At 38.7% G+C, this 115,343-nt stretch carries 106 protein-coding genes, 4 tRNA genes and 1 riboswitch (1 of these 111 running past the window's edge); of the genes, 42 read left to right on the top strand and 68 right to left on the bottom strand.

The genetic code is table 11. The features are described 5' to 3' along the window. Nucleotides 1-251 precede the first annotated feature (251 nt). From ABD769_RS14200 to ABD769_RS14250, 11 genes are all read right to left on the bottom strand, one after another. Nucleotides 252-551, bottom strand: coding sequence for a GIY-YIG nuclease family protein (locus ABD769_RS14200; protein WP_344852078.1), 300 nt, complete (start codon nucleotides 549-551; stop codon nucleotides 252-254). 254 nt (nucleotides 552-805) lie between these two features. Continuing rightward, complete coding sequence (locus ABD769_RS14205) at nucleotides 806-1,465, bottom strand: SGNH/GDSL hydrolase family protein (RefSeq protein WP_344852079.1); 660 nt, start codon at nucleotides 1,463-1,465, stop codon at nucleotides 806-808. A 17-nt stretch (nucleotides 1,466-1,482) separates the two neighbouring features. Beyond that, complete coding sequence (locus tag ABD769_RS14210) at nucleotides 1,483-3,051, bottom strand: serine hydrolase (protein ID WP_344852080.1); 1,569 nt, start codon at nucleotides 3,049-3,051, stop codon at nucleotides 1,483-1,485. Nucleotides 3,052-3,182: 131 nt separating this feature from the next. Continuing rightward, nucleotides 3,183-4,124, bottom strand: a complete 942-nt coding sequence (locus ABD769_RS14215) for a hypothetical protein (protein ID WP_344852081.1) — start codon at nucleotides 4,122-4,124, stop codon at nucleotides 3,183-3,185. 107 nt (nucleotides 4,125-4,231) lie between these two features. After that, complete coding sequence (locus tag ABD769_RS14220) at nucleotides 4,232-5,416, bottom strand: M20 metallopeptidase family protein (RefSeq protein WP_344852082.1); 1,185 nt, start codon at nucleotides 5,414-5,416, stop codon at nucleotides 4,232-4,234. Further along, nucleotides 5,403-5,846: an SPOR domain-containing protein gene (locus ABD769_RS14225; RefSeq protein WP_344852083.1), complete on the bottom strand. Its 444-nt coding sequence runs from the start codon at nucleotides 5,844-5,846 to the stop codon at nucleotides 5,403-5,405. The genes ABD769_RS14220 and ABD769_RS14225 overlap by 14 nt, the downstream gene beginning before the upstream one ends. Nucleotides 5,847-5,977: 131 nt before the next feature. Then, on the bottom strand, nucleotides 5,978-6,370 hold the full coding sequence (locus ABD769_RS14230; protein WP_344852084.1) for a type II toxin-antitoxin system VapC family toxin: 393 nt from the start codon (nucleotides 6,368-6,370) through the stop codon (nucleotides 5,978-5,980). Next, nucleotides 6,361-6,573 (bottom strand): hypothetical protein, encoded by a 213-nt coding sequence (locus ABD769_RS14235; protein WP_344852085.1) that lies wholly within the window; start codon nucleotides 6,571-6,573, stop codon nucleotides 6,361-6,363. The genes ABD769_RS14230 and ABD769_RS14235 overlap by 10 nt, the downstream gene beginning before the upstream one ends. A gap of 208 nt (nucleotides 6,574-6,781) precedes the next feature. Then, complete coding sequence (locus ABD769_RS14240) at nucleotides 6,782-7,159, bottom strand: PEGA domain-containing protein (protein WP_344852086.1); 378 nt, start codon at nucleotides 7,157-7,159, stop codon at nucleotides 6,782-6,784. 273 nt (nucleotides 7,160-7,432) lie between these two features. Further along, the gene (locus tag ABD769_RS14245; protein ID WP_344852087.1) at nucleotides 7,433-10,909 is read right to left on the bottom strand and encodes a preprotein translocase subunit SecA; all 3,477 of its coding nucleotides are present in this window, start codon (nucleotides 10,907-10,909) and stop codon (nucleotides 7,433-7,435) included. A 139-nt stretch (nucleotides 10,910-11,048) separates the two neighbouring features. Then, nucleotides 11,049-11,348, bottom strand: a complete 300-nt coding sequence (locus ABD769_RS14250; protein WP_344852088.1) for a hypothetical protein — start codon at nucleotides 11,346-11,348, stop codon at nucleotides 11,049-11,051. Nucleotides 11,349-11,908: 560 nt separating this feature from the next. Here ABD769_RS14250 and ABD769_RS14255 point away from each other — a divergent pair. The 3 genes from ABD769_RS14255 (at nucleotide 11,909) to ABD769_RS14265 (ending at nucleotide 13,913) form a co-directional block, all read left to right on the top strand. Next, nucleotides 11,909-12,640 carry a dioxygenase family protein gene (locus ABD769_RS14255; RefSeq protein WP_344852089.1) on the top strand — a complete coding sequence of 244 codons (732 nt, stop codon included), beginning with the start codon at nucleotides 11,909-11,911 and terminating at the stop codon, nucleotides 12,638-12,640. 70 nt (nucleotides 12,641-12,710) lie between these two features. Then, nucleotides 12,711-13,217, top strand: coding sequence for a hypothetical protein (locus ABD769_RS14260; protein ID WP_344852090.1), 507 nt, complete (start codon nucleotides 12,711-12,713; stop codon nucleotides 13,215-13,217). A gap of 3 nt (nucleotides 13,218-13,220) precedes the next feature. After that, nucleotides 13,221-13,913: a pirin family protein gene (locus ABD769_RS14265; protein WP_344852091.1), complete on the top strand. Its 693-nt coding sequence runs from the start codon at nucleotides 13,221-13,223 to the stop codon at nucleotides 13,911-13,913. Nucleotides 13,914-14,302: 389 nt separating this feature from the next. Here ABD769_RS14265 and ABD769_RS14270 read toward each other — a convergent pair whose 3' ends face one another. Continuing rightward, complete coding sequence (locus ABD769_RS14270) at nucleotides 14,303-15,256, bottom strand: Smr/MutS family protein (protein WP_344852092.1); 954 nt, start codon at nucleotides 15,254-15,256, stop codon at nucleotides 14,303-14,305. An 86-nt stretch (nucleotides 15,257-15,342) separates the two neighbouring features. Next, nucleotides 15,343-16,263, bottom strand: coding sequence for a ribosome small subunit-dependent GTPase A (rsgA, locus tag ABD769_RS14275; protein ID WP_344852093.1), 921 nt, complete (start codon nucleotides 16,261-16,263; stop codon nucleotides 15,343-15,345). A gap of 263 nt (nucleotides 16,264-16,526) precedes the next feature. Here rsgA and fumC point away from each other — a divergent pair, with 263 nt between their 5' ends. The 7 genes from fumC (at nucleotide 16,527) to ABD769_RS14310 (ending at nucleotide 22,632) form a co-directional block, all read left to right on the top strand. After that, nucleotides 16,527-17,924 carry a class II fumarate hydratase gene (gene fumC / locus ABD769_RS14280; RefSeq protein WP_344852094.1) on the top strand — a complete coding sequence of 466 codons (1,398 nt, stop codon included), beginning with the start codon at nucleotides 16,527-16,529 and terminating at the stop codon, nucleotides 17,922-17,924. A 151-nt stretch (nucleotides 17,925-18,075) separates the two neighbouring features. Next, complete coding sequence (locus ABD769_RS14285) at nucleotides 18,076-18,426, top strand: hypothetical protein (RefSeq protein ID WP_344852095.1); 351 nt, start codon at nucleotides 18,076-18,078, stop codon at nucleotides 18,424-18,426. Between the two features lie 7 nt (nucleotides 18,427-18,433). Further along, on the top strand, nucleotides 18,434-18,949 hold the full coding sequence (locus ABD769_RS14290) for a fumarate hydratase (RefSeq protein ID WP_344852096.1): 516 nt from the start codon (nucleotides 18,434-18,436) through the stop codon (nucleotides 18,947-18,949). 1 nt (nucleotide 18,950) lies between these two features. Next, nucleotides 18,951-19,757, top strand: coding sequence for a S1/P1 nuclease (locus tag ABD769_RS14295; protein WP_344852097.1), 807 nt, complete (start codon nucleotides 18,951-18,953; stop codon nucleotides 19,755-19,757). Between the two features lie 332 nt (nucleotides 19,758-20,089). Then, nucleotides 20,090-20,872 carry a hypothetical protein gene (locus ABD769_RS14300; RefSeq protein ID WP_344852098.1) on the top strand — a complete coding sequence of 261 codons (783 nt, stop codon included), beginning with the start codon at nucleotides 20,090-20,092 and terminating at the stop codon, nucleotides 20,870-20,872. 521 nt (nucleotides 20,873-21,393) lie between these two features. Further along, on the top strand, nucleotides 21,394-21,828 hold the full coding sequence (locus ABD769_RS14305; RefSeq protein WP_344852099.1) for a low molecular weight protein-tyrosine-phosphatase: 435 nt from the start codon (nucleotides 21,394-21,396) through the stop codon (nucleotides 21,826-21,828). A gap of 36 nt (nucleotides 21,829-21,864) precedes the next feature. Beyond that, complete coding sequence (locus ABD769_RS14310) at nucleotides 21,865-22,632, top strand: ThuA domain-containing protein (RefSeq protein ID WP_344852100.1); 768 nt, start codon at nucleotides 21,865-21,867, stop codon at nucleotides 22,630-22,632. Nucleotides 22,633-22,680: 48 nt separating this feature from the next. Here the strand turns inward: ABD769_RS14310 and ABD769_RS14315 are convergent, their stop codons facing one another. Then, the gene (locus ABD769_RS14315) at nucleotides 22,681-23,355 is read right to left on the bottom strand and encodes a hypothetical protein (RefSeq protein WP_344852101.1); all 675 of its coding nucleotides are present in this window, start codon (nucleotides 23,353-23,355) and stop codon (nucleotides 22,681-22,683) included. A 163-nt stretch (nucleotides 23,356-23,518) separates the two neighbouring features. Between ABD769_RS14315 and ABD769_RS14320 the strand changes: the two genes are divergently transcribed. Then, complete coding sequence (locus ABD769_RS14320; protein ID WP_344852102.1) at nucleotides 23,519-24,970, top strand: alpha-L-fucosidase; 1,452 nt, start codon at nucleotides 23,519-23,521, stop codon at nucleotides 24,968-24,970. 5 nt (nucleotides 24,971-24,975) lie between these two features. On the opposite strand, the gene ABD769_RS14325 is transcribed toward ABD769_RS14320, so the two are convergent. The 3 genes from ABD769_RS14325 to ABD769_RS14335 all read right to left on the bottom strand — a co-directional run bounded on the left by ABD769_RS14325 (nucleotide 24,976) and on the right by ABD769_RS14335 (nucleotide 30,767). Next, a complete protein-coding gene (locus tag ABD769_RS14325; RefSeq protein ID WP_344852103.1) occupies nucleotides 24,976-26,496 on the bottom strand; it encodes a rhomboid family intramembrane serine protease in 1,521 nt (506 codons plus the stop codon). Between the two features lie 6 nt (nucleotides 26,497-26,502). Continuing rightward, nucleotides 26,503-27,252 carry a class I SAM-dependent methyltransferase gene (locus ABD769_RS14330; RefSeq protein WP_344852104.1) on the bottom strand — a complete coding sequence of 250 codons (750 nt, stop codon included), beginning with the start codon at nucleotides 27,250-27,252 and terminating at the stop codon, nucleotides 26,503-26,505. Nucleotides 27,253-27,569: 317 nt separating this feature from the next. Further along, nucleotides 27,570-30,767, bottom strand: a complete 3,198-nt coding sequence (locus ABD769_RS14335; protein ID WP_344852105.1) for a S41 family peptidase — start codon at nucleotides 30,765-30,767, stop codon at nucleotides 27,570-27,572. A 74-nt stretch (nucleotides 30,768-30,841) separates the two neighbouring features. Between ABD769_RS14335 and ABD769_RS14340 the strand changes: the two genes are divergently transcribed. The 4 genes from ABD769_RS14340 (at nucleotide 30,842) to ABD769_RS14355 (ending at nucleotide 34,351) form a co-directional block, all read left to right on the top strand. Beyond that, nucleotides 30,842-32,122, top strand: a complete 1,281-nt coding sequence (locus ABD769_RS14340; RefSeq protein WP_344852106.1) for a glycosyltransferase family 4 protein — start codon at nucleotides 30,842-30,844, stop codon at nucleotides 32,120-32,122. Between the two features lie 111 nt (nucleotides 32,123-32,233). Next, the gene (locus ABD769_RS14345; RefSeq protein WP_344852107.1) at nucleotides 32,234-32,800 is read left to right on the top strand and encodes a DUF1016 N-terminal domain-containing protein; all 567 of its coding nucleotides are present in this window, start codon (nucleotides 32,234-32,236) and stop codon (nucleotides 32,798-32,800) included. Nucleotides 32,801-32,802: 2 nt separating this feature from the next. Next, complete coding sequence (locus ABD769_RS14350; protein WP_344852108.1) at nucleotides 32,803-33,549, top strand: glycosyltransferase family 2 protein; 747 nt, start codon at nucleotides 32,803-32,805, stop codon at nucleotides 33,547-33,549. A gap of 241 nt (nucleotides 33,550-33,790) precedes the next feature. Continuing rightward, nucleotides 33,791-34,351: a type 1 glutamine amidotransferase domain-containing protein gene (locus ABD769_RS14355; RefSeq protein WP_344852109.1), complete on the top strand. Its 561-nt coding sequence runs from the start codon at nucleotides 33,791-33,793 to the stop codon at nucleotides 34,349-34,351. A gap of 131 nt (nucleotides 34,352-34,482) precedes the next feature. Here the strand turns inward: ABD769_RS14355 and ABD769_RS14360 are convergent, their stop codons facing one another. The 5 genes from ABD769_RS14360 to typA form a co-directional block, all read right to left on the bottom strand. Then, nucleotides 34,483-35,526, bottom strand: a complete 1,044-nt coding sequence (locus tag ABD769_RS14360; protein WP_344852110.1) for a hypothetical protein — start codon at nucleotides 35,524-35,526, stop codon at nucleotides 34,483-34,485. 193 nt (nucleotides 35,527-35,719) lie between these two features. Next, the gene (locus ABD769_RS14365; RefSeq protein ID WP_344852111.1) at nucleotides 35,720-36,910 is read right to left on the bottom strand and encodes a serine hydrolase domain-containing protein; all 1,191 of its coding nucleotides are present in this window, start codon (nucleotides 36,908-36,910) and stop codon (nucleotides 35,720-35,722) included. A gap of 39 nt (nucleotides 36,911-36,949) precedes the next feature. Then, nucleotides 36,950-37,864, bottom strand: a complete 915-nt coding sequence (locus ABD769_RS14370; RefSeq protein WP_344852112.1) for a lysophospholipid acyltransferase family protein — start codon at nucleotides 37,862-37,864, stop codon at nucleotides 36,950-36,952. 93 nt (nucleotides 37,865-37,957) lie between these two features. Further along, nucleotides 37,958-38,884, bottom strand: a complete 927-nt coding sequence (locus ABD769_RS14375; protein WP_344852113.1) for a lysophospholipid acyltransferase family protein — start codon at nucleotides 38,882-38,884, stop codon at nucleotides 37,958-37,960. Between the two features lie 327 nt (nucleotides 38,885-39,211). Beyond that, nucleotides 39,212-41,017 (bottom strand): translational GTPase TypA, encoded by a 1,806-nt coding sequence (gene typA / locus ABD769_RS14380; protein ID WP_344852114.1) that lies wholly within the window; start codon nucleotides 41,015-41,017, stop codon nucleotides 39,212-39,214. Between the two features lie 246 nt (nucleotides 41,018-41,263). Here typA and ABD769_RS14385 point away from each other — a divergent pair, with 246 nt between their 5' ends. Together ABD769_RS14385 and ABD769_RS14390 are read left to right on the top strand one after the other, a co-directional pair. Then, complete coding sequence (locus ABD769_RS14385; RefSeq protein ID WP_344852115.1) at nucleotides 41,264-41,677, top strand: hypothetical protein; 414 nt, start codon at nucleotides 41,264-41,266, stop codon at nucleotides 41,675-41,677. 63 nt (nucleotides 41,678-41,740) lie between these two features. Then, on the top strand, nucleotides 41,741-42,418 hold the full coding sequence (locus ABD769_RS14390) for a TIGR02117 family protein (protein ID WP_344852116.1): 678 nt from the start codon (nucleotides 41,741-41,743) through the stop codon (nucleotides 42,416-42,418). A 231-nt stretch (nucleotides 42,419-42,649) separates the two neighbouring features. Here ABD769_RS14390 and ABD769_RS14395 read toward each other — a convergent pair whose 3' ends face one another. Next, nucleotides 42,650-43,462: an alpha/beta hydrolase gene (locus ABD769_RS14395; RefSeq protein ID WP_344852117.1), complete on the bottom strand. Its 813-nt coding sequence runs from the start codon at nucleotides 43,460-43,462 to the stop codon at nucleotides 42,650-42,652. Between the two features lie 180 nt (nucleotides 43,463-43,642). Between ABD769_RS14395 and ABD769_RS14400 the strand changes: the two genes are divergently transcribed. The 10 genes from ABD769_RS14400 (at nucleotide 43,643) to ABD769_RS14445 (ending at nucleotide 55,486) form a co-directional block, all read left to right on the top strand. Next, the gene (locus ABD769_RS14400; protein ID WP_344852118.1) at nucleotides 43,643-44,350 is read left to right on the top strand and encodes an esterase family protein; all 708 of its coding nucleotides are present in this window, start codon (nucleotides 43,643-43,645) and stop codon (nucleotides 44,348-44,350) included. Between the two features lie 103 nt (nucleotides 44,351-44,453). Further along, nucleotides 44,454-45,500, top strand: a complete 1,047-nt coding sequence (locus ABD769_RS14405; RefSeq protein WP_344852119.1) for an ATP-grasp domain-containing protein — start codon at nucleotides 44,454-44,456, stop codon at nucleotides 45,498-45,500. A gap of 29 nt (nucleotides 45,501-45,529) precedes the next feature. Further along, complete coding sequence (locus tag ABD769_RS14410; RefSeq protein ID WP_029274724.1) at nucleotides 45,530-46,630, top strand: carboxylate-amine ligase; 1,101 nt, start codon at nucleotides 45,530-45,532, stop codon at nucleotides 46,628-46,630. A gap of 6 nt (nucleotides 46,631-46,636) precedes the next feature. Next, nucleotides 46,637-47,464 carry a type 1 glutamine amidotransferase gene (locus tag ABD769_RS14415; protein WP_344852120.1) on the top strand — a complete coding sequence of 276 codons (828 nt, stop codon included), beginning with the start codon at nucleotides 46,637-46,639 and terminating at the stop codon, nucleotides 47,462-47,464. A gap of 182 nt (nucleotides 47,465-47,646) precedes the next feature. Then, nucleotides 47,647-48,834 carry a hypothetical protein gene (locus ABD769_RS14420; RefSeq protein ID WP_344852121.1) on the top strand — a complete coding sequence of 396 codons (1,188 nt, stop codon included), beginning with the start codon at nucleotides 47,647-47,649 and terminating at the stop codon, nucleotides 48,832-48,834. A gap of 324 nt (nucleotides 48,835-49,158) precedes the next feature. Next, on the top strand, nucleotides 49,159-49,317 hold the full coding sequence (locus ABD769_RS14425) for a FeoB-associated Cys-rich membrane protein (protein WP_082458743.1): 159 nt from the start codon (nucleotides 49,159-49,161) through the stop codon (nucleotides 49,315-49,317). A gap of 12 nt (nucleotides 49,318-49,329) precedes the next feature. Beyond that, nucleotides 49,330-49,917 carry a Crp/Fnr family transcriptional regulator gene (locus tag ABD769_RS14430; protein WP_344852122.1) on the top strand — a complete coding sequence of 196 codons (588 nt, stop codon included), beginning with the start codon at nucleotides 49,330-49,332 and terminating at the stop codon, nucleotides 49,915-49,917. Nucleotides 49,918-50,384: 467 nt separating this feature from the next. Beyond that, complete coding sequence (locus ABD769_RS14435) at nucleotides 50,385-50,915, top strand: YceI family protein (protein WP_344852123.1); 531 nt, start codon at nucleotides 50,385-50,387, stop codon at nucleotides 50,913-50,915. Nucleotides 50,916-50,986: 71 nt separating this feature from the next. Then, nucleotides 50,987-51,856, top strand: a complete 870-nt coding sequence (locus ABD769_RS14440; protein ID WP_344852124.1) for a pirin family protein — start codon at nucleotides 50,987-50,989, stop codon at nucleotides 51,854-51,856. A 225-nt stretch (nucleotides 51,857-52,081) separates the two neighbouring features. Further along, a complete protein-coding gene (locus ABD769_RS14445) occupies nucleotides 52,082-55,486 on the top strand; it encodes a trifunctional glycoside hydrolase family 18/polysaccharide deacetylase/glycosyltransferase family 2 protein (protein WP_344852125.1) in 3,405 nt (1,134 codons plus the stop codon). A 71-nt stretch (nucleotides 55,487-55,557) separates the two neighbouring features. Here ABD769_RS14445 and ispF read toward each other — a convergent pair whose 3' ends face one another. Together ispF and porV are read right to left on the bottom strand one after the other, a co-directional pair. Beyond that, nucleotides 55,558-56,037, bottom strand: a complete 480-nt coding sequence (gene ispF, locus ABD769_RS14450; protein ID WP_344852126.1) for a 2-C-methyl-D-erythritol 2,4-cyclodiphosphate synthase — start codon at nucleotides 56,035-56,037, stop codon at nucleotides 55,558-55,560. A gap of 59 nt (nucleotides 56,038-56,096) precedes the next feature. Beyond that, nucleotides 56,097-57,290, bottom strand: coding sequence for a type IX secretion system outer membrane channel protein PorV (porV, locus tag ABD769_RS14455; protein ID WP_344852127.1), 1,194 nt, complete (start codon nucleotides 57,288-57,290; stop codon nucleotides 56,097-56,099). 655 nt (nucleotides 57,291-57,945) lie between these two features. Between porV and ABD769_RS14460 the strand changes: the two genes are divergently transcribed. After that, entirely contained in the window at nucleotides 57,946-59,628 is a 1,683-nt protein-coding gene (locus ABD769_RS14460) for an SUMF1/EgtB/PvdO family nonheme iron enzyme (RefSeq protein WP_344852128.1), read from the top strand. Between the two features lie 192 nt (nucleotides 59,629-59,820). Here the strand turns inward: ABD769_RS14460 and ABD769_RS14465 are convergent, their stop codons facing one another. The 29 genes from ABD769_RS14465 to pckA form a co-directional block, all read right to left on the bottom strand. Then, complete coding sequence (locus ABD769_RS14465) at nucleotides 59,821-60,321, bottom strand: acyl-CoA carboxylase biotin carboxyl carrier protein subunit (RefSeq protein ID WP_344852129.1); 501 nt, start codon at nucleotides 60,319-60,321, stop codon at nucleotides 59,821-59,823. Nucleotides 60,322-60,324: 3 nt separating this feature from the next. Next, complete coding sequence (locus tag ABD769_RS14470; RefSeq protein ID WP_344852130.1) at nucleotides 60,325-60,909, bottom strand: DUF4159 domain-containing protein; 585 nt, start codon at nucleotides 60,907-60,909, stop codon at nucleotides 60,325-60,327. A 128-nt stretch (nucleotides 60,910-61,037) separates the two neighbouring features. Continuing rightward, nucleotides 61,038-61,742, bottom strand: coding sequence for a 16S rRNA (uracil(1498)-N(3))-methyltransferase (locus ABD769_RS14475; protein ID WP_344852131.1), 705 nt, complete (start codon nucleotides 61,740-61,742; stop codon nucleotides 61,038-61,040). 8 nt (nucleotides 61,743-61,750) lie between these two features. Continuing rightward, nucleotides 61,751-63,106 (bottom strand): hemolysin family protein, encoded by a 1,356-nt coding sequence (locus tag ABD769_RS14480; RefSeq protein WP_486357900.1) that lies wholly within the window; start codon nucleotides 63,104-63,106, stop codon nucleotides 61,751-61,753. Between the two features lie 71 nt (nucleotides 63,107-63,177). Further along, nucleotides 63,178-63,729 carry an inorganic diphosphatase gene (locus ABD769_RS14485; protein ID WP_025146339.1) on the bottom strand — a complete coding sequence of 184 codons (552 nt, stop codon included), beginning with the start codon at nucleotides 63,727-63,729 and terminating at the stop codon, nucleotides 63,178-63,180. A 2-nt stretch (nucleotides 63,730-63,731) separates the two neighbouring features. After that, nucleotides 63,732-64,391 (bottom strand): DedA family protein, encoded by a 660-nt coding sequence (locus ABD769_RS14490; protein WP_344852133.1) that lies wholly within the window; start codon nucleotides 64,389-64,391, stop codon nucleotides 63,732-63,734. A 47-nt stretch (nucleotides 64,392-64,438) separates the two neighbouring features. Continuing rightward, nucleotides 64,439-65,812, bottom strand: coding sequence for an NADH-quinone oxidoreductase subunit N (locus ABD769_RS14495; RefSeq protein ID WP_344852134.1), 1,374 nt, complete (start codon nucleotides 65,810-65,812; stop codon nucleotides 64,439-64,441). 3 nt (nucleotides 65,813-65,815) lie between these two features. Continuing rightward, nucleotides 65,816-67,279, bottom strand: a complete 1,464-nt coding sequence (locus ABD769_RS14500) for a complex I subunit 4 family protein (protein WP_344852135.1) — start codon at nucleotides 67,277-67,279, stop codon at nucleotides 65,816-65,818. 20 nt (nucleotides 67,280-67,299) lie between these two features. After that, on the bottom strand, nucleotides 67,300-69,195 hold the full coding sequence (gene nuoL, locus ABD769_RS14505) for an NADH-quinone oxidoreductase subunit L (RefSeq protein WP_425568864.1): 1,896 nt from the start codon (nucleotides 69,193-69,195) through the stop codon (nucleotides 67,300-67,302). Between the two features lie 13 nt (nucleotides 69,196-69,208). Next, entirely contained in the window at nucleotides 69,209-69,538 is a 330-nt protein-coding gene (nuoK, locus tag ABD769_RS14510; RefSeq protein WP_025146334.1) for an NADH-quinone oxidoreductase subunit NuoK, read from the bottom strand. Further along, on the bottom strand, nucleotides 69,538-70,041 hold the full coding sequence (locus ABD769_RS14515; RefSeq protein ID WP_344852136.1) for an NADH-quinone oxidoreductase subunit J family protein: 504 nt from the start codon (nucleotides 70,039-70,041) through the stop codon (nucleotides 69,538-69,540). Before ABD769_RS14515 ends, nuoK begins: the two co-directional genes overlap by 1 nt. Nucleotides 70,042-70,151: 110 nt before the next feature. After that, entirely contained in the window at nucleotides 70,152-70,655 is a 504-nt protein-coding gene (locus ABD769_RS14520; RefSeq protein WP_344852137.1) for a NuoI/complex I 23 kDa subunit family protein, read from the bottom strand. A gap of 2 nt (nucleotides 70,656-70,657) precedes the next feature. Next, complete coding sequence (nuoH, locus tag ABD769_RS14525) at nucleotides 70,658-71,695, bottom strand: NADH-quinone oxidoreductase subunit NuoH (RefSeq protein ID WP_344852138.1); 1,038 nt, start codon at nucleotides 71,693-71,695, stop codon at nucleotides 70,658-70,660. Continuing rightward, nucleotides 71,695-72,705, bottom strand: coding sequence for an NADH-quinone oxidoreductase subunit G (locus ABD769_RS14530; RefSeq protein WP_025146330.1), 1,011 nt, complete (start codon nucleotides 72,703-72,705; stop codon nucleotides 71,695-71,697). Before ABD769_RS14530 ends, nuoH begins: the two co-directional genes overlap by 1 nt. A 71-nt stretch (nucleotides 72,706-72,776) precedes the next feature. Continuing rightward, on the bottom strand, nucleotides 72,777-73,316 hold the full coding sequence (locus ABD769_RS14535; protein WP_344852139.1) for an ORF6N domain-containing protein: 540 nt from the start codon (nucleotides 73,314-73,316) through the stop codon (nucleotides 72,777-72,779). 196 nt (nucleotides 73,317-73,512) lie between these two features. Next, the gene (gene nuoF, locus ABD769_RS14540) at nucleotides 73,513-74,880 is read right to left on the bottom strand and encodes an NADH-quinone oxidoreductase subunit NuoF (protein WP_057931423.1); all 1,368 of its coding nucleotides are present in this window, start codon (nucleotides 74,878-74,880) and stop codon (nucleotides 73,513-73,515) included. Between the two features lie 75 nt (nucleotides 74,881-74,955). Beyond that, complete coding sequence (locus ABD769_RS14545) at nucleotides 74,956-75,471, bottom strand: NADH-quinone oxidoreductase subunit NuoE family protein (protein ID WP_086548873.1); 516 nt, start codon at nucleotides 75,469-75,471, stop codon at nucleotides 74,956-74,958. Next, a complete protein-coding gene (locus tag ABD769_RS14550; protein WP_344852140.1) occupies nucleotides 75,464-76,678 on the bottom strand; it encodes an NADH-quinone oxidoreductase subunit D in 1,215 nt (404 codons plus the stop codon). Before ABD769_RS14550 ends, ABD769_RS14545 begins: the two co-directional genes overlap by 8 nt. A gap of 3 nt (nucleotides 76,679-76,681) precedes the next feature. Beyond that, entirely contained in the window at nucleotides 76,682-77,182 is a 501-nt protein-coding gene (locus ABD769_RS14555; RefSeq protein WP_344852141.1) for an NADH-quinone oxidoreductase subunit C, read from the bottom strand. Then, entirely contained in the window at nucleotides 77,182-77,724 is a 543-nt protein-coding gene (locus ABD769_RS14560; RefSeq protein ID WP_039472971.1) for an NADH-quinone oxidoreductase subunit B, read from the bottom strand. The genes ABD769_RS14555 and ABD769_RS14560 overlap by 1 nt, the downstream gene beginning before the upstream one ends. 227 nt (nucleotides 77,725-77,951) lie before the next feature. Beyond that, nucleotides 77,952-78,323: an NADH-quinone oxidoreductase subunit A gene (locus ABD769_RS14565; RefSeq protein WP_344852142.1), complete on the bottom strand. Its 372-nt coding sequence runs from the start codon at nucleotides 78,321-78,323 to the stop codon at nucleotides 77,952-77,954. Between the two features lie 82 nt (nucleotides 78,324-78,405). Continuing rightward, nucleotides 78,406-80,127 (bottom strand): tetratricopeptide repeat protein, encoded by a 1,722-nt coding sequence (locus ABD769_RS14570; RefSeq protein ID WP_344852143.1) that lies wholly within the window; start codon nucleotides 80,125-80,127, stop codon nucleotides 78,406-78,408. An 87-nt stretch (nucleotides 80,128-80,214) separates the two neighbouring features. After that, nucleotides 80,215-81,114, bottom strand: a complete 900-nt coding sequence (locus tag ABD769_RS14575; RefSeq protein WP_344852144.1) for a PstS family phosphate ABC transporter substrate-binding protein — start codon at nucleotides 81,112-81,114, stop codon at nucleotides 80,215-80,217. 8 nt (nucleotides 81,115-81,122) lie between these two features. Next, a complete protein-coding gene (locus ABD769_RS14580; RefSeq protein ID WP_344852145.1) occupies nucleotides 81,123-81,350 on the bottom strand; it encodes a hypothetical protein in 228 nt (75 codons plus the stop codon). Between the two features lie 6 nt (nucleotides 81,351-81,356). Beyond that, on the bottom strand, nucleotides 81,357-82,175 hold the full coding sequence (locus ABD769_RS14585; RefSeq protein ID WP_344852146.1) for an energy transducer TonB: 819 nt from the start codon (nucleotides 82,173-82,175) through the stop codon (nucleotides 81,357-81,359). A gap of 18 nt (nucleotides 82,176-82,193) precedes the next feature. Next, the gene (locus ABD769_RS14590) at nucleotides 82,194-82,700 is read right to left on the bottom strand and encodes an ExbD/TolR family protein (RefSeq protein ID WP_025146312.1); all 507 of its coding nucleotides are present in this window, start codon (nucleotides 82,698-82,700) and stop codon (nucleotides 82,194-82,196) included. 3 nt (nucleotides 82,701-82,703) lie between these two features. Further along, on the bottom strand, nucleotides 82,704-83,318 hold the full coding sequence (locus ABD769_RS14595; RefSeq protein ID WP_344852147.1) for a biopolymer transporter ExbD: 615 nt from the start codon (nucleotides 83,316-83,318) through the stop codon (nucleotides 82,704-82,706). Between the two features lie 79 nt (nucleotides 83,319-83,397). Next, entirely contained in the window at nucleotides 83,398-84,228 is an 831-nt protein-coding gene (locus tag ABD769_RS14600) for a MotA/TolQ/ExbB proton channel family protein (protein WP_108197404.1), read from the bottom strand. 298 nt (nucleotides 84,229-84,526) lie between these two features. Beyond that, nucleotides 84,527-86,122 (bottom strand): phosphoenolpyruvate carboxykinase (ATP), encoded by a 1,596-nt coding sequence (pckA, locus tag ABD769_RS14605; protein WP_344852148.1) that lies wholly within the window; start codon nucleotides 86,120-86,122, stop codon nucleotides 84,527-84,529. A gap of 959 nt (nucleotides 86,123-87,081) precedes the next feature. Between pckA and thrA the strand changes: the two genes are divergently transcribed. The 4 genes from thrA to thrC all read left to right on the top strand — a co-directional run bounded on the left by thrA (nucleotide 87,082) and on the right by thrC (nucleotide 92,340). After that, nucleotides 87,082-89,535, top strand: coding sequence for a bifunctional aspartate kinase/homoserine dehydrogenase I (gene thrA, locus ABD769_RS14610; RefSeq protein ID WP_344852149.1), 2,454 nt, complete (start codon nucleotides 87,082-87,084; stop codon nucleotides 89,533-89,535). A 4-nt stretch (nucleotides 89,536-89,539) separates the two neighbouring features. Then, a complete protein-coding gene (locus ABD769_RS14615; RefSeq protein ID WP_344852150.1) occupies nucleotides 89,540-89,992 on the top strand; it encodes a DinB family protein in 453 nt (150 codons plus the stop codon). Nucleotides 89,993-90,014: 22 nt separating this feature from the next. Then, a complete protein-coding gene (locus ABD769_RS14620; RefSeq protein WP_344852151.1) occupies nucleotides 90,015-90,947 on the top strand; it encodes a homoserine kinase in 933 nt (310 codons plus the stop codon). Nucleotides 90,948-91,032: 85 nt separating this feature from the next. Continuing rightward, nucleotides 91,033-92,340 carry a threonine synthase gene (gene thrC / locus ABD769_RS14625; RefSeq protein ID WP_344852152.1) on the top strand — a complete coding sequence of 436 codons (1,308 nt, stop codon included), beginning with the start codon at nucleotides 91,033-91,035 and terminating at the stop codon, nucleotides 92,338-92,340. Nucleotides 92,341-92,527: 187 nt separating this feature from the next. Here thrC and ABD769_RS14630 read toward each other — a convergent pair whose 3' ends face one another. The 11 genes from ABD769_RS14630 to murQ all read right to left on the bottom strand — a co-directional run bounded on the left by ABD769_RS14630 (nucleotide 92,528) and on the right by murQ (nucleotide 104,607). Beyond that, nucleotides 92,528-93,952: a sugar MFS transporter gene (locus ABD769_RS14630; protein ID WP_344852153.1), complete on the bottom strand. Its 1,425-nt coding sequence runs from the start codon at nucleotides 93,950-93,952 to the stop codon at nucleotides 92,528-92,530. Nucleotides 93,953-94,092: 140 nt separating this feature from the next. Next, nucleotides 94,093-94,506, bottom strand: a complete 414-nt coding sequence (locus tag ABD769_RS14635; RefSeq protein ID WP_344852154.1) for a tail fiber domain-containing protein — start codon at nucleotides 94,504-94,506, stop codon at nucleotides 94,093-94,095. Between the two features lie 65 nt (nucleotides 94,507-94,571). Next, nucleotides 94,572-94,886, bottom strand: a complete 315-nt coding sequence (locus ABD769_RS14640; RefSeq protein ID WP_344852155.1) for a hypothetical protein — start codon at nucleotides 94,884-94,886, stop codon at nucleotides 94,572-94,574. 45 nt (nucleotides 94,887-94,931) lie between these two features. Further along, the gene (locus tag ABD769_RS14645) at nucleotides 94,932-96,323 is read right to left on the bottom strand and encodes a pyridoxal phosphate-dependent decarboxylase family protein (RefSeq protein WP_344852156.1); all 1,392 of its coding nucleotides are present in this window, start codon (nucleotides 96,321-96,323) and stop codon (nucleotides 94,932-94,934) included. 161 nt (nucleotides 96,324-96,484) lie between these two features. Beyond that, nucleotides 96,485-97,438, bottom strand: coding sequence for a methylenetetrahydrofolate reductase [NAD(P)H] (metF, locus tag ABD769_RS14650; RefSeq protein ID WP_121284300.1), 954 nt, complete (start codon nucleotides 97,436-97,438; stop codon nucleotides 96,485-96,487). A gap of 139 nt (nucleotides 97,439-97,577) precedes the next feature. After that, nucleotides 97,578-101,276 carry a methionine synthase gene (gene metH, locus ABD769_RS14655; protein WP_344852157.1) on the bottom strand — a complete coding sequence of 1,233 codons (3,699 nt, stop codon included), beginning with the start codon at nucleotides 101,274-101,276 and terminating at the stop codon, nucleotides 97,578-97,580. Between the two features lie 138 nt (nucleotides 101,277-101,414). Next, nucleotides 101,415-101,520, bottom strand: a riboswitch (SAM riboswitch). A gap of 291 nt (nucleotides 101,521-101,811) precedes the next feature. Then, a complete protein-coding gene (locus ABD769_RS14660) occupies nucleotides 101,812-102,567 on the bottom strand; it encodes a Bax inhibitor-1/YccA family protein (RefSeq protein ID WP_344852158.1) in 756 nt (251 codons plus the stop codon). A gap of 20 nt (nucleotides 102,568-102,587) precedes the next feature. Continuing rightward, on the bottom strand, nucleotides 102,588-102,803 hold the full coding sequence (locus ABD769_RS14665) for a DUF2442 domain-containing protein (protein ID WP_344852159.1): 216 nt from the start codon (nucleotides 102,801-102,803) through the stop codon (nucleotides 102,588-102,590). After that, the gene (locus ABD769_RS14670; RefSeq protein WP_344852160.1) at nucleotides 102,793-103,026 is read right to left on the bottom strand and encodes a DUF4160 domain-containing protein; all 234 of its coding nucleotides are present in this window, start codon (nucleotides 103,024-103,026) and stop codon (nucleotides 102,793-102,795) included. Before ABD769_RS14670 ends, ABD769_RS14665 begins: the two co-directional genes overlap by 11 nt. A gap of 22 nt (nucleotides 103,027-103,048) precedes the next feature. Further along, complete coding sequence (locus tag ABD769_RS14675) at nucleotides 103,049-103,615, bottom strand: hypothetical protein (RefSeq protein WP_344852161.1); 567 nt, start codon at nucleotides 103,613-103,615, stop codon at nucleotides 103,049-103,051. A 188-nt stretch (nucleotides 103,616-103,803) separates the two neighbouring features. Further along, nucleotides 103,804-104,607 (bottom strand): N-acetylmuramic acid 6-phosphate etherase, encoded by an 804-nt coding sequence (gene murQ, locus ABD769_RS14680; protein WP_344852162.1) that lies wholly within the window; start codon nucleotides 104,605-104,607, stop codon nucleotides 103,804-103,806. A gap of 189 nt (nucleotides 104,608-104,796) precedes the next feature. Between murQ and ABD769_RS14685 the strand changes: the two genes are divergently transcribed. The 4 genes from ABD769_RS14685 (at nucleotide 104,797) to ABD769_RS14700 (ending at nucleotide 108,997) form a co-directional block, all read left to right on the top strand. Beyond that, nucleotides 104,797-106,404, top strand: coding sequence for a S41 family peptidase (locus ABD769_RS14685; RefSeq protein WP_344852163.1), 1,608 nt, complete (start codon nucleotides 104,797-104,799; stop codon nucleotides 106,402-106,404). Nucleotides 106,405-106,557: 153 nt separating this feature from the next. After that, nucleotides 106,558-107,691: a histidine decarboxylase gene (locus ABD769_RS14690; protein WP_344852164.1), complete on the top strand. Its 1,134-nt coding sequence runs from the start codon at nucleotides 106,558-106,560 to the stop codon at nucleotides 107,689-107,691. A gap of 76 nt (nucleotides 107,692-107,767) precedes the next feature. Then, nucleotides 107,768-108,364: a short chain dehydrogenase gene (locus ABD769_RS14695; protein ID WP_344852165.1), complete on the top strand. Its 597-nt coding sequence runs from the start codon at nucleotides 107,768-107,770 to the stop codon at nucleotides 108,362-108,364. 126 nt (nucleotides 108,365-108,490) lie between these two features. Next, nucleotides 108,491-108,997: a GNAT family N-acetyltransferase gene (locus tag ABD769_RS14700; RefSeq protein WP_344852166.1), complete on the top strand. Its 507-nt coding sequence runs from the start codon at nucleotides 108,491-108,493 to the stop codon at nucleotides 108,995-108,997. Between the two features lie 110 nt (nucleotides 108,998-109,107). Here the strand turns inward: ABD769_RS14700 and ABD769_RS14705 are convergent, their stop codons facing one another. The 3 genes from ABD769_RS14705 to era all read right to left on the bottom strand — a co-directional run bounded on the left by ABD769_RS14705 (nucleotide 109,108) and on the right by era (nucleotide 112,427). Next, nucleotides 109,108-109,617, bottom strand: a complete 510-nt coding sequence (locus tag ABD769_RS14705) for a GNAT family N-acetyltransferase (RefSeq protein ID WP_344852167.1) — start codon at nucleotides 109,615-109,617, stop codon at nucleotides 109,108-109,110. Nucleotides 109,618-109,920: 303 nt separating this feature from the next. Further along, nucleotides 109,921-111,222, bottom strand: a complete 1,302-nt coding sequence (gene der / locus ABD769_RS14710; RefSeq protein ID WP_344852168.1) for a ribosome biogenesis GTPase Der — start codon at nucleotides 111,220-111,222, stop codon at nucleotides 109,921-109,923. 308 nt (nucleotides 111,223-111,530) lie between these two features. After that, entirely contained in the window at nucleotides 111,531-112,427 is an 897-nt protein-coding gene (gene era / locus ABD769_RS14715; RefSeq protein WP_344852169.1) for a GTPase Era, read from the bottom strand. 189 nt (nucleotides 112,428-112,616) lie between these two features. On the opposite strand from era, the gene ABD769_RS14720 reads away from it, so the two are divergent. From ABD769_RS14720 to ABD769_RS14745, 6 genes are all read left to right on the top strand, one after another. Continuing rightward, a tRNA-Met gene (locus tag ABD769_RS14720) sits at nucleotides 112,617-112,692 on the top strand. A gap of 75 nt (nucleotides 112,693-112,767) precedes the next feature. Then, nucleotides 112,768-112,839, top strand: a tRNA-Glu gene (locus ABD769_RS14725). A gap of 161 nt (nucleotides 112,840-113,000) precedes the next feature. After that, nucleotides 113,001-114,020 (top strand): hypothetical protein, encoded by a 1,020-nt coding sequence (locus ABD769_RS14730; protein ID WP_344852170.1) that lies wholly within the window; start codon nucleotides 113,001-113,003, stop codon nucleotides 114,018-114,020. 391 nt (nucleotides 114,021-114,411) lie between these two features. Continuing rightward, nucleotides 114,412-114,487, top strand: a tRNA-Met gene (locus ABD769_RS14735). Between the two features lie 75 nt (nucleotides 114,488-114,562). Beyond that, nucleotides 114,563-114,634, top strand: a tRNA-Glu gene (locus tag ABD769_RS14740). A gap of 539 nt (nucleotides 114,635-115,173) precedes the next feature. Beyond that, on the top strand, nucleotides 115,174-115,343 hold the start of the coding sequence (locus ABD769_RS14745; RefSeq protein WP_344852171.1) for an aspartyl protease family protein. 1,060 nt of this gene lie beyond the right edge of the window; only the first 170 of its 1,230 coding nucleotides appear in the window; its start codon is at nucleotides 115,174-115,176; its stop codon lies off the right edge, out of view.

Below are 115,343 nucleotides of genomic sequence, written 5' to 3' on the forward strand. Positions count from 1 at the left end.
TGAGCGTAATTAATGCCGTTAGAAACAAAATAGCGCTAAGAATTGCTGCTGTTATTAAAAACCAGGAGAGCTATAAAAATAACTTTAATATTGCCGCTTAAAATTTGTTTTTATCATAACAATCATTGCGAGGAGGCACGACGAAGCAATCTTTTTTGCTATTTTTATTTTAATCTGTTGTTACCTGCAGGAAGATTGCTTCACTCCATCGTACATTCCTCTTCTTCAGTTCGCAATGACGTAACTGATATTTACCATTCTTTTACTATCTCCCATAAATCCTTCCATTCAGGATTCATGGACTGTATTAATTTTATCTTCTTTTTCCGGCTTCCGCCTTTAATTCTTTTTTCTTCTGCAATTGCTTCTTCTATTGAATCGTAAGAACAAAAATAAACAAGTTTAACTGCATTGTATTTAGCGGAAAAAGACTTTGGATGTTCCTTGTCTTTATGCTCTTTTACCCTAAACATGATATCTGCAGTAACACCAGTATATAAAGTGGTATGGGTAAAATTGGTAATGATGTAAACTGTTCCGCCGCGTTCCATTATTGTATTTAAATTTACCGCTAAATAGGAAAGATTGCTTCACTCCATGGCACATTCCCTTTCTTCAGTTCGCAATGACGTTGCAAAATCGTCATTGCGAGGAGGTTTTTTCAGCCGACAGCTTGTCCCGAATTTTAGGGGAAGTAACCTTTTTGCTTTTATTTATTTTGATCTATTATCGCCTTGCATGAAAGATTGCTTCACTCCACCACACATCCCTAGCCTCAGTTCGCAATGACGACAGAGAAATACGATTACTTTACCAAAGGCAACAACTGGTCGGCGACCAATTTATTGCCGGTTTCGTTCAGGTGGACTCTATCAACGGTTAAAACACCTTTTTCTTTATCCTCGGGATTATTTTTTGCTTCATAATCGGCAAAAATCTTTCTTAAATCGCATACAGGAAGGTTGTTTTTTGCAGCCAATGTTCTGATACCTTCAGCATATTTATTCAGGTCGGCATCTAATTCATTCGTACCGTCTTTTTTCTCGCCCACCACAGATGGGGTTACCAATACCACTTTGCTGCCCACACCCTGAATTTTATTGATCAAAGCCTGATAGAACTTTAAATATTTATCATAATCGGTTCCGGTGTGTGATGATTGTTTGTGCCAAACATCGTTAATTCCAACATAAATCACCACTAAATCGGGTTTCTTGTTCAAAACATCATCTTCTAAACGCAGGTAAAGATCGTACACTTTGTTCCCACCAATACCAGCACCGATTACATCGTATTTGGTAGAATCGAGCGATTTTTTAATCAGGGTTACATAGCCGTTTTTAGAAACGCCCTGCTGGGTAATCGAATCGCCGAAAAAAATAATCCGTTTTGGTTTAAATGTCATTGAAGTTAATGCAATTAAGCAAAAGCTTAGTAAAATACTTGTTTTTAATAGGGTTTTCATCGTTTATAATGGTTAGGTTATTTTTTATCGGTCTTTTTAAAATCAAGGTCCTGAAAATCGAAGCTGAAATCGGTTAATGGCGAGATGGCTTCAATTTTAAAACCATCGGCCGAAGCATTGTTATCTAAACTAAAATTTACGAAAGCATCGGCATCCAAACTTCTGTCATACCATTTTACAATAAAGGTATTGCCTTTATAATAGGTCATATCACCTTTCAGTTTTGGTGCATTTTTAGCCTGAAAATGCATTTTGCCATTTACCTCGCTGATGGTTACTTCTCCAAACCACGAATCGCGGAAAGTGCCATAGTAATTTTTAGCATCAGGTTTTGTGGTCGATAATTTTTGCTGAGCAGCAATATCATTCCAAACTTTCGCAACCATTTCATCGGCCTGTTTTTCGTTCCGCAGCCTGTTATCGTTATAGGTTTTAATTCTATCCTGACCTTTGATTCCCAGATAACCATCTTTAATCGAGTTGGTAATGGCATTAAAAGCAGCACCCGATTGCTGATTGGTTAATACGATGATACCGAGTTTTAGCTCTGGTAAAATGGTAACCTGCGTAACAATACCAGATAAGCCACCGGTATGGGTCGCCTGAAAATTACCGTTCACGTTACTCAGAAACCAGCCTAAACCATAGCTGCTGAAAGCCGCTGGATTACCACCTGCAATAAGGGTCTGCGGGGTCCAAAGTTCTCTTGCCACGGCAGGACTGAACAGTTTTTTATCCAGGGTTTCTCCATATTTGCCACCATTGATCATAGCTGTTACCCATTTGCTCATATCGGTAACATTAGAATAAATTCCACCGGCTGCATTGGCAATTTCGCCAAAGCTTAAACCAACGGGAAGTAATTTACCTTCGTAAGGTGCATGACCATCAATTACATTCGATTTATCTTTTAAGCGATACCAGGAAGCAGTAGTTTTAGTCATGCCCAATGGTTTAATGATCCTGCTCTCAATAAAATCTTCATAGGTAATGCCTGAAACTCTTGCCACCACTTCGCCGGCAACAATATACATCAGGTTGTCGTAATCATATTTGGTACGGAAAGACGAAACAGGTTTTAAATAACTTAGGTTATGAATTAACTGTTTTTTATCAACGGTTGATGAATCCGGCCAGATCATTAAGTCGCCTGCGCCCAAACCTAAACCACTGCGGTGTGTAAGCAGATCGCGGATGGTAAACTCGCTGGTTACATAGGCATCGTACATTTTAAATTCCGGAATAACATCGGTTACTTTGGTATCCCAGGTAATTTTCTTTTCATCAACGAGCATACCTAAAGAAGCCGCAGTAAAAGCCTTTGTATTGGATGCCACGCCAAAAAGGGTATTTTCATCAACCTTTTTATTGGTTTTGATGGAACTTACGCCGTAACCTTTTAAATGAATAACCTTACCATCTTTAATTACAGAAACGGCGATTCCGGGAACATTAAAAGTGGTTAATGTTTTTTCGACTACACTATCAATCTGTTTTGAAGTGAGTACCTGTGCACGCACCTGGATACCTAAAAACAGCAATATAGCAATGGTTATTTTAAATTTTAACGAAGAAAAGAGTTGCATATTTATGGGTTTAAATAATCGTTTAAAGATAATACCTGAATTCGATTAATATTTATTCAGAAGGATAAAATTTCCTTTACCAAACCAACCCTGAAATAAATTCAAGGTGAGGATAAGCATTAGTTTAAATGTTACTTGCCTTTTTCGAGTTTGTAATCTTTATGCACAATTAAAAAACTTGCCCGTTCTTCTTTTTTGAAAGGATAATCCCAGTTGCCCTGATAAGTAATTTTGGTTGGTAATTTATCTTCACCAAAATAACCCATTTCGATATTCATCTGTACATCAAAATCGAAAAGCATATTGCTGTATTTCATGTCGACATATCGACCGAGGATATTAAAATTACGTTTATCAAAAATGGTTACCAGCTCTTTAATCATGATGCCATCTTTTGTCCAGCTGCTGAGATCAGGTTTTACTGAAACTTTAAAACGGTATACGGGAATAGAATCTAAATAAGTGCCACTGGTGAAACCATAATCGTAATACTGGCGCATATTGGCCGAAAATATCTCGGTTTTACTTCCAATAAAAGGAACTTTTACAGGTCGGCCGGGATTAAAAATCAATGTTTTCAGTTTATCTTTATAACTTTCGTTTGTTCCGCCTTTTCCATCTGGTTTGGGTGCATTGGGCACGAAATCGGTATTGTAGGCATTCATAAAAATGTAATCGAACATTTCTACAGTGTACAATTGGTATTTACCGTTCTTTTTATAAATTTTCCCGGTATCCTGTTTTACCAGGTATTCCATTTTGTAGGGGCCACTATTGTTATGCCTTATTTTACGGTATATTTTGCCATCAACCTTGTTCTTTTTATCGTAACTGTAAATCCTGTTCTCGGCAATAAAAGTATAACGTTTCATATCCCTGAACGACTGATAAAAGGAAGTATCGTACATGATCTTCCTGATAAAAGTTTCCACATTCAGTTTTTCAGCTTTAATATTCACGGTAGAATCGAGCGTAATGGTTTTAATCGTATCCGGGTTGAAACGCTTGATTTCCTGAGTAAAACCCTGTTGAAAGAATGGGATTAACAGTAAATACAGAAATAATTTTTTCATGGAAGAAATAGTAAAATGGAAGATGGAAAATGGAAGATGTGAGATGGAAAATGGACGATGTAACTTGAACCTTCCATCATCCATCTTACCTTTCAACATCTTCCATTCTAATTACCTAGTTGTTTTAAAGCGATGTAGGCCATCAATCCGGTCGAGATTTTCAAGGCATCTTCATCCACATCAAATCGTGGCGTATGTACGGAATATTGTGTGTCTTTAGCGGCACTTCCGGTGCCTAAACGATAAAAGCAGGCGTCTGTTATCTGCGAGTAGAAAGAAAAATCTTCAGCTGCCATCCAGATATCTAAATCGACTACATTTTCTTTACCTAAAAAATCTTCGGCAAAGGCCCTTGCGTTTGCGGTTAACTTTTCTTCGTTAATCAAAAACGGATATCCCCTGTGAATATCAAAATCGCAGCTTCCACCCATACTTTCGGCAATGCCTTCGGCCATTTTTTTCATGCGTTTGTGCGCTTCATCTCTCCATTCTTCATCTAAAGTTCTGAATGTTCCTTCAATTTTTACTTCGTTCGGGATGATGTTGGTTGCACCGTTTGCAATTACTTTACCAAAAGATAAAACCGAGGGGATTCGTGGATCGGCGTTGCGGCTTACAATTTGCTGCAAGGCAATAATGATGTGCGAAGCGATTACAACAGGATCGATATTTTGGTGAGGCTGTGCACCATGACCACCTTTTCCGGTTACGGTAACATATAATTCATCGGTAGAAGCCATATAAATGCCTGAACGGAAACCTACTTTACCGGCATCGATCATCGGCATCACATGCTGACCAACAATGTGGTGTGGTTTTGGATTTTCGAGCACACCTTCTTTGATCATGATGCTTGCTCCACCCGGTAACAATTCTTCAGCCGGCTGGAAAATCAGTTTAATGGTTCCGCCGAAATCATCTTTCATTTGATTTAGGATATAAGCAGTTCCTAAAAGGGAAGAAGTATGCACATCATGTCCGCAGGCATGCATTACCCCATGATTTTTAGAACGGTAAGGTTTATCATTTGCTTCGTGGATAGGTAAAGCATCCATATCGGCACGCAAGGCGATTACTTTATCAGATGGTAAATTTCCTTTAATTAAGCCCACTACGCCTGTATTGGCACAATCGGTATATTCGATGCCCCATTTTTTTAATTTATCCTTGATGAATAAAGAGGTTTCGAATTCTTTAAAAGATAATTCCGGGTTGGCGTGGATATGTTGACGATAGCCTACTACATCGTTAAAAATGTTGGCGGCCAGTTCCTGTATTTTATTTTTGATCATTGGTTGTTGTGGTATCTAAACTTGGTGCATTAATTTTTTCCCTGAAAATAAACAATGTTGGGAAAGATGGTCTGAGTTCGTTAATAAGGCGCTGCGCCTCTAAACGGCTTCTAAAATCGCCCACCCGAACGTAGTAATTTGGTTCTTTATAAGTGAGGTAGGTATTTAACTGCGGGTATAGTCCTTTAAAACGGGCCTGCTGGTTAAAAACTTCGCGCCGGTCTGATCCGTAAAAAATCTGCACCCGGTAACCATATGCAGAAATAATGGGTTTACCGGGTTTTACCTCACCTGAAGTTTTATAAACTTCGAGCCGTTTGGCAATTAAACTATCGATTAAAGGATCTTTTATAACGGTTACTTCACCTTTTTGTGCAAAAGCAGTTATGGCAAGAAACAAACAGAATATAAAAGTAATTGTGGTTTTCATCAGCAAAATAATTGGCATTTGGAGAGCAGATCAACCTGCTCACTTCTTCTTAACAACAAGAATGCCGAAATCGTTGCAAAAATCGGCATTCTTTATGGGTTAAGCAAATAGTTATTATTTGGGAGAAAATCTTAAAGGGAATAAGGATTAGAAACCTTTATTTGCGGTATCTTTTCAAAGTCTTTAGCATTTCTTGTAATGAGCGTAAGTTCATTCACAATAGCTGTTGCAGCAATTATTGCATCTGGTAATTTTAGGCTGTAAGATTTGCGAACCTCTACAGTTTGATTCTTAATTTCCTGGTTTAATTCATACACATAAGAATCTTTAATAAAGCTTCTTAATATGAGTAAATCGTTTTCAGCGGCAGTTTTCCAGCAAAGAAGTTCAATTTCAGTGATCGCAGAAATGGCAGGCTGATTGGTTGATACAATATTATCAATAAACTTTTCAGCTGTTGGTGTAAATTGCCTTTGAAGGAAATAGATTACAGTGTTCGTATCCCAAAGATAATTTATTCCCACTCGTTCCGTATATTATTTAATTGTTCGTCAACTTCAGAAATTGGCTGTTTTTGCATCGCCCCTTTGTATTTTGAGATTAGATCATTACCAAATACATCTTGCACATCAGAATCTCTTCTCAAACGAATAACTTTAAGTAATTCTAAATCTTTTAAAAGATCTAATGCTTTATCGTTTAAAATATCAAGTGTTACAGTTCTCATACTCAAAAATACTAAAAATATAACTTGATATCAACAATATACGTTTTGTTGCTTCACCTTACTTTTATCAAAACAAAATAATATACTTCATTAGATTTCTCCGCTACGGTCGAAATGACGACTTTGCTTTATTAGATCTTTTTGATCAAAAAAAAGCCAGATTCCTTTCGAAACCTGGCTTTTGAATCATTTCCACTAAGAAAATTAATTAATTCGCTTTCTTTGGTTCTAATGTAAATTCGTACACTTTCGGGTCGTATTTCATCATTGCGCCTGTAGCAGCATCAACTGCAAATCCAAGAACAAATAATACATTTACCACAGATACAGCATTAAAAGTGGTTTGGGGCTGGAATGTTTTGGTTTCGTAACCATCAAGTTTTAAGCTGATGGTTTGCCCGGTAAATCCTTTTCTCAAGGGCACAGCCATAGGTGTAACACCAGCCTTAACCCCATCTACTTCGATAGTAGCGGCCGGAGGATTGGAATTGATTTGAACGTTTTGTTTTGTACCGGTAAAAATAGTGGCGCAGCTCGAAAGCAGCAATGTCGCTGAAACAGCAGCAACATTAAAAATTCTTTTCATTTGTGTGTGTGTGTTTGTGTGTGTTCTTACTCTTATGGCTTTTCAGTTACGCCCCGTTTTTATGGTTTCCAGACTCCATTTTATTTATCACCAGGAAACTGCCTGCCAGTTTCAAATTGACCCAACCGGATATTAAACAGTGTATCTTTTAACCCTTACGGTATGTAAAATCTACGTCATTAAATATAGGGGTTAATTTGAGAATTAAAAATTTAGTTACAAAAAAAGCCCCGACAAAAAATGTCGGGGCTTGGTATGCTATGATGGGCTAATTTATAAATTAGCGCCGTGGCAGTTTTTGTATTTTTTGCCGCTACCACAAGGGCAAGGCTCATTTCTGCCAATGGTTGCTTCTTTACGGATTGGCTGTTGTGGAACGGCTTCGCGTGTATCACCAAACTCGATACCCGGCTCTTCCCTGCCAAATTCCTGTTTAGTGGTTTGCAACTTTGGCTGTTTAACCGGAGCTGGTGCTTCTCTAACCTGATCGGGTTCTTGCTGAACCGGAATACCGCCTTTATATAAGAAACTTACTACTTCTTTATTTACCGCATTAAGCATGTTTTTAAATAAGTTGAAAGCTTCCATTTTATAAATCACCAGGGGATCTTTTTGCTCGTAAACGGCGTTTTGTACCGATTGTTTCAAATCGTCCATTTCGCGTAAATGCTCTTTCCAGCTATCATCAATTAAGGCCAGAACAATGGTTTTCTCGAATGAACGAACCACCTCTTTTCCTTTATTATCAATGGCTTTCTTTAAATCAACAGCTACCTGGATGCCACGGATACCATCGGTAAACGGCACTACAATCTGCTCGATATGAGATCCACGCTCTTCGTACACCTGAGTTAAAACCGGCAGCGACTGCTGAATAATGGCTTCCGATTTACGGGTGTAAAATGCTTCAGCTTCTTCAAATAACTTTTCAGTTAACTGAGGGATGCTGGTTGAGGTAAATTCTTTTTCGGTGATGGCCGTATCTAAAGAGAAGTTTTTAATCACCTCCAATTTGAAACCATCATAATTACCTTCCTGTTTATATTCGCTAACAATATCTTCGGCAACATCGAAAACCATGTTGTTCATATCCACATCCAAGCGTTCGCCAAATAGCGCGTTTTTACGTTTAGCGTAAATTACAGTACGTTGTGAGTTCATCACATCATCGTACTCCAATAAACGTTTACGGATACCAAAGTTATTTTCTTCTACTTTTTTCTGTGCACGTTCGATTGATTTAGTAATCATAGAGTGCTGAATCACTTCACCATCTTCGATACCCATACGCACCATGATACCAGAAATACGCTCTGAACCAAATAAACGCATTAAGTTATCTTCTAATGAAACAAAGAACTGAGATGAACCCGGATCGCCCTGACGACCAGCACGACCACGCAACTGCCTGTCTACACGACGAGACTCGTGACGCTCGGTACCTACAATGGCTAAACCACCTGCTTCTTTAACACCTGCACCCAATTTAATATCGGTACCACGACCGGCCATGTTGGTTGCAATGGTTACAGTACCTGCCTGACCAGCTTCGGCAACAATATCTGCCTCTTTCTGGTGCATTTTAGCGTTCAATACGTTGTGTTTGATGCCACGCAGTTTAAGCATACGGCTTAATAACTCGGAAATCTCTACAGAAGTGGTACCCACCAATACCGGACGACCGGCTTTTGGCTCCAGTTGTCCTGTTTGAGGATTAACTGCAGGAATTAAACCACCTTTAGCATCCAATTTAGGTACGGCCCTGCCTATCTGATCGTATTTAATAACCGGCTTACCATCTTTTTGCTTCACGTTACCTTCTTTATCCAATTCATATTCTGTTTCGTAATGAGAATATGGGAAAACAAGGTATTGTATCTCTTCGGCAACGGCATTATATTTTTCTCTAACGGTACGATAAACATAATCCTGCTCGTCATTTCTGGAGATATTTCTGTTGGTTGGAATTTCGACCACATCTAATTTATAGATTGACCAAAACTCGCCGGCTTCTGTGGTTGCAGTACCCGTCATACCGCAAAGTTTGTGGTACATACGGAAGTAATTTTGCAGGGTTACGGTTGCATAAGTTTGTGTGGCATCCTCAACCTTTACATTTTCTTTTGCCTCAATGGCCTGGTGTAAACCGTCAGAGTAACGGCGGCCATCCATAATACGGCCGGTTTGCTCATCAACAATTTTGATTTTTCCTTCGTCGATGATGTATTCTACATCAATTTCGAACAAGGTGTAAGCTTTTAACAACTGGTTTACGGAGTGGATACGCTCTGCCTTAACAGAATAATCGCGCATTAAAGCATCTTTTTGGATTACTTTTTCTTCTAAAGGAAGATCAGATTTTTCTAATTCGGCAACTTCAGTACCAACATCAGGCAATACGAAGAAATGTGGATCTTCTCCTGACTGGGTAATCAGTTCGATACCTTTTTCGGTTAACTCAACCTGGTTGTTTTTCTCATCAATATAGAAATACAGTTCAGAATCTACCTTAGGCATATTCTTAGACTGATCTGCCATGTAGTGGTTTTCTGTTTTCAATAACAAACCTCGAACACCACTTTCGCTCAAAAACTTAATTAACGCTTTATTTTTTGGTAAACCACGGTAAGCACGTAATAAGGCTAAACCACCTTCACCCTCTTCGGTACCACTGTTACCTGCATTGATTAGTTTTTTAGCTTCGTTTAAAGCTTGTGTAACATAAGCTTTCTGTGCATTAACCAAACGTTCGATACGTGGTTTTAACTCATAAAATTCGTGTTCATCTCCACGTGGAATCGGACCAGAAATAATTAAAGGGGTACGGGCATCATCAATCAAAACTGAATCGACCTCATCCACCATGGCAAAGTGCAGTTTGCGCTGTACCAACTGATCTGGTGTTTGCGACATATTGTCACGCAGGTAATCGAACCCGAACTCATTATTGGTTCCGTAGGTAATATCTGCAGCATAAGCTTTTCTTCTTTCTTCAGAGTTTGGCTCATGTTTATCGATACAATCAACCGTTAAACCGTGGAATTCGAATAACGGACCATTCCACTCACTATCCCTGCGTGCAAGGTAATCATTCACCGTAACGATGTGTACACCTTGTCCGGCCAGTGCATTTAAATAAGCTGGCAAGGTACTCACCAGTGTTTTACCCTCACCGGTAGCCATTTCGGCAATTTTACCGCTGTGCAATACAATACCACCAATTAACTGTACATCGTAGTGTACCATGTTCCAGGCTACTTCCGTTCCGGCAGCATCCCATTTATTGGCCCACTGTGCTTTATCGCCAATTATTTTTACGTTATTTCTACGCGCTGCATATTCCCTGTCGAACTCGGTTGCAGTAACCTCTAAATAGTCGTTTTCGCTTAAACGGCGTGAAGTTTCTTTTACAACGGCAAAAGCTTCCGGAAGGATTTCCAAAAGTACTTTTTCCAATTCTGCATCGCGGTCTTTACCTAATGCATCAACCTGATCGTAAATAGCCGTTTTTTCGTGAAGATCTAAACTATCACTTTCTGCATCAGCTTTTAAAGCTGCAATTTTCCCATCAATCTCGCTTAGGAAAGCAGAAATTTTCTCTTTAAATTCTATTGTTTTACCACGTAACTCATCATTGCTTAACGCAGACAGTTTACTGTAGTGTTCGTTAATTTTAACAACCAATGGCTGAATAGCCTTTATATCTCTTTCTGATTTACTTCCGAAAACCTTCGCTAAAAATCCTAACATTATAATATTTTAAATCGTATTTATTATTAAAAAAATGGAGTGTTACAACAACTAAGCCATTGTCTTTATTAAGTCAGTTTGGCAGCTGTTAGTATAAATGGGGGCAATCTTATAAAGATTTATTTCTGAAAAAAGATAACTAGGGACTGTTATTCTTCGGTTTTTTCCTGATTGTTAAATCAGAAATTACCTGATTTATACTCACGTATTTTGCAACTTTTAATTGAGCCTGAGTCCCAATTAAAGCAAGCCTGGTGTATGATAACAGATAAGGATTACGGTCTTCATTAAGTTGAACCGAAGCTTTACCAGTAGCATTAATACTGATATTGTGCTCGTTACAATATTCGTTTAATATCCTTAGCCCTTCAACACGCTCGGCTTTTGCCAGATGTGTTAAGCTAAAAAATACAAGCGATATGGTAACAAAGTGTTTCATTAATAGCGGCAAAGCTAGTTTTAATCTTTTATAAAAAGAAATTACAGCTTAGCAAAAAGTGTACCCCGATTTTTTCAGTCACTTATTCATTCTAAATTATATTATTGCCATCGTGTTTTATATTGTTGCATCTGCATTTTATATTATCGCTTGTTCATTCTATATTATTGCATGTGCTTTTTATTTTATTGCATACGCATTTTATATTATCACTTGTTCATTCTATATTATTGCATGTGCTTTTTATTTTATTGCATACGCATTTTATATTATCACTTGTTCATTCTATTTTATTGCATGTGCTTTTTATTTTATTGCGTACGCATTTTATATTATCACTTGTTCATTCTATTTTATTGCATGTGCTTTTTATTTTATTGCATTCTTGTTTTATGTTTTTGCACCTGTAATATACATGCTGCTTAACGGATTCTCCGCTATAGTTGAAATGACGACTTTTCGAGGCCTTTAACGTTTCAACCCAAGCGTTTGTCGACACATTTGTTACAATCAATTCTATTTCATGCAATTTTAATCCAACGAAACAAAACGCATTGACTATGGAAAGAAAAAATTTCATCAGAAGCTTAATGATCGGGGCCATCTCAACCCCGGTAATTATTGAGGCCTGCAAAAAAAGCAGCATCACCGATGGATCAAACACATCGGGTTCGGGTACGGCCGGAACAACAGCCAGCACCAATGGTACCTGTACGGTAGCCCCAACTGAAACCGAAGGCCCTTTTCCTACAAAAGTACCTGCATCATATGTGCGAAGCGATATTACCGATGGACGAACAGGCTATAAATTGACTGTCAAAATCACCATCGGTAACCTGAACAACAGTTGTGCGGGTTTAGCCGGAGCAATAGTAGATATCTGGCATTGCGATGCAGATGGCAATTATTCTGAATACGGAGGCAGCGGGATGCAGAGCACCAATTATCAATCGGTACATTTTTTACGCGGACGCCAAACCACTGATGCGAACGGACTGGTTACTTTTACTTCCATTTTTCCGGGCTGGTACAGCGGCCGGGCAACACATATCCACGTGCATGTTTATAATGCTGCCGGCACATCGCTAATGGTAACACAGATTGCTTTCCCGGAAGGTGCCGGAACATCTCTGGCTCTGGTAAATGGCTACAGCAAGGGCATGACGGGTTATACTTACAATAATGCCGACAATGTTTTTAGTGATGATAAAACGGGGGTAGAAATTGCAACGGTTACGGGATCACTGGCAGCCGGGTTCGATCTTACCTTTAAAGTAAATGTTAAAGCATAGTATATCCTTATAATTGTTTTATTTTTATGAAGGCGCTAGGATTTCTTAGCGTCTTTTTTAATTTTATGCCATGTCGAAAAAAGTGATTACACTGTGTTACCGAAAAATAATTGATTTTACCAATACCAGTCCATGGGATAAGTTTGTACATGAAGATAGTTTTGCAGAGTTTAAAATGCAGGCCCAGTTTTATAATCAGGAAAAACAGTGTACTACTTTTGCCGAGATGCTGTTAAATGTTCCTGATGCTGAAAAACTACATTTCCTGGTTAGTGCATCCATTACGGGGTATTTACGGCAGTTAAACGGGATTATACCTGATGTACTGGATAACCTTGGCCGGCGCTTTTTAACTTTTGAAAATTTTAAGTTCGAAATCATTAACTCGGACATTAACGAACCCGAAAAACACAAAGTGGCGATCAATTTCTTCTCAAAACCATTGGTTTGGCACGATACAATTGACAATCTGCTATTGGTATCGCAGTTTAAAGCAACAAAAGAAGAGGAAGTTCTCACCAATCTTTTTCAAGTGCAGCCGTTTGTAAGTATCCACGCCATAAAAAACATTAATTAAAAGATGGAACTCAACCCGGGAAAAATATTTTTGGCCGATCAGCGCGGATTAACAGAAACGTCGGTACTAAGAAGATACAGCACCTTTAATTTCGAGAAGTATTACAATGAGCATAAAGAACCTTTTGGCCATTTATTTTTATGTAATGATGAATCGGTTGCAGGTGGAAAAATTACCTTTTTTCTATGTAAAGAAGATTCGCTTCAGATATTTATGCCCGTTACCGGCGGCATTGATATTGTTGCCAACGGAAAAGAATTTGCTCTCGAAACCGGACAAATACAGGTTTTGAATATGGGCAAAGGCGAGGTATTGGAAATCAGCAATCCTTATCAGCATGATGTGATCAACTACTTGCAGTTCGGGATTAAAACCGATATGTTTTTGATGCGTGCAAGTGAAATGCTTTTCGGTTTCGATTTCGAAAAGAACCAAAATCAGTTAATTGAAATTATTGCCAGCCCTAAATTACCATTTAAATTAAGCGCAGGTATTTTTGCCGGCAGAGAAGAAGTGATTTATAAAATGCATCACCCAAACCATCAGTTTTATACTTTTATTATTGATGGTGCTTTCGAAGTTGAAGGCCGCCTGATGCATGCAAGAGACGGTTTGGCGCTTTGGAACATTGAACAGGTAGAGCTTGAAGCACTGAGCAATAACGCCATTGTAGTGGTTTTGGAGTTTGGGTTTTAGGTTTGGCAAAAAAAGTGGTTCGTGGGGACATGAAGCATGGCGGGAGACTTATATGCGATTGCTTCATTTTTTTTGGAAAGCAGGTTCCGGTTCTTTTCGGTTAAGGTAGCCCTGCCATCCGCTTTACCTCACTGCGTTCGCTGCCCGCTCCTGTCAGGTTTAGAAAACAATATACTGTGCAAGAACGGGTTTGAGCTTATATTCACTCCTATACCTTAAATGGTTCAAAACTGAAAAAATTTTACATTAGATTTCTCGACTGCGTTGCACTCCGCTCGAAATGACTACAACCGGAGGGATTTTTAAGCCAAAAAGAGAAATCGATCGAAATGAAAACTCCTCCATCATCCATCTCACCTATTCCCTTTTACATCCTCCAACCTCTTACATCATTTAAAAACCACTTCAGTAGCGCCATAGCCAAATTTTTCTTTCCGCGCATCCATGTAAGTTTTTACATGCGGGTTTTTACTGATCAGCTTATGGATTTTGTCCCTTAAAGTGCCATTGCCTGAACCATGGATAAAAACAATTTTATCGAAATGATGCACCACAGCAGCATCCATCGCAGTTTGAAAATGATTAATCTGGATCTGCAACATTTCATCCGCTTCTAAAAAGTGATGATCATCTCTCAGTTTTTCGATGTGTAGGTCTATTTCTTTTTGGGGCGCTGCAACTGTTCTTTTTTCTTCGGTTGATTTGAAGAAACTTTCTTTTAATTTCTGTGGATCGATGGTTACCGGAACCAGGTCATCTAAACGGATCAGCCAGCCTTTATTTTTTAATTGTGGTAATTCTTTCTGTTCGGTACTAAAATCTTTTGCCCTGAATTTCTTACGGATAACTAAAGGATCAATCGGTTTAACATCGGCTTTGCTAAACACCAAAACCTGAAAGTTAAATTCTGGCCAAAGGTCTAAATCGGCTAATGAAGCAGAATAAACTAAAGTAGATGCATAAGCTTCGATTATGCCATGATAGGCACCGGCATATTTTTCTTTACGTCCGGTTGTAAGGCTTACCAATAAAATATTGGGCGAGTGGTTTTGCAAATGAAAATGCACCACATTACCAGCCTTATCATCGGTAGCAACGGCAACGTAAATACCGTTTTCTATTTTACTAATGCTTGGAATATTCACCTGAATGGGTTTTGGCGCATCCAGTTCTTCGGCAACCACACCATGGCCGTGTACCGATGTTAAATTACTCACCGCAACAGGAATTTCAAAACCGTCCTCATCGGTAACGCCTAAAGTTTGCGTATCGATAATTTTAGTTACATAACCCTCACGTTTTTCATCAACAAAACGCACAAAATCTCCCAGTTTAAACTTCATAGCCCCTAATCCCCTAAAGGGGAATCTCCATATTATTTAATTATTAATTTATTCAATTTTTCAGCTCCCCTTCAGGGGCTGGGGGCTTAATGACGCGTATCGTTTCCATGATAAATGCTCAGATAGCTTTCATACCTCGAAACGGCAATTTCACCTTCATTTACAGCTTCAATAACCGCGCAGCCCGGTTCGTTAACGTGCCTGCAATTGTTAAAACGGCAATTGTGCGAGGTTTTAAAAATTTCCCTAAAAAAATGCCCCAGTTCTTCCTTTTCGATGTCGATCACACCTAATTCCCTGATCCCCGGAGAATCTACAATGAATCCGCCCTGTGGCAGTTCGAACATTTCGGCAAAAGTGGTGGTATGTTGTCCTTTATCGCTCCAGTCTGACACTTCTCCTGTTCTTAAATCGCGATCGGGCATTAAAGCATTAATCAAACTCGATTTCCCTACACCCGAATGTCCGGAGATTAAGGTAATTTTATCCGTAATCAATTCCTGGATAATTGGAATGTTAATTGCCTTTAAAGCCGAAACTTCGTAACAGGCATAGCCGATATTTTCGTAGATATCTTTAAATTCCTGTAAAATTTCCAAACCCTCTTTACTAAACAGATCGAGTTTGTTAAATACCAATACAGCAGGAACATCGTAAGCTTCGGCGGTAACCAAAAAACGGTCGATGAAACCCAAAGAAGTACGCGGCGAGGCCAGGGTAACCACCAGCATGGCCATATCTAAATTGGCGGCCAGTATCTGTGCCTGTTTGCTCAGGTTGATGGATTTGCGGATGATGTAGTTTTTACGCGGCAGCATTTCGTTAATTAAACCCTGGTTGCTATCCTTTTCCAGATCAAATTTCACCCTGTCGCCAACCGCAATCGGGTTGGTGGTCTTAAGTCCTTTAATCCTGAATTTTCCTACAATCCGGCAATCGTAGCGTTCGCCGTTATCGGCCAAAACACTGTACCAGCTTCCTGTAGATTTAATAACTAATCCCTGCATATTTGCGGTAAAGGTATGAATATGATTTCATTGGTAGAAACGGCTCTGGTGGCAATATCATTAATTTAGGCCATTAAACAGATAAATATAATTAACCACAGATAAAAAGGATGCACAAGATATAAATCCGTGTTTATCTGTGTGCATCTGTGGTTAAAAACGCTGAACTTAAAGATATTTTATTATCTACCAAATATCTTACATAAATACAACGCTTTAAAAGGCAAAAAACCTAAATTTGCGACAACAAAAATCAAAATATAATGAGTTTCAGAATAGAACACGATACCATGGGCGAGGTGCAGGTACCAGCCGACAAATACTGGGGTGCACAAACCGAACGCTCACGCAATAACTTTAAAATCGGTCCGGAAGGCTCGATGCCAAAAGAAATTATCCATGCTTTTGGATACCTGAAAAAAGCAGCTGCTCTTGCGAATACTGAACTTGGCGTATTATCTGCAGAAAAAGCCGAATTAATCGCTAAAGCATGTGATGAAATTGTTGCTGGTCAGTTAGACGATCAGTTTCCATTGGTTATCTGGCAAACCGGTTCAGGTACACAAAGTAACATGAATGGTAACGAGGTTATCGCAAACCGTGCCCATGTAATTAATGGTGGTGCGCTGGCTGATGATAAAAAAGTGCTTCACCCTAACGATGATGTGAATAAATCGCAGTCATCAAACGATACTTTCCCAACTGCAATGCACATTGCAGCTTATAAGCTTACGGTAGAAACGACCATTCCGGGTTTAGAGAAACTAAGAAATACCTTAGCTAAAAAAGTGGAAGAATTCAGTTCGATTGTAAAAACCGGACGTACACACTTTATGGATGCTACGCCCCTTACTTTAGGACAGGAATTTTCGGGTTATGTACAACAGATTGACAACAGCATCAGAGCCATTAAAAATGCCCTGGTAATGGTTGCTGAACTGGCTTTAGGTGGTACTGCAGTAGGTACAGGCTTAAATACACCAAAAGGATATGATGTTTTGGTGGCAAAGAAAATTGCTGATTTAACCGGATTACCTTTTGTTACTGCTCCAAATAAATTTGAGGCTTTGGCTGCACACGATGCCATGGTAGAACTTTCTGGCGCATTAAAACGTACAGCTGTTGCTTTAATGAAAGTAGCGAATGACGTGAGGATGTTAAGTTCTGGTCCGCGTTGTGGCATTGGCGAAATCGTGATTCCTGATAACGAACCAGGATCTTCTATCATGCCGGGTAAGGTAAACCCAACACAACCAGAGGCTTTAACCATGGTTTGTGCACAGGTAATCGGTAACGATGTGGCGGTTTCAGTTGGGGGCATGAGTGGTCATTTCGAGCTTAATGTATTTAAACCGGTAATTGCGGCCAATGTATTACAATCGGCACGTTTAATTGGCGATGCCTGCGTTTCTTTCACAGATAAATGCGCAGAAGGAATTACAGCCAATTTGCCTGAAATTGAGAAACACCTGCAAAATTCATTAATGTTGGTTACGGCTTTAAATCCACATGTGGGTTACGAAAACGCAGCTAAAATTGCAAAGAAAGCACATAAAGAAAATAAAACTTTAAAAGCAGCGGCTGTAGAGTTGGGATTATTAACCAACGAGCAGTTTGATGAGTGGGTACGCCCGGAAGATATGGTTGGCAGCTTGAAATAAGCTACATAAATAAAGTTTTGTCATCCTGAGCTTGTCGAAGTACCTTAATTAAATTAATAGTAAAACGTTTCGACAGGCTCAACGTGACAAATCCACAGCGAAAGAATGGAATAGTACCAAAATCAAAACGGTTAATTAAAATACAGGTAATATGAATTCAATACTTTCTACCCTCCTAAGCTTGGTTTCTATCATTTCGCCATGCATTGTATTTGGAACCTGTTGCTTTTTGTTAGCAAAAAAGCAAGCGGTTGAAGCTATTTTAATGACCATTGGCTCGGGGATTGGCTTATTGGTTACTTTATTCTACAGTGTTTTAATGCCTTTATTGATCTCAGGTCAGCATTTGGCTTATACAGAAGTTTCACGATATTACAGTGTGATAGGTATCATCAGCTTTATAGCCAGTATGTGTTTTGCCTCAGGTTTTTTCATCCTGGTTTACAATACCGTTAAAAAGAATAAGATCATCCACGATCAGTTCCCTAAAAGCAACGATTAACAATATAATGAACAAACTGCATCCTGGCTTAAGGGTTTTCTACATCATCCTTTTTACATTATCCATTTTACATATCGCTTGTAGTCCGAGACCAAACATCCAGGGCAAAGGCGAAGATTTTTTGCAGGGCGTATGGAACGAAGATTCGGTTGCTTTTAGCAATAAATTAAGCAATTATACGCAGCATCACTTTAAATTTACCTGCGATTCGGTTTACATCGGTATGGTTACCCATAGCAAGGTGAACCTGTACGATGATTCATGCTACAATAATGGTATCTGGAAAGAATATGCCAAAGGGGTTTACGTAGTAAAGGGAGATACTTTATTTGTTGGTGCTACTTTTACACACGCCAATTACAAACAAAAAATATCAGGTTGTTACCGTATTGGCCGGTATGAGAAGAATTTCCTGATCAAAAAACATTCGGCAGATACCTTATCTTTAGAAAGCTTAAGCGATCAGCGTGAAATTAAATTAATCCTCAAACAAAAAATCACCTGCGTACAAAAAGAATTATAAAATGATTTTAACATCAATTAAAAAGAAATTAACCACTGTCCTTGCGGTTGGTTTATTCGCGTATCTCCCTATTCAGGCCAATGCCTGGGGTACCATTGGTCATCGTGTAGTTGGCGAAATTGCTGATAGTTATTTAAAAGCGAAAACGCGCAAAGCCATTCAGGATATTTTAGGTTACGAAACTTTGGCCATGAGCGCCAACTGGGGCGATTTTATTAAATCAGACTCTACCTACAATTACATGTACAACTGGCATTTTGTTAACCTTCCGGCAGGATTAAATAAAGATGGCGTGTATAATTTTTTGGAAACAGAAAAATCGCCAAGTCTTTATACCAAAATCCCCGATTTAATTGCCGTTTTAAAGAAAACAAGCAGCACCCCAGCCGAAAAAAAACTGGCTTTGCGCATGTTGGTGCACCTGGCGGGCGATTTATGCCAACCAATGCACGTGGCACGTAAAGAAGATTTAGGGGGTAACCGCGTTTCAGTATTATGGTTTAACGAAAAATCGAATATCCACAGGGTTTGGGATGAGCAACTGATCGATTACCAACAGTTAAGCTATACCGAATATGCAAAAGCCATTAACCATGCTTCGGCCGTACAACTTTATAACTGGCAGAACACAAGCCTGAAAGATTGCATTTACGAATCGTACACCATTTGCAACAAAATTTACGATACCACCAAACCAGATGCTAAATTAAGCTACCGCTACAATTTTGACTGGGTTGAAACCCTTAACGACCAGTTATTAAAAGGTGGCGTGCGTTTAGCTAAAATGCTGAATGACATTTACGGATAAACATTTCTCAATTAAAATATTAATACCTCAACGCAAAGCTTGGGGTATTTTTTTTGTGGTGGCGTGGCAATATCTATCCTTTGCAGAAGGGTTTTTAATACTAAAACCAATAAATTATAATTCCAGAGTAAGTTAATTTCTTACCATGACTGTAAAAATCACCATTTAACCAGTTTTATCATGAAATTATCTTTGTTTTTAATTTTTTATTACTAATTTGATTAATGATTTATCCTGAGCTCAGTAAATCATAACCAAAAATTAACGCCCAATCTCCCTGTTGAGCAATTATTGTTTGTAATATGGAGAATGACCTCATTAATACACTTAGAATGCGTTTTGCAATATTGCAAAACCAACCCTTAACCGGCGGTATAATAGCCAAAAACCTGCGCATTAGCGATAACGGCAACGGCGAACTCAGCCTCTACGGCGATTTTACCATTACTCTAAAAGTATTGGATTTAACCACTAACGGAGCACCGAACCTGAATAGCTTGATGACTTTTACCCAACAGGTAATTACAAATAAATTACGCGGCGGTGGGTATAGAAGTGGGGTTAACTTTTTAAAATATAATTCTATAAAAAAAGCATTCGATACCAGTAAAACCTGGACTTACTCTATACGTTATAACTTTAATTTTACTGTAAATGTACAACAGATTAATATGTTAAGCCAGTTAAAAGGGAATGATTTTGTACTCGCCGTAGTTGATAGTATTGGATATCAATTTACCGACCAATATGGGAGACGAAATAATTCAGCAGGACTTACTCAAGGTAGTGATGGTGGTGGTCCAGCAGTTGTTGGCTACAGTAATTGGTTAAAAGATAAATACACAGGTGTTCATGAATTTTTCCATACACTTAATTTAGATGATATTGAAGATGCTGGCAAAAAGAATAGATTAATGTATCACTTGGGCGATAATATTGGGCATTCTCTATCTAATACTGAAAAAGGGACTATAATGAATTTTATTATGAGAAACTTAAAGGATATGGAAAAATCATCTTATAATAATGCGAGTTTAAATACAGTAAATAAATTAAGACTTTTTCTTAGAGACACAACTAATGGCTTTAAATACAATAAAAACAAATTTAGGTAGCATAATCTTTGTGATTCTTACAGCATGCAATGCCAGGAATGAAAACAGGAAAGATAAAGCTTCAAATCAAGACACTTGTAAATATTATCGGTATGATGCTCACCAAATTGTGTCCAATTTGGGTTGCCAGAACTGCCATGTCCCTTATGGTGATAGAATGGATAAGAATATTTTTACATTCAGAGAAATATCAGTTATGGATAGCTTAAAATTGATTAATTACGCCTTTAAAAAAAAACACAAGGGCTGGTATAGTACGACCGGAACATTTAAGGCATCCAGGATGGATACATTAAGTGACTGTGAAATAAAAAGTGTAATCCGTTACATAAAAGATTCAGGTAGAGATATTGCTACGCCTAGCCAATAAATTGTTATGGTTTCAAATACAATAAAGCTAAGTTTAGATATTTTGTTATTATTCTTAATGTTAGCATATACAACAAAAAAACAATTCTAATCTTATCATCATTAACAAATTTAAATGTTACTTATATCTTTATAGCAAAATCTAAATAATATTGAAAATTTTAATGGTTTGCCTCGGTAACATCTGCCGTTCGCCTCTGGCAGAAGGCATAATGCGCCACCTGGCAGATAAAGCGCATTTAAACTGGGAAATCGCTTCGGCAGGAACAGGTAACTGGCATATCGGTAAAGCACCCGACCACAGGAGTATTGCTGCTGCTAAAGCAATGGGCTACGATATCAGCAAACAGCGGGCGCAACAGTTTAATCCTTCCATGTTCACCGATTACGACCTGATTTTAGTTATGGACCGCAATAATCTGGCTGATGTTAAAAATTTAGCAAAAAGCGATGAAGAGCGGAAAAAGGTTAAACTTTTTCTTGATAACGACGAAGTTACAGACCCATATTGGGATAATACACTGTTTAGCCCTGTTTGTAAGCAGGTTGAAGAAAGATGTATAGAAATTATCGAACAACTTTCTTAAATTTAAGCTCATTATTACCACTAACCAAGTCAAAAAATGAAAAAGTACATCTCCCTGTGTTTATTAATCGCGTCCGTTTTTTTATTTCAGAGTTATACCGCAGCCAGAAAATCGGCAAAGGTTTTAGTTTTTTCTAAAACGAAAGGTTTCAGACACAATTCTATTGAAACCGGGAAAGAAGTCATCCAGAAATTAGGAGCCAAGCATCATTTTGAAGTAGATACCACTGAAAATGCTGACCTTTTTACCGAAGATAATCTTAAAAAATACGCCGCTGTTATTTTCTTAAACACAACAGGCGATGTACTCGACAATAAACAACAGGTTGCTTTCGAAAGGTATATCCAGGCAGGCGGCGGTTATGTAGGCATCCACGCGGCAACCGATACCGAATACGACTGGCCATGGTATGGCAAATTAGCAGGTGCATATTTCACCAGTCACCCGGCTGTGCAGGAAGCTAAATTTATCATTAAGGATAAAAAACATCTTTCAACTAAATTCTTCACCGATTCAGTTTGGATGAGAAAGGATGAGCTATATAACTTTAAGGATATTAACCCTGATATTAAAGTGTTGATTACTTTAGACGAAAAATCATATATAGGTGGTAAAAACGGCGATTTCCATCCTTTTAGCTGGTACCACAACTTTGACGGCGGAAGGGCTTTTTATACCTGCATGGGCCATACCAAAGAAGGCTGGACAGAAGATAAATTCCAGAACCATTTATGGGGAGGTATTGAATACGCTATAGGCAACCAAAAGAAATTAGGTTACAGCAAAGCGCATTCAAAATTCTAAATATTAATTGAGCTTGTTGAATTTCAAATCAGCAAGCTCAATGTTAAATTATGGCTGCACTTTTTTATAATTAACCAGATAGATATAATTCAGCATACAGAAAGAAGCCACCGCTCCGAAAGTATGCCACAAAAAGTGTGTACCAATGCTTAATATATCCCACTTATCGGCTATACGAAAAGTGAGCGCAAATATGAAAGCAATCAGCGCAAACCCCACCCACTTACCATTTTTCCATTCGGTTTTAATCAGGTAGCCAAATACGGGGAACAAAACCAGCGCTGCCATAAAAGCATAGTTGATATTGATAAAGATTTGAAAATCGCCGTTGCTAAAAAGCCGCCTTACGTAAAATTGAAAGAATGCATAAACGGCTACAATTAGTACGGCGAAATACCACTTTGTAAGTTTCGCCAGGAAATAAACACCAGCCGAAAGACACAGGAGCATAATCGGCATCCAGTCCATCATGATAAAAATGGGCCAGCGCCTTAACCCGTGATAAGTGGTGCCGCCAATCCCCCCGATGTAAAGCAACACCAATGCAATACTTAAAAAAGTATGCTGTTTAAAATTACCCCGAAGTTTAATCGTCCAGTACACTGCAATAGCCAAAAAAAAGCAACTTGTTATGGTATTAAATGGCTCAGGAAAAAGCTGACTAAGATTGGTTTCGGTGTACATTGTACCACCATCTGGAGGGTTTTGGATAAAAGCGCTCATGAATAAATAACGTAAGGAAAAATTAAATGTTTCATCAATCCGTGTAACGATCAAGATGGAAAAATAATTTTACTTTTACCTATTCTACAGGTTAAATATTGATTAACTCTTTTCATTTGGACTGCATTTTTTGTACTTTAGGTACATCTAAGCTATAATGATAATGAAGCCTATACTAATTCTTTTTCTTTTCTTAACAACGGCAATTTATGCCCAAACGCCACCTGAACCTTATGGTGCAGTACCATCAAAAAGGCAATTGGCCTGGCACGATATTGAAGTTTACGGTTTAATTCACTTTACACCAACCACCTTCGAGAATAAAGAATGGGGCTTTGGTGATGCTGACCCGAAAACATTTAATCCGACAGATTTCAATGCCGATCAGATTATTAAAGCGGCTAAGGCAGGTGGATTAAAAGGCATTATTCTTGTGGCAAAACACCACGATGGTTTTGCCTTATGGCCAACAAAAACAACTGGTTACAACATTAGTAAAAGCCCTTTCAGAGGAGGAAAAGGAAATTTAGTTAAAGAGGTAGAGCAGGCCGTTCGTAAAAATGGTTTAAAGTTTGGGGTGTACTGCTCGCCATGGGACAGAAATAATGCCCTTTATGGCACCGATAAATACCTGGCCATTTATCAGGCCCAGTTAAAAGAACTTTACAGTAACTTCGGCGAACTTTTTATGAGCTGGCACGATGGTGCAAATGGTGGCGATGGCTATTATGGCGGTGCGAAAGAAAAACGCTCGATTGACAATACCACTTATTACGATTGGAAAAATACCTGGGCAATTACCCGTAAAATGCAGCCCATGGCCAATATTTTTAGTGATATTGGTCTGGATATCCGCTGGGTAGGTAATGAAGATGGCCATGCAGCAGAAACCTCATGGGCTACTTTTACACCAATGGCACCTGATGGGAAAAACGAAGCTGTTCCAGGTCAGGCAAATTACCCGCAAAGTCCTGAAGGGATTAGAAATGGTAAATTCTGGATGCCGGCCGAATGCGATGTGCCTTTAAGAAAAGGATGGTTTTATCATGCTAATGAAAAACCCAAAACACCAGAAAAACTATTCGATCTTTATTTAAAAAGTGTAGGCCGTGGCGCAGGTTTAGACCTTGGTTTAGCCCCTGATATCCGCGGACAACTGCATGAAGATGATGTAGCCGCCCTCAAAACCTTTGGCGATATGGTGAAGCATACTTTCGAAAACAACCTGGCTAAAAATGCCCAAATTAAAGTGAGCAACAGCCGTGGTAAAAAGTATAATGCTGCCACGCTGATCGATCACAACAGAGAAACTTATTGGGCTACAGCGGATGATATACATACTGCAAGCCTCGAACTGGATTTAAAAACATCAAAAACATTCGATATCATCAGTTTACAGGAATACATTCCCTTAGGTCAGCGGATAGAAGCTTATACCGTAGAAGTATTTGAAAACAATGCCTGGAGAAAAATCTATGATGGCACAAGCATAGGCGCGAAACGTTTGATTAAACTGGATAGCCCTGTTACCACGAATAAAGTAAAAATAAACATCACCAAATCTCCGGTTTGCATTACATTGAGCGAGATTGGCTTGTATAAAAAGGTAGGATAATAATATTACTGGTAAAGAATTTCAAATACCCTGGCCAATGCGTTAGAAGTTTCTTTGCTGTAGCGATAAGTACTGTCAGCCTTAATGTCTCTGTACATTAACATTACGGCCCGGTGCGATACCTTACTCAGTTTTATCTTTTCATCTCGTTCTTTAGCATCTTCGGGCCTTAAATTTAAGGCCTGCATTTGTTTAATTACTACCAGGTTCCGCTCCATTGGGATGATACCATCTTCTTTAATAGAAGCCAGTTTAACATCTTTAGGCAAAGAAATTTTTAAATTCATAATGCCATTAAGTGAGCCGAGATTCCCGTTAAAAGTATCTCTTAATTTGCGGTACTCTTCCGTTCCATATTTGGGGCTAAAGTGAAGCACTCCGCTAAAAAATAGCAGGAATAAAAGGATCGAAACGGCATACCTTGCCCAGGTTTTAACTTCGAATGTTTTATCCCACTTATAATTAAGGATATAAGTGAAAATAAATCCCGATACAAATCCCCCAATATGTGCCGCATTATCAACCCTTTTGCCAAACACACCGTTTACAAGCACCAATAATGATACAATTAGGGTACTTGCCAATAAGGCTTTAGTTGCCCTGGGCTCAAAAGATTTAGTAATCAATAGCGCAATAAAAGCACCATATAAGCCCATAATGGCTCCGGACGCCCCCATCATCACGCCTTCCTGATGAAAAATCAGACTCACCAAACCACCACAAATACCGCTCACCAAATAAATAAAGAGGTATTTTTTCCAGCCCAGTTTATTCTCAATCATTAAACCGAGGTAAACCAGCGCATACATATTGAAAAACAGATGCGATTTAGATCCGTGGATAAACTGATAGGTAATTAACCGCCAATAGTCGCCACCCAGCACGAGGTTACGCTGGTTAACACCAAAATTTAACGCCACCTTTTTGAGTTCTTCAATAAATTCGGGATCATAACTGCTGCCGTTTCTTACAAACTGATACCGCAGCCAAACAATCGAAAAAATAACAAAGGCGATATAATAGAAAATATTGAGAAGCACCAAAATCGGCGTTACGGTATAGCCTTTTTGAGGAAAAAACAGAAACAGTACATTTTTGATCTTATTTTTAGTCGCTAAAGGCGCTTTTTCAAAATAATGATCATCCTGAGTGGCAATAAACTGGTGGAAATTTTGCAAACTTTCTTCCCAGACATCTTTGAGGTGAAATTCTACATATTCAAATTCATGAAAAAATTTTTCGAGGTTTAAGTCATTTTTGCCATAATCGTTAAACAGCATTTGGATACCCACACACTCACTTTTTACAACAGCAAAATTTCCATGGATGCGGATTGATATTTCCTCGCTGTACGATTGAAAAGATATTGGCGTATAGGCAATTAAACCTGTTTCAGAAACATGGCTCAGGCTCCAGCCCAGATTTTCGATCGCCTGCCTGGCAATAATTAAATATTGATCTGCCGGAAATTCGGCCAGTGGAATATATTTTTCAATTTTAGGCGAGTACCCCCAACTGATTGACATAGCGTTTTAGATTTTTTTCGCTACTAAGATAATATATGGTGATAGATTTTTGCTCTCGAATGGGATAATCTTTGTAAATATTTTGCCGGTAAGCCAAACTGCTTTCTTAAATAACCGAACGCCAGCTGATTTCTGGCTTTCATTTTCCAGCCACACACTAAAACGGCCAAAATAGCCAGATTTTACTTCTTTAAGTCCGGCCTGCTCGCAGATTGATTTCAAAAGCGCCGGATCCATGCTATCAATATTGTGTTTATCGTAGTTCTCCTTATCGAAATTCTTTTGAAACCAGCCATTAACTGCCTTAAAATTTGGCAGGGTGATAAACAAAGTTCCACCCGGTTTTACAAAAGCAATGTGGCGGTTAATAATATCGGCAGTATCATTAAAATGTTCAATTAAACCGCAGCTTAATACCAAATCGTACTGTTTTTCTGGTGTGTAATTAAAAAGATCGGTTTCGATAATGTGGATATCTTTTTCAGTTAAATCGTTCTTTTCCAAAAGTTCTTTTACCACTGGCGGATGAACAAAATAATCCAGGAGGGTAACATCCAGTTTGAAATACTTTTTCAGGAACACAGCATAATAACCAGGAAAACCACCCAGCTCAATGGCAGTTTTAATACCATTTTTCTGGATTACAGCTTCCAGCTGGGCATGAAATAAATAATTTGAAGGTAACTGAACCGCTAGTCCTTTTTTACTTTCCCAATAATTTACCCAAAAAGCCCTGTCGGTTAATAAATTTGCCATGTTTTAAATAATTCCAATCCCAAAGAAACGGAAAAAAATGGTTAATTGTTTAAATTGGTTAACTGGTTAATTGTTTTACTGCACATTTATCACTTTCTTCCCAAACGCAATCGTCATACTGCCTGATTCTTCTGGATCAGCATCTTTTAGCATGGTAGACCCTGAAATAAATTCAGGGTGACTACTACTAAAAATCAACAATTACTTTATTATCGATTGCCAGCAATATAACAATCCAACAATTAAACAATCTTTCTGCACCATGCCCAATTAACCGATTTAAACAGTTAACCGATTAACCATCCTTTCGATTAACCTTACTTCAAATCCTTCAAAATTTCTGCTACTGCTTTTTCCAGTTGAGGATCTTTATCGGCCAGGCGGTCTTCGAAAGTGTTTTTCACAAAAATATCAGGTTTTACACCTTCTTTTTCGATGTTTTTACCATCCATGGTATAACATCCCCAAGATGGTAAACGATAAGAAGAACCATCAACCAAACCTTTGGCCGAGGTAAAAATAATCCAGCGGTAGGTTTCCGTACCGATAATTTTTCCCAGTTTCAATTGCTTAAAGCCTGCAGCCGTCATTTCGGCATCACTTAACGATTGTTCATTAATAAGCAATACAATCGGTTTCGCCGCAGGACCAAAATTACTTTGAGGTGCCAGCTTACCACCACGGTATTTCCATTGTAAATAAGGCCGTTGGGAAAGAAATTTCAATACATCATCATGCACATTTCCACCGGTATTGTAACGCAGATCGAGGATAATCGCGTCTTTGTTTTCTTCCTGTGCAACCATATCCAGTAAAAAACTTTCCAGTTCGCCGGTACTCATATTTTTCATGTAAGAGTAAGCAATTCTGTTATTGCTCCATTTATCTACATTCTGGTGGTTTTTGGTAATCCATTCGTCGTAAAGGTTTCCTCGCAGAGTTCCCGAACTTTCCGGATGTACATTTACATAAACATCTTTCCCGCTGCGTTTAAATGTTAAGGTCATTTCGCGATCCAGAGATGGTTTACTGAAATAGTAATCGCGGTCTATTTTTTCATCAACTTTTACACCGTTCACTTCGGTTAAAATATCGCCGGCTAAAATATTTGTTCCGGTACGGGCGGCATTACTTTTTGCGGCAATTCGTTCAACCTTTAAAGGGTTTTCGTTATCAAAAATGATTCCTGTTTCATTGGTAATGTAGTTTAAGTTTTTACGCTCCTCTGCCCCCGCACTGTTAAAGCCCATGTGCGATGAATTGAGTTCGCCAAGCATATCGTTCAATAAAATCCTTAAATCGCTACGGTTGTTCACATAAGGCAGATAAGCCGCATAACGCGTTCTCATTTTGTCCCAATCTACGCCATGGAATTTTTCATCGTAGAAATTTTCATCCAAACCAACCCAGGTTTCGTAAAACATCTGGTTAAATTCGGCATTTAAGTTTCTTGTAAATTTGTAGCCGTGATCTACACGGTCAAGCCTGTTACCTTCCAATGTATATTTATTGATGGTTCCCCGCGATAAAACAAAAAATCTATCCCCTGATGAAATAATCGAATAATCGCCGCCATCGGCAACTTTTTCGGTTTTATTGGCTTCAAAAGGTTCAATTGTGGTACGGTAAAGTCCGGGTGCACCACCTTCATGGTTTGATGAATAGAACACATAAGTTTTATCTCCTTTGGCATAAACATCTGTCCCGTACTGACCGCCAAAAGAAGGTCCCACCAGCTCTACCCTATCTAAAATATCCTGGGTGTTAATGGTAATTACCTCTGCAGGTTTCGGGGTAGATTTAACGTCGGTTTTCTTTTTAGCGGTATCAGTTTTTGATTTTTTATCATTTTTTGGCGCCGTTACTACAGGTTTAACATCTGTTGGTGCAGGTTTGCTTTCTTTAAACAGATCGTCGAACTTATCAGAGCGGTAAGGCTCGTCGTAATTATTCAAAGCCATGCGGTAAATGTGCGCATTCTGCATGCCCGTTGGGTACGATGGTTTGGTACGGGCACTGGTAAAGTAAATATACTTTCCATCCGGCGACCATGCCGGCCCCGTTTCGGTAACGCCGGTATTGGTTAAATTGATGGTTTTATTGCCTTTAATGCTATGCACCATAATATCCTTTTCAAAATTGCGATACACGGAAAAAAGCACGTATTCATCATTGGGCGAAAAACTTGGAGCCGAACTCTGTATGGCCCAAAATTCGTCGGTTACCAAAGTTTTGGCATCAAAAGTTTTAAGGTCCATCAGTTTAAGTTCGTTCCTGCCACTTAAATACACCGCCATCGTTTTGGTTTTATTCAAAGTGATATCGCGCACATTCGCTTTATCTTTGGTAAGTTGTTTTACCGATCCCTTTCCATCGCCGGTAATGGTAAACCAGTTCTGGTATCCGTTAGCCGTTTGACTGAACAAAATCGTTTTGTTATCGGCCAGCCATTTACACTCCAAGGCACGTTCGCCGCTATTGGTAATTTTGCGGATAAACTTTCCATCGGCATCACTTACAAATACCTCACCACGAGAGATAAAAGCCATCTTTTTCCCGTCTGTAGACACATCAAATGCCGAAATGTTGCCACGCACATCGTATTCCTGCTCTTTACTCAATACCTGGTTGCGCGAGGTACTGATATTGATTTTTTCTGTTTTTTTAGAAGCTACATCATAAGTATATAACTGATAATCTTTTTCGAATACTACTGTAGTTCCATTGGCCGAAACAAACGGACGTTTAATAGAGGTATCGAAATTGGTTAAACCTGTTTTTTTGCCATTGATAAAAGTGTAGAGGTTATATTCGTCGTTACCTTCATCCGATACAAAAAAGATATTTCCTTTCTGATCAACACTGGTCCAGAAATCTTTTCCGATATAATCTGTATAACGTTTATAACTTTTGGTTTTTGGGTTGTACGATTGGATATCGGGATTATATGCGCCTTTGTAGTGTTTGCGGTTGGTAAAACGGTAACTTTCCCAGGTATCGTTAAAAAAAAGTTCACCCGTAGGCGATTCGGCAATATGGTGCGTGGTATTGAAATAGTTATCAAATAAACGAACAGCTGTACCCCCGTTTACACTCACTTTATAACTCGAAAAAGAATTGTAGCGGCCAGAGGTAAAATAGATTGTTTTCGAATCCCAGCTCCAGTTATCCACTTCATCGGCAGCATCATTAAAAGTTAATTGTTTAATATCACCGCCTGTCAAAGGCATAATATATACATCATAATTTCCAAACTGATTTGATGAAAAGGCCATCCACTTCCCGTCAGGAGATATTTTCGGATTAATTTCTTCACCCTGCATGGCAGTGATCCTGGATGCCACGCCGCCCTTAACCGGAACTTTCCAGATATCGCCGTCGTAACTGAATACTATTGTTTGCGCATCAGGCGTTAAAGCAGGGTATGCTGCAAAGTAGGTTTGGGCTTTTACAATTGAATGAAAAGGCAATAAAAACGCGAGTGTCGCAAGCGATTTTAATAAGAATTTGATCATGATTTATTTTGTTTGGCTTATGATGCCTCAAAATACACAACAGATTTTATATTCGTAAACAATAAAATGTATTTTTGATTGATTTGAAAGTAGTACACCTAAATACCTACGATGGAAATGGCGGAGCAGGACGAGCCTGTTTGCGTTTAAGTGATGCCTTAAGGGCAAGTGGAATCGATTCGAAAGTGTTGGTTTACTATAAATTTGGCCAAAACCCGAAGATAGATACCTTTAGCAAATCGCCCATTCAAAAAGCCCGGGCTGTTTACAATATCCTGTCTGAAAGGTATTATGCCAAATGGCTAAGCAAATCGGTAAAAACGCCATTCAGCTTGCAATGGTTCGGCCGTTCAGTAATTAACCACCCTGATGTTAAAAGAGCAGATATTATCCATTTACATTGGGTAAACCATGGCTTTCTTAATCCTAAATTTTTAGCGCAGCTTGATGAACTGGAAAAACCAATTGTGTGGACTTTTCATGATAGCAATGCTTTTACCGGAGGATGCCACGTGCGTTATGGCTGCGAAAATTTTCATCACCAATGCGGCAATTGTCCGATTTTGAAAATCAGTGGTAAAAATGATATTTCACATCAAACCTGGTTACGCAAACAAAAAGCTTATACTGAATTGAATTTCCATATTGTAGCGCCAAGTAAATGGATGGCAGCATCAGTAAAGTTTAGCAGTTTGTTGGGTACCAGAAAAGCTACCGTTATTCCAAATACCATTGAAACCAAGATTTTCAAACCTTATGTTAAATCGGAAGCGAAGAAAATCCTGAAGATTAACCCGGATAAATTTGTGTTAATGAGCGGTTTTATGCCCTCTAAAAACGACAAACACAAAGGAACACCTTATTTGATTGAAGCTTTAGAAATTCTTTCGCGCCGTACCGGAATACAAAAGGAAAATATAGAACTGGTTATTTTCGGGAATAAGGAAAATGCAGAAATGCCCGAATTCCCTTTCAAAACTACATTCTTAGGTACGATTAATAAAGATGACCATTTGGCAAAATGTTATTCTGCTGCTGATGCTTTTATAACGCCATCATTAGAAGACAATCTACCCAATACGGTGATGGAAAGTCTTTCATGCGCTACACCTGTTGTTGCTTTTACTACAGGCGGGATACCCGATATGGTGAAACACATGCAAAACGGTTACCTGGCCGAATACCAGAATGCAGAAGATCTGGCAAACGGCATTGAGTGGTTATACCACCGCCCTAATAAGGAGGAAATCCAGAAAGCAGCCAGGTTAAGCATTTTAACAGACTTTTCGGAAGAAGTTATTGCTGCAGAACATATCCATCTGTATGAAACACTGATTGATTTACAGCCGAAATAAAATCAATTTTTAATCAAGGTTTTACAATTTAGTTGCCAAAGTCTCATTTTCTTGCCAGCAAATAAAAATTTGACCAATCTTTATTAAATTTATACCGGTTGAAACTGTTAAATGGAAAGCATCACTAATTATTCTGAAAGTATTAAGGCATTAAAATCGGCTATTTTATCGAGCCGGTATAAAGCTGCTGCTTTAGTGAATAAAGAACTTTTGCTACTCTATTTTACAGTGGGCAAATTTATTTCGGAAAAGGTAGAAAAAGAGAAATGGGGTGCTAAAGTAATAGATAACCTTTCCAATGATTTACAATTAGAATTACCAGGCTTACGCGGATTTTCGGGAACAAATATTAAACGGATGAGGTTCTTTTTTGAGTCGTGGCAAGAGCATGTGCTAATTAGTCCGTCACTGACGGACCAATTACAATTAACTGATATTCAGAACATTAAATTTAGTCCGTCAGTGACGGACCAATTGGAAAAAACATTTTTCAATATCAGTTTCACCCACCACATCGAAATTTTACAAAACTCGCAATCGGCAGAGGAAAGGACATATTATATCCAAAAGGCAGCTATCGAATTTTGTGTTTCCACCTACACAACCAGCCAAATATTACCAAAAGCATTTAAAGGTTTAATCCCCGATGCAGAAACCTTTAAAAAATTAATGGACTAAGCATGCCCAAATTAACAATCATCACCATTGTGTACAATAACGTTCGTGATATCGAACGTACCATCCAGTCTATCCTTAAACAGACTTATAAAAAAATTGAATACATCGTAATAGATGGTGCATCAACGGATGGCACACTGCAGGTTGTTGAACATTATAAAGACCGCATTTCAACAATCGTATCCGAACCCGATAAAGGCATTTATGATGCCATGAATAAAGGCCTGGCATTGGCAACAGGCGATTATGTTTTATTTATGAATTCCGGCGATGAAATTTACGATGAAAATACGGTAGAAGATGTTTTTGCCTCCGCTCCCGGTGCCGATATATATTACGGAGAAACCGAAATGTACAATGATAACTGGGAAAACCTGGGCCGCAGAAGGCATGAGGCCCCTGAAGAATTTGACTGGACGAGTTTTAAATATGGCATGAGCATCAGCCACCAGGCCATTTACATCCGCCGCAGCATTGTTACACCTTACGATTTAACTTATAAATATAGTTCTGATATCGACTGGATTATTAAAGCAGCAAAAAAAGCTTCGAATATTGTGAATGTTCACCGTTATGTAGCCAAATACCTTGTTGGTGGTATGAGTAAGAAAAAACACCGCGAAAGCTTAAAAGAACGCTTTAAAATTTTTACCAAATATTATGGTTTATTGCCCAACATTTTTAACCATATCATTATTGCCGGTAATTTAGCCTTATATTTTTTTAAACACCGTAGGACAAATGATTAGGTATTTTAGCCAATATGTTAATATCGAAGTATCGTCATTTCGAGCGCAGCCGAGAAATCTATGTAAATCAATTTAGTTCATAGATCTCTCCATTTCGTTGCACTTCAGTCGAGATGACGCCCCCTATTGGAATCTCTTAAATGGTTTGGACTATATTAAGATGCCACCCTAATCTAAAATTTCTGAAACAATAATTTTTCCCAACTGTCTTTAATACATCACCTATTAAAAATTAAAGATTATGGGACAATTAAGTAACCGCACTATTGCTGTACTTTCAGAAAGCGGATTTGAAGAAGTAGAATTAACCGAACCAGTTAAAAGGTTAAAAGAAGAAGGAGCCACCGTTCACATTATCTCCTCAAAAAGCGGAAAAATAAAAGCATGGGATCAGGATCACTGGTCAATAGAAGTTGATGTGGACAAAACCATTTCGGAAGCAAATGCTGAAGATTATAACGGATTACTTTTACCGGGCGGTGTAATTAATCCTGATCAGTTACGGGTTAATGAAGATGCCCTGACTTTTGTAAAATCTTTCTTTGCCGATGGAAAACCAGTTGCTGCCATTTGCCATGGTCCGCAAACTTTAATTAATGCCGATGTAATACAGGGCAGAAAATTAACCTCTGTAAAAAATATTTCGCAGGATCTGATTAATGCCGGTGCCATTTGGTCTGACGAAGAAGTAGTGGTAGACCAGGGTTTGGTTACCAGCCGTACACCAAAAGATTTACCTGCTTTTAACGATAAAATTGTAGAGGAATTTGCCGAAGGTGTTCATGAAGGGCAGCACGCCTAAAAACTTTGGACGCTCTTTCTAGATTCACTCAAAAACGGTCGGCAATTTGTCGGCCGTTTTTCTTTTGTGCCGTCAGATGTTATCATCTGACGGATAATTCAGTGTCGGATGGTCACATACAACGCCACAACTTACAATTTCACCTGCCTGATAATATTTTTAATATTCAGTTCAATAATATCCGTCATGGTTTTACAACGCAGATAATTTGTATCCTTAAAATAATCACTCATCCCTTGCTTTAGCAAAGCGATATTTTCGGGCGTAGTCAGTTCTTCCTTGTTCGAAACATCTCGCAGATCTGTTAGCCGGTGCCGCTCGCTCCTCACCCGGTGTACAATAGACGATCGTTCTTCCTGCTGGTATTGAAGTACAGTTTTCTCTGTCAATTGCTCCATGCTCATTTTTACGTAAGGTAAATTCTCTTTAAAAAACTGGGGCAAGTAAACCTTTAAATTTCCTTCGTAAAACTGCTGGTCAAAATCTATTGCCCTGATGCGGAATTGGATATCATCAAAATCAGGTGTAATCTGTACCACAAAATTGTAAGCACGCATATCGCCCAAAAGCATAATTAAACAGCGTTCATTAAATTTAACAAACTCTTTTGCAATTCGGGTAGGGTTAAATTCTGGTGTATATAGCTGCCCCTTTGTAAAAATATCTCCCGGAATCCCTGCAATATGTTCTTCAACCAAAGTATCGCCATCAACCAGATAATTTACCTGATTAGGTGATAGAATTTCTTCCATTTCTAAACCATAAATACGTGAGGCATCGGCTTTTTTAATATAGAAATAATCGTACACATCATTTAAACGGTTCACAATACGGATACGGAAGGGATGTGTATTTCCGAAAGTGCAATATTCAATTTTATCGATGTATTTATGTTCTACAATCCGCAGGTTACCCGATGCTTTTAAGTTGGCATAAATTTCCTTTAAACCTTCATGCAAAGGTTCAATTAAATCCTGTGCATAAATAGGCCCTTCCCAAAGTGAATCTTTGCCGAATTTATCCATCAAGGGAAAAGCTTCGTTAAACTGCATCAGATCGTTATAACCGATGGGTAATTTCGCTTCGCGCTGATAGGTACGCAAATATTTTTGCAAAGCAGGGGTAACCGGAAAAATCGGCTTCTTTTTTGAAATTTTTACATCATTATTTTCCATGCAGAGGCAATGTACTATTTTCTACAAAATATGTTTAAATTTTTACTACAAAGAATATCTGTTGTCAACCATAGGGCAAACAAAGAATAACGCATCGTAAGAATTTTAACCACAGATAAAAAGGATAAAACACAGATATACCATCCGTGTTTATCTGTGTACATCAGTGGTTAAAAAAACATGTCCCCGGTGGCTAACCCTTAGGATAACTAAATGGTAAAGCACTTAAATACCTGCTGATTTTCCGGTAAGGATAATTACCTGCACCATGACCGGCAAATTGCACAATAATGGTATTCGTTTTCGGATCAACATATAATCTTTGCCCCAACATCCCTTCTGCAGCATAATCGCCCTTATCGCCTTCCTGCGGAATCCACCAAAGGTAATGATGTGCCGATTTTTGCCAGCCTTTTGCCGATGCTGGTTTTTCAATACCAATATTAACCGATTGATTTACCCAATCTTCGGGAATAACCTGTTTTCCGTTAAACCTACCCTTATTTAAATATAACCGGCCAATTTTAGCAAAATCAATGGCAGTTACCTGGAAACGACTGGCGGTATTGGTTAAACCGTTTATTTGATCCAGCCCCCAGGTGGCGTTATATTCAGCCCCGATCTTCTTCCAAATACTGGCTTCAAAATATTGCGCTACCGATTTACCGGTTGCCTTTTTTAAAACCCAGCCCAATAAAATCGGATCGATGCTTTTATACACCCAAACTGTACCGGGCTTATTTACCAGTTTAACTTTCATTAACTGGGCTTTCATATCATTAGTATAATAATATTTGGCTTCATCAGAAAAAAATGCCTTTACAATTCCACCCAGAGCATCCTGAAATTCTAAACCAGATTTCATGTCCAAAAGGTTTTTTAAAGTAATCTGTTCGAAAGCGGGGTTCGATTTTAATTCGGGAATATACTGTGTTACCTTATCATTTAAACTTTTAATGCTGCGATCTGCCAATGCCTCACCAATTGTAATAGAAATCATGCTCTTAGCCCCCGAAAATATACTTGTTAAGGTGCTATCGCTATAATCCTTATCATATCGTTCATATAAAATACTATCATTCCTGATGACGATAAAAACATTTACCTGCCCGTTTTTTAAATAGGTTTTTAAAGGAATGGAGTGATTATCTCCATCTAACACATGAAGCGTATCCAGATCATTCCGTTGTTTCACAGCGCTGATAAAATGAAAAGCTGAATCACTTTTATGAGAAATTTCCTGTGGAAAAATTTTATAGGTTTCGGCGTTGGGTGTTCTATATCTTAATACCCTTATTAAGTAGGGTTTCCAAAGGAATAGTAAAACCAAAAATAAAAGAAGCGCATAAAATAAAATTACAAGTGTTTTTTTAAAGATTTTCATCAGAAGCGAATATGCCGTCAAATATAAAATATTTAAAATTTACGCCTGCTTTAACATTTCATTTGCTTTCAGAGAAGCACTTATCCGGGGTTTATATTTCCATCGTTTATGGCTCCATAACCAATATTCTGGTTGTTCTCTGATCATATCTTCCAAATAGCGGGTATGCAGCTCTGTAATTTCAAATTCTGCGGTTTCAGATGGATTTAAACATAGTGGAACACAATCTACACTGTAAAAACCGCGTTTAAGTACATTTATTTTAAAATAAAAAATCGGTTGACCGGTACGTTTGGCGATTTTTTCAATCCCCAATTGCACCGAACTTGGCTGATGCATAAAAGTAGTCCAGTAATGCGATTCATCTTTTGAAGGTGCCTGATCGTTTCCAAAACTAAATATACTTGGCTTACCTTTGCTGGCCTGCAAAGCACGCATGGTTTGGCGCATGGCAATGAGTTTATTTCCGAACCTGCCCCTAACTTTTTTAAACCAGCTATCGAATACCGGATTGGTTAGAGGTTTATAGATTGGATAATGATCTGCCTGAAAATTGAGCCCGATGCCCAGCGTGCCCCACTCCCAGTTACCATAATGTGCTGCGCAGATCAATACGCTTTCCCCGCGGTCTAAATAAGCCTGAACCTGAGCCTTATTTTTAAAAATGAAACGTTTTTCTACTTCTTCTTTAGAAATGCTGTTCATTTTTACAATCTCAAATATCAGTGAAGCCAGGTAACGGTAAAAACGTTTTTCGATATTAACGATTTCTTTTATTGGTTTATCAGGAAGGGCATTTATTAGATTTTCCCTCACCACTTTCCGGCGGTAGCCGAAAACAAAATAAAGCAGCAGATATGCTCCATCGGCCAGAATGTATAAAACAGATAGTGGAAACAGAGATAATACGCCTAAAAAAAATATTCCCAAACGGGAAATCCCCTTTTTAATCATACCAGAATTAGTTGAATCGCTAAATTAAAAAGCAACTCAAAAAACTATGCCACAAGAATGTTAGATTTTAATTTTAGACAAATGGATTAGCCTTTAAGCTATCGCATCCATAATATTTCGATCATGTGTAACCACTTTCTGAACTTTCTGTTCTGGTTTGTATTTCCACCTGCGGTGGCTCCACAACCAATAAGCCGGCGCTTCTTTGATCATATCTTCCAAAAAGCGGGTATGCATCTCTGTAATTTCAAATTCAGCAGTTTCTGCCGGATTTAAACAGATCGGCACACAATCTACTTCATAATAGCCTCTTTTTAAATGATTTATTTTCAGGTAAAAAACAGGACGGTTGGTTTTTTTGGCAATTTTTTCTACACCCAGCTGGATTGATGATTCCTGGTTTAAAAACATGGTCCAGTAGTTCGATTCATCTTTTGAAGGCGCCTGATCGCTACCAAAAGTAAACATGGTAGCTTCATTTTTACTCGCCTGGATGGCCCTTAAAGTTTGGCGCATGGATACCATATGGTTACCAAATTTGCTCCTCATATTCAGGAACCAGTTATCGAAAGCTTCGCTGCTTAAAGGTTTATAAATGGGATAATGCTGGCCCGAAAAGTTTAAACCTATGGCCATGCAAACCCACTCGTAATTGCCGTAATGTGACGAACAGAAGATTACGCTTTCGTTATTTTTAAGGTAAGCTTCAACCAGATCGACATTTTTGAATCTGACTCTTTTATTAAGCTCCTTTTTAGAAATGCTTTTCATTTTAATCACTTCGATAAAAAGTGAAGCCAAAAATTTATAGAACCGTTTTTCTATAGCATAAATTTCGGAATCGTTTTTCCCGGGAAAGGCATTGGTCAGATTTTCCTTAACCACCTTTCTACGGTAGCCAAAAACATAAAAAATCAATACATAAAAAGCATCTGCCAATCTATATAAAAGAAATAGTGGCAAAAGAGAGAGCACATTTAATAAAAATATACCCACCTTGGATAACCCTTTATTAATCATGATTTGGGATGATTAGTTTGCTTGTTAAGCTGCAAAATTAAAAGCTGCAGGAAAATTAATTGCCATCCAATTGTTAATTTTTTACTCCTGTAAGTTTTATGAAAAAGTGTTGACACAAAAGCATCGTTCTGATTAATTATCAAATTGAAAAGCAATAAATTATCCTAAAATCTTATCAGGATTTTATCACTACCTGAAGTTCCAACTAATCTTTATTTTAAGAGTTGACAACTTCCAGGCCCTGTTTGTTAACCCGAATAAAACCATCTAAACGCAAAAAGCCCCGATTTACACCGGGGCTTTATTAATCTGTATGAAGTTATGGGTTTAAGCGAACTGCTTTCCTTTAACTTTACGCTCTTGTTCTGTTAAAAAGATTTTACGTAAACGCATACTTGCAGGTGTAACCTCGATATACTCATCAGCCTGGATATACTCCATAGCCTCTTCTAAAGAGAATTTAATTGCAGGTGCAATACGGGTGTTATCATCTGTACCAGAAGCACGCATGTTGGTTAAAGCTTTACCTTTTACTACGTTTACTACTAAATCGTTATCACGGATGTGCTCACCCATAATCTGACCTTCGTAAACATCGGTTCCCGGATCGATGAAGAAACGACCTCTATCTTGTAACTTATCGATTGAATAAGCTGTAGTTTGTCCTTTTTCCATTGAAACCAATACACCATTTAAACGACCAGGGATTGTACCTTTCCAAGGCTCGTAAGCTTTGAAACGGTGTGCCATAATCGCTTCACCTGCTGTAGCAGTTAAAACGTTGTTACGTAAACCAATGATACCACGTGCCGGGATTTCGAACTCTAAGTGTTGTAAATCGCCTTTTGGCTCCATAATTAACAACTCACCTTTACGCTGGGTTACCAATTCGATTACTTTACCAGAAACTTCTGCAGGAACATCAACGATCAGTGTTTCGATCGGCTCATGTTTTTTACCATCGATTTCTTTGACGATTACCTGAGGCTGACCTACCTGAATCTCGTAACCTTCACGACGCATCGTTTCGATTAGTACAGATAAATGGAGAATACCACGACCGTAAACCAACCAGGCATCAGGAGAAGCTGTTTCTACAACTTTCAAAGCGAGGTTTTTCTCAGTTTCTTTAATTAAACGCTCTTTAATACGTTGAGAAGTTACTAATTTACCTTCTTTACCGAAAAACGGAGAATTGTTGATGGTGAACAACATGTTCATTGTTGGCTCATCAATGCTGATAACCGGTAATTGTTCTGGTGCTTCAAAATCAGCGATAGTATCACCAATATCAAAACCATCAATACCTACAACAGCACAAATATCACCCGAACTTACTTCTGTGGTACGGATTTTTCCTAAACCTTCGAAAGTATAAAGTTCTTTTACCCTTGTTTTAACGATTTTGCCATCACGTTTAATTAAAGTTACCGGTTGGTTTTCTTTAATGGTACCACGGTGAACACGACCAATTGCAATACGACCTACGAAAGATGAATAATCTAACGAAGTAATCTGCATTTGTAAAGTACCTTCGTTAATTGGTGCCGGCGGGATGTTGGCCACAACCGCATCCAATAAAGCAAAAATATCTGTAGTTGGTTTTTGCCAGTCGGTACTCATCCAGCCTTGTTTAGATGAACCGTAAATTACCGGGAAATCCAATTGCTCTTCAGTTGCTTCAAGGTTAAAGAACAATTCGAAAATCTGCTCATAAACCTCTTCAGGGCGACAGTTTTCTTTATCCACTTTGTTTACCACCACAATTGGTTTTAAACCAAGGGCTAAAGCTTTTTGCGTTACGAAACGTGTTTGAGGCATTGCACCTTCAAAAGCATCGCAAAGTAAAAGTACACCATCTGCCATTTTCAAAACACGCTCTACCTCACCGCCGAAATCCGCGTGACCAGGAGTGTCAATAATGTTAATTTTTACGTCTTTGTACTGAACAGATACGTTTTTAGATACAATCGTGATACCACGCTCGCGCTCTAAATCGTTGTTATCCAATATCAAATCTCCTGTTTGTTCGTTGTCACGAAAAATAGAACAAGAGTGTAAAATCTTATCAACCAACGTGGTTTTACCGTGGTCAACGTGTGCTATAATAGCTATATTTCTAATCTTTTGCATAAAATGCGCCTCAAATTTGGCGCAAAGATAGTGTTTTGAAATGGAATTTCTACTATATAACTCACTATTTAATGCTATGATAATGTTGCAATTATCTCATTTTTAAACAGAAAGGCGAAGCGCTTCTTTTTTCAATCAATTATAGGTTCGAACAAGGTGTTTAATAGAAACCATAATCTTTAAATTAGCTGCAATAAATTATAAATTTTCTAGCTTTATTGAATTACGCAATTTTATATAGTAATTATGATAGTTAAAGCCATCGCATTAAGAATGGTAATCGGTTTTGTTCTTGTGGTTTTACCTGCTTATGTTTTTTCTCAAAAAGCATTCGAATACGAATATTATACAGGAAAAACCAAAGATATGACCATTAAACTTTCATTGGCAGACGGATATATTGCAGCCAGTGAAATTAGAACCGTCGCTTTTAAGAACAAAAAAGCTTCGAGGTTTTTAACGGAAACAGGTTACGAACAGGCCGACCGGAAAATGAAGTTTTACCACTATTCCGCAGCAAAGAAGGAATTTCCGGATTATTTTATCATAGAAAACATCAGGGATACCTACGAGCAACTACCTAAAGAAATGCGCGGTAAATATTATTTCAAAAATGAGGTAATTCCTTTCACCCTAAAAATTTCTGCAAGCCACCATTAGGGTTACCATTCGTTATTGACTGTATTAATAATTGTTGATTGATGATCATTTATATTAAACAGCATGACTAAAAAGATTCTTCGCTATACCCGTAATTCACTTTTTACACTTATTGGCCTTATCTTCCTCTATTTTCTCTGCGCTTTTTGTTTCTCCCGCATAACAGTCAATAAAAACCCGGTAAACAAACAGGAAATTCCAATCTATATCATGACTAATGGGGTACATACCGACCTCGTGGTTCAGGCTGTGAATACAGAAATGAACTGGACGAAAGCAATCAGTTATCAAAACACTTTAGAAGCCGACAGCACTTATCAATACCTGGCCTTGGGCTGGGGCGATAAAAAGTTCTACCTCGAAACACCAGAGTTTTCGGATTTAAAATTAAGTAACGGTTTAAGGGCAATCTCGGGACTGAGTACATCGGCCATGCATACTACTTATTACAAGTACATTAAAGAAGATGCGAACTGTAAAAAAATCATGATCAGCAAAACACAGTATCATTTATTAATCGGTTATATTTTGAACAGTTTTACGAAAGACGAATCAGGGCGTTTAATAAACGTTAAATCTAACATTCATTACGATATTGGCGATGCTTTTTATGAAGCCAATGGCAGCTATAGTATTTTTAAAACCTGTAACACCTGGGCCAACGGCGCTTTAAAAAGTTGCGGGCAACGAAGTTGCCTATGGACGATTTTTGATACGGGTATTTTTTTGAAGTATGAGTAGAAGTGCTCGTCCTTCTCGACTAGAGCGCAGCTCCCCTCGTACCGTCATTTCGAGCGGAGTGCAACGTAGCCGAGAACCACGTAAGTGCTCAGCGAAGCTAAATCTATCGAGACAGATTTCAGTGGTTCGTCACCTTGATCCGATAGCTCTCAGATTTATTTCAGGGTCTTTCATGCAAGATTAGATCTCTCCGCTCCACTGCGTTCCGGTCGAGATGACGTTATCTATTTACTAAACCTCAAACGCCCAATCCAAAAAAGCAGGCATTACACTTTCCCAGGTGGGTACATCATGTTTACCACCAACTCTTTCGTAATAAAAAACATTTTCGGGTCTTTTATAACCTTTCTTAAGGAGTATTTTAACAATATCAATCGTATCATCAATTGAATCGATGATCATATTTTTATTCCGGTCGGCCTTTTCATCTTCTGTACCGGTCATTAACCAGAATTTCATCTCCGGTTTGGTAGCGGTATTTTCAATTTTTGCATGCATAACGCGGTCGGCATCGGTATAACCATCTGCCAGGTCTTTTTTTCTCCACCAAAATGCACCAGAAAAAACACCAATGACATCAAAAGCGGCAGGATTGTTCCAGGCAATATCAAAAGCAGATAAACCACCTAGAGAGAAACCTGCAAAACCAACCTTACCGGTTATGGGCATCGCAATTTTCTTTTTAACAAAAGGCAGCAATTCTTTAATCACAAAATCATTGTAAAGCCGGGCTTTCGCGCCGCGGCCTTTAAAATCGGGTACTTCTGCAACGCCATACTCCATCAGCCGCTCTTCTGATGCCTTAATGGCTACAACAATTAACCTGTGATTTCTTTTGCCATGATGTGCATCTTCCAAAATCCGCCTGAAGTTCATTTTGGCAACATCCTGTCCGTCGTTTAAGAATAAAAGTTCTATTTTCTCATTCCCTAAAATACCTTCAGGTGTATAAATATCTATTTCTACATCGTGCTTTAAATAAGCCGATGGTATTTTAAAGTTGCTGATATTAACTTTTACCGATAAAATTGTTGTGTATATCATAATCAAATCCCTATCACATGGCAATCGCCTCGAAATTTCGGGGCAAAGGTACAAATCTCGCTAAACTATTAATTACCAAAGCTTAATTTTTACACTGCGCTTTGATTTTACATCAATTTAGGGCTTAAACAATTCTTTTTACAGATTTAAATTTATACCTTAAGTCATTCAATTTTTATTATGGTTAAAGAAGAACATAAGAAATGGTACAGCCCGAATTTAAGTGGCGAAATCGACATGCTCATCTTTGGTCACGGTGGTATCCCTATTCTACTGTTCCCAACAAGCATGGGGCGATATTTTGAAAATAAGGATTTCAATTTAATAGATTCTGTTGAGGGGTTTATTAATGAAGGAAAAATTAAGATCTATTGTCCTGATGGCGTTGATAAATTGAGCTGGTACAACAAAAGTATCCATCCCGCAGACCGTGTTAAAAACCACATCTGGTACGACAAATACCTGCTTGAAGAAGTTGCGCCTCTGGCCCGTCAGGAAACCGGCCACAGCAAAATTATTACTGCGGGTTGTAGTTTCGGAGGTTATCACGCCGCAAATTTCGCTTTCAGACACCCATGGCTGGTGAGCCACATGTTTAGCATGAGCGGGGCTTTTGACATTTCGGGCCAGCTAGATGGTTTTTACAATGACGATGTGTATTTCAATAACCCCGTAGATTATCTGTTAAACAACAGTAACCCTGAACTGCATTACATGAAAATTGTGTTAGGCACAACCGACCGCGACATGTGCCGGCCAGACAATGAGCGTTTATCAGATATCCTCAGTAGAAAAGGTATCGACCACTGGCTTGATATCAGGCAAAATGCCGACCATGACTGGCCGATCTGGAGAGAAATGTTCCCCAATTATATTGCACAGCTTTAGTTTAGTCCTGCATCCCGAGTACTAAATTCAAAGTCAATTTAAACTATAATCACCAAACAATTAAACGATTAACCAGTTAAACAATTAAACTAACATAGTACCAATGAAAAAAATAGGGATTTTATTCGGACAGGAGCGTTCTTTTCCTGAAGCCGTTATCGAAAGAATCAATCAAAAAGCAGTAGATGGTATTACCGCTGAAGCGGTTAAAATCGACAAAATATTTCAGAATGCACCTTTAGGTTATTCGGTTATTATCGACCGCATTTCGCAGGATGTGCCTTTCTACCGTGCATCTTTAAAAAATGCCGCCATTACCGGAACGGCCGTAATCAACAATCCATTTTGGTGGAGTGCTGATGAGAAATTTTTCAATAATGCACTGGCCGAACAAATTGGTGTGCCTGTACCAAAAACGGCTTTAATACCTTCAAGAGAACACCCTACCGGAACCACAGGCGAATCTTTTTCTAACTTAACAATGCCGTTAGATTGGGACGCCATTTTCGAATATACCGGTTTCCCGGCCTATATGAAACCTTACGATGGCGGGGGCTGGCGAGATGTTTATAAACTACATAACAAAGAAGATTTTTTTGATAAACACAGCGGCACACAACAACTGGTGATGCTTTTGCAGGAAGAAATCATTTTCGAAGAATATTTCAGGTGTTATTGCATTGGTGGCAAACATGTACGCATTATGCAGTACGATCCGCGCAACCCGCACCATTTACGTTATGCAACGGAGGGTAAATCGCCTGATCCAAAGCTGCTAAAAACGGTTGAGGAATATACCCTGAAATTATGCCAATATTTAGGCTACGACTTTAATACAGTAGAATTTGCCGTGCGCGATGGCGTGCCTATTGCAATCGATTTTTGTAATCCGGCGCCTGATGCAGATATTAATAGTGTTGGACAAGAGAATTTTGACTGGGTAGTAGAAACCACAGCAAATTATGCCATCGAAAGGGCAAAAGCACAAAAAGACGGTCAGGATAATTTAACCTGGGGCCAATACATAAAAGCTTCTGTTGGCGGTACACCATTAATTGCGAAAACTGCACCGAAAGCGGCAACAGTAAAAAAACTGACCACAACCGAAAAAGCGCCTGCAAAGCCTAAAAAAGCGGCAGCAAAAAAATAATTGGGATTTAAATTCTAATCAATATTAACATGAATGAGTTTACGCTGGGCATAGAAGAAGAATACATGGTAATTGATCCCGTTACCAGAGAGCTTACTTCGCATGACCAAAAAATTGTAGAAGCCGCACAAAAAATCCATAAAGACCAGGTAAAGGCAGAAATGCACCAGGCCGTAGTTGAAGTGGGCACCGGCATCTGCAAAACCACCACCGAAGCCCGTAAAGAAATTTCGCAGTTGCGTTATACTGTATCGCAACTTGCCGGAGAACAGGGGCTGAGAATCGGCGCGGCTGGTACCCACCCCTTTTCGCACTGGGAAAAACAGTTAATTACTGAACATCCCCGGTATAACGAAATTGTTAACGAACTGCAGGAAGCAGCCCGTTCTAACCTGATTTTCGGACTGCATGTACATGTGGGCTTCCAATCGCGCGAGCTGGCCATTCATATTGCCAATCAGGTGAGGTATTTTTTACCACACGTTTTTGCTTTATCAACTAATTCTCCTTTTTGGGAATCGCGGAATACAGGTTACAAATCTTTCCGGACCAAAATTTTCGATAAATTTCCGCGTACAGGAATTCCTGATATTTTTAACAGCATTGAAGATTACGATAACTATGTAAAACTGCTCATCAAAACCAATTGCATGGATAATGCAAAGAAGATCTGGTGGGATATCCGTGTGCATCCATTTTTCGATACCGTAGAATTTAGAATTTGCGATTGCCCGATGCTGATTGATGAAACCATGGCTTTTACGGCATTATTTCAGGCATTATGTGCTAAACTTTATAAACTGCGACTGCAGAATATGGAGTTTATCTCTTATTCAAGAGCTTTGATCAACGAAAATAAATGGCGTGCTGCCCGTTATGGCATTGATGGTAATTTAATCGATTTCGGTAAAGAAATGGAAGTAAACTGCCGCAACCTTATTTTAGAATTGCTCGATTTTGTAGATGATGTAGTTGATGATTTAGGTTGCCGTGATGACATTAATTATGTGCACAAAATCCTCGAGCATGGAACCGGCGCCGACAGGCAGTTGGCTGTTTACCAGCAAACTGGTAACTTTGAGGCCGTGGTAGATTACATTACCACTCAAACACTTATAGGCGCAAAGTAATTTAAAATGGATAAAAGAAGCTTAAAGGTGGCCGTTATCGATATGAATAACGGCGCACCCAATCAGGGCATGCGGGGGATTCAGGAAATTTTATCCCGTTTCAGAAATGAAAACAATATCGGTTTAACCTTTGATATTTTCGATTTAAGGCAAAAAGGTGAAATACCGGGTATTGAGTATGATGCTTATATTTCGAGCGGCGGTCCGGGGAGCCCGATTGAAAGTAAAGGGGAAAAATGGGAGAATGATTTTTTTAACCTCTTAGATCAGATTGAAGCTTTTAATCATGAAAATGAAGACAGAAAAAAATATGCTTTTTTAATATGTCATTCTTTTCAACTGGCCTGTAGAAAATACGAATTGGGCAATGTCACCGAAAGACGATCAAACGCTTTTGGGATTTTCCCGATTACACTGACTGAAGACGGAGAAAAAGATGAAATTTTTAACGGCATTACTAACCCGTTTTTTTCTGTTGATAGCCGCGATTGGCAGGTAATTGAACCCGATTTTGCAGCTTTTGAACGAAAAGGCGCAAAACTTTTAGCCATTGAAAAAGAGCGTAAACATGTTGATCTGGAACGCTGCATGATGTCGATTCGTTTTTCTGATGAAATTATAGGTACACAGTTTCATCCCGAGGCAGACCCGATAGGTATGAAAATGTATTTGCTCCAGGACGAAAAGAAAAAAGCCATTAGCGATATGCACGGGGAGCAGAAATACCTCGATATGTTAAACAGTTTAGACGATCCGGCAAGGATTGTACTCACACAAAGTATTATTTTACCTAATTTCCTGCAGAAAGCAATCGGAAACCTTCAGGAGGTGTAAACAAATGGCCGTCATTGCGAGGCACGAAGCAATCTTTCTTTCACCAACTCGTCATTTCGACTGGAGCACAGCGGAATGGAGAAATCTATTAAACCATTCTATGATAAACGTAAATAGATTTCTCCACTACGGTCGAAATGACGGTTCTGTTTTGACTAATAAATTGTAAACTAAATACAACTATGATACCCGCACAACGCCTAAAATATAATCAGCAGTTTTCTACAGAAAAGTATCAAAGCTTTTTAAATAAACTCGAAAGCGGCTATCCTCAAATTCCTTTCAGGGTGGCCGAAACACCGGTTTTCGTCCCGAAGGCATTAAAAGAGAAGTTGATTTTGGCTGGAGAAGAAATCATCAAACTGATTAAACAACCCAACTTTAAGGCCCTTACCGAAAAAGCAATTCCAACAGATTGGCATGTTCCAAACGAAAATGAACAACCGCATTTTTTAACCTTCGATTTTGGCATCTGTAAAGATAAAAGCGGAGAACTTACCCCAATGCTGATCGAAATGCAGGGCTTCCCTTCGTTATATGGTTTTCAGCACCATTTAGCTAAAACTTTTAAATCCAGTTTTGAGATAGACGACTCCGTCAACTATTTTTTAAATGGTTTTAATGAAGAAAAATATGTGGAGCTGTTAAAGGAAGTGATTATTGGTAAACACCGGCCAGAAGAGGTGGCTTTGATGGATGTAGATGCACTGAATCAAAAAACAGCGATCGATTTTTTCGTCACCCAAAAATTATTGGGCATCAAGATTCTCGCATTAGAAGATATCAAGAAAGTAGGTAAACAGTTATTTTACGAAGAAAACGGGAAACAGATTCAGTTAAAAAGGATTTATAACCGTTTAATCTTTGATGAAGTTGCCGATAATACTGAGATTTTCAAAAACAGTTTCGATCTACGCCAAGAACTTGATATTGAATGGGTAACGCACCCCAACTGGTTCTACCGGATCAGCAAATACACCATGCCATTTTTAAAAAGTGAATTTGTACCCGAAACCCGTTTTCTGAACGAAGTAAAAACCATCCCGGCCGATTTAGAAAACTATGTATTAAAGCCCTTATTTTCTTTCGCCGGCATGGGTGTAATTATTGATGTAACCGGGGCAGATCTAACCAATATCAAAGATCCCGAGAACTGGATTTTGCAGCGAAAAGTAAATTACGAACCCGCTGTTCAGGCAACGGATGGTGGTGTAAAAGCAGAAATCAGGATGATGTATTTATGGCCTGACGGCGGTGAACCACAGCTCTGCATCAGCCTGGCCAGGTTAAGCAGGGGCAAAATGATCGGTGTGCGTTATAATGCCAATTTCGATTGGGTTGGTGGTACGATTGGTTTTATGGAGGAATAATTCTCCTTTCTTAACCACAGAGCACACAGAAAAAAGGCATAGAGGTTACACAGAGAACAATATCTCCGTATTTTCTGTGAATCCGTGGCAAAACAAAAAACTACACTAAAATCTTCAATAACCATTCGGCCACGGAGACACGGATGGCACGGAAAACAATGCCTAAGTAATATCCCTCCGTGTTTTCTATGAATCCGTGGCAAAACATCTCTAAAACCGCTCAGTGTACTCCGTGTAAAACTCGGTTTTCTCTGTGGTAAAATACGCAGTAATAATTTACATTCAACTGAACACCAAAATACCAAAAGCCCTTATATTTGTATTATGGATATTCAAACGATTTTAGTCTTTTTACTTTTTGCGGTAGCATTGGTATATGTTGGCCGTTTGGTTTTTAAATCTTTACAGGTAAAAAAAGATGGTTGCGGTGGAAATTGCAAATGTGGCGTAGATTTTTCCGATATTAAGCCCGTAAAAAAATAATATCCCATCTTTATGATCCATCAGTTTAAGGAATACTTTCAATCAAAAATAGAATTAACTGATGAGCAATTCGAGAGCATTTCATCTTCGCTAAAGGTTAAGAAGTTTGAAAAAAACGAGATCGTACAGTTTAAAGGAGATATTTTAAAATATGGTTTTTTTGTGGGCAAAGGACTCCTGAGATCCTATTCTATCGATTCGAAAGGCAAAGAACATATTATTCAGTTCGCACCCGAAAACTGGTTTGTTTCAGATCGTAACCAGATGCATAACGAACCTTCAGATTTTTTTATTGAAGCGATTGAAGCCACCGAAGCAGTTATCGTTCCGGATAATTTTATGAGTGAAGCTTCCCGTAAAGTTCCTTGCCTGCTAGCTTTAAACGTAACCATGCTGCATAATTCTATCCGCTTTATGCAAAAAAGAATCAATATGCTTTTAAGCGCCACAGCTGAAGAAAGATACCTTGATTTTATTAAACTTTACCCCAACCTTACCCTTCGCGTACCACAATGGATGATTGCATCTTACTTGGGCATTACACCCGAATCACTCAGTCGCGTAAGAAAAGAACTCGCCAATAAACATTTCAGACCGTAGAAAATTTGAATGAGTGAATTTGGAATGAGTAAATGTTTTAATAAAATCTAACATTTCAACCTCAAAACAAATTAACTAATGTGTGAGTTTTGAATGAATGAATGGGTTCGCGAAGTTCAACATTCCAACTTTTCAACCTTCCAACCTTAAAACAAATTAACGAATGTGTGAGTTTCGAATGAATGAATTCGCGAAGTTCAACATTCCAACCTTAAAACAAATTAATGAATGTGTGAGTTTTGAATGAATGAATGGGTTCGCGAAGTTCAACATTCCAACCTTAAAACAAATTAATGATTGAATTTTGAATGAACGAATTGTTTCAACATTCAATCAATCTATCCTTTATTCATTCAATCAATTTATCTTTCATTCATTTCCAATTACTTACCATACATCAATTCTCAATCAAACCCCGCGCTGTACATTTGTATTGTAAATATTAAACATCTCAAAAAACAAAACATATGGCAACTACAAAATGGACATTAGATCCAACCCACAGCGAATTACAATTTAAAGTAAAACACTTAATGATTACCACTGTAACCGGTAGTTTAAAATCTTTTTCGGCAGAATTAACCTCAGAAGGTGATGAATTTGAAAATGCTGAAATTTCTTTCAAAGGTGATATCGGTTCAATCGACACAGGAAATACCGATCGTGATAACCACTTAAAAAGCGGCGATTTCTTTGATGCTGAAAAATTTGCACACATCGAATTTAAATCAAGCTCAGTAGAAAAAGATGGTGGCGATTATACCGTGAAAGGTGATTTAACTATTAAAGGCGAAACCAAACCTGTAAAATTAACAGCTGAATTTGGTGGTATTGCAACTGATCCATGGGGAAATACCAAAGCTGGTTTTACTTTAAGCGGAAAAATTAACCGTTCTGATTTCGGCTTAACCTGGAATGCAGCTTTAGAAACCGGTGGTGTAATGGTAAGTGAAGAAGTTCGCATTTTAGGCGAATTGCAGTTTGTCAAACAAGCATAGAGCATAGGGAATTTAAGCATGGGGTTATTACTCCATGCTCCATGCACCATGCCTCATTTAACTTGAAGGTAATGGAAACAAAACAAATAAAAGCCGTACTTAAAGCACCTGCACCGCATATGGTTGGTGATGGTTTTAGGGTACACAACTTTTTTCCAAGTGGTTATGAAATTGAGATGAGTCCATTTTTTTTATTGGATTATGGCTCAAAAATCGAATTTTCTGCAAGGAAAAATCCAAGGGGCGTTGGCGTTCATCCGCACCGGGGTTTCGAAACTGTGACTATTGCCTACCACGGTGCAGTTGCACATCACGATAGCTCAGGCAATAGCGGGGTAATTTATCCGGGTGATGTACAGTGGATGACCGCTGCAAGCGGTGTATTGCATAAAGAATACCATGAAGAAAATTATAGCCTTACAGGTGGTCCTTTTCAAATGGTTCAGCTTTGGATCAATCTGCCTGCAAAAGATAAAATGAGTAAAGCGAAATATCAGGCTATTAAACAGGCCGATATGGCACATTTTGATTTACCTGAAAACGGAGGAAAAATCGAAATCATTGCAGGCAATTATCAAAACATAAAGGGCAATGCAACCACATTTACTCCCATTGAGCTCTACAACGCAAGGTTAAATAAAGGCGGAGAAGCTGTTTTTAATTTTCCGGAAAATTTCAACACCGGATTTATGGTAATTGAAGGAACGGTGAAAATTAACGGATCTGAAACCGTAACAGCCGATAATTTTATTTATTTCGAACACAAGGGCGAAGAAATTAAGGTAGAAGCATTAGAAAATAGTGTTCTGCTAATGTTGAGCGGTCAACCAATTAACGAGCCTGTTGCGCAATACGGACCGTTCTTAATGAATACTGAGGCTGAAATCCACCAGGCTATTGAAGATTATAATCAAGGTAGGTTTGGTTATTTAGAGGAGTAATCACAGCAAACGTCCTGCTGAACTTGTTTCAGCATCTACAGAAATTTAAAATATCCAGCCGGCATTTTAATAAAATTTGCCGGCTTTTTTATGTCTGCTTAAAAATACAACCAAAAATAGTATCTTAGAATAAACTAACGATCACTCATCCCAGCCGTTTCATTTCATCATTCATCCAATCTTCATATTCGTTAGTGACTTTTGATCATAAATCAGAACAGAAAAATGTCCGGAAAACAAATATTTCAAACTGAGACTAAAAGAAGATGGAATACCTTTACCTGGATAAGCCGCACCTTCTTTTTAGTTTTCATCGTCGCAATCATCTGCGTAGTGTACACCCTATCATCGGTACAGGCACCTAATTTACCTTTTATTAATACGAATACCCCTTTAACCCAAAAACAGTTAGATAAGTTAAAGAAATCGCAACAGTATAAGGATTTTACGATTGAAAAATCGAAACTTCAAAAAATCAAAAAAGACCGTGACCACCGAATTTTAACCCATCGTGGCAATAGCAAGCGCATTAATATGGCTTTTTATGTTAGCTGGGCAGGAAGCAAAGATGCATCCATATCAGATTTAAAACGCAATATCAGTCATTTGGATATGGTGGCAACAGAATCGTTCTTTTTAAACGGTGATTCTATTGTTGATAAAGTAGATACAGCTGCATTGAAAGTAATCCATAACGGCAAAAAATCGGCTATCGCCGTGGTTTCAAATTACAATAAAGATCATTGGGATGGTGCGGCGGTAAGGCGCCTGTTAAACGATCAGCCAGCACAGCAAAAATTAATTTACGACCTGATTGCAATCACCAAAAAATATGGATATAGTGGTATCAACATAGATTTTGAAGAGCTTAACCTTGAAAACAGCGATAGCTTTAACAATTTCATGAAAAATCTCTATGCTCAGTTTCATGCAGAAAAACTGATTGTTTCTCAGGATATTTCTCCCGAAAACGACGATTATAAACCAGAAATCCTTCAAAATTATAACGATTATATTGTGTTGATGGCCTACGATCAGCATACCGATCAAAGTAATGCCGGTGATATTTCGCATCAGGAATGGGTAGAAGAAAAGCTGGATGATATCTGTAGCAAAGTAGATGCAGATAAGGTAATCCTGGCCCTGGCCTGCTACGGTTACGATTGGCCACAAAACAGCATTGGCAAGCCCGTTACCTACGAAGACGCCATGATAAAAGCGGTTAATTACAAGAGCAAAATTAATTATAACCCCGAATCTGCTAATCTGAATTATAGCTATAATGATGGAAGCGGCATTAAACATGAAGTATATTTTACCGATGCAGCTACTTATTTTAACTTAATCCGCAAGGCAGATGACTGGGACATTGCAGGTATTGCCTTATGGCGCTTAGGATCCGAAGACAAGCGCTTATGGTCTTTCATCTCCAACGACCTTAGTTTAGATACGTTAAAGAAAAAACCTTTCGATTTACGGAAAATTGCGTCACTAAACATGGGCGGCATTTCTTACCTGGGTGATGGCGAAATATTGGATTTAATTTCTACCCCTACCCCGGGCAGCGTAAAATTTACTTTAAATAAGGATAATTTTTCTATTGCCGATCAAAAATACATCCGCCTGCCTGAGCAATATGTAATTAAAAGATTTGGAGAAGCAGATAAAAAAATAGCTTTAACCTTTGATGACGGTCCTGATCCGGTTTATACCCCACAGGTATTAAGCATTTTAAAAAAAGAAAAAGTGCCCGGCTGTTTCTTCGTGGTGGGTATTATGGCCGAGCAAAATATGGAACTGTTAAGGCAGGAATACAATGATGGTTATGAAATCGGGAATCATACTTTTTTCCATCCCGACATGTCTGCTATTGGCCCACGACGCGTAAAATTTGAGCTTAATGCCACACGACGCCTGATTGAAGCCGTTACAGGCCACAGTACCATTCTATTCCGTGCACCGTTTAATGCCGATGCCGAACCTCAGAACATTTCTGAAATTTTACCGGTTGCGCAAAGCCGTAAAGAGAATTACATCAATATCGGCGAATATATCGACCCTGAAGATTGGGAACCTGGAAAAACTGCCGATCAGATTTTTAATGAAGTGGTAAAACAGCATGAAAATGGAAACATCCTATTGTTGCACGATGCAGGAGGAAACCGCGAGGCTACTGTTGCTGCTCTACCAAGAATTATTAAATTTTTCAAATCAAAAGGCTACACATTTACCACCGTAGGCGATTTAATGGGTAAAAAAAGATCAGAATTGATGCCTGCAGTTAAATCGACTGCCAATAGTGGTTTTACCGGTTCGGGAGATTATTTCTTCATTAATTTCTTTTACTACGGAAACATGGTTTTAAACATCATCTTCTCTGTAGCCATTGTACTGGCCATTTTAAGAACCATTTTCATTGCCTATCTGGCCATCAGGCAGCGAAAAAGAGCAAAACGTAACATCGGAAAACTGATTGCAAACCCTTCAGAGAAAGTGAGTATCATTATTCCCGCTTACAACGAAGAGGTTACCGCTGTACAAACCATTAACAGCCTGCTAAAAACGACTTATCCTGATTTCGAACTGATTTTTGTAGATGATGGATCAAAAGACAAAACTTTCGAAATTATTAACGAAAATTTTGGCAATCATCCGCAGGTAAAGGTTTTCAGAAAAGAAAATGGAGGTAAAGCTTCAGCTTTGAATTTTGGTATTGCAAAGGCCTCTGCAGAATTTGTAATCTGTATTGATGCCGATACCCAGTTAAAAAATGATGCCGTTACCGAATTGATGCGTTATTTTTACAGTGAAAAAATTGCTGCCGTAGCCGGAACGGTTAAAGTTGGAAATGCAAAAAATATCATTACTAAATGGCAGTCTATCGAGTACATTACGGCTCAGAATATGGATAGGCGGGCATTTGATCTCTTAAACACCATTACTGTAGTTCCGGGGGCTATTGGTGCTTTCAGAAAAAATGTGATCATCGAAATCGGTGGTTTTACTGTTGATACCCTCGCTGAAGATTGCGATTTAACCATGCGCATTTTAAAAGCAGGTTATAAAGTTAAAAACTGCGACACTGCCATAGCTTATACAGAAGCACCGGAAACCGTAAATATGCTCTTGAAACAACGTTTCCGCTGGAGTTTTGGGGTAATGCAAAGTTTCTGGAAAAACAGAAAAACGCTGCTTAACAAGAAATATGGCTATTTTGGAATGGTGGGAATGCCAAATATTTTAATTTATCAGATCATTTTACCATTATTTTCACCATTGGCCGATCTTTTTATGTTGATTTCCTTAATCAGCGGCTTATTTTCGTTAAGTGCCATTAATAATTTAACCTTAACGGGCTTTTCGGGTATTTTAAGCCTGCATAACGGTTTTGGTCAGGTGCTTTTTTATTACATCATTTTTATTGTGGTAGATATGTTTTTCGCGGCCATTGCTTTCCGCATGGAAAAAGAAAAATACACCAATTTACTTTACATTTTCCCACAACGTTTTTTCTGGAGACAGTTGATGTACGTGGTGTTATTCCGTTCGTTCAGGAAAGCGATTAAAGGAGAACTGGAAACCTGGGGAACGATAAAAAGGACGGGTAATGTGAAAGAACAGGTGAGCTAATATTTAAATGAGAAGTCAGGTTAAATAGCCAATATGTTATAAAACCTGACTTCTTTTTATTTATTTATCTGCTAATTTTTCTCTATCAAACAAACCGCATAAGCAACTACGCCTTCTTCCCTACCGATAAAGCCCATTTGCTCATTAGTGGTTGCTTTAATCGAAATATCTTCTGTAGAAATACCAATCGCATCAGCAATGTTCTGTTGCATGGCAGGAATGTGAGGATTAATTTTTGGCGCTTCCAAACAAAGCATGGCATCGATATTACCGATCTGCCATCCTTTTTCGGCCAATAACTTAACGGTTTCTTTTAATAAAATTAGGCTGCTGATGCCTTTCCAGCGATCATCGGTATTTTTAAAATGGAAGCCGATATCACGTAAATTGGCGGCACCTAAAAGGGCATCGCAAATCGCATGAAGCAGCACATCGGCATCAGAATGTCCATATGCACCTTTGTGGTGATCTAAAGTAACCCCGCCAACCACGAAAGGATGCTGATCTTTTAACTGATGTACATCGAACCCGAAACCTACTCTAATTTTCATGGAAATCTTGATTAATTGTTTAAATGCGTTAACCGGTAAATGCAGCTTAACAAGCTAAATTACCTTTTAACAATCTTTTTGTCGCCAAAGTTAAACAATAGACCAAAACGAAGGGTATTTGCAAGCGGGCTTGTTTGCGCATTTGCAATTAAATATGAGAAATCGATATTGAAAACGTTGTATTTTAAGCCTAAACCCAGGGTAAAATAGCGGCTATCGCCTTTCATCGGACTTTGGTAGTTGTAGCCTGCCCTAACAGCAAATTGTTGATTATACCAATATTCCACACCCGTTGATATTCCAACTTCTTTCAATTCTTCTTTAAAGCCACCAGGTGCATCGCTAAATGAACCAAAAATACCAGATGGTACCGAACGGTTAGGATCTTTACCGCTCACAATATTATTGTTCGAATCGTATATAGGTTGTGTAGGTACCAGCAGTTTATTAAAATCAAGTGCAAATGTCAGGGTACTAAAATCGTCCATGGTGAAGGTAGATGCCCCTCCCAATTTAAAATTGGTTGGCAAAAAGAAATTCTCTCCGCCATCAGAATAGCTCATTTTTGTTCCGATATTCGAAATATTAGCGCCCGCCGAAAGAATGGCCTGTTTACCAAAAAGCGTTGTTGATGTTTTATACAATCCGGAGATATCAACCGCTACCGCATTTCCGCTGTGCACCTGCCCTGAAGAAGAAAATTGTCCGGAGGCCAGGTTTGAATTGATGTACCTTAACGAGGTTCCCAAAGAAAACTCCTCACCAAAACTACGGGCAAAAGAAACGTCGAAAGCGAGTTCGCTTGGATTTGCAATTCCTAAATCCTGTTGATTGATATCGGTAAGCTGAATTGAACCCAATGAGAAATACCTCAATGAAGCACCAATGGTGTTACGGTCGTCTAACTTATAAAAACCACTTAAATAAGCGAGGTTAATATCGGGCACCAGGCTTTTTAACCATGGACTATAGGAAACAGAAAAACCATAGGGTTTATCCAGAAAAGCAAGTTTTGAAGCATTTATACTGGCAGAATTTACATCTCCTGCAACGGCTACGCCGGCATCACCCATTGCTCCGGCACGGGCATCGGGGGTAATAAGCAGAAATGGAACTGCAGTTATGATATTGTTTAACTCACTGCCATTGGGTTGTGTATTATTGCCTATAACCACTTGGGCATTTGTTTTACCAAACACCAAGGCCATTGAGAGTGCAGAAAAAGCAAGTTTACTGATGTACTTGAAATTCATCCTTTAAAGGTACGTAATTTTAGATCCTGGTGTTTAGCAATAAATGAGATATACTCTGTAACGTAAAACCAAAACTTATATTTTACCAAATTACGAATTCTAATATTATTTACTAATTAAACCTACGATTTTTACATAGGGGTGTGACAGCCTAAATCATAAGCAACAAATTTATAGCCACTTAGCCAATTAATAAACTCATTCCGATCTTTATTAATAAATTTATTGTTTCAATTCAGGAGTGGTATTACCAAATCCATAAACCAAATATGGTTAATTTATTCGCAATCTTATAACTGTTCTCAAATTATGTTATTTATCAGTAATTGTAATGCCCGCTAAAACTGATCAAAGGCATTAATCTGATAGGATAAAAGATTTATTAAACCAAACATAAACAACACAAATGCCATTGCCATTTTCATCATTTGTCGAAAGCGATCTTCACCTTATTAATTATATTTATATCGCTTATTTATAATTATTTAGCTAAAATTTCGTTTAAAAAACACATAGACACAATACGATATAAAATAATACGTTTAGGCTTAAAAATATAATCGATATTTTATTGTCACATAATTTATATATTCATTTAAAATTTGTTTAATTTTATCGTCTGAATTGCCTGTTGGCGATATTTCCAATGTATTATATGAAAAAACTATTACTATATTCTTTTGCCTGTTTATCATTAGCCGCCCTGCTTTCGAGTTGTAGCTCAAAAAGCGGGAACAGTTCTAGTAAAACGGGTATTCCTTATGCAGACAGGAAAAGCAAAAATAACCAGTCTGGCGCTTTTGCTGTAGCTACCAAATACAAAAGAGCACCGGGACCAGGTCTAATCCCGATTGAAGGCGGGGTTTTGGTAGTTGGTGGTAGTGCCATCGAAGTACCTGGTGTTGAGCCAAATATCTACAACTACAAAAGGCAGGTTACCGTTCCGTCTTTTTACATGGATGAAACTGAAGTATCGAATACCGATTGGCTGGAATACTTACACTGGATCAGGTATAATTTCCCTGAAGACCGTGAATATTACTATAATGAACTTCCTGATACTTTAGTTTGGCGCCAGGCATTATCATATAACGAACCTTACGTAGACAACTATTTAAGGCACCCGGCTTACCGTGATTACCCTGTGGTTGGTGTTTCATGGGAGCAGGCTTCACGCTATTGCGAATGGAGAACATCCAGAGCAAACGAATTTATTTTACGCGAAAAAGGAATTTTAACTGATTATAAAACGCTTGCCGGCAACGGAAGAGGAAACAATAACAACGCAACTGCGGCCGCTACGCCAAAACCAACAAACCCTTTTAATACTGATGCCTATTTAAACAACCAGTATGATGATAAAGGTAAAAATGCACCTATTGATTACAACACCAAAGCCGGTGCAGCTACTTCAACCGCTGGAGGAACAGCAGCTGCAGGAGGTAGAAATAATCAGCCAAGGAGAACTGCGACACTAGAAGATGGTGTAATTATGCAGCCTTACCGTTTACCAACTGAGGCTGAGTGGGAATATGCTGCTTTAGGCTTAATTGGCAACACAGAATACGAAAACGTTAGCCAGAATAAAATTTACCCATGGAACGGGTTAGGTGTGAGTTCGGCTAAAAAGAAAACCAGGGGTATGATCCAGGCCAACTTTAAAAGGGCTCCCGGAGATTATATGGGTGTTGGTGGTTCACTGAATGATAAGGGAGATTTAACTGTTCCGGTTATTCAATATGCGCCAAACGATTTTGGCTTGTACAACATGGCCGGGAACGTAAACGAATGGGTTAATGATGTTTACAGAACAGCTACATTTACTGATGCTGATGCTTTTAATCCATACCGTGGTAACTACTTCACTAATAAAAAGTTAGAAGATTCGCAAAGTGGAAAAATTGCTTTAGATAAGTATGGCAATCCGATTAAGGAAAATGCTTATTCAGGAAGAAAACAAACCTGGGCAGAAAAACAGGCACAAGCTAAACGTTCTGATTCGATTTCGAAATCTACAGATCCGCAAGCTGCAGTACCTGCAACTTCTTATCAGGCCGATCAAAGGGGTTATCGTGATAACCAAAAAACTCTGCTGAACGAAGAAGGTGTAACCTTGGTAAATGATAAATCGAGGGTTTATAAAGGTGGCTCGTGGAATGATATGGCTTACTGGTTAAATCCGGCAACACGTCGTTTTATGCAACAGGACGAATCATCTGCTGAAGTAGGCTTCCGTTGTGCCATGACTATGCTTGGTGCGCCAGAGATCAGTACTGCAGGAAAAAGAAACTTTAAAAATCCGCCTCAGAGACCTTACAGGGTGAGCAGAGGTAAATAAATTAAAAAGGTCCCGAAGTTATCGGGACCTTTTTTATATGTTGTATTAAACGAGATTCGTCATCTCGACTGAAACGCAGTGGAATGCCTGCCCTTACAGGTGGGGAGAGATCTAGCTCAAGTTAGATTTAGCTTCGCTGAGCACTTACGTGGCTCTCGGCTACGCTTCACTCCGCTCGAAATGACGTATGGCCTATTTAAACTGCACCAATATCTGATTCTTCTCTACCTTATCTCCCTGTTTAACCAATACCTTTTTAATTACTCCATCAGTTGAAGATTTTAAAATATTCTCCATTTTCATCGCTTCGAGGATCAGGAGATTATCTCCTTTTTTCACTTCCGCATTTTCCTCTGCCAGTACTTTTAAAACTAAGCCCGGCATAGGTGCTTTAATTTCGGAAACTTTATTAGAAGTTAAATTATCCAGTCCTAATTGCTTTAGTAAAACATCAAACTGATCTTCTATGCTGATTTGATAAATGTTTCCATTGACCTTTATTTTGCAGGTTTTTTCGGCCCTGCTTATTTCAACCAGTTCTGTATTAAAAGATCTGTTCTGATATAAAACATGGGTATTCGAATTGCCCAATGTACTTAAATCAAGTTGAACGGCCTCCCCATTTACAAAAAGGGCTGAATCCTTTTGCTCAATTTCGAATAAAAACTGATCGTTTACTTTTACTTTATGCATGGCTTATTGAGTTAAGGCATATTGAACAAGATTTGCGCCCATTTTAAGCGCTTTTGTCCGCGTTTCTTGTGTATCTTCAGGATAAGTACCAAAGTCTTCCCAACCGTTCCCTAAATCGCATTCGTAAGTATAATAACAAACTACCCTACCCTTATAAATCAGGGCAAATCCTTGCGGACGTTTATTATCGTGCTCATGAATTTTTGGCAAACCTGCAGGAAACTTAAATTTCTGGTTATAAATGGCATGATTGGCAGGTAATTCAACAAAGCTCAGTTCAGGGAATACCTTTTTCATTTGTGGCCTGATAAATTTATCAAGACCATAGTTATCATCAATATGGAGAAAACCGCCACCGGCAAGATATTGTCTTAAATTTTTCACTTCCTGATCGCTGAAAACCACATTTCCATGCCCCGTCATATAAATAAAAGGGTAATTAAAAATTTCTTTCGATCCCACTTCTACAATACTTTCTTCTGGATAAAAATTAGTTTTGAGGTTGGTGTTGCAATACGAAATTAGATTAGGCAGCGCTGTGCGGTCTGCATACCAATCGCCACCACCACTGTATTTTAATTTCGCCATCCGATAGGTAGGTGGAAAAGCGCTAAAAGACCAAAGCAAAAAGCTGAAAGCTGAAAGGCCAAAGCCAAAAATAAAAAGCTTTATCGTTTTTGAAAACTGAAAACTGGAAATTGAAAACTTCAAACTGACTATCGGTTAAGGTAATTGATTTCAAAACAAACAGCTAATGCAGCAGTTTCAGTGCGCAGCCTGTTATCACCTAAAGTTAGTGCTTTAAAGCCTTTGTTCAAAGCTAAATTAACTTCTTCTGGTGTGAAATCTCCTTCGGGACCTATAAGTATAAGGTATTTTTGATGTGGTGCTACCAATTTTGAGATATATTGTTTCTCTCCATTATCAATGCAATGGGCAATCAGTTGTTCACCTTCGAAAGGCTCTTTTAAAAAAGCATCGAAAGAAATGGCATCATTTAATTTAGGATGATAAGCTTTTATCGATTGTTTTACTGCTGAAGTAATCACTTTGTTTAAGCGATCTTCCTTTACCACCCTGCGTTCAGACCGATCGGTAATAATTGGGGTAATTTCATCAATTCCCAATTCGGTGGCTTTCTCTAAAAACCATTCAATCCGATCGATATTTTTGGTTGGCGCAACTGCAATATGCAGATAATGATTTCGTTTGTGAAATTCCTTTTCAACCTGTAAAATCTTTAAAGCAACTTTTTTGGGATTATCGGAAGTAATTTCTGCCGTGTAAAAACCACCTTTACCATCAACCAGGTTTACTATTGAACCTATACCAAGCCGAAGTACCCTAACGCAATGTTTGCTTTCTTCTTCGTTAAGGGTATAAGTATTTTGGGTGATATCAGGCGTGTAAAAAATATGCATCGTTGAAATTAGTGATTATCAACCATATCTGCTTTATTGATCACCAGTTCTAATTTGATGGTTTCGATATTCTGCTCTGTTTTTTTAAGAATTGTAAACAGGTAACCGTACGATTCGTTGCTTTCGCCAACTTCCGGAATACGTTCAAAAACATGAGAAACCAATCCACCTACGGTATCAAAATCTTCATCTTCGGGTAAATCGTGGGGCAAATGTTCGTTTACATCATAAACCGTTGCAAATGCATTTACGATAAATTCATTATCAGAAACTTTTTCTACCAATGGTTTTTCCTCATCGTATTCATCCTGAATTTCACCAACAAGTTCCTCTACAATATCTTCAAGGGTAACCATACCGGCCGTTCCGCCAAACTCATCCAAAACAATGGCAATCTGTATGCGGTTACTTTGCAGTTCGCTCATCAGATCGTTAATTTTTTTGGTTTCCGTTACGAAATATGGTTTACGGATAATATCATTAACTGTCCAGGTTTGATTGCCGGCAGCCACTAATGGCAGGATATCTTTTGCGTGGATAATACCCACAATTTTATCCATTACATCATCGTAAACAGGTAAACGCGAATAGCCTTCTTTAATAATGGTATCGATTACTTCTTCTTTTGGTGAAGTTAATTCGATACCGGAAATTTTGGTACGCGGTACCATGATATTTTTTACCACGCGCTCGTTAAAATCGAATACATTTTTAATCAGCTCGTGCTCATTGTTATCCAATGCACCACTTTCTTTACCCTGATCGAGCAAGTACTGCAATTCTTCGGTACTGTGGATTGATTCATGCCCCGCCGAAGTATCGATACCAAAAGGTTTTAAAATAATAGCCGCCAAACTGTTCAAAGTCCAGATAAACGGACGGAATACCACATAAAATAACTGTAGTGGTATAGAAACAAAAAGTGTTGTGGCTACCGGCCTTTGTATTGCGAATGATTTTGGAGCCAATTCACCAAACACAATGTGCATGATGGTGATTAAAGAGAAAGCTACAATGGTTGATGCGGTATGGATAGACGCATCGCTTAAACCCCATTGCAGGCTATCGAAAAGATTTTTAAAGATAGTATGCATAACGCCTTCACCCACCCAACCTAAGCCAAGTGATGCAAGCGTTATGCCTAGCTGTGTGGCGGCAAGGTATCCATCAAGATTATGGATAATTCCTTTGGCCATTTTACCTACACGGCTACCTGATTTTGCTTTAATTTCTATTTGTGATGCACGAACTTTTACGATGGCAAACTCTGCTGCCACAAAAAATCCATTTAACAGTACCAAAAACAAGGCGAAGAACAAACGCCAGCCAACCGAACCTGTATCTGGCTCCTGTAAGGCTGCCAAAATTACATTTGTTGGGGGTAATATTGTACTTAACGCTGAATTTAAAAACAAACAGACCGTGGGTAAATCCATTAAGCTAATTCTCTAAATGTTGTGTTATAAAGTTCTATGCTTTCTTTAATTACTTTATGCGCATAACGAACACCAAGTAAATGTTCGATGGTTACATTTTTATCTTCTAATGCTTTATAATCCTGAAAGAAACGAACAATTTCTTTCATTTGGTGTGGAGGCAACTCATCTAAATCGTTGATGTAGTTTACCGACATATCGTGAGCGGCAACAGCGATAATTTTATCGTCCTGTTCTCCGTTGTCAACCATATGCATTACACCAACTACCTTCGCTTCGATTAAGGTCATCGGATATACATCCACTGAACAAAGTACTAAAATATCTAACGGATCTTTATCATCGCAATAAGTTTGCGGAATAAAGCCATAATTTGCCGGATACATTACTGATGAAAAAAGAACCCTGTCTAATTTAATCAGACCTGATTCTTTATCTATTTCGTATTTTGCTTTTGAACCTTTTGGAATTTCAATAATTGCGTTTACAATTTCCGGAACGTTGTGCCCAGGGGATACGCTATGCCACGCGTGATGATCGTCTTTTGCCATTTTTAATTTAAATCTGTTTTATCCTCTTCAGGACCTTTCACTACTTTACTTTTTACAAAGGTAATTAATAAAGGTATAGTTGTAATAAGGATAAAGCCAATAATAATATATAATAAATAATCGGTAATTTCTTTTTCGAACCTTCTGCCTAAAAAATAACCCAGTAAAGTCAGGGAACAAATCCAAAGCACGCCGCCAACAATGTTGTAAAGGGCGAACTTTTTAAAGTCCAGTTTTACCACACCAGCAAAAATCGGTGCAAAAGTTCTTACAATTGGTACAAACCTGCCCATTATTAATGCAAAGGCACCTTGTTTGTTATAATAATCTTCAGCAGCCTTTAAATAGCGTTTCTTAAAAAAGAAACTGTCTTTTCTGGTGTACAGTACGGGTCCTGTTTTGCGTCCGAACCAGTAACCGGTAAAATTGCCCGAAACTGCTGCTACACATAAACCTGCCAAAAGCACGGCAATATTAACATCCAGCTTGCCCGTTGCTACAAACATACCAGCCAAAAACAGCAAATAATCACCAGGGAGAAAAAAACCAAAGAACAGGCCTGTTTCTGCATAGATTACGAACATGACAAGATAGAAACCGCCCTCCCTCAATAATTTTTCGGGGTCAAGTAGTTGATGCAGGTTATTCCAAAAATCGTGCATATTCAATTATTTGTAAAACTACAAATAATTATTAAACAACAGCATACCTATATCAGGTTTAAAATAATTGCAGGGTAAATACCTAAAATAAGTGTGATTACTACTGAAACCAATAATACAACTTTATACTGTACCGGAGTAGAAAGCTCTGTTTCAGCCCCCTCTTTAAACCAAACGGCCACAATTACCTTAAAATAATAATAAAAACCAACCAGGGCGTTTAAAATGGCAAATGCAACCAATAAAGTCTGATACTCGGTCATTACATTTAAGAACATCAGGTATTTCCCGATGAAACCTGCGGTTAATGGAATACCAGCTAAAGAAAGCATAGCAACAGTAAGTGATAAAGCTACTAATGGATTTTTCTTACCCAAACCATTAAAACTTTCGAAGCTATCGCTACCGGTTTTCTGTTTAACGAGGATCAATACGGCAAAGGCGATGATTGATGCAAAAGTGTAAGCAGCAGCATAAACCAGCACATTGCTGCCCGAATTTTTAGTTAATACGATCAAAGAAAACAACAAGTAACCCGCATGAGAGATACTCGAATAAGCCAGCATGCGTTTGAAGTTCTTTTGGAACAGGGCCGTTACGTTACCAATAAATAAGGTTAAACAAACGATAACGATTAAAGGTGCAACCCAGAAATCGTGAAGTGGCGCAAGTGCACCGGCAAACAACCTTAAAAAGGCAGCAAAACCAGCAGTTTTAACCACAGTGCTCATAAAAGTGGTAATTAATGACGGCGAACCTTCATACACATCTGGTGTCCAGAAGTGGAAAGGAGCAGCACCAACCTTAAAGCAAAGGCCAATCATCATCAGGATCACTCCCGGATAAAATATCGGCGAAACTGAAGTGGTGTTGTTAACCAGGTAAGCCTGGATTTTGTCTAAATCAAATGATCCTGTTGCGCCATAAATCAACGTGATACCAAACAACAAAAAGCCTGTTGAAAAAGCACCCATCAGGAAATATTTCAAAGAAGCTTCGTTTGAGGCAAAATCCTTTTTACGGATACCCGCAAGGATATATAAACTCACCGACATGATTTCCAAACCAACAAATAGCATGGCCATGTTTTTATAAGATACCATCATAATCATCCCGGCAAGTGCGAAAAGGATTAAGGTATAATATTCGGCTATGTTATCGCTTTTGGCGTGGAAATAGTTTTGCGTTAATAAAAAGATTAAAAGTGTACCCACAATGCAAACACCTGAGAATGCGAGGGCAAAATTATCAGTCTGCATCATGCCGAAATGAACAGCATTGCCATTCCAGGCGCAGAAAGTAAATCCCAGTGCAGTAAGTAAGCCAACAACGGTAAGTGGTAGTAATGCTTTATTTGCCTTAAACAAACCTGCATAAAGCACTATAAAAGCTGTTATACTAATGGTTATAATAATATTCATTGCTTAATTTACTGTGTTTAATTTTTGATTTACCTGTTCTAATAAATGTTGTACAGATGCCTCTGTTAAGTGCAAAATTGGTTTCGGATAAACACCCATAACAATAATTAATGCACAAATGGTATAAAGAACCAATTTTTCCGTTCCTTTAATATCGGTGAAAGTGATGGTTAAACTGTTGGTTTGGCCAAGCATTACATTCTGGTACATGCGTAACATGTAAACGGCACCAAAGATGATGGTTAAACCGGCTATGGCGGCGGCCCAGATACCGTAATTGTAAACGCCCATTAATAATAAGAATTCACCTATAAATCCGTTTGTTCCTGGTAAAGCAACTGTTCCTAAAACGATAATCAGGAATGCAATGGCCAGTTGAGGCGCTACTTTGGCAATTCCGCCCAGCTCTTCAATTTTATTTGTTTTTACGCGACTGAAGATGATATCCAGAACGAAGAACAAACCTACTACGTTAATACCGTGACTTAACATCTGCACCATGGCACCTTGCATCCCCTGTTGGTTAAACGCAAAAATACCTGCAGCAATTAATCCAACGTGGGCAATGGATGAATAAGCAACCAAACGTTTAGCGTCTTTTTGTGTAAAAGCAATTAGCGACGCATAAACAATACCAATGATTGACAAAATGATGGCCAGCTGTCCCCAATCATGAACGCCTGCCGGTACAATTGGCAATAACCATCTGATTACGCCATAAATACCCATTTTCAACATGATACCTGATAACAACATGGTTCCTTGTGCAGGAGCTGCAGTATAAGTATCGGGCTGCCAGGTATGAAAAGGAAAAATTGGCATCTTAATGGCAAAAGCAATAAAGAAAGCCCAGAAAATCCATCCTTGTTGTGCACTATCTAGGTTTAAAGCGTAAAATGCCTGAATATCGAAATTGTGTGCCGGGTTTTGAAGGTACAGGTAAATGATCCCCATCAACATAAATAATGAACCCGCAATAGTGTACACAAAAAATTTCATGTTAATGCGGATCCGGTCCTTTCCTCCCCAGATGGCACAGATAAAGTAAATCGGGATTAATGCAGCTTCCCATCCGATGTAGAATAAGAAAGCATCTAATGCAGTAAATACCAGTAATAAACCCGTTTGCATGAACAAAATCAGTGCATAAAATGCTGCCGGATTTTTATAATCATGTTTGTAGCTTGATAAAATGATAATCGGAACCAATAAATTGGTAAGTAGTACCACAAGCATGCTAATGCCATCGATACCCGCATGGAAATTGATGCCTAAGTCAGCAATCCATGGCAAATTAACCTCAAACTGGGTATTTGCATTAGGAATGAAATTACAGGCGACAACCAAAGTCAACACCAAAGAAACCACCGAAAATATGGTAGAAACTATTTTAGCCGACTTACCAGTAAATGCTGTAATGATTGCACCTACAAGCGGAAGAAATATAAGTAGTAAAAGTTGTTCCATTATTTAATTTTGAACCCTTTTTATATGTAATAAAATGTATATGCAAGCAATGCGATGATACCGAATACCATCATAAATATATAGAAACCTACGTTTCCACTTTGTAACAAACGCACACCTTTACTGGCTTCGTTTGTGCTCCATCCCAATCCGTTCACAATTCCATCGATAAATTTGTTATCGATAATCCTGTAAAAGAATTTCGATAATGCATCTAAAGGTTTTGTGATGATGAAATCGTAAATTTCATCCAGGTAGAATTTATTGTATGATAATTTCGCCAGTGCAGAACGTGGTGCTTCATCAGCAACAGGAACGCGTGCCCCTTTTACATACCGGCCATAGGCATAAAGTAAAGCAATGATAGCCGCAACCACCGAAGTAGCCATTAAAGCTAATTCCGTTGAATGGCTTAAATCCAGTTCGTGTTGTGCAACGCCTGCTCCAGATAACCAATGAGCCAACCACTCGCCTCCGCCAAAAATATGCGGGAAGTTGATTGCTCCACCAATTGCGGCAAGAACTGCTAAAATAATTAAAGGCAAGGTCATCGCTGTTGGCGATTCGTGTACATGGCTTTCTTCGTGGTGTGTGCCGCGGTATTTTCCGGAGAAAGTTAAAAACATCATTCTGAACATATAAAATGCCGTTAAGAATGCAGTTAATACTCCAACTCCCCATAAAATCGGGCTAGCCTGGAAAGCGTGAGCCAAAATTTCATCTTTAGAGAAGAAACCAGAGAATGGTGGTAAACCTGCAATGGCAATGGTACCGATCATCATGGTTAAGAAAGTAACCGGAAGTTTTTTCCTCAAGCCCCCCATGTGGCGCATATCCTGCTCGTGGTGCATGGCATGGATAACCGAACCAGCGCCTAAGAATAATAATGCTTTAAAAAATGCATGGGTTAATACGTGGAAGAATGAACCCGTATAAGCACCAACGCCAAGACCTAAAAACATATATCCCAATTGTGATACAGTTGAATAAGCCAAAACTTTTTTAATATCAGTTTGGGTTAGGGCAATAATTGCAGCAATTAAAGCTGTTGCTGCTCCAATAATTGCAATAATGTGCTGGGTAAGTGGTGCAAGATCGAATAATATGCTCGAACGGGCAATCATATAAATACCAGCGGTTACCATGGTTGCCGCGTGGATTAAAGCTGAAACAGGCGTTGGTCCGGCCATTGCATCAGGTAACCAGGTAAATAATGGCAACTGTGCCGATTTACCGCAGGCACCGATAAACAATAAAATGGTAATTAAAACCAAGGTATCTGTGCTACCGCTGGCTGCCTGAGGGAAAACTTTAGCAAACTCTACACTGCCAAAAGTGGTGAAAATTAAGAATACCCCTAATAAAAAGCCTAAATCACCGATGCGGTTCATTACAAAAGCTTTTTTAGCAGCTGATGCATAAGCACTGTTGGTAAACCAGAAACCGATTAACAGGTATGAGCATAAACCTACACCTTCCCAACCGATAAACATCACAATGTAGTTTGAACCCAACACCAATAATAGCATGAAGAATACAAACAAGTTCAAGTAAGCGAAAAACTTACCAAAACCAGCATCATCGTGCATGTAACTGGTAGAATATAAATGGATCAGGAAACCAATTCCGGTAATGATCAACAACATGATCGAACTTAAAGGATCTACCAGAAAAGATAACGGAATGTGCAATGTACCTGCACTGATCCAATCGAATAAAAATACTTCGTGAGCTTTTTGTGTGTCGCCTTGTAAACTAAAGAAAATAACTACGCTGATAACAAAGGATGCCAGGATTACCCCACTCCCGATGATGCCAACAAGTCCTTTAGATAAAGAGTTTCTGCCTAGTCCATTAATTACAAACCCTAAAAAAGGAAGTAACGGAACCAACCAAATCAATTGTTCTATTGTCATTCTTATTATATATTTACCACTTAAGGCGATTTAAAACATTAATATCTATCGATTTCGTATTGCGGTAAACCATTACAATAATGGCTAAGCCTACTGCAACCTCTGCAGCTGCCAAAGCCATAATGAAGAATACGAAAACCTGTCCTGATGGGTCGTTGCTGTGAACCGAAAACGCGGTTAAAAGTAAATTAACGGCATTAAGCATCAGCTCAACCGACATAAAAATTACGATGGCATTTCTGCGGGTAAGTACACCAATTACGCCAATAGAAAAAATAATGGCACTTAAATAGATGTAGTGGTTTAGCGGAACGCCTGCTGCTTGTGTGAATAAATTTTCCATTATGCTTCTACCTCATCTCTTTTAGATAATAAAACGGCTCCTACCATTGCTGCCAATAGTAACAGAGATGATAATTCGAATGGTAATAAAAATGGCCCAAAAAGCTCTTTACCTAAATTTTCTACCAAACCTAATCCCGGTTTTTTCAAAATCAACGGACTGTTAATGCTGGCCGATTTTAAAGAGCCAATTAAAGTTATTACCAAACAACCTCCGGCAATTACGCCGACTATTTTAATCAGCGGAGATTTACTTGGCTCAGTTTCATTATTCAGGTTAAGCAACATCAGTACAAAAAGGAAGAGTACCATTATTGCCCCCATGTAAACGATAAAGTTTACTACTGCCAAAAACTGTGCATTTAACAACACATAATGAACAGTGAAAGTGAAAAAGGTAAGGATTAAGTACAATACGCTATGGATCGGATTTTTTGCAAAAATCACCAGCAGCGAAAAGATGATACTTAATGTGGCTACGAAATAGAATACTTGTGTACTCATTAATTTGTTATTTTATACTCCCCGTCATTGCGAGGCACGAAGCAATCTTATTAGTTTTACGTCTATCGCATTAGGATTGCTTCATTCCTCGCAATGACGGACTGATCTAATTATTTTTTCATTTCCAATGGAGCCTCTACCAGCTTATCTTTTCCGTAAATAAAATCTTTACGTAAATAATCGGCCGGAACAATCGGTCCATCCAGGTAAATCGCCTCTTTAGGGCAGGCTTCCTCACATAATCCACAGAAAATGCAACGCAACATGTTGATTTCGTATGTTGCAGCGTATTTTTCTTCGCGGTATAAATCTTTTTCTTCAGGCTTACGTTCTGCAGCAATCATGGTGATGGCCTCTGCAGGACAAGATAAGGCGCACAAACCGCAGGCAGTACAACGTTCTTTTCCGTTTTCATCGCGTTTAAGCGAGTGCATACCCCTAAAATTTGTAGAGAATTCGCGTTCTACCTCAGGATATCTTATTGTAGCCTCTTTTTTAAATAAGTGACTGATGGTAATGCCCATGCCTTTAACAATTGCCGGCAGGTACATCCGTTCCATAAAGCTCAACGGCTTTTGTTCCAGTACTTTTTTCTTATTACTTAATGATTCCATAATTAAAACTTCTCAATAATCGCAATCACAACACCTGTTATTATAATATTGGCAATAGCCAAAGGTATTAAACCTTTCCAACCCAAGTTCATCAACTGATCGTAACGGAAACGAGGGATTGTCCAGCGTACCCACATAAAGAAAAAGATGAACAATACAATTTTCAAAAAGAATACCCCGGTACCTATCAGTGGGGCCCAGGTTGGGCCTAAGTGTGCCGCAACATAATCCATCCCCGGATAGTTATAACCGCCCCAATACAAAGCTGCCATTACTGCTGAGGATACAAACATGTTAATATATTCCGCAAACAGGTAAAAACCCAATTTCATTGATGAATATTCTGTATGATAACCACCGATTAATTCCGTTTCACATTCAGGTAAATCGAATGGGGCACGGTTGGTTTCGGCGAAAGAACAAACCATAAAGATTAGAAATCCAAGTGGCTGATATAATACATTCCATCTCCAGCCATGTTGCTGATCAACGATTTCCCTTAAACTTAAAGTGTTGGTCATTAAAAGCAAAGCGATGATCGATAATCCCATCGCAATTTCATAACTGATGTTCTGTGAAGCTGCACGGATGGCACTTAACAAAGAATATTTGTTATTTGACGCCCATCCACCGATCATTACACCATAAACACCTAAAGAAACTACACCAAAGATGTACAAAACACCTACATTGATATCTGCAACCTGTAAAGAAACTGTTTTACCAGCAATTAAAACCGGACTGCCCCAAGGAATAACAGCTGTACCAATACAGGCACAAAGCAGTGCCAAACCAGGACCTGCGATAAATAAAAACCGGTTAGATGAAGTTGGAATAATTTCTTCCTTCATAAACATCTTTACACCATCGGCCAAAGGCTGTAAAATACCAAAGGGGCCGGCTCTATCTGGTCCTAAACGATCTTGTAAATATGCAGCTACTTTACGTTCTGCATAAGTAGAATACATGGCAATAACTAAACTGATGCCGAAAATTACAGCTACCAGGATAAATTTTTCTATAACAAAAGCGCTATCCATTAGTATTTAACTGTTTTATGTAATTCAATTTCATTTGCAGCCTGTAAAGCCTCATTTGGCTGAATTACATGCAAAGGTTTTAATGTTTCGTAGTGGTTTGATGCAATTACCGAAGTATCATCAATATGGGTTGGGTGTTCGATTACCCAATCAGCAGTTGCTTTTTTATCAAAGCGGCAGGTATTACAGATAAATTCTTCAACCTCACCAAACTGATCTTTACGTGCTGTAACACGCAAAACATCTGCGCCTTTATACCAAAGGGTTACTTTACCGTTGCATTTTTCGTGATCGCAATCGCGGTGAGCATCAACTGGTTTGGTAAACCAAACACGGTTTTTAAAACGGAAAGTTTTATCTGTTAAGGCACCAACAGGACAAACATCGATAACATTTCCAGAGAAATCATTATCAACAGCTTGTTGAATATACGTTGAAATTTCAGAGTGATCGCCACGGTTTAAGATACCATGAACACGTTTATTGGTAATCTGATCGGCAGTGAAAACACAACGGTAACACAAAATGCAACGGTTCATATGCAACTGAATCTTATCACCAATATCGATACGTTCGAAAGTACGGCGCTCAAACTCATAACGCGTTTTTTGCAAGCCATGCTCATAACCTAAATTCTGAAGATCACACTCACCTGCCTGATCGCAAACAGGGCAATCTAAGGGGTGGTTAATCAACAAAATTTCAACAACACCTGCACGTGCCTCCAAAACCTCCGGAGAAGTAATGTTAAGCACTTCCATCCCGTCCATTACCGTGGTACGGCAAGAAGCCACCAATTTTGGCATAGGGCGTGGATCTTTTTCCGAACCTTTAGTCACTTTTACAATACAGGTACGGCATTTACCGCCACTGCCTTGCAATTTAGAATAATAGCACATTGCTGGCGGAACAATATCCCCTCCGATCTGCCTTGCAGCATTCAGAATGGTTGTTCCGTTATCAACCTCTACTGTTATCCCATCTATCGTAACCTTAACTTTTTCACTCATGGTTAATGATATTCTTTTTATTTTTTCTACTTCAACCGTCATTGCGAGGCTAGAAGCAATCTTTTTATTTATTATTTCTCTTTCGAGATTTTGTAGCCAATTTGCTTTCTTGGCTGTGCTTTCTGCTCCAATAGTTCATCAAAATATCTGAAGATCACTTCAATGTTTTTATCCTGATTATCTACTTTCTTTTTTATCTTTTCTACTTCTAACCTGATCTCTGTATTACTTAAAACCATTGTTCTAAGCTGCACAAATACATCAATAATTTTAATACTTACTTCTACCGCCTGCTTACTTTTTAAAACATTTGATAGTTGCAAAATACCATGTTCACTAAATGCAAACGGTAGGTACTTTGAGTATTTTCCTTGTTCTAAGGTCACAAAATGTGACCTTAGAATTTCGTTTTCTTCTTTTGTTAATTCAAACATAAAATGCTCCGGGAAGCGTTCTATGTTTCTTCTAACCTGTTCTTTTAATCGTTTAGTATCAACACCAAAGAGTTCTGCCAAATCCGAATCCAACATCACCTTAACTCCCCGGAAAAGATATATTTTATTAATAATTACTTCGTTTGGGACAATTACGGATGTTAATTCTTCTTTCATTTACATATTCTTAGTGTTAAGTTAAACTTTCTTAAGGTCACAAAATGTGACCTTAAGATTTATTTCCTTGCTTTCGTTTCGTGGCGACACGAACCAACGCGCTTTTATAAATTTTGATGGATCCTAAGGTCGCAATTTGCGACCTTAGGATTTTATTTCTTGCTTTCGTTTCGTGGCATCACGAACCAAGGCGCTTTTATTTTTCTTCCGTTACCGGAGCTTTTTCAATCGGCGTTGCATAATTTGCAATACCATAATTCTGGCTCTGGCTTTTAACCGGTTCTTTAATGTGCCATTCAAATTCATCTCTGAAGTGACGTATCGCACTAGCTACAGGCCAGGCTGCCGCATCACCCAGCGGACAGATTGTATTCCCTTCAATTTTACGTTGGATATCCCACAATAAATCAACATCTTCCATTTTACCATGGCCGTGTTCGATTTTATGCAACACTTTTTCCATCCATCCGGTACCTTCACGGCAAGGTGAACACTGTCCACAGCTTTCGTGGTGATAAAAACGGGCGAAATTCCAGGTATTTCTAACGATACACTGATCTTCATCAAAAGCAATAAAACCACCTGAACCCATCATGGTACCAGTAGCAAAACCACCTTCTGATAAAGACTCGTAACTCATTAAACGAGGCTCGCCATTGGCATATTTTAAAGTTAAATTAGCGGGTAAAATAGGTACAGATGATCCACCTGCAACTGTCGCTTTTAAGCGTTTACCATTGGCAATACCACCACAATATTCATCCGAGTAGATAAATTCTTCTACTGGCAGGCCTAATTCTATTTCGTACACACCCGGTTTTACCAAATTACCCGATGCAGATATTAATTTTGTACCTGTACTTCTACCAATACCTATTTTAGCGTATTCATCGCCGCCATCATTGATAATCGGAACAACTGCAGCAATCGATTCAACATTGTTTACCACCGTTGGACAGCCATATAAACCTGCAATTGCCGGAAATGGTGGTTTAATCCGTGGATTACCTCTTTTACCTTCCAGTGATTCTAACAATGCGGTTTCTTCACCACATATGTAAGCACCGCCACCTGGCTGAACATATAATTCTAAATCGTAACCTGTTCCTAAAATGTTTTTACCCAACCATCCCGCTGCTTTAGCCTCAGCAATTGCTTTTTCTAAAATGCGGATCTGGGGCATCATTTCGCCACGCACATAGATATAAGAAACCTTTGCTCCTAAAGCAAAACTCGAAACAATCATTCCCTCAATTAAAGCGTGAGGGATGTATGTCATTAAATAACGGTCTTTAAAAGTCCCTGGCTCAGACTCATCAGCATTACACACCAGATAACGTGCAACACCTTCAGGTTTGGCCAGAAAGCTCCATTTCATTCCCGTTGGGAAACCCGCACCCCCGCGACCGCGTAAGCCTGATTTTTTAACTTCTTCAACAATCTCTTCAGGTGTTAAAGTTTTCAGGGCTTTTTCCACAGCACGATACCCGCCTTTTTGGCGATAGACTTCAAGCGTGTTGATGCCTGGTACGTTTATATGCTCAAGTAACAGTTTTCGAGACATTTTAATTAGTCTAGAGTCTATAGTCTGTAGTCCATAGTCATGAGTCAAAACGACTCTCGACTTAAGACTTTCGACTTAGGACTTATTTTTCAAATCTTCAATCAATTTATCTACACTTGCTTCGGTAAGGTTTTCGTAGAAAGTATATTCAGGGCTAATCTGCAATACCGGGCCGAAACCACAGGCAGCTAAACATTCAACTCCTCTAAAGCTGAATAAACCATCAGCAGTAACTTCGCCTTCTTTAACCCCCAGCTTGTTTTCCAGGTGGCTTAATATTTTTTCGGCACCAACCAGGCAACAAGGGCCCGTACGGCAAACCTCTAAAGCATATTTACCCTGTGGCTTTAAAAAGTACATGGTGTAAAATGTAGCTACCTCATAAACCTCAATGGGCTGAATATTTAAATATTCGGCAACCTTATCCATTGCTGGTGTACTTACCCAAAGGTATTCTGCCTGTACCAGGTGTAATAATGGCAACAAAGCTGATTTGTGCTTGCCTTCAGGGTAACGGCTTTTAACTTCATCAAATTTGGCCAGCAATTCTGATGAAAACACTACAGGTGTTTGTTCTTCTACTTTAAGCATCTAATTCTCCTGCAATAATATTCATACTACTCATGTTGATGATGGCGTCAGACAATAACATGCCCTCGCTCATTGGTGCAAACATCTGGTAGTTTATAAAACTTGGTCTGCGGAAGTGTAAACGATATGGTGTACGTCCTCCATCATTAATCAGATAGAAACCCAATTCACCATTTCCGCCTTCAACAGCGTGATAAACTTCTGCTTTTGGTGCATCAATCTCACCCATCACAATTTTGAAGTGATAGATCAATGCTTCCATATTGTTGTAAACTTCTTGTTTTGGAGGAAGGTAAAATTCAGGAACGTCAGCGTGGAAAATTCCTTTCGGTTCTGATTTTATTTTTTCAAGTGCCTGCTCAATAATGCGAACGCTTTGCCACATTTCTTCGTTACGTACAAGATACCTGTCGTAAATATCACCACTTGTACCTACAGGAACTTCGAAATCAAAATCCTGATAAGAAGAATAGGGATCGCTTACACGAACATCATAATCAACCCCTGTTGCACGTAATAACGGACCTGTCCAGCTATATTCTAAAGCAGTTTCTTTCGTCACTTCTGCAACTCCAGCCGTTCTGTCGATAAAAATACGGTTACGTGTTAAAAGGTTTTCGAACTCTTTTAAAGCTACCGGGAATTCTTTTAAAAACTTATTGATCTTCGCAAAGGCAATATCATTGAAATCTCGTTCAAAACCGCCAATACGACCAATATTGGTTGTTAAACGTGCACCACAAACCTCTTCAAAAATTTCGTAAATGTGCTCACGGAACTGAAATAAGTATAAGAAAGTGGTAGTTGCTCCGGTATCCTGACCAATAATCGTGTTACAGATAATGTGATCGGCAATACGCGAAAGCTCCATTACGATTACCCGGAGATAATCGACACGTTTTGGCATTTTAATATTCAACAACTTTTCAACCGTCATGTGCCAGCCCATATTATTAATAGGCGATGAGCAATAATTTAAACGGTCGGTTAGTGGTGTAATCTGATAAAATGGGCGGTGCTCGGCAATCTTTTCGAAAGCGCGGTGAATGTACCCAATAGTAGAAACGCCGCTTACAATACGCTCGCCATCTAATTGCAAAACATTTTGAAAAACGCCGTGGGTTGCAGGGTGTGTTGGACCTAAGTTTAAGGTTACCAGCTCACTTTGCGGATCGTTATCTGTAAATACCGGATGGTTATGATTCATAGTTTACCTTCCAAAAAATTCGTCTTTTTTATCTACTCTGTTCGGATCTTCCAATGGATATTGTTTCAACATCGGGTGCACACCTAAATCATCCATATTTAAAATACGGCGTAAATCAGGATGCGCCTCAAATTTAACCCCAAACAGATCATAAGTTTCGCGCTCCATCCAATTGGCACCTTTCCATACTGTTGTAGCGGTAGGTATAGTAGGATTTTGTTCAGAAATAAAAACTTTAATCCTGACCCTTACTTTTTCTACCATGTTGTGCAGATGATAAACAACGGCAATACCATGATCTTTACCAGGATAATGAACAGCGGTGATATCAGTAAGGAAATTAAATTTTAATTCTTCTTTAAGATGCGAAAGCACATTGATGATCACATCTTTATAAGTTACAATGGTTAGCAAACCATAAGGTTCAGAAACGGCAGTAACTTTTTCGCCAAACTTTTCAGTCAGCTTAACGTGGATATCATTATTTAGCGTCGTTTCTTCCATTATTTAATGCCGTATTGACCTAAAAGTTCTTTGTAATAATCAGAATTTCTTCTTCTGCCCGATTCATTTTTCACTAAATCCTGAATACGCTGAAAACCATCTAAAATGGCTTCTGGTCTTGGCGGACAACCCGGAACATAAACATCCACCGGAATCACCTCATCAATACCTTGCAATACCGAATAAGTATCAAAAATACCACCGCTACTTGCGCAGGCACCAACCGCCATTACCCAACGTGGCTCTGCCATCTGGATATAAACTTGTTTTAATACCGGAGCCATCTTTTTAGCGATAGTTCCCATAACCATTAAAACATCGGCCTGGCGGGGAGAAAAGCTTAAGCGTTCTGCTCCGAAACGACCTAAATCGTAATGAGAACCCATGGTTGCCATAAACTCAATTCCGCAACAAGATGTTGCGAAAGGCAATGGCCATAATGAATTTGAGCGGGCCAAACCAATCACTTTATCTAAAGAAGTGGCAAAATAGCCAGGTCCTTCGGTTCCTGGAGGCGCATCAACTATATTAATTTCACTCATGTTTATAAACAAAAAATGCTCATCCCTTTGCAGAATGAGCAACAAATTTACAATATTTTAAAGGCAATTAAACTAGCTTTACCAGATTTAGAACCTTTCTAAATAACTTGAAGGGGTTGAAGATAGTGTAAGTGATACACATTTCAGTTTGCAGTCGCCATTCAGCAGTTACAAGTTCTAAAATGCGAGCTAAAAACTGAAAATTGTCAACTGAAATTCAGAACTAATTAGCTCCAGTCTAACACTTTTTTCTTGATGACGTAAATAAAACCCAACAATAGTGTACCCATGAAGATAAACATTTCGATCATCCCATCCATTTTCAATGCACGGAAATTAACTGCCCAGGGATACATGAAGATTACCTCCACATCGAAAAGCACGAATAAGATGGCTACAACAAAATATTTGATAGAAAAGGGCTGACGGGCATTACCTACCGATTTAACACCAGCTTCAAAGGTTTCTAATTTATCGCTTGTTTTACGTTTTGGACCAAGAAAGTGGGTAGCAACCAATGTAGTTACCACAAAACCTAAAGCAACAATTACTTGGAAAATAATTGGTAAAAAATCTATAGAGGAACTTTGCGCTTGCATAATTTTTATTTTGTGATGCAAAAGTAAAAGAAAAAGGCAGAGTAACCAAACTCTGCCTTTTCTAAATTATTTAACTTTTTAATTATTTGCCTTTAGCTTTTGCTTTAGGGGCAGGAGCAGGCGATTGTAATTCTTTCAATCTAGCTGCAGCATAAGTATCTGCAGGATCTAAAGCCAAACTTTTGGTAAAAGCATCAATTGCTTTAGCTTTGTCTTTATCTGAATACCAGGCACCAATGTTATTGTATGACTCAGACAAGTTAGTTTTATTACTAGCTACTTCTTCAGGTTTTACCAGACTAACATATTTTTCGAAATATGGTATGCCAGTTCCCTTTGGATTGGTTTTATCATCAATCAAATTTGCAATTCTACCTCTTGTAAAATAACCTAAAGCAAAATCAGGAGAAACTTTATTTAAATGACTTAATGCTGAATCTGCTTCAACTAAAGCTGCAGTATTAAATGGTTTTTTCTCTTTTTGAGCGATGTAAGCTTCATAAAATCTAGTTTGACCTAAATAGTAATAGTTAGTAAGTGATCCTTTTCCGTTAGGGTTATATTTAATAGCCATTTGGAAAATTTCAGCAGATTTAGCATATTTTTTAGCTTTCATTAAAGATAATCCAGCCTCAGCCAATGCATCTGCATTTGTAGAATCTATTTTAGCAGCTTCAATGATGTTCATTACAGCTAAACTATCCTGACCAGCCTGCAACTGAGATTTACCTAAGTACAGATAATCGTTACCTAAAATTTTAGATTTATCTTTTTCTTTGGCAAAAAATTCAGTCATATAAGTTAAGGCCTGAGGATAATTTTTATTCTCATAAGCTGCCCATCCTTTTAATCTTGAAACCACAATCCCTTTAGGATCATTTGCCGGAACTTGTAATGAAGTAGCAACCTGCTCTAAAGTTTTGAAATCTTTTGCATAAAATAAGAACTGAGCATAACGCAATTGAGACTCTAAAGATTTATCAGTTAAATCCATGTATTTTTTGTAGTTCTCGATTGCTTTTGTTGCTTTTTCCTTATCGGTACCAAAGCTACTCCACTGTAAGTATAACTCACCTAACTCGCGGTAAGCAGGACCATAATTTGCATCAGCTGCAATTACATCCTGTAATTCTTTTTCACCTTCCGGAAAAGCTCTCGACTCTTTGTACATTTTACCGATCTGAGTTTTAGCCCTTCTGTTGTTAGGGTCAACATCACTAACGCGCATGTATGGACCTAATGCTTCAGAATTTTTCTTTTGTAAAGCGTATGCATCTCCAAGAGCCAAGAAAACTTCTGCATCTTTATCTTTCGAATCTAGCTCATCCGCTTTAGTAATGTTGGCTAAGGCGTTGGTAAAATCAGGTTTAGATACATCATCACTTGGTTTATCCTGCGCTAAATAAGCTTTACCGATGTACAAATAAGTTTTGTAATCTTTTGGGGCCAAAGCTACAGCTTTATCAAAATTAGTTTTTGCAGAAGTTGGATTGTTCGACAACATATCTGCTTCACCTAAACCAATCAGGTTTAAGTTGTTTTTAGGATCAGCGGTAACACCTTTGGTAAATACGGCTCTTGCAGAGTCGATATAACCGGTTTTCAAATAAACCAAACCAAGATTGTAATAATTATTACCATCTGATGCTTTTGAGCTCACCAATGATTTAAGCACTGATGATGCTTTTTGGTACTGTTCAGCGTCAATGGCTTTTTTCGCGTCATTTAAATCTTGAGCAAAAACTGCAGAACCCATCAACACCAAACCTACATTTAAGGTTATTGCTTTCTTTAAAATTTTCATCGGATATTCTGTTTTTTTTATTTAATAAAAATGAAGTGTCTCTTTAGATTTACTTCGTGGTTCAATTTATAATTTTTTAATTTAATTTTACTTCGTCAGGTTAATTTCCCGCGGCATTAATTTGTGTGGGCCGAGTCCAGATTTAAGTACAATCAATTGCCCTCTCTGACTTCTTAACCATGTTGCAAATCCTGTGCCTAAACCATCTCTTCCTTCACAATCTATAATATTTATATTTCTCAAGAAAGGATAAACACCATTAATCAAATTATCCTGGGTTGGCTTATAAAACTTGTCATCGCCAGGTCTGCCCTTCAAATTCTTCACTCCTAATACCTTTATTTGAGAAAGATACTCACTTACTCCGGTATTTTTACCCGTAATCCAATTTACGCCCAAAATACCAATAAAATTTTTATCCTCAGCAATAAGTTTAATTACTTCGTTGCTCGAATTTTTAGAATAAACACCTGTAGCTGGAAACTGACTGATATGAGCCAGTTCTTTAAAATATTGAAAGGTACTTGAATAAGCGTTATCAAAGACCAATTTCTTATCTGATTTTTTTCCCTGTAATATATCAATAACCTCTTTAACGTTAATTGTACTATCAATATTGCCCTGATTGGTAATTAAAGCAATACCATCAATGGCAAAACGTGAAGTATTAATTTTAATATTACGCTGGTTATAATATTTTTCTTCTGCTTTGGTTAATAACCTTGGTAAAACAATTACCCTTACGCTATCATTTAAAAATGCAGGCAATAATTTTTCTTCAGGTTTAACTGTTGCCTGAAATTTTGCATCCGGATAATCCAGACTAAAAATATCGATCTGGTCCTGAACAATCGGTCCAACACTTTCATCGACCAATATTTTTAGGGTACCGCTTGTTCTGGTTTCTTTAACTGCATTTGCCTTGTTTTTGCGTTTGCAGGATACAAGTAAAGCTAATACACAAAATACTAAAAGGAAATTTTTCATTGAAATGATTAGTCGCGCCTACCCAGGCTTAAAAGTCTTACAAAAGCATAAATAATTAAGAAGATACCCATTGCGATGCGGCCCCATTGCGGAATAGTGCTTAAACGAAGTGCAATCGGCTCGTAAAATATAAATGCGAAGCCTAATACCACATAAAAGACAAACATGATAAGGCCTAAAATGAGCAAAAACCGCTGTTTAGGCGATTTTTGCTTAAAAATATCAAAATTTAACATCTACTATTAGTTCAATGTAAAGTTAACGTTGATGTTGTATTTTACCCTTACCGGCTTACCATTTTGAATACCTGGGTTCCAACGTGGACTAGCTTTTAATACACGGATAGCTTCTTCATCAGTTCCGCTACCCAAACCACGGGTAACCTGGATATCTGTTAATTTACCATCTTTTTCTACAACGAATGATAAAAATACTTTACCCTGAACGTTGTTTTCTTGTGCCATTGGCGGGTATTTAATTGCTCCTCCTAAGTATTTATAGAATTTTGCAATACCTCCCGGATATTCTGGTTGTTTCTCGATACTAACAAAGTCATAAACTTTATTATCATCAACCGCAACTGCAGCTTCTCTTTTTGGTCCTTCACCTACCGGTTCAGCGATAACAATATCAGCTGTTGGATCACCTTTGATATCTCTCTGACCTGGATCAGCTTCTTTCAATTTTTCAACTGTAGGTGGTTCATCACGAACCTCGATATCAGGTTTTACAATTGGAGGTGGCATTTTCACCTGGTCAACCTTTGGTGGCGGTGGCTCTACCGGTGGCGGTGGAGGTGTTTCCGGGTTTACCGGTGGTGGTGGAGCTAAAATTACTTCCTGTGCTTTTACCTGATCTTCCTGCTGATCCATTGAACCTTTGATAAGGCTATAGATTTTTGGAGAGAAAAATAAAACAAGAAAGATAATAGATCCAATAATTAAGGCTTTAGTGGTGTTGGCACCATTGGTTTTACGCAATTGGTATGCACCATAGTTTTTGTTTTTATCGGCAAAAACCACTTCAAGCCATTCTTTTCTGAATATATCTAACTTCGACATAACTATTGGTTTTACTGATTATAAAATTCCTTTTTCTTTCATGAACTGTTTCTCATTGTCAAGGATATTATCATCATCAATCTGACGAACCTTTACTTTAAGAATTTCCAACTCATCCATCATATCTACAAAGTTTTGGAATGTAGATCCTGATGTTGGTTTTACCAGTACAACAAAGTCTCCGGCAACGCCTGAGGCATCAGCTGCTTTTCTATTTTTAACAATAGCATCTTCGATTTGTGAACCTGATTCTATCGTTGGTGCACTTTCGCCAGCTACTCCCATGTACCATGCAACTTTATCGCTTTTACCCAATAAAATTGTCATTGTTTTACTCGCTTTAAGCTCTAATCTGTTTTCAGGTAACTTTTCGTTTTTATCTGGCTTTGCAATATCCATCGCTTGTGGCGTAGAGATTACTGTTGTTAAGATAAAGAATGTTACCAAAAGAAACATTAGATCCACCATCGGAGTCATATCAACCCTTGGGGTGGCTTTCTTCCCGCCTGTGTTTAATTCTGCCATTTCTTATTTCTTTTTAGCTTCAGAGTTGGTAACCAATAAAAACTTGTTTACACTTTGTTTCTGAAGTACATCAATAATCTTTTTAACTACCGGATATTCTTCTTTGGCATCACCTTTAATACTGATACGCATATCCTGATTATTAATCTCCTTTGTTGCTTTACGGGCATTTAAAACCCATGAATTTAACTGATTGTCAGTCGAATCTGAAGGTATTCCAGGTTGAACCCCTGGTTTCATACGGTCAGCACCGTTCATAGCAATAAGCGATTTTAAACTCTGGATAGGAACACCAAAACTTGAGATCCCGGAGAATCTTGCGATTTCTGTAGGAGTGAACGACAATTTGTATTGTTCGCCCATCAGTTCTAATGTTCTCGCTCTTACTTTTGTACCTGCTACTTCGAAGAAAACTTTCCCCTGCCCGATGGTTAAAATCGCATTGTTTTCTACCGGTACCTTAAACTCATAAGTTGAGGAAGGTGTAGAAACGGCTAGTGGTTCTGGTTGCCTCGCTGTAGCAGTTAAGATGAAGAAAGTAAGTAACAATGATGCCACATCACACATGGCAGTCATATCTGTTACTGTACTTGTTCTTTTAACTTTAATTCTAGGCATAATATTTTTTACTAGTTTTTAATAATGATGATCTTTTTTCCGGTTTTCCATAAAGCCGGTAAAAATTTTTTCAAAATTCTTATTTATGCGAACTAGCGTATGTTTGAACGATGCTGAAACCAGCCTCATCGATTGCGTAAGTTAACTTGTCAATTTTAGAAGTTAATACGTTGTACATGATAATTGCCACTGTAGATACCAAGATACCTGTTGCAGTGTTGATAAGTGCCTCAGAGATACCTACCGCTAATGCCGACTGATCTGGAGCACCAGAGTTTGCTAAACCGGCGAATGCACGGATCATACCTGTTACTGTACCCAATAAACCTACCAATGTACCGATTGATACCAAAGTTGCAATAACAGTTAAGTTTTGCTCTAACATTGGCATTTCTAAAGCTGTAGCTTCTTCAACCTCTTTTTGGATGGCAACGATTGATTGCTCAACATCCATGTTGGTATCAGCTTCAACTTCGCTGTATTTTTTCAAACCAGATTTAATTACGTTAGCAACTGAACCTTGTTGTTTATCACACTCAGCTTTTGCAGCCTCGATGTTACCTGCGCTTAATAAACCTTGTACTTTGCGGATGAAAGTATCTAAGCTAGATTTTCCACTTGCTTTACCAATAACGATGAAACGTTCGATAGAGAATACAATTACCACTAATAGTAATCCAACTAAGATTGCTACGATAGGGCCTCCTTTGTAAGCTGTTCCAAGATAGTTACCAGGTAATGGTAATTTCTCTCTGTCACCATCGATAAAGTTACTTCCTTCTCCGAATACGAATCTCCAAACACAGAATCCAATAACGATACAGATTGGAATAACGAATGTTGCAAATACGTTTGAAGCACTAGAAGAGCTCTCTTTTTTAACAGTTGTTGGTTTTGGTGCGTTTGCCATTTTTTTTGAAATTTTAGTTTTAGTTCTTGTTTTTAATTTTTAGCTGTTTTTTCTTATTGTAATACACTCAACGTTTCTTATCCGAAATTGTTGCGAAAAACAAATTTATAAATTGATTTTAAATTACAAATTAATAAATCAATAAGCAATTAAATCGTTACTTAGAATTTAGTTTCGGTAAACCACATAGGGTGTATAACAAAAAAATTGCCCCAGCCGAGGCAATTCTTTCACAATAAAAACTAAAAAAAAATCGAATTGCAAATTTTTCGCTCAAAAAATGCATTTTAAAGTGCATTTAACATAATTTTAACGCTTCGTGTCTGCTTTTTGGTACTTTTGTCAGTTCGAACTGCTTAAAATTTTCTGCAAAGGCATCTGCCAGCTGATAAGCTTTTAAAAAATATTCTTCCTGATTATTCCATGTTTTAGACGGATCTAAAATATCATCGGGCACCCCCGGACAAATTAACGGCATCATTAATTTAAATACATGATGTTGTTTATAATGATGGTGATTTAAATCTCCGTTTAAAGCCGCTTTAATCATGGCACGGGTATAACTTAATTTCATCCTTTTACCAACGCCATAGGCTCCCCCACTCCAGCCTGTATTTACCAGCCAAACGTGTACCTGGTGCTCTTTCATTTTCTCTCCTAATAAAGCAGCATATTTTGAAGGATGCAAGGGAAGAAAAGCTTTTCCAAAACATGCCGAAAAGGTTAACTGTGGCTCTGTAACACCGGCTTCTGTGCCCGCAACTTTAGCGGTATAGCCGCTCATAAAGTGAAACATGGCCTGTTCTACGTTTAGTTTGGATATTGGTGGCAATACGCCAAATGCATCGGCAGTGAGGAAAAATATATTTTTAGGTACGGCAGCTACAGAAGGCAGAATGGCATTATCAATATAATCTATCGGATAGGCTACACGGGTATTCTCTGTTTTATCGATATTGGAATAATCAACCTCTTTTGTGCCCGGGAAAAAATTGATATTTTCTAATAAGGAACCAAATTTTATGGCCTTAAAGATCTGAGGCTCTTTTTCTTCGGTTAAATCAACACATTTTGCATAACAGCCACCTTCGAAGTTGAATACGGAATCGTTGCCCCAGCCGTGCTCATCATCGCCGATTAAACCACGTTCAGGATCGGCAGATAAAGTAGTTTTTCCGGTTCCGGACAGGCCGAAGAAAATGGCGGTATCGCCATCTTTACCCACATTGGCCGAACAGTGCATAGAAAGTGTATTATTATATACCGGAAGGATGAAATTAAGCACAGAGAAAATTCCTTTTTTAATTTCTCCGGTATAACCTGTGCCACCGATCAGGATCATTTTTTTGGTAAAATTGATAATGGAGAAGTTTTCCTGACGGGTTCCATCAACAGCCGGATCGGCCAGAAAACCCGGAGCGGCAATAATGGTCCATTCGGGCTGACTTATTAAGTGCTCTTCATCAGGACGGATAAATAAATGATGGGCAAAAAGATTCTGGTAGGCCGTTTCGGTAATTGCGCGGATGGAAATCGCATAATCCGGATCGGCACAAGCTGAAGCATCGCGTACGTAAATTGTTTTGTCGCTAAGATAACTGGTCAGCTTATTAAATAACTGGTCGAATTTTTCGGGACTTATTTTAATGTTTACATCGCCCCACCAAACCTGATCTGCGGTTACATCATCGCACACGATAAATCTATCTTTAGGCGAACGTCCGGTAAATTTCCCGGTATCAATGGCCAGCGCTCCTGAGGCGGCCATAGTACCTTCATTATTTAATAATGCATCATCAATTAACTCCTCTGGAGACAACTGGTACTTTACAGCAATGTTTCCGCCGAGATTTAAGTAGCCTAAATCTGGCGCTTGCAGTTTCTTTTTGCTCATAACAATAAGTTAGTTAGTGCAGCAAAGGTAAAGACTTATATAGCACAAAAACGAGTTTTAAAACGTAATTTTTTACATATTGTAGCAAATACACTATGATATAATTATTTAATAATCAATCAATTAAGCTATAAATTTAAATATAAAAAAATTTAAAAATATACACTAAGTAAATTAAGGTAAATGGTTTTAGTGGATTTAAATTGTTCTGAATACACGGCCTATATTGGATTGAGGAGGCTATGTTTAGATTCAGGTTTGTTGTTTCCAATTGTAATAACCTGCAACTGCTTTTTTGAGTTTATCAAAACCATCACGCCCTGCAGGCACCCTCCGAAAAGAATCGGAGCAGGCGCTCCAAAGGAAGGGAATAATTAGGCGCCGGAAAGGCAGGTAACATAAATAGCAGTACAAGCCGGAGTTAATTAAACCTGATAAAAGCGGCAGCTCCCGATTGCACTGGCCTTTAAAAACATTACCAGCATCGGGACTACAGCGGTTAGCAGGGCTGCATTATCGGAAGGAATACTGAAGGGTCTTTGCGAATTAACAAAAACCACCCCGTCCTGCAAGCACCCTTCGAAAAAAATCGGAGCAGGCGCTCCAAAGGAGGGAATAATGCGGCTATTTCATTTACTTAAACGTTTTAATAGAAATTTCGAAATAAAATTGAAAAAACATTTGCATTTTAAAAAAATAATCTTCTACTTTACGGTGTACAAAGTACACGAAGACAAGATGAAATTTAACACTTCAATTATTACAACGATTATTATTACCACCGGTATAAACCAGCGGGGCTAATTTGTTGTAAGTTGAAAAAACATAAAACACAGAAAGCGTCCCGATGAAAGTCGGGACGCTTTTTTTTTAAACCCATGCTGAATGAAACCTGTACAAACGAGCATTTTAAACCACAGATGAGGACAGTAACAAACAGCTAAAACCAAAATAGACTAATGAAAGTACTTAAATTCGGCGGCACATCCGTAGGTTCGGCCGAGAACATTAAAACCCTCTTACGCCTGGTTGGCGAAGAAAAACAGAAGAATAGTCCGGTAGTTGTATTATCGGCAATGAGCGGTGTAACCAATTTGCTAACGGATATGGCTGAAATGGCCGAGCGTGGCGAAGATTATGATGCACATTTAAAAGAAATTGAGGCAAAACATTTTGCTGTAATCCGTTCGCTTTTACCGGCAGCTGCCCAGAACCCGGTGTTTACACGTTTAAAAATCTTTTTTAATGAGCTTGAAGATTTATTACAGGCGGTTACCAATTTGCGTGAGCTGAGTTTACAAACGAAAGACCAGATTGTAAGCTATGGAGAACGTTGTTCTACTTTTATGATCAGCCACATTGCCTCGCAAAGTTTGGGTGATGCACTTTATGTAAACGGATCGGAGCTGATTAAAACCGACAGCAACTTCGGTCAGGCGAAGGTTGATACGGAGCTGACTGAAATGCTGATCAACAATTTTTACCAGGAAAATAAAGACAAGGTTCTATTTGTAACTGGTTTTATTGCCAGCAATGCGGCAGGCAGGGTAACAACATTAGGTCGTGGGGGTTCTGATTATACTGCAGCAGTTTGGGGTGCGGCCTTGAATGCTGAAGAAATAGAAATCTGGACGGATGTAAACGGCATGATGACGGCTGATCCGCGGATCGTTAAAAAAGCTTTCTCATGGCCTGAATTAAGCTATACTGAAGCTATGGAACTGAGCTATTTTGGCGCAAAGGTGATTTATCCGCCTACAATGATTCCGGCTTTTATGAAGAAAATCCCGATTGTGATCAAAAATACTTTCGAGCCTGACTTTGCGGGAACCTATATTAAAAGCGATGTAAAAGCTTCGAGTTTACCGATAAAAGGAATTTCTTCTATCGATCATATCAGCATTATCAACTTAACCGGTAGCGGTATGGTTGGTAAGGCCGGTTTTAGCGGGCGATTATTCTCGCTCCTATCGCGCGAGCAGATTAATGTGGTGCTGATTACCCAATCCTCATCAGAACACAGCATTACCTTTGCGGTTAAACCAACAGATGCTTCGCAGGCCATTTCTTTAATCAAAAAAGAATTTGAGCTTGAACTGGATGCAAAAAAACTGGAATTGCCGGAAGTTGAAAATAACCTGGCGGTATTGGCTATTGTGGGTGAAAACATGAAACGCACTCCCGGCATGAGCGGTCGCCTGTTTAATGCATTAGGCCGTAATGGTATTAACGTGAGGGCTATTGCCCAGGGTTCGTCAGAATATAATATCTCGGTGATTATCAGTAAAGACGATTTATCAAAAGCAGTTAATGCGGTGCACGATGCTTTCTTTACTGACCTGAAAAGAACATTAAATATTTTTTGCTTAGGCACAGGAAACATTGGTAAAACTTTATTCAATCAATTGAAGGAGCAAATGCCTTTCTTAGCGGCCAATAACGATTTGCAGGTTAAGGTTGCGGGCATCAGTAATACCCGTAAAATGATCTTTAACGCGGATGGTTTATCGCTCGAAAAATGGGAAAAAGAATTAGATGCAAATGGCGAAACAGCAGATTTAGCAACTTTTGTAGCCAAAATGAAGGCTTTAAACCTACCGAATTGCGTTTTTGTGGATAATACAGCAGCAGAGGCGCCAATCGAATTTTATCAGGGCATATTTGAGAGTAGTATTTCGGTTGTAACCTGCAATAAAAAAGGGAACTCTGCAGATTTTGCACAATATAAATCGTTCAAAGATACCGCACGTAAATTCGGGGTCGATTTTTACTACGAAACCAATGTAGGCGCAGGTTTACCCATTATACGTACGCTAAAAGAATTAATGATGAGCGGTGATAAGGTAGCGCGGATTGAAGCCATTTTATCAGGAACGATTTCTTACATCTTCAATAACTTTAAAGGTGAAGCCGGTTTTTACGAAACGGTAAAAGAAGCGCAGGAATTAGGTTATACCGAGCCCGATCCACGTGATGATTTGAATGGAAAGGATTTTATGCGTAAAATGTTGATCCTCGCCCGTGATGCAGGTTATCCTTTAGAAGCAAACGATGTAAAAATCGATAACATTTTACCGGAAGCCTGTTTAAATGCCGCCACTGTAGAAGATTTTTATTCGGAACTACAAGCTAATGCGGCCTACTTTGAGAATTTGAAGCAAACCGCAGCCAGCGATGGAAAAGTTTTACGTTACATCGGCAAGTTAGAAGATGGCAATGTGGAAATCAGTCTGCAAATGGTTGATGACAATCATCCTTTTTATATGCTATCGGGAAGCGATAATATTATTTCTTTCACAACAGACCGGTATAAATCACGGCCATTGGTAGTAAAAGGTCCTGGCGCAGGTGCCGAAGTAACCGCAGCCGGTGTGTTCGCCGATATCATTAATGTAGGCACTTTAAACAACTAATTCAATGAATCCGGTTTTAGCGCAGAAAAATGAAATCCTGAATCTGGTAAACCAAGCCATGATTGATTTTGAAAATATTTCAGAAGAAATATGGAACGATAAACCTTTGCCTTCAAAATGGTCTAAAAAAGAATTATTGGGTCATCTGATCGATAGCGCATCGAATAATATCCGCCGATTTGTTGTGGGGCAATATGAGCAAGGCGTTAAAATCGTTTATCATCAGGATGAATGGGTTAGCTATCAAAATTATCAGGAAACTGATATTAGTGAGGTTAAATCCCTCTGGAAATTATTGAACTACCAGATTAGCCGGGTAATTGAAAATATTCCGGAAGAAAAGCTCCAAAATAACTGCGATACCGGCAAAGGAAAAACAGAGCTGCGCACACTTTCTTATTTTATTGAAGATTACGTTGTGCATTTAAAATATCACTTAAACCAAATAACCGCTTAACATATAGCTAAGCCAAATAATAATGAAAAATAGCATAAAAGTTTTCGCTCCGGCAACTGTTGCAAACGTAGTTTGTGGTTTCGATGTACTGGGTTTCGCTGTAAACGAACCTGGTGATGAAGTTGAAATGCGGTTTACAGATACGCCCGGAGTAGTAATTAAAAGAATTACCGGCGATGACGGTCGCCTGCCCTTAGATGCTGCAAAAAACACAGTGAGTGCTAGTGTGCAGCATTACCTGCAGCACATTAACCGCTTAGATATTGGCGTGGAAATAGAATTGCACAAAAAAATGCCTATTGGCAGTGGTTTGGGCTCGAGTTCTGCCAGTACAGTTGCAGGTTTGTTTGCCATCAACAAATTAATGGGCGATTTATTAACCTCTACTGAACTGGTTCCTTTTGCCATGAAAGGTGAGGAACTGGCTTGTGGTTATGGTCATGCTGATAATGTTGCTCCTGCTTTATTGGGTGGTTTTGTGCTGATCAGAAGTTACGAACCACTTGATGTAATTTCGTTGCCAACGCCTGCAGGAATGTATGCCGGCATAGTTTATCCCGAAGTTGATGTACCTACCAAAGATGCGCGACAGATGATCCGCAGTAAGGTTGCGTTAAAGGATGCGGTTACTCAATGGGGAAATGTGGCGGGTTTGGTGAGTGGATTGTTCATGAATGATTTCGACCTGATTGGGCGCAGCATGAAGGATGTATTGGTAGAACCTACCCGTTCGATTTTAATCCCCGGTTTTGAGGAAATGAGAAAACTGGCCATGGATAACGGGGCAATCGGGTTCGGAATTTCGGGCTCGGGACCATCTGTTTTCGCATTAACGAAAGATGAAGAAACGGCCAGAAGAATAACCAAATCACAACAGCAACATTTACACAAAATAAATATTAACAGCAAAGCTTTTGTTTCTCCGGTAAACGCGGAAGGACCTAAGGTTATGTAATCATGGAAAATGTAAGATGGAAAATGGACTTTGCAAGTCGGGTTTTCATCATCCATATAACATTTTCTATCATACCTCATTAACAATGAAACTATACTCAACCAACAATAAAGATTTACGTGTTTCTTTTAAAGAAGCCGTTTTTAACAGCATGCCGCAGGATAAAGGCTTATATATGCCTGTAGAAATTCCGCAGCTTGAAGCTGATTTTATCCAGAACATAGAGAGCTATACTCTACCCGAAATTGCTTACAAAGTAGCCTCTATCTTATTAAAAGAGGAAATTCCGGCTGAAGACCTAAAGGCTTTAATTGATGATGCCATTAACTTTGAAGCTCCGGCTGTAAAATTAGATGATAAAACCTTTGTTTTGGAATTATTCCATGGTCCATCTTTAGCCTTTAAAGATTTTGGTGCACGCTTTATGAGCCGTGTAATGGCTTATTTCTTAAAGGATGGCGAACAGTTACTGGATGTTTTAGTCGCGACTTCGGGCGATACCGGCGGAGCCGTCGCTTTAGGTTTCTTAGGTGTTCCCAATACCAGGGTTACCATTCTTTATCCCGAGGGAAAAGTGAGTCCGATACAGGAACTACAGTTAACCACCAATGGTGAAAACATCAGGGCCGTAGAAGTGAAAGGCACTTTTGATGATTGCCAGGTCCTTGTAAAACAAGCTTTTGCAGATGATGAACTGAATGCAAAATTCCGGTTAACTTCTGCTAACTCAATTAACATTTCGAGGTTGATCCCGCAAACATTTTATTATTTCAACACTTATGCCCAACTGAAAAGACAAGGTTTAAGCGATGTAGTATTCTCGGTACCAAGCGGGAACTTTGGCAATATTGGTGCAGGTTTACTGGCTTACAAATTAGGGTTGCCGGTTAAACAGTTTATTGCAGCAACCAATGTGAACGATACCGTTCCGCGCTTTTTAGAAAGTGGTGTTTACGAAACCAGGCCATCTACACAAACCTACTCAAACGCCATGGATGTTGGTGCACCAAGCAACTGGGTCCGCATTATGGATTTATTCGATCAGGATATTGAGGCCATTAAAAACGTGGTTACTTCTTATCGCTTTACCGATGATGAAACATTGGAAGGCATCAAAGAAATCGATAACAAATTAAATTATGTGGCTTGTCCGCATACTGCTATAGCTTATCTGGCTATCGAGAAATACAGGAAAGAAAACCCTACAGATGGAAGTGCTGCTGTTTTCCTTTCTACTGCACATGCCTGTAAGTTCCCTGATATTTTCCCGGCAGAAATCGCATCTAAAATAGAAATCCCGGAACAGGTAAGAGCTTTGGAAAGCAAACCCAAACATGCAGATCAACTGGAAGTGGATTTTGAAGGGTTTAAAAATTATTTGCTTGAGGGTTAGTAAATAGCCTGATCGTCCTTTCGAGCGGAGTGCAACGAAGCGGAGAAATCTGTCTAGAGATAGATCCCTCCGTTCCGCTGCGCTACAGTCGGGATGACGATTTATTATAAAAATAAATTCATGATTCACTCCTAAAACTGGTTTAGACACTAAGATTCCCGCCTGCACGGGAATGACGTATCTTAGATTAATGCCCCGATTTCATGCTGGTCTGCTCTATTCCTTTCAATCTTTTTGAGCAATAAATACCGAAATACAAGATAAACAGGTAACAGATTAATGGCAGTATAAATGAATGATGAACACCGATTTTATCGGCCACGGCCCCCTGGATAAGCGGCATAATTGCCCCGCCTAAAATGGCCATTACCAATAACGAAGATCCCTGACTGGTATAAGCGCCCAGTTTGGCAATCGCCAGGGTATAAATGTTTGAAAACATAATCGAATTGAAAATCCCGATTCCTAAAACACTATACATCGCCAATTCTCCTTTATTTACCATTGCTGATATTAACAACAATACATTTATAGCAGAAAAAATAGCTAAGGTTCTTGCCGGTGCAGATTTACCAATTAAAAATCCTAAAAAGTTTAAGGCAATAAATACCAGGAAGAAACTGATCTGTGCAAAAGTTAAATCAACAATACCATAAATTAAGGCAAATACCAAAATTGCGGTTCCCAGCATATAAATAACTTTTTTCGACTGACTTAAGGTATGGCTAAGTGAAATTGATCCAACAAAACGGCCAATCATTGCCCCGCCCCAATAAAGAGAGAGGTAATTCTTACTCACCACTTCATCTAAACCTGTTATTTCGGGCAGTCTTAAAAAGCTGATGATAAAACTTCCGACAGCCACTTCAGCTCCAACGTAACAGAATAAGGCAATAATTCCTCTGGTTAAATGTGGAAATCTTAACACCCCTAAGCCTTTAACCTGTTCTTCTTCTTCAGGCTGAAAAGAAGGCAGTTTTACATAAAAAATAAGCAAACCTACCAACAGCAATATCACTGCAAATATTAAATAGGGAATTCGTGTAGCAGAAGCGCTGAAACTCCCATCAGCTTCGGAAAAGAATTCGAAAATCAGATGCCCCCCTAAAATAGGGGCAATGGTTGTTCCAAAAGCGTTAAAGGCCTGCGTTAAATTTAAACGGCTTGAAGCGCTATCTTCGGGGCCTAACAGTGAAACATAGGCATTAGCAGTAATCTGCAGAACCGTGAATCCTAAGCCAAGTACAAATAAAGCGCCTAAAAACAATGGATAAACAGAATAGGTTGCTGCCGGAAAAAATAAAGCACAACCAATGGCGGCCAGTACAATCCCAAAAAGAATTCCTTTTTTATAGCCTACTTTGTTGATTGGATCGCCTTTGGTATAAGAAATTAAAAAATAAATTAACGAGCCTACAAAATAGGCTCCGAAGAAACAAAATTGCACCAGCATCGACTCAAAAAAGCTCAATTTAAAAAGCTGCTTCAAATATGGAATCAAAATATCGTTCATGCAGGTAATAAATCCCCACATGAAAAATAAAAGAGTAATGGTAACGAGAGGAACGGCGTAATTTGGTCGGGACTGGCTTTCAGCAATTTTGTTATTCATTTATATATTGATATTATTTAACCGGGTAAAGCTAGTCCAATAATTGTACTGGCTGGCTTTAACCACAGATTAGTTACTGTTTTTTTACTTTCAGTAATTAATGTTGGAACAAAAAATCCCGGTTCTCACCGGGATTTTTATTATTTAGTATTTTGTGTCTTTAAAGTTCTGAGTTCGCGCTTCAGTTCTTCAATTTGTTGCTGTTGCTCTTTTATACTGGCAACCAACAGCGGCACCAAACTTTCGTAATCAACTTTGGTAATGGTTGCACTTTTGAATGCATTTTTACCTGCCGGATAGTCTTTAGCCTGTACTGAAACGATTTCCGGGACAGCAGTTTTAGCATCAGCACCAACGAAACCATATTGTGGCCTTGCAGATAATTTTAATTTATCGGCCCAGGTTTTATCATAATTAAAACTTACGGGCTGGAGTTTAGTTACCTGACTCAGTGCATTTTCTACAGGTTTTACATTGTTCTGCACAACTTCCTGTGCACTTATTTTTAAAGATGCAGCGATTAATAGCACTACAAATGAAATTGCTCGTTTCATATCTTGTTTTTTATAAATTTTAAATGGATTATTGGTTTCACATTTTGTGAAACAGCGTATTTAGATTAAGATATGCTTAATGCGGAAGGAGGCGGGGTTAAAACTTCAGGAAAGTATGCCAACTGAAAGGAATGATCGGGAATGATGACTTTTTTTGAAGTTTGAAGTGGAAAATAAACTCCTTCCTCAAATGCAATCTGATACACTGCATATTCAGTTTCTACCTTCTTTTCTTCCTTTTCTGTTGCATCATCATTTATGAATGAAAACTCAATATGATCAGTAGAATAGCTTAAATACGACATTACATGGCTCACTTTTAAGCAAAAAGTTAGCGCTATGCAGGCAATGATCACGTATTTAAAAGCATAAAATTTCATTGTTGCAAATATAAGCTGTATGCTTTTAAAACAATAAAATATAGGTTAAAGTTCTGTAAGAATTTCTGCCATGATTGCAGTAACCAGCTCAACATCCTCTTCTTTTGTCCGCCAGTTTACGAAAGCAGCACGAATTCCTTTCTTGCCGTTATAAAAAGTTGGCGTCATAAATACTTTTCCGCTTGCATTTAATTTAGTCAAGAATGGTGAAACTAAACTTTCATCTGCTACAGAAAAGCAAACTGTATTTAAGCGAACAGGAGCTAATAATTCGAAATTTGGGTTCTCATTTATAAACTTGGCAAACTGTAAAGCGTTTTCAACATTGCTTTCTACAATTTCCTGATAGCCTGCTTTCCCATAACTGGTGAGGGTAAACCATGCCGGTAAAGCTTTTAAACGTCGGGAATTTTCGGGCAGGAAGTTTAAATAACTGAAATTCTCCATGGGGTTACCCAAATAAGCCGCATTAGAATTCTGGAAAGTTTCTACCTGCAACAACTGGTGTTTTTCTTTCACAAAAAATACGGCACTTTCATAAGGTACATTTAACCATTTATGGCAATCAACCGTAATACTGTCGGCATTTTCCCAGCCTTTAACCAGGTGGCTGTATTTAGGGGAACAAGCTGCAAAACCACCAAAGGCGGCATCAATGTGCCACCAGAAATTGTATTTATTTTTTAATGCATTGATTGCTTCAAAATTATCGAAATCGACTGTATTTACTGTTCCGGCACTAGAAATTAAAATGAATGGTTCGCCATGTAGCGCTTGTATTTTCAGTTCCAGGTCGGCAGCATCCAACGCTTCGCGATTACCTGCCAATACATTTACCTGTATCACATTGCCACTACCCAAACCCAACATCGATAAAGATTTTATTGATGAGGAGTGTGGCGTAGCGGATAATATATTCACCTTGCCGGAAAGCCCTTCTCTCGCAAAATCTTTACCCAGCTGTTTACCAATCCATTGCCTGCCGACGGCAAGGCAAGTAAAATTTGATAAAGTAGCTCCCGTTACAAATCCACCAAAAAAATCTTTAGGCAGGTTAAAAAGTGATAGTAATAATTGGATGGTTTCCAGTTCGATTGTAGCAGAAATGTCTCCGCCTCCATTTGCACTTTGTGTATTTTGATCGTAGATAGTTGCAAGCCAATCGCCTGCAATAGCAGCAGGTGTTGTTCCTCCGGTTACAAAACCCCAGTATCTCGGGCCAGATGAAGCCACCATAATGGGCTCAAAACGCTGATTAAATTGTTTTAAGGCTTCAATGGCTCCGGTACCTTGCTCGTTTAAATCACCAATAATCTCCACATCACCCGAACTGGCTGTCGACCGTTCATGAATTTGATTTAAATAATCAATTCCCTGTTGTTTAACCCCGGCGAGTATGACATCGAGGTTTTGTTCGTCAATATTTAAATTATTCATAGTAATCTTGTTTAAGGAAAAAGAAAAACGATACCCTTACGATACAAAATAGCTTTTTTGCTCGTCGAGATTTGTAATCTCGTCGAACTGTACTGTGGATTTTAAATCCACAAAAAGATATCTGAAGACGGGATTGCAAATCCCGACTAACGAATAGTCTACTAAAAAATAGCTTTTGCGATCTTTTTGGTTTGCTCAGGGCGACCCATCGTATAAAAGTGTAATACCGGAGCGCCAAAATCAATCAGTTCTTTACATTGTTTAATCATCGCTTCCGTACCAATTTCCTTTGCCTCGTTGTTATTTTTAGCGTGAGAAAGTGCATCGGTTAATTCATCAGGTAAATCAATGTGAAAAATTTTAGGCAGCACATTTAACTGCGATAAGGTACTGATCGGTTTCAATCCTGGTATAATGGGAATATTAATGTCGTTCTCTCTGCATTTCTTTACAAAATCGAAATACTTCTGGTTATCGAAAAACATCTGTGTTACGATAAACTCTGCACCGGCTTCTACCTTCTTTTTCAAATATTTGAAATCGGTACTCATATTTGGTGCTTCAAAATGTTTTTCAGGATAACCGGCAACACCGATACAGAAATCACTTTTAAAGGTTTCTACGTCTTCGTGCAAAAATTTACCTTCGTTATGGTTTTTGATGTGTTCGATTAAATCTGTTGCATAACAATGTCCGCCAGGAGTTGGCACAAAATTTCCATCTGCTTTTCGGGCATCACCACGCAATGCCAAAACATTATCGATACCTAAAAACTGTAAATCGATCAGCGCATTTTCAGTTTCTTCTTTAGTAAATCCACCGCAGATTAAATGCGGAACGGCATCAACCTTATATTTATGGATAATGGCCGCACAGATAGCAATCGTACCCGGACGTTTGCGGTAAGATACTTTTTGAAGCAAACCATTGGCCTGCTCTTTATAAATATAATCTTCGCGAAGCGATGTTACATCAATAAAAGGAGGATTAAATTCCAGCAGAGGCTCTATTGCATCGTAAATCCATTGAATACTTTGCCCTTTTACAGGTGGTAATAATTCGAAAGAGAATAAGGTTTTACCTTTTGCGTTTTTTATATGGTCTGTAATCTTCATACCGTAGTTTGGTTGTCATGCTGAATGCAATAAAGCATTATAGCATATTGCAGTTCCTGTTCTTTACGACTGCAAGCATCAATTTATATGTTCTTCATTTAGTGATCCTTCGTTGCACGCAGGATGACAAAGTGATAGGTTAATAAGCTAAATTCGGACTTAACCATCGCTCCACTTCTTCAACCGGCATATTTTTCCTGATGGCATAATCTTCAATCTGGTCTTTGGTTATTTTTCCTAATCCGAAATACCTCGAATCAGGGTGAGCGAAATAAAATCCACTTACCGCTGCTGTAGGATACATGGCATAACTTTCTGTTAAATGCAAACCGATTTTATTTTCAGCATCCAATAACTGGAATAAAGTTCCTTTTTCGGTATGTTCCGGACAAGCCGGATAACCTGGTGCCGGACGGATTCCTGCATATTCTTCTTTAATCAGCTCCTGGTTACTCAGGTTTTCATCCTGTGCATAACCCCAATACTCTTTACGTACCCGCTCGTGCATGCGTTCTGCAAAGGCCTCTGCCAAACGATCGGCCAGTGCTTTGGCCATGATGCTGTTGTAATCGTCATAATTGGATTCAAACTCATTTACCAGCTCATCAATCCCAATACCTGCCGTTACGGCAAAACCACCGAAATAATCCTGAATGCCGCTTTCTTTTGGTGCAATAAAATCAGATAAGGCGTAATAAGGCTGGCCATCTACTTTTTCGGCCTGTTGGCGGAGAGTATGAATTTTGACTAGTTTGGCGTTTGGAGTTTGGAGTTTGGAGTCTCCCAACTCAGCACCCTCAACTCTCAACTCGATATCGTCTCCTACTGCATTTGCCGGCCAGAAACCAATTACGGCTCTCGCGGTCAATAATTTCTCATCGAGGATGCGCTTTAACAAAGTCTGTGCATCATCAAAAAGTTTTTTGGCCTCATCGCCCACATTTTTATCATCAAAAATTTTCGGATAACTCCCCCTGAGTTCCCAGGTATGGAAAAATGGTGTCCAGTCGATATAAGGTACCAGTTCTTCTAAAGGATAATTATCAAAAACCCTTGTACCGGTAAATTCCGGAACAGGCAGATTAGGCTGAAAATCGATTTTAAATTTATTTTCGCGTGCTTCTTCAATCGTTTTAAAACGTTTATCCGAGCGCTTGTTCAAATGTGCTTCGCGTGCTTTATCGTATTCTGCCCTGATGCCTGCAATATATTCGTCTCTGGTATCAGGATTCATTAAAGTGCTGCAAACGGTTACACTTCTTGACGCATCCAGCACATGGATGGCTGGTCCGGAGTAATTTGGAGCTACTTTTACTGCAGCATGGATCCTCGAAGTTGTGGCGCCACCTATGATTAATGGAATGGTAAAACCTTCGCGCTCCATTTCTTTTGCAAAGTGAACCATTTCATCCAGCGACGGGGTAATTAAACCACTTAAACCAATAATATCGGCATTAATTTCTTTGGCTTTTTTAATGATTTCCTGTGCCGGAACCATTACGCCCATATCTACAATTTCAAAGTTATTACAGGCGAGTACCACACCCACAATATTTTTTCCAATATCATGCACATCGCCTTTAACAGTGGCCATTAATACTTTACCTGCCGACGAATTCTGATCCTGATCGGGATTATCTAATTTCTCTTGCTCTATAAATGGCAATAAATAGGCTACAGCTTTTTTCATTACCCTCGCTGATTTTACCACCTGGGGCAGGAACATTTTTCCGGCACCAAATAAATCACCTACGATGTTCATTCCATCCATCAATGGTCCTTCGATTACCTGAATCGGGCGGGCGTATTTTTGCCGGGCTTCTTCCACGTCATCATCCAGGTACTCCACAATTCCTTTCACCAAAGAATGCGATAACCTTTCTTCAACAGAGCCTTTTCTCCACTCTTCATCTTTAACAACCTCTTTACCTTTCGATTTTACGGTATCGGCATATTCTACCAAACGCTCCGTTGCATCTTCTCTTCGGTTTAACAATACATCTTCTACCCTTTCTAACAGTTCAGGCGGAATTTCCTGATAAACCTCCAACATCCCCGCATTTACAATTCCCATATCTAAACCAGCCTGAATGGCATGATAAAGAAATGCCGAGTGCATGGCCTCCCGAACGGTATTATTACCCCTGAAAGAGAACGAAATATTCGAAACCCCACCGCTTACTTTGGCATAAGGCAGGTTTTCTTTAATCCAGCGGGTGGCATTGATGAAATCGACAGCATAATTGTTATGCTCTTCGAGTCCTGTTGCTACAGTTAAGATATTCGGGTCGAAAATAATATCTTCAGGCGGAAAGCCGATTTCGTGTACCAGGATATCGTAACTTCTTTTACAGATTTCCTTTCTGCGCTCGTAATTATCGGCCTGACCTTGTTCATCAAAAGCCATTACCACAACCGCAGCACCGTATTGCATAATTTTACGGGCACTCTCACGGAATTTATCTTCCCCTTCTTTTAAAGAAATGGAGTTTACAATTCCTTTTCCTTGCAAACATTTCAGGCCATTTTCAATAACCGACCATTTGGATGAATCGACCATGATGGGCAATTTGGCGATATCAGGTTCTGAAGCAATGAGGTTTAAGAATTTGGTCATTGCCGCTTCCGAATCCAACATCCCTTCATCCATGTTTACATCGATTACCTGTGCACCACCTTCTACCTGTTGCAAAGCAACGGCCAATGCAGCTTCGTAATCGCCACCCAAAATCAGTTTAGAGAATTTTGGAGAACCTGTAATATTGGTTCTTTCGCCGATATTTACAAAAATACTATCTGGAGTGATGGTTACCGGCTCTAATCCACTTAAACGCATGTAAGGCTCCAGTACAGGTATTTTCCTGGGTTCAGCTTTTCTTGCATTTTTGGCAATACAGCCAATATGCTCAGGTGTAGTACCACAACAGCCACCCACAATGTTTACAAAACCAGAGGCAATAAAATCATCCACCAGATGAGCCGTTTCGTGTGGTTGTTCATCATACGCACCAAACTCGTTCGGTAAACCTGCATTTGGATAGGCCGAAACATAACATCCGGCTTTTGCCGCTAACTCTTCAATGTGCGGACGCATTTCCTTTGCACCCAAAGCGCAGTTAAAACCGATACTTAATGGTTTTGCGTGCATTACAGAGTTTAAGAAAGCTTCGGCAGTTTGACCAGAAAGCGTTCTGCCAGAGGCATCGGTAATGGTACCCGAAATCATGATTTCGAGTTTACGGCCAATTACCTCTTCATATTTTTTAATGGCCACAATGGCCACTTTTGCATTTAAAGTATCGAAAATGGTTTCGATTAGTAACACATCCGAACCACCATCTACCAGGCCACGTACCTGTTCGTAATAGGCTTCTTCGAGTTCATCAAAATAAACCGCCCTGAAACCGGGATCGTTTACATTTGGCGACATAGAAAGGGTACGGTTGGTTGGACCAATGGCACCGGCAACAAAACATTTACGATCAGGATTTGCCGCCATAAACTCATTTGCAGCTTCTTTTGCCACCCGTGCACCTTCAAAACTCATTTCGTAAGAAAGGTCTTCCATCTGGTAATCGGCCATGGAAATGCGCTGGGTACTGAAGGTATTGGTTTCGATAATATCGGCACCAGCCGCCATATACTCCAGGTGTATCGTTTTTATAATATCCGGACGCGTGATGTTAAGCAAATCGTTATTGCCTTTTACATCACAGGGATGGTCCTTAAATCGCTCTCCCCTAAAATCTTCTTCGGTTAAGGTATATCGCTGAATCATGGTACCCATTGCACCATCAATCACCAAAATACGTTTCTCTAATTCTTCTCTTATGCTCATTCTAGTTGTTAGATATGAGATGTGAGACATGTGATATGAGAATTATTAAGCACAAATTATGACTCAAATCTCATATCTATCATCTCAAATCTCAAAAAAAGGCTTATCTAAAAAGTTGGTACGTGAATCGTAATCCTAAACTTATCTGGTCCCGAATTTATCCGGGATAGAATTTAGCACCTTGTATGGTTACAGGTTGCTAAGACTTCGTTGGGTCTAATCCCTCCGTCTTTCTTAATAAGCGTACAAAAATGCAACAAAGCTACATCAATTCCAAAATTTATCGCTTTGCTACCAAATAAAATTACAAAGGCCATGCAATTCTGCACAGCCTTTAGAATATTGTTCTGTTTTTGAAATTAGCAGATTACCTTTTTATGATATTTTCTATTATACCAAACTACCATATAGCTCATCCAAATTCCACTGCCAGAACTTACTACAAAGACGTTATCAGTTATAAAAATAGTGATCACCACCTGAATGCAAGCACCAATTAATAGAAAACCCGCAATTGCCAAAAACTTATTCATTATTATCTTCTGTTACCGAAAATACGTAGTAAGAAAAGAAAGATATTTAAGAAATCAAGGTATAAAGATAAAGCGGCAACAATAGCCATTTTTTTAGATTCTACCTGAAGAACCTGCTCGCCACTGGCCTCAATCCCTTCTCCAATTCTTTTGATTTTCTGCACATCGTAAGCAGTTAATGCTGTAAATATTGCAATACCAATAAAAGCCATAAACAGGCTAAATTGTTCGCTCTGGATAAACATATTAATTACACTCGCAATTACTAAACCAATTACACCTACCATTAAAATAGGCCCAAACTTGCTTAGATCGATGTTAGTAGTGTAACCCATAACTGCCATGATGCCAAATATACCTGCCGCACCAGCAAAACAGCTTACTATTGAACCTGATGTGTAGGTTAATAGGATAAAACTTAAACTTACTCCGGTTAGTACAGAATAAAGCACAAATACGCCAATTAACGCGGGCAATGATAGTCTGCTTAAACCAAAACCCATCAATAAAACAAGGCCAAGCGGCGCAAACATAGCGATATAGCCAAAGATCGACATACTTACTTTTCCGGTTGCAGGATTAATATTTAACAGATACTGCATTAACTGCTCATTTGTACCAAAAAGATAAGCAGCTACGGTAGATAAACTTAATGCAACGAACATCCATAAGAATACGTTTGCAAAGAATTTTTTAGAAACAGATTTTCCCTGTACAAAAACACTGTTGTCCTGATATTGATAATTTTGTTGTTCCATTTTTAAATTTATTTTAGCAATTATTTATTGAACGAAGAAAATCCTTCGAAACTTAAATCCTCATCAATTTTTTCCCAATGTATTCCAAAGGGTGATATATGATAATCTTCCCGCTCCTTATCACTGGCATTTAATAGTTTTGGAAACCAGCTTAATGGATGGCTTTTACTTTCACCTGTTGAGGTCATAATGAATATATGATTATTTTCAAACCACACTTTTATTTTATTTTCCATGATATTCGTGCCACTTTGCAATAATAATTTCTCTATTCTCCTCTATCAAAGATTGTGCAAGATTAATATCTTTGTTTTTTAGCCCTTTATTACTCACAAGTTTAACTTCTTCTACTTCAAATTTAGCCTCACCGTCTGCATTTCTGACATGTATATGAATAGGCAAATGTTCATTTGAATAAAAGAAGAAACGAAGTCCAAAAATTATAAATAATGTAGGCATTGTCAATCCGAAAGATAAATATTTAGTTCAATCTTTTTGTCAGCAGTTCTTCAACTTTTTTAAAGAATTGCAGGGGTTTTAAGGTGCGCCATGGCAAATGATCAAAAGCGCCACCAAAGTTAATGTAATAATCGATGTTATTGCCCCTAAATTCGGTAATTACATGTTCCTGAAAGTTTACCCCAACAATCCAGCCATCTTCTACTTCCTGAAACCATTCTTCATAATAACTGTCGTCAGAAGAATGAAAATTCAATACATTTTCGCCAATCAGGATAAATTTATTGATGCCTTCATCCATCATCAGCTCTAAAATATCGCGCTTCAGCAGCATAATGTCGTTGTTAATGGCATCGTTCCACTCCCCTATAAATTCTATAATGGCATAACTCCGGTCGTAATCGGCATATAACACCTTCATGTAAAGCGTATTCGAACCAAACTCGTCCCACTGAGGGTGCAATAAAAAGTTATAAATCTGCTTATCAAAATAAAGCTCCGAATATTCGGTATTGTAAAACGGCGAACGCTCGTCTTCTGCCGAAATATAATCATCTCTCCACTGGTAATAAGGCTCTATCTCGTGCATATACTTTAATTATTGAATGATTGAACAGACAAATTATTGAATGATTGAATTTTGAATGAGAGATAAATAAATTATCGAATGAATGAATTTTGAATGAGTGAATGTTAAAAGCTACTCCCAAATTCCATCATTCAAAATTTTCTCATTTCGTCATTCCATCCTTCCCTCATTTCGTCATTCTATCATTTTTAGTGTCCTGCTTCTACTGCTTTACGTACGCTTCCGTAACGGGTTAACAATTCGGCGGCTTCATCGTAGCCAATATTCAGTTCGTCGGCAACCATTTGTGTACCGCGATCGACTAATTTATGGTTAGTTAACTGCATATCGACCATTTTATTGCCAACTACGCGCCCCAGCTGAACCATAACGGTGGTACTCAGCATGTTTAAAACCATTTTTTGTGCCGTGCCCGATTTCATACGGGTAGATCCGGTAACAAACTCAGGTCCAACCACCACTTCAACCGGGAAATCCGATTCTGCAGCTATTGGTCCGCCGGTATTACAAACAATACAACCGGTTAAAATGCCATGTTTGCGTGCCGTGTTCAATCCACCGATCACATAAGGTGTGGTACCCGAAGCAGCCAAACCTACCAGACAATCTTTTTCGTTGATGTTAAATTCCTGAAGATCTTTCCAGGCCTGTTCGGCGTCATCTTCTGCAAATTCTACTGCTTTTCTAATGGCCGTATCACCACCAGCAATGATGCCAACAACCCAATCAAAAGGAACACCATAGGTTGGAGGGCACTCTGAGGCATCAACCACACCTAAACGACCACTGGTACCTGCTCCAATATAAAAAAGACGGCCACCTTTTTTCATCCGTCCGGCAACTGCCGTTGTTAATTTTTCGATCTGAGGCAAAGATTTCTCAACGGCATAGGCAACCGTTTTATCTTCGTTATTAATGCCATGCAGAACTTCCAATACCGACATCTGATCGATGTGGCTGTAATTGGATTCTTGCTCGGTAACTCTGTCCATAAATTTAATTTTGATAAAATTCGGTAAATTCTTTCTAAAATCTACCCTAAAAAATCAAAAATATATCTCACAAATTTCAACGAACTCCTTCCTGGCGTTAATTAATGTTAAAAATTATAAACAAAAGACACGAAAATGCAGTTAAAAAATATATCAACCCGCTAATTTTCATAAATTTGCCTAACGCTGATGAAAAAAAATACCCGTAATAACATACTGATTGCCACGAGCTATTCTGTAATTTTAATAGCGGGTATGTTTTTGGGCATAAAATTTATTAAAGACCAGGGTTTTGGCGTAAAAAAAAGCCCGCAGCTTGCTGTTAACAGCGACGAAAAATTAAATGAAATCCTGCACATCATCAATGGCAATTATGTTGATGACATCAATACCGATTCGCTTCAAAATTTACCGATAGACAGTGTTTTACATCAACTCGATCCACATAGTGTGTACCTGCCGCCAACCGATGCACAGGATATGACCGATAACCTTGAAGGCAATTTTGAAGGTGTGGGTATAGAATACTACATGCTTAATGATACCATGATGGTTACGGGCGTGGTTAAAGACGGTCCGGCTTACCAGGCAGGTATAAAATTGGGCGATAAAATCCTCAGTATCGATACCGCTATAGTAAGCGGAAGAAATTTACCAAAAGATCAGCTTACTGGCCGTTTTAAAGGTAAGGCCGGCACAGGAGTAAGTGTGGTACTTTTACACCCCAATGCACAGCAGAGCAACCGCATTATGGTTACCCGTGGCAAAGTAAACATCAGCAGTATAGATGCTGCTTACATGATCAACAATGAAACAGGTTATGTGCGCATCAGTAAATTTGGCGCCAATACCGATAACGATTTTTCTGTTGCGGCAAACAACCTGAAAGCAAAAGGCATGAAAAAGCTGATCCTCGATCTGCGTGATAACGGTGGAGGATATTTTACCGCTGCAACTGGCTTAGCCGATCAGTTTTTACCAGAAAATAAACTTATTGTATATACACAGGGTAAACATGAACCCCGCACCGATTATTTTTCTACCGGAACAGGTGCCTTTCAAAATGGTAAACTTGCTGTGCTGATCAATGAAAATACAGCTTCAGCCAGTGAAATTGTTGCAGGAGCCATTCAGGATTTAGGAAGGGGCATTATTGTTGGTCGCCGCTCATTTGGTAAGGGTTTGGTACAGGAGCAATTTGCCTTTGGCGATGGCTCTGCACTTAATTTAACCATTGCCAGGTATTACACGCCATCAGGGCGAAGCATCCAGAAATCTTACAAAAAAGGCTATGATGCTTACAAACACGAACTGGATGAGCGCATGATGGACGGAGAACTTACCGGCGACCGTACTTCTTTTCAGGATTCTATCGAAAAAACAGAAGGGGTAAACGTTCAGCCTTCTAAAAAGATTAAACCAATAGGCGGAATTCAGCCCGATGTATTTGTGAAGTTGGATACTACCGGCTACAATAAATTTTACAGTAATCTGGTGAGTAAAAAAGTACTTTCTGATTATGTATTTAATGTACTAACCACCAAATACAGCGCTAGCTTTGTTGAACAGTACATTAACATTTTCACCATAAACGATAACGATTTTAAAGATTTTATCGGGTTTCTTCAACGCAAAAATGTCCCTATAGACCGTTTTCAATTATACAGTGCAAAAAATGTAATCTTAAATGATTTGAAAGCGCTGCTTTGCAGGTACTATTTAGGCGATGTTGGTTATTACAAGGCAGCAAACCAAACCGATAACGCGGTAAGGCAGGCATTGCTTAACCTGCAATAGCCATATTTTATACTTCGCACAGGTTAAATCATCAGCTCTAACCAGATTTAAATTTCATATAAAATATATAAATCAATATAATATTCTTATTTAAACACAATTGTTAATATTATATTTTGATTTATCTAATTTTGCCTGCAAATCATATCATTTATGGATGCAAAAGAACTACAGGCAAAAGATCAGGAAGTATTAAATAATCTGTTAGAAAAAATCAAGGAACAAACCGATTTATTTTTAGGTTATCCGGTTTCGAAGGATTTTGATTATCAGGCATTAGCTGATTTTTTAAAATACCCGATGAATAACCTGGGTGATCCTTTTGTAACTTCTACCTATGGTGTCGGATCGCGCGAACTGGAAAAAGAAGTCGTAAAGTTTTTTGCTGAACTTTTCCGCGCTCCGGCAGATAATTGGTGGGGTTATGTTACCAATGGCGGCTCAGAAGGCAATTTGTATGGTTTATACCTGGCCAGAGAACTGTATCCAAAAGGAATGGTTTATTATTCCGAAGCCACACATTACAGCGTACAAAAAAACCTGCACCTGCTTAATATGGGCAATATTGTGGTCCGCTCGCAGGAAAACGGCGAAATTGATTACGAAGATCTTGAACACACCATCAGGATGAACCGCCACATGCCGGTAATTATTATGGCCAATATCGGTACCACGATGACCGAGGCCCGTGATGATGTGGCTAAAATCAAAACCATTTTAAAAAAACTGGCCATACAGCATTACTACATTCATGCCGACGCTGCATTATCAGGAACCTATAGTGCTTTGATCGAGCCCAGGCCAGCTTTCGACTTTGAAGATGGTACAGACAGTATCGCGATTAGCGGGCACAAGTTTTTTGGTTCGCCGATGCCTTGTGGCGTAGTAGTGGCAAAAAAATCGAACCGCGACCGGATTGCCCGTTCCGTGGCTTATATAGGAAGTGTAGATACCACAATTACCGGATCAAGAAACGGGCATAGTCCACTATTTTTATGGCACACTATTAAACGACTGGGGATTGAGGGTTTAAAAGACAGGGCCATGCACAGTCTGGCAACAGCAGCTTATACCGAAGAGAAACTTAAAGAAATGGGTATAGCCGCATGGCGGAATCCGAATGCCATTACCGTGAACTTCCCTACCCCATCTGCTCCGATTTGCAAAAAATGGCAGTTGGCAGCAGAACAGGGCAATTCTCATATCATCTGCATGCCCAATGTAAGCGAGGCTCATATCGATCTTTTTATCAACGATTTAAAAGCAGAAATGATATTACAGGACTGATCAACAAAAACTTTTAAATCAGCTTAGTGTTTAATAACATACCAATAGGTAACGGTAAACATTTAAACAGATCCATATGAAAATAATAATTGTGGGCGCAACAGGAACATTAGGCAAAAAGGTGGCCGATGCTTTCGCCGAAAAACATGAAGTAATCCGTGTGGGAAATACCAAAGGAGATGTTCAGGTTGATATTAAAGATGAAGCATCTATCAAAGCCATGTTCGAAAAAATCGGTGCATTTGATGCGCTAATCAGTACGAGTGGAAAAGGCCCGTTTGTAACTGTAGGGCAAATGACCGGCGAAAAATTTAAAGCAGGATTACTGGATAAATTATTGGGCCAGGTTAATCTGGTGCTTATCGGACAGCATTACATTAACAAGGGCGGTTCGTTTACATTAACATCAGGAATATTGGCCGATCATCCGATAGCTGCCGGCGCCGTACTCAGCGCAGTAAACGGCGGTTTAAATTCTTTTGTAATTGCAGCCGCCCCGGAACTTGAAAATGAGGTGCGTATAAATGCGATCAGCCCAAATGTGGTTGAAGATTCTCCGGCGTATTTTGATTCATTCCCAGGGGAAATTCCGGTGACGATGGAGAAAGTGGTTAAAGCTTTTGAAAAAAGTGTACTGGGCATTGTTACCGGACAGGTGATTAAAGTTTATTAAATTTTAAAAGAATAACTTCCTTTACCAAAACAGCTGACGCATCATTATTTTTAACAAAAGCTTGATCTAAAATTTTGTTTATTTACAAGCCAGACCATTATATTAGTCTGTCTAACAATCTCAAACATGATAGAAACGGAACGCCTCATTTTAAAGCCTTTAACGCATAACCAACTTTTAAAATATATTAAAGACGATCATTCTCTGGAAAAAGAATTTGATCTTTTACCAACTAAAAAAAATATCTCTCCTTCCCTGCATGATGCTTTAGAGCAAACCATTCTGCCTAATGTTTTTGATAAAGACAAAGATTATCTCTACCATACTTTGTGGACCATTATCTCTAAGCCTGATCATAGGATGGTAGGCGATATCTGCTTTGTTGGCGAGCCTGATCCAAACGGGGAAATAGAAATCGGTTATGGTACTTATGAAGAATTTAGAGGCCAGGGATTTATGACAGAGGCTGTTGCCAGGATTATCGAATGGGCAAAAGAACAGCCTAAAGTGAAATCGGTTTTCGCGGCAACTACGAAAGATAATGTGGCTTCTTATTCTATTTTAGAAAAAAACAATTTTATCCATATCGGAGAAGTTGATGATATGCTGAGCTGGAAAATAGAATTGAAATAATGTTTGCTTACGCTGAGTAATTTGCCACGGAGGCACGGATAACCACGGAATAAATCTTGTGTTTATCCGCATTTATAAAGCAAATGAGCAAGTTGCACGTTTGTAATGTATTACAACACAATTTCAAACAAACTTAAACTGATGCCTTCATAATGTTTGGGCAATCCATCGGTTTTTTCCATCGTAGCCACACCAACATAATCAAAGCCACAACCGGTATAATATTCCAAAAGTTTCTCGTTATCAGCCCAGGTATCCATCCTGATAAATTTAATGCCATTATCAACAGCAAAAATTCTAGCCCATTTAATAATTTCCTTTACAAAAGAATAGCCTCTAAATTCGGGATGAGTTACAATCCTGTGGATATAAATCGCATCATGATCGCGCTCTTTCCAAATCAACTGATCATTATAAGTAACGGCAAAAACAGAGGCCACAACGCCATCTACCAGGATTTTGTATTGTCGGTTTTCATCAATTTCATTCTGTACCATTTCCCTGCTGAAGCCTTGCCAGTGCTTGTTAAACACCTTTTTCTGATGGGCAATAGCCATATCATAAAATTCAAAAATCGTATCGATATCAGTTGACAGGCTATTTTGTACTTGTAGTTGCATGGGGCAAATATAAGGGTAAATTTTATTTCGTCATTTCGGGGTAAAGGTTTAATAAGATAGCTTCCCTAAGTTATCGTCTTCTCGAGCGAAGTGCAACGAAGTCGAGAGATCTATCTCGAGTTAGATTTCTCCGTTTCGCTGTGCTCCAGTCGAAATGACGTCTTGAATGGAGTAATGTCAAAGAGGATGATGCCGTTCTGTAATTAACAACAAAAAAAGCTGCTTCTTAAAAGAAACAGCCCTGTTAATTATGTTATTAGGTATAGGCAATCAGGCCTTACACCTTCAAACCTCAACCTTAAATTATTTTTGTCTGAAATAAATCTGAATCGGTGCTCCGGAAAAATCAAAATTCTCTCTCAGTTTATTCTCGATGAAACGTTTATACGGATCTTTAATGTACTGTGGCAGGTTGCAGAAAAAGGCAAACATAGGCGAAGTCGCATTAATTTGAGTGATATATTTAATTTTAATGAATTTTCCTTTTAATGCCGGAGGTGGGAATTTCTCGATCAATGGCAGCATTACATCATTTAACTTAGATGTAGGAATTTTCTTGCTCCGGTTTTTGTAAACGTCTAAAGCCGCTTCAATTGCCTTGAAAATACGTTGCTTGTTTAATACAGAGGTAAATACAATCGGCACATCGGTAAAAGGACGGATACGCTCATGAATCTGCTCTTCAAAAGCTTTCATGGTTTGGGTATTTTTTTCGATCAAATCCCATTTGTTAACCAAAATAACGATACCTTTTTTATTCTTTTCAGCCAAATGGAAGATATTGATATCCTGGCTTTCGATCCCTTCTACAGCATCGATCATTAACACCACAACATCTGCCTCTTCTAAAGCTTTGATGGTACGCATTACCGAATAAAACTCCAGGTTTTCTTTTACTTTGGTTTTTTTACGCAATCCGGCAGTATCGATGAGCATAAACTCGTGACCGAACTGGTTATAATGGATTTTGATTGAATCGCGGGTGGTACCTGCATTTGCAGTAACGATATTACGTTCTTTACCAATTAAAGCGTTAACCAAAGAAGATTTACCCACATTCGGGCGACCTGCAATGGTAATTTTTGGTAACTGGTTTTCCTCTTCAGGAATATCTTCGAAATTTTTAACGATTTCATCTAATAACTCGCCTGTTCCAGAACCTGTCATCGATGACAATGGATAAACTTCACCTAAACCAAAACCATAAAAAGTATGGATTTCGTTGTATAAAGCGGTATTATCTACCTTATTTGCGGTTACATAAACCGGCTTGTTACTTCTGCGGAGTACTTGTGCTATATCATCATCCAAATCTGTAATGCCTGTAGTTACATCAACCATAAAGATCAAAACACTGGCCTCTTCGATGGCAATCATTACCTGTTCGCGGATAGCCGCTTCGTAAACATCTTCCGAATTGGCCACATAACCACCGGTATCAATTACCGTAAAATGTTTATCAATCCACTCGCCAACGCCATAGTGCCTGTCGCGGGTTACGCCGCTCATGTCATCTACAATCGCTTTGCGGCTTTCTGTTAGTCTGTTAAAAAGGGTACTCTTGCCTACGTTTGGCCTGCCTACGATGGCTATAATATTACTCATGGGTGTTCTATTGATAGTTAATGGCTTATAGTTAACGGTCGTGATGTTTATGCAAGCTGCTCAAACTATTTGGCTATCAGCCATTGACTATCAACTACTAACCGATTTATTTCGGGCTGCAAAGGTACGGTTATTTTTCGTAACCTCCATTATTATTAATTTTTATACTGATCTGAAAGTCCTTTTATTACTTCTTCGTTTAACTCATTTCCCTGCAAAAAAGGAAAGCTTTCCCATCTTATAATCCCTTTGGTATAGATATAAAAGCAGAAGAACTGTCAGTTTTTTTCCTACCTTAAAATTCGCAATTAATTATCGTAACCAAAGCTTTTCAGGTAATTCTTTTTGCTTCTCCAGTCCGGAATCACTTTTACAAACATTTCCAGGAAAACCTTACTATCTAAAAATTTCTCAATTTCTAAACGGGCTTCGGTTCCCACTTTTTTCAGCATGCTACCAGCCGTACCGATTAAAATGTTCTTCTGCGAATCGCGTTCAACCACAATCTCTGCGGTAATCCTGATCATTGCACCTTTACCATTTTTCATTTCCTCTTCTTTAAAGCTCTTTACAATTACTTCGGTACTGTAAGGGATTTCCTTCTGGTAATTGAGAAAGATTTTTTCGCGGATGATCTCTGAAACAAAGAAACGCTCAGAGCGATCGGTTAAATCTTCTTTGTCGTAATATGGCGGATGTTCGGGCAACATTTCGAGTACGCGATCCAATAATCCGTCTACATTGTGTTTATGTAAAGCCGAAATTGCATAAATCGCAACCGGATTTAACTTTTTCTGCCAGTAAGCAATCTTCTCTTCAACCTTTTCCTGCTTCGCCTGATCAATTTTATTGATGAGTACAATGGTTGGGATATCGCGGTTCAGGATTTTTTCCAGAACGTCGTCCTCATCGTGTTCTTCGTTAATATCGGTTACAAATAAAAGAACATCTGCATCGGTTAAAGATCCGTTAACAAAGCTCATCATACTTTCTTGTAAACTGTATTTTGGCTTAATTATTCCCGGAGTATCAGAAAAAACAATCTGATATTCTTCTTCATTTACGATCCCTAAAATACGATGTCTTGTGGTTTGTGCTTTAGGAGTGATAATGCTAAGCCGCTCGCCTACAAGCACATTCATGAGGGTGGATTTACCTACATTTGGTTTACCTATTATACTTACAAAACCTGCTTTATGCGCCATTAAAATATTTTTTAAAAAAAATTTGCAGCACAAAGAAACGAATTATATCTTTGCATTCCAATTCGGAAACAGAGTTAAGGATTTAATTCAAAAGAAAAAACGAGTTGTATAGAGTGCGGGGTGAAGTCCCAAAGTTTCGGGAGTACGCTCGTTGAGCTCAGAACCGAAATTGAAAATGACAATATAGAGTGCGGGGTGGAGCAGTTGGTAGCTCGTCGGGCTCATAACCCGAAGGTCGCACGTTCGAGTCGTGTCCCCGCTACCAGGAAGTTGGGAGTTGAGAGTATTAAGTTGGGAGTTTCTCCAAACTGAAAACTCCAAGGTCAAAACTCAGATTAATGGCCCGTTCGTCTAGGGGTGAGGACGCCAGATTTTCATTCTGGAAACAGGGGTTCGATTCCCCTACGGGCTACGATCCCGCTTTACGATAAGTAGAGCGGGATTTTTGCTTTTTGGAGAAAATTTATCTCTCAGATCAATCAATAATATTCTTATCCCATCGTAAAATCACATTTTTAATCCTATTTTTAGCATACAACAAAACATCCCAACTAACATCTAAAAACGCAATTAATGAGCTCCGTATTCAGAACATCCTATACCCAGGATCCAGACACCGTAACCGACGAGAAACTAAAAGAAATTATCGGGCAGCGAAAGTGGCAAACTGTTGATATTAAAATTTCGGAGGAAGATCTCAAAGAAAATATATGGTTTTTAAACGACGCTGTTGTTTTAAGACAAAGCAAGGAGGGTGTTCCTTTAATGACCACCACAGCAATTTACGGCCCTATCCAAAAAGACACTAAAGTTGCGCTAACTCCAGGCGAAGGAACCGGCGTAACACCACTGCCGAAAGCGATAGTAGAAATATCTTTAATTGATGAACTGGAAGCCCTGGCACGAAATGCAAAAACACCAAAAGAAGGTAATGCGGTTACAGTTAACTCGAACTGGGTAAGCAGCATTGATGGCGGAAGATTGCCTAACCTCGATCCTTCTGCGAATGTATTCGGCCAAACAGGCTCACTGTATGTAAACGAAATAGCGGTAGTTTTTCCGGTGATGGATGCAAGCCACCCCGATTACGAAGAAACACTTGCTTTTTACGGAGCCAAACTGCTTAAACCAAGAGAACCATTTTATATGGGTTTTGAAGATACTTTATTTGGGATGGAGTATGACACTTCTCTACCTGATTATATCCGCAATTACGCCATGTCGCCAATAGGTGGCGGAGGCATGTTTGTTGAGCACCATCCATTCCCCCACATTTTTCTGCCTAAGCCAGATGAAAACGGAAAAGTATTTTGCGAGGCCAAAGTTACTTTAGGGCACAAGGTGGAGGTTATGGATCCGGAAAAAGAAAACCCCAGAATTATATTTTCCACTTTCAGGGTACCTGCTGACGGATCGGCCCTGGCCATTAAACCGTCTACCATACATAATGATAGTTTTACCAAAGGAAAATTAGCTGTTTTTGTTGCCAACACACCGGCAGATACGGTAGCTTTCAGACAAACCGCTCCTTTTACCAATATTGTTGTAAAGGATAATGAGCCGAAAATAGAGAAGTCAAAAGATTTTAGTTAAAAATAGCGCCTGATTTACCCGCATCCGATGGCGATGCGGGCAAACAGGACTTTAATCAACATAACTAACCAAATATATATTGAACTTCGAATTAGACTAAAAACATAAGATAGTAATTTTTATTTAGACTAATTATAAACAAATATAAAAAAGCAAGTTGAAATAATTCAATATTTTCTGGTAAAAACGATTAAGCTTTTGTTAAAACTATACAACTTGCTCATTATCAAACCGAAATTTACGACTATAAATTATCGATGATTTTTAAATTGTTCCCGACAAATCAGGATCATAAAAATATTTTAAAAAAATATCGTAAATGACTTTGCAGATGTCAAAACAATTTATACCTTTGCACTCCTTCAAACGAAGAAAATTTGAAGATACAGAGTGCGGGGTGGAGCAGTTGGTAGCTCGTCGGGCTCATAACCCGAAGGTCGCACGTTCGAGTCGTGTCCCCGCTACCAAGAAGTTGGGAGTTGAGAGTATTAAGTTGGGAGTTTCTCCAAACTGAAAACTCCAAGGTCAAAACTCAGATTAATGGCCCGTTCGTCTAGGGGTGAGGACGCCAGATTTTCATTCTGGAAACAGGGGTTCGATTCCCCTACGGGCTACGAAAATTCAATGTTAATTGATGTCAAAAACCTGCAAATTAAATATTTGCAGGTTTTTTTTGTTTACATCTAAAAGCTAAAATACACATCAAATCGTCATAAAAAATTGTGTTATTAGGTGCATATCTGAAAAAACATTAAGCACCGAATTCACTCCAATCTCTTGAACACATACCTTCAGCCTTTAAACCGGGCATTTCGGTAAAAATGGCCGGCCATTCTGCATATCTGTTCAGAAAGAAAAGAAACTTAGATGTGTATCATCCGTTAATCAATTGATGGCCAGTTTAGTATGAAATATAGGAATCATTTTCACTATAATACACGGTATAGGTGCATTTTGTATTAATAAATATAAAAAATAAATGCTATGTTCGCGTTATCATATAATATGTAGCCAATTGTTATGAATTTACATTCATAAACGGAGCCCATCATTCATCAAATTCCGTCCTTCCCTGAGGACAAAGATGGATCCTATATTGTCCTATAAGATTTAATTTGGCCTAATCGTTACAGATAACTAAACCAATAAGTAAATGAAAAAGTCTATTCAAGTCCTATTTTTTTCTTTAGGAATATTGCTTGCAACCAATTTTTATACCAATGCACAAGTTCCGGTAGACACTTCAGAAATTATCCGTATATCAAATATGGGTGATGTAACTCTCTTAAAACAACAAATATTACCTATACAGATATGGAGTGA

It is taken from the genome of Pedobacter jeongneungensis (assembly GCF_039538295.1).
Classification (GTDB): domain Bacteria; phylum Bacteroidota; class Bacteroidia; order Sphingobacteriales; family Sphingobacteriaceae; genus Pedobacter; species Pedobacter jeongneungensis.

What these genes read in the sequence shown, in the direction of transcription:
- ABD769_RS14200 (WP_344852078.1), bottom strand. Translation starts at nt 551, where the DNA reads ATGGAACGCGGCGGAACAGTTTACATCATTACCAATTTTACCCATACC.
- ABD769_RS14205 (WP_344852079.1), bottom strand. Translation starts at nt 1,465, where the DNA reads ATGAAAACCCTATTAAAAACAAGTATTTTACTAAGCTTTTGCTTAATT.
- ABD769_RS14210 (WP_344852080.1), bottom strand. Translation starts at nt 3,051, where the DNA reads ATGCAACTCTTTTCTTCGTTAAAATTTAAAATAACCATTGCTATATTG.
- ABD769_RS14215 (WP_344852081.1), bottom strand. Translation starts at nt 4,124, where the DNA reads ATGAAAAAATTATTTCTGTATTTACTGTTAATCCCATTCTTTCAACAG.
- ABD769_RS14220 (WP_344852082.1), bottom strand. Translation starts at nt 5,416, where the DNA reads ATGATCAAAAATAAAATACAGGAACTGGCCGCCAACATTTTTAACGAT.
- ABD769_RS14225 (WP_344852083.1), bottom strand. Translation starts at nt 5,846, where the DNA reads ATGAAAACCACAATTACTTTTATATTCTGTTTGTTTCTTGCCATAACT.
- ABD769_RS14235 (WP_344852085.1), bottom strand. Translation starts at nt 6,573, where the DNA reads ATGAGAACTGTAACACTTGATATTTTAAACGATAAAGCATTAGATCTT.
- ABD769_RS14240 (WP_344852086.1), bottom strand. Translation starts at nt 7,159, where the DNA reads ATGAAAAGAATTTTTAATGTTGCTGCTGTTTCAGCGACATTGCTGCTT.
- ABD769_RS14245 (WP_344852087.1), bottom strand. Translation starts at nt 10,909, where the DNA reads ATGTTAGGATTTTTAGCGAAGGTTTTCGGAAGTAAATCAGAAAGAGAT.
- ABD769_RS14250 (WP_344852088.1), bottom strand. Translation starts at nt 11,348, where the DNA reads ATGAAACACTTTGTTACCATATCGCTTGTATTTTTTAGCTTAACACAT.
- ABD769_RS14255 (WP_344852089.1), top strand. Translation starts at nt 11,909, where the DNA reads ATGGAAAGAAAAAATTTCATCAGAAGCTTAATGATCGGGGCCATCTCA.
- ABD769_RS14260 (WP_344852090.1), top strand. Translation starts at nt 12,711, where the DNA reads ATGTCGAAAAAAGTGATTACACTGTGTTACCGAAAAATAATTGATTTT.
- ABD769_RS14265 (WP_344852091.1), top strand. Translation starts at nt 13,221, where the DNA reads ATGGAACTCAACCCGGGAAAAATATTTTTGGCCGATCAGCGCGGATTA.
- ABD769_RS14270 (WP_344852092.1), bottom strand. Translation starts at nt 15,256, where the DNA reads ATGAAGTTTAAACTGGGAGATTTTGTGCGTTTTGTTGATGAAAAACGT.
- rsgA (WP_344852093.1), bottom strand. Translation starts at nt 16,263, where the DNA reads ATGCAGGGATTAGTTATTAAATCTACAGGAAGCTGGTACAGTGTTTTG.
- fumC (WP_344852094.1), top strand. Translation starts at nt 16,527, where the DNA reads ATGAGTTTCAGAATAGAACACGATACCATGGGCGAGGTGCAGGTACCA.
- ABD769_RS14285 (WP_344852095.1), top strand. Translation starts at nt 18,076, where the DNA reads ATGAATTCAATACTTTCTACCCTCCTAAGCTTGGTTTCTATCATTTCG.
- ABD769_RS14290 (WP_344852096.1), top strand. Translation starts at nt 18,434, where the DNA reads ATGAACAAACTGCATCCTGGCTTAAGGGTTTTCTACATCATCCTTTTT.
- ABD769_RS14295 (WP_344852097.1), top strand. Translation starts at nt 18,951, where the DNA reads ATGATTTTAACATCAATTAAAAAGAAATTAACCACTGTCCTTGCGGTT.
- ABD769_RS14300 (WP_344852098.1), top strand. Translation starts at nt 20,090, where the DNA reads ATGCGTTTTGCAATATTGCAAAACCAACCCTTAACCGGCGGTATAATA.
- ABD769_RS14310 (WP_344852100.1), top strand. Translation starts at nt 21,865, where the DNA reads ATGAAAAAGTACATCTCCCTGTGTTTATTAATCGCGTCCGTTTTTTTA.
- ABD769_RS14315 (WP_344852101.1), bottom strand. Translation starts at nt 23,355, where the DNA reads ATGAGCGCTTTTATCCAAAACCCTCCAGATGGTGGTACAATGTACACC.
- ABD769_RS14320 (WP_344852102.1), top strand. Translation starts at nt 23,519, where the DNA reads ATGAAGCCTATACTAATTCTTTTTCTTTTCTTAACAACGGCAATTTAT.
- ABD769_RS14325 (WP_344852103.1), bottom strand. Translation starts at nt 26,496, where the DNA reads ATGTCAATCAGTTGGGGGTACTCGCCTAAAATTGAAAAATATATTCCA.
- ABD769_RS14330 (WP_344852104.1), bottom strand. Translation starts at nt 27,252, where the DNA reads ATGGCAAATTTATTAACCGACAGGGCTTTTTGGGTAAATTATTGGGAA.
- ABD769_RS14335 (WP_344852105.1), bottom strand. Translation starts at nt 30,767, where the DNA reads ATGATCAAATTCTTATTAAAATCGCTTGCGACACTCGCGTTTTTATTG.
- ABD769_RS14345 (WP_344852107.1), top strand. Translation starts at nt 32,234, where the DNA reads ATGGAAAGCATCACTAATTATTCTGAAAGTATTAAGGCATTAAAATCG.
- ABD769_RS14350 (WP_344852108.1), top strand. Translation starts at nt 32,803, where the DNA reads ATGCCCAAATTAACAATCATCACCATTGTGTACAATAACGTTCGTGAT.
- ABD769_RS14355 (WP_344852109.1), top strand. Translation starts at nt 33,791, where the DNA reads ATGGGACAATTAAGTAACCGCACTATTGCTGTACTTTCAGAAAGCGGA.
- ABD769_RS14360 (WP_344852110.1), bottom strand. Translation starts at nt 35,526, where the DNA reads ATGGAAAATAATGATGTAAAAATTTCAAAAAAGAAGCCGATTTTTCCG.
- ABD769_RS14365 (WP_344852111.1), bottom strand. Translation starts at nt 36,910, where the DNA reads ATGAAAATCTTTAAAAAAACACTTGTAATTTTATTTTATGCGCTTCTT.
- ABD769_RS14370 (WP_344852112.1), bottom strand. Translation starts at nt 37,864, where the DNA reads ATGATTAAAAAGGGGATTTCCCGTTTGGGAATATTTTTTTTAGGCGTA.
- ABD769_RS14375 (WP_344852113.1), bottom strand. Translation starts at nt 38,884, where the DNA reads ATGATTAATAAAGGGTTATCCAAGGTGGGTATATTTTTATTAAATGTG.
- typA (WP_344852114.1), bottom strand. Translation starts at nt 41,017, where the DNA reads ATGCAAAAGATTAGAAATATAGCTATTATAGCACACGTTGACCACGGT.
- ABD769_RS14385 (WP_344852115.1), top strand. Translation starts at nt 41,264, where the DNA reads ATGATAGTTAAAGCCATCGCATTAAGAATGGTAATCGGTTTTGTTCTT.
- ABD769_RS14390 (WP_344852116.1), top strand. Translation starts at nt 41,741, where the DNA reads ATGACTAAAAAGATTCTTCGCTATACCCGTAATTCACTTTTTACACTT.
- ABD769_RS14395 (WP_344852117.1), bottom strand. Translation starts at nt 43,462, where the DNA reads ATGATATACACAACAATTTTATCGGTAAAAGTTAATATCAGCAACTTT.
- ABD769_RS14400 (WP_344852118.1), top strand. Translation starts at nt 43,643, where the DNA reads ATGGTTAAAGAAGAACATAAGAAATGGTACAGCCCGAATTTAAGTGGC.
- ABD769_RS14405 (WP_344852119.1), top strand. Translation starts at nt 44,454, where the DNA reads ATGAAAAAAATAGGGATTTTATTCGGACAGGAGCGTTCTTTTCCTGAA.
- ABD769_RS14410 (WP_029274724.1), top strand. Translation starts at nt 45,530, where the DNA reads ATGAATGAGTTTACGCTGGGCATAGAAGAAGAATACATGGTAATTGAT.
- ABD769_RS14415 (WP_344852120.1), top strand. Translation starts at nt 46,637, where the DNA reads ATGGATAAAAGAAGCTTAAAGGTGGCCGTTATCGATATGAATAACGGC.
- ABD769_RS14420 (WP_344852121.1), top strand. Translation starts at nt 47,647, where the DNA reads ATGATACCCGCACAACGCCTAAAATATAATCAGCAGTTTTCTACAGAA.
- ABD769_RS14425 (WP_082458743.1), top strand. Translation starts at nt 49,159, where the DNA reads ATGGATATTCAAACGATTTTAGTCTTTTTACTTTTTGCGGTAGCATTG.
- ABD769_RS14430 (WP_344852122.1), top strand. Translation starts at nt 49,330, where the DNA reads ATGATCCATCAGTTTAAGGAATACTTTCAATCAAAAATAGAATTAACT.
- ABD769_RS14435 (WP_344852123.1), top strand. Translation starts at nt 50,385, where the DNA reads ATGGCAACTACAAAATGGACATTAGATCCAACCCACAGCGAATTACAA.
- ABD769_RS14440 (WP_344852124.1), top strand. Translation starts at nt 50,987, where the DNA reads ATGGAAACAAAACAAATAAAAGCCGTACTTAAAGCACCTGCACCGCAT.
- ABD769_RS14445 (WP_344852125.1), top strand. Translation starts at nt 52,082, where the DNA reads ATGTCCGGAAAACAAATATTTCAAACTGAGACTAAAAGAAGATGGAAT.
- ispF (WP_344852126.1), bottom strand. Translation starts at nt 56,037, where the DNA reads ATGAAAATTAGAGTAGGTTTCGGGTTCGATGTACATCAGTTAAAAGAT.
- porV (WP_344852127.1), bottom strand. Translation starts at nt 57,290, where the DNA reads ATGAATTTCAAGTACATCAGTAAACTTGCTTTTTCTGCACTCTCAATG.
- ABD769_RS14460 (WP_344852128.1), top strand. Translation starts at nt 57,946, where the DNA reads ATGAAAAAACTATTACTATATTCTTTTGCCTGTTTATCATTAGCCGCC.
- ABD769_RS14465 (WP_344852129.1), bottom strand. Translation starts at nt 60,321, where the DNA reads ATGCATAAAGTAAAAGTAAACGATCAGTTTTTATTCGAAATTGAGCAA.
- ABD769_RS14470 (WP_344852130.1), bottom strand. Translation starts at nt 60,909, where the DNA reads ATGGCGAAATTAAAATACAGTGGTGGTGGCGATTGGTATGCAGACCGC.
- ABD769_RS14475 (WP_344852131.1), bottom strand. Translation starts at nt 61,742, where the DNA reads ATGCATATTTTTTACACGCCTGATATCACCCAAAATACTTATACCCTT.
- ABD769_RS14485 (WP_025146339.1), bottom strand. Translation starts at nt 63,729, where the DNA reads ATGGCAAAAGACGATCATCACGCGTGGCATAGCGTATCCCCTGGGCAC.
- ABD769_RS14490 (WP_344852133.1), bottom strand. Translation starts at nt 64,391, where the DNA reads ATGCACGATTTTTGGAATAACCTGCATCAACTACTTGACCCCGAAAAA.
- ABD769_RS14495 (WP_344852134.1), bottom strand. Translation starts at nt 65,812, where the DNA reads ATGAATATTATTATAACCATTAGTATAACAGCTTTTATAGTGCTTTAT.
- ABD769_RS14500 (WP_344852135.1), bottom strand. Translation starts at nt 67,279, where the DNA reads ATGGAACAACTTTTACTACTTATATTTCTTCCGCTTGTAGGTGCAATC.
- nuoL (WP_425568864.1), bottom strand. Translation starts at nt 69,195, where the DNA reads ATGACAATAGAACAATTGATTTGGTTGGTTCCGTTACTTCCTTTTTTA.
- nuoK (WP_025146334.1), bottom strand. Translation starts at nt 69,538, where the DNA reads ATGGAAAATTTATTCACACAAGCAGCAGGCGTTCCGCTAAACCACTAC.
- ABD769_RS14515 (WP_344852136.1), bottom strand. Translation starts at nt 70,041, where the DNA reads ATGAGTACACAAGTATTCTATTTCGTAGCCACATTAAGTATCATCTTT.
- ABD769_RS14520 (WP_344852137.1), bottom strand. Translation starts at nt 70,655, where the DNA reads ATGGAATCATTAAGTAATAAGAAAAAAGTACTGGAACAAAAGCCGTTG.
- nuoH (WP_344852138.1), bottom strand. Translation starts at nt 71,695, where the DNA reads ATGGATAGCGCTTTTGTTATAGAAAAATTTATCCTGGTAGCTGTAATT.
- ABD769_RS14530 (WP_025146330.1), bottom strand. Translation starts at nt 72,705, where the DNA reads ATGAGTGAAAAAGTTAAGGTTACGATAGATGGGATAACAGTAGAGGTT.
- ABD769_RS14535 (WP_344852139.1), bottom strand. Translation starts at nt 73,316, where the DNA reads ATGAAAGAAGAATTAACATCCGTAATTGTCCCAAACGAAGTAATTATT.
- nuoF (WP_057931423.1), bottom strand. Translation starts at nt 74,880, where the DNA reads ATGTCTCGAAAACTGTTACTTGAGCATATAAACGTACCAGGCATCAAC.
- ABD769_RS14545 (WP_086548873.1), bottom strand. Translation starts at nt 75,471, where the DNA reads ATGCTTAAAGTAGAAGAACAAACACCTGTAGTGTTTTCATCAGAATTG.
- ABD769_RS14550 (WP_344852140.1), bottom strand. Translation starts at nt 76,678, where the DNA reads ATGAATCATAACCATCCGGTATTTACAGATAACGATCCGCAAAGTGAG.
- ABD769_RS14555 (WP_344852141.1), bottom strand. Translation starts at nt 77,182, where the DNA reads ATGGAAGAAACGACGCTAAATAATGATATCCACGTTAAGCTGACTGAA.
- ABD769_RS14560 (WP_039472971.1), bottom strand. Translation starts at nt 77,724, where the DNA reads ATGAGTGAAATTAATATAGTTGATGCGCCTCCAGGAACCGAAGGACCT.
- ABD769_RS14565 (WP_344852142.1), bottom strand. Translation starts at nt 78,323, where the DNA reads ATGCAAGCGCAAAGTTCCTCTATAGATTTTTTACCAATTATTTTCCAA.
- ABD769_RS14570 (WP_344852143.1), bottom strand. Translation starts at nt 80,127, where the DNA reads ATGAAAATTTTAAAGAAAGCAATAACCTTAAATGTAGGTTTGGTGTTG.
- ABD769_RS14575 (WP_344852144.1), bottom strand. Translation starts at nt 81,114, where the DNA reads ATGAAAAATTTCCTTTTAGTATTTTGTGTATTAGCTTTACTTGTATCC.
- ABD769_RS14580 (WP_344852145.1), bottom strand. Translation starts at nt 81,350, where the DNA reads ATGTTAAATTTTGATATTTTTAAGCAAAAATCGCCTAAACAGCGGTTT.
- ABD769_RS14585 (WP_344852146.1), bottom strand. Translation starts at nt 82,175, where the DNA reads ATGTCGAAGTTAGATATATTCAGAAAAGAATGGCTTGAAGTGGTTTTT.
- ABD769_RS14590 (WP_025146312.1), bottom strand. Translation starts at nt 82,700, where the DNA reads ATGGCAGAATTAAACACAGGCGGGAAGAAAGCCACCCCAAGGGTTGAT.
- ABD769_RS14595 (WP_344852147.1), bottom strand. Translation starts at nt 83,318, where the DNA reads ATGCCTAGAATTAAAGTTAAAAGAACAAGTACAGTAACAGATATGACT.
- ABD769_RS14600 (WP_108197404.1), bottom strand. Translation starts at nt 84,228, where the DNA reads ATGGCAAACGCACCAAAACCAACAACTGTTAAAAAAGAGAGCTCTTCT.
- pckA (WP_344852148.1), bottom strand. Translation starts at nt 86,122, where the DNA reads ATGAGCAAAAAGAAACTGCAAGCGCCAGATTTAGGCTACTTAAATCTC.
- thrA (WP_344852149.1), top strand. Translation starts at nt 87,082, where the DNA reads ATGAAAGTACTTAAATTCGGCGGCACATCCGTAGGTTCGGCCGAGAAC.
- ABD769_RS14615 (WP_344852150.1), top strand. Translation starts at nt 89,540, where the DNA reads ATGAATCCGGTTTTAGCGCAGAAAAATGAAATCCTGAATCTGGTAAAC.
- ABD769_RS14620 (WP_344852151.1), top strand. Translation starts at nt 90,015, where the DNA reads ATGAAAAATAGCATAAAAGTTTTCGCTCCGGCAACTGTTGCAAACGTA.
- thrC (WP_344852152.1), top strand. Translation starts at nt 91,033, where the DNA reads ATGAAACTATACTCAACCAACAATAAAGATTTACGTGTTTCTTTTAAA.
- ABD769_RS14630 (WP_344852153.1), bottom strand. Translation starts at nt 93,952, where the DNA reads ATGAATAACAAAATTGCTGAAAGCCAGTCCCGACCAAATTACGCCGTT.
- ABD769_RS14635 (WP_344852154.1), bottom strand. Translation starts at nt 94,506, where the DNA reads ATGAAACGAGCAATTTCATTTGTAGTGCTATTAATCGCTGCATCTTTA.
- ABD769_RS14640 (WP_344852155.1), bottom strand. Translation starts at nt 94,886, where the DNA reads ATGAAATTTTATGCTTTTAAATACGTGATCATTGCCTGCATAGCGCTA.
- ABD769_RS14645 (WP_344852156.1), bottom strand. Translation starts at nt 96,323, where the DNA reads ATGAATAATTTAAATATTGACGAACAAAACCTCGATGTCATACTCGCC.
- metF (WP_121284300.1), bottom strand. Translation starts at nt 97,438, where the DNA reads ATGAAGATTACAGACCATATAAAAAACGCAAAAGGTAAAACCTTATTC.
- metH (WP_344852157.1), bottom strand. Translation starts at nt 101,276, where the DNA reads ATGAGCATAAGAGAAGAATTAGAGAAACGTATTTTGGTGATTGATGGT.
- ABD769_RS14660 (WP_344852158.1), bottom strand. Translation starts at nt 102,567, where the DNA reads ATGGAACAACAAAATTATCAATATCAGGACAACAGTGTTTTTGTACAG.
- ABD769_RS14665 (WP_344852159.1), bottom strand. Translation starts at nt 102,803, where the DNA reads ATGGAAAATAAAATAAAAGTGTGGTTTGAAAATAATCATATATTCATT.
- ABD769_RS14670 (WP_344852160.1), bottom strand. Translation starts at nt 103,026, where the DNA reads ATGCCTACATTATTTATAATTTTTGGACTTCGTTTCTTCTTTTATTCA.
- ABD769_RS14675 (WP_344852161.1), bottom strand. Translation starts at nt 103,615, where the DNA reads ATGCACGAGATAGAGCCTTATTACCAGTGGAGAGATGATTATATTTCG.
- murQ (WP_344852162.1), bottom strand. Translation starts at nt 104,607, where the DNA reads ATGGACAGAGTTACCGAGCAAGAATCCAATTACAGCCACATCGATCAG.
- ABD769_RS14685 (WP_344852163.1), top strand. Translation starts at nt 104,797, where the DNA reads ATGAAAAAAAATACCCGTAATAACATACTGATTGCCACGAGCTATTCT.
- ABD769_RS14690 (WP_344852164.1), top strand. Translation starts at nt 106,558, where the DNA reads ATGGATGCAAAAGAACTACAGGCAAAAGATCAGGAAGTATTAAATAAT.
- ABD769_RS14695 (WP_344852165.1), top strand. Translation starts at nt 107,768, where the DNA reads ATGAAAATAATAATTGTGGGCGCAACAGGAACATTAGGCAAAAAGGTG.
- ABD769_RS14700 (WP_344852166.1), top strand. Translation starts at nt 108,491, where the DNA reads ATGATAGAAACGGAACGCCTCATTTTAAAGCCTTTAACGCATAACCAA.
- ABD769_RS14705 (WP_344852167.1), bottom strand. Translation starts at nt 109,617, where the DNA reads ATGCAACTACAAGTACAAAATAGCCTGTCAACTGATATCGATACGATT.
- der (WP_344852168.1), bottom strand. Translation starts at nt 111,222, where the DNA reads ATGAGTAATATTATAGCCATCGTAGGCAGGCCAAACGTAGGCAAGAGT.
- era (WP_344852169.1), bottom strand. Translation starts at nt 112,427, where the DNA reads ATGGCGCATAAAGCAGGTTTTGTAAGTATAATAGGTAAACCAAATGTA.
- ABD769_RS14730 (WP_344852170.1), top strand. Translation starts at nt 113,001, where the DNA reads ATGAGCTCCGTATTCAGAACATCCTATACCCAGGATCCAGACACCGTA.